The following is a 110,442-nucleotide window of genomic DNA, read 5'->3' on the forward strand; positions in this document are numbered from 1 at the left end:
ATCGCCCCAGACGTTGAGGTTCTTGAGCGGATGCAGGGAGAAGCCGGCGGCGATGCCGTGGGTGCCGGAACGCTTGCCGGCGAACTCCGACAGGATGCCCTGGCAGGCGTCCTCGACGACGGGAAGGTTATGGCGCTGCGCGATGGCCATCAGCTTGCCCATGTCGGTGACCTCGCCGGTCAATTGAACCGGCATGATCGCCTTGGTCTTCTTGGTGATGGCGGCTTCGACCTGGTCGACGTTCATGCAGAAGGAATCGTCGCAGTCGACCAGCACCGGGGTGGCGCCGGTTTCCGCGATCGCGCCGACGGTGGCGATGAAGGTGTTGGCGGCGGTGATGACCTCGTCGCCATGGCCGATGCCGAGCGCCTTGAGCGGCAGCTTGAGTGCGTCGGTGCCTGATCCGACGCCGATGGCGTGACGCACGCCGATCAGTTCGGCAAAGCGCTTCTCGAATTCGGCGACGGGCTTGCCAAGGGTGAAGTCACCGGTCGCGACCAGCCGGCCGATCTCGGCCAGGATCGGGGCGGGGTCGGAGAATTGCTCGAGCAGATAGGAATATCGAACGTCGTACATGTGACCCGTCAGGTGGAATGGAGTTGAGGAGCGGAGGTGCGCGACGCCGCGAGCGCGTGCTCGATCGAGGTCGCAATGGCGTTGGGCGCGAGGCCGTGCTTCTTCAGCAGCGAGTCCTGCGAGCCGTAATTGTGCATGAAGCGGTCCGGCAGCGACAGCCGCAGCATCGCGGGCAGGCCGGAGCCGAGCTTGTCGATCAGCGTCTCCGCAACCGCACTGCCGAGGCCTCCGGAGGGCACGTGCTCCTCCAGCGTTGCCACGAGCTTGATGCCGCGGATCGCTTGCAGCAGCGCTTCGGTGTCGAGCGGCTTCACCGTATGCATGTGCAGGATGCCGGCGCGAATGCCTTGCGCGGCCAGCAGGTCGGCTGCGGCGATGGCGCGCTGGAGCATGATGCCGGTGGTCACCATGAGGACGTCGCCCGGCGGGCGCATCAGGATGGCCTTGCCGATCTCGAAGCCGTGCTCGGCCTTCGAGACGATGGCATCACCGCCCTTGCCGAGCCGGATGTAGATCGGTCCGGTCCAGTCGAGCGTCTTGTCCATCATGCGCGCGGCCTCGTCGGCGTCGCATGGGCAGACCACCGTCATGTTCGGCAGCGCCCTCATGATGGCGATGTCCTCGATCGCCTGGTGGGTGGGGCCGAGCGGCGCGTAGACGAGCCCGCCGCCATTGGCGATCAGCCGCACCGGCAGATTGTGCAAACAGAGATCGACGGCCACCTGCTCGTAGCAGCGGCGGGTGAGGAAGGTCGCGATGGTATTGACGTAAGGCACGAAGCCTTCCATCGCGAGGCCGGCCGACATGCCGATGATGTGCGCTTCCGAAATGCCCTCGATCAGATGGCGCTTGGGAAACTCCTTGCTCATCGCACGCAGCGTGCCGGCGCCGGGATCGGAGCCGATGTAAAGCACACGCTCGTCGCGCGCGGCGAGCTTGTGGACCATGTTCATCGCGGTGTTGCGCATGGGGAGCCGATCAAAAATCGCCGACGGCGACGCGGATGGCGTCGAGCTCGCTGTCGGACAGCTTGTTCTTGTGATGCCAGTCGGCGTTGGATTCTGCGGGCGGCAGACCCTTGCCCTTGACGGTATGGCAGATCACCGCGGTGGGCTTGCCCGGCACGGCCGGGACCTGCTTCAGGACGGTGCGCAGGGCGCCGACGTCGTGGCCGTTGAGCTCCTGCACGGCAAAGCCGAAGCTGCGCCATTTGTCCGCAAGCGGCTCCAGCGGCAGCACGTAGTCGGTGGGCCCATAGCTCTGGAGCTTGTTGTAGTCGATCATCGCAACGAGGTTGTCGAGCCCGTGCTTGGCCGCGCCCATGGCGGCCTCCCACACCGATCCTTCGTTGATCTCGCCGTCGCCGAGCAGCACGAAGGTCCGGTAATTGCGCTCGCGCATGCGGGCGGCGAGCGCAAGGCCGACGCCGATCGACAGGCCGTGTCCGAGCGCGCCGGTCGATGCCTCGACACCCGGCACCATGCCGTATTCGGGATGTCCGCCCAAGATACTGTCGGAGCCGCAGAAGCCGTCGAGCTCCGACAGCGGGAAGAAGCCGCGATCGGCGAGCAGCGCGTAGAGCGCCAGGCACCCGTGCCCCTTGCTGAGGATCGCGCGGTCGCGTTCCGGATCGCGCGGGTTGTTCGGATCGATCCGCAGGATGTCGTCGTAGAGCACGCGGACCATTTCGATCAGCGACAGGGCCGGACCGACATGGCCGCGTCCTGCGGAGCGAACAGAACCAAGGACCAGGCGGCGCAAATAGAGACTGCGCTCGTCCAGCGTGCAGGTGAGGGCGGCTTCAGCGTGGGGTGAGATCTGGATCACGTTGGCAAATCGTTTGATGAAGCCGGCGTGCTTTGTCGAGCTGACCGGCAAGGCGGACCGTCAGATCGCCACCTTGCGCAGCCAAGGCGCGCCGGGAGCGGCTTTCGGGCAAATAGGCATTCAGGACAATCAGGCACCAGATCGCCCCGAACACAGGATACAGTACGTCACGGCGGATCGCAAACGCGTCATCCCTAGCCGCAAAGGCTTGCGTGAGGCGTTCGATGAGGCGATTCGCGCTTGTTGCGGGCAGATCGCTGCCGGGGTGGATCGCGGTATCGGACAGCAGTTTGACCGGATCGTCCCACCCGAAATATTCGAAGTCGATGAAGCGCAGGCGGCCGTCTTCGCCGCGCAGCGCGTTGTGCAGTCCGAAATCGGACGGGCTCAATGCGCGATGCGCGGGCAGAAGATCCGCTGCGGGATCCCGCCCCAGTTCCGCATAACGTTGGCGGAGCCTTCGGATGGCGACGGCCGTGCTGGGAACCAGGCTGCCGTCGATGAACGTACGCAGCTCGGGGTGATCCTGCGACTCGCGCGTCAACCCGTCGAGGCGCTGCTCGTACTGGGCGATGGCTTCCTCGGGTGAAAAGATGCTGGCTGACGCATTGCGCAAGGTCTGCGCACCTTCGGCGTCGCGCAGCTTCTGTAATTCGATCAGGAAATCGGCCAGCTGGTCGGCATCGTCGCCCCGGGGACGCAGCACCGCCGCGTCACCGTCGAACCATTGATACAGCGCGCAGAACGCATCCGCGTCCTTTGCAATCGGCCGCGGCGTCGATGTAATCCCATGGCGCGACAGAAACGTCAGCGCGTCATATTCCTGTCCCAGCCGGTCGCGCCCGTCGGACGGATAATGCTTGAGGGCGAGGGGTGGACCCTCCGCCATCTCCAGCCGAAACACCCTGTTGTTGCCGCCGGACCGCGCCGGGTGGGCGGCCGCGACCGTTGCTCCGGCAAGGCGGCTGCCGATCGAGATCGCATCCGCTGCGCTGATGTCGGGCTCGCTCATGCCGCAAACACCTCGTCGCGGATGCCGGCCCATGTCGCGATCGGCGTGCAATGTTCGGGGTGCGGGGACTGCGAACGCGTGAACAGGATCGATCGCGTGTCCTTCGGGAAATGCGGCTGCTCGAAGACCTCGACGAGATCGTCGATGAAGATGTCCAGCTCCAGGCTCGCGAGCCTGTCGACCTTGGCCGCCATCGTGTCCTCGAAATAAACATCGCCGCTGGCCACTGCCGCCTCCGCAGCGTCGATGAGGCCGGCGCCACGCAGCCAGCCGCGTGCGGCCTCGCGCAGGTCGGTATGGTCGGGGTCCTGATGGCCAAATCGGGTCTTGTGGCTGACGATGTACACCCTGGCGCCGGCCTGTCTGCACGCCGCGAGGAATTCGCGCACGCCCGGATAAATTTCGGCGCCGCCAATGCCCTTGCCGTAGACGAAGCCTTGCAGGCCTTGCCAGGCGAGTTCGCCACCCGTGCGGGATCGCAAGAGATCCCGCACATCGTTCTTCAGCCCCTCCCAGCCCTCCGGCACCAGGTCGCGCTGACGCGCCGCGGCGGCAAAGACCTTGTCGTAGCAGATGATCGTGTTGTCGAAATCGATGCCGATCCGCACGCCGCTCACTTCAGGCTGATGTTCTGCATCATCTTGATGTTGAAATACCGGGGATCGTTGAGCGAGTTCGGCAGGCGGCCGGACCTGAAGGCGTCCACGAGGCCGGACACGGCCTGCTCGATCGTGTGCGTCGGTGCAAATCCGAGTTCGCGGCGGATCTTCTCCGAGGAGACGTGGTAGGAGCGCAGATCGTCGGTCGGCTCGACGGCGACCTCGACGTTGTTTCCGACCACCGATTTGACGATGTCGGCGATCTTCATCAGCGAGTGGTTCTCGTAGCCGATATTGTAGGTCTTGCCGTCGATCTTCGCGTCATCCTGCTGCAGCAGGAACAGATAGGCCGCCGACATGTCCTCGATGTGCAGATTGGGCCGCTTCTGCGTTCCGCCGAACACGCGGATGCGGCCGGTGTTGACCGCGAGGTTGGTCAGGATGTTGACCACGACGTCGAGCCGCTGCCGCGGTGCATAGCCGCAGACGGTGGCGGGACGAACCGTGCAGGTGACGAAGCCGGCCGCGGCCTCTTCGGCGAGGTCGGTCTCGCACATCGCCTTGAACTTGGAGTAGTCCGTGAGCGGCTCGCAGGACAGTTCCTCGGTCACCTCGGCCTCGTCCTTGATGCCGTAGACGCTCGAGGAGGAGGCGTAGATGAAGCGCTTGATGCCGGCCTTCTTCGCGGCGCGCACCATCGGACGGAAGCAGTCGTAGTTGATGGACTTGCCGAGCCCCGGATCGAGCTCGAACGAGGGATCGTTGGAGATGCAGGCGAGGTGGATCACCGCATTGTTGCCGCGCAGGGCCTCGTTGATCGCGGCCTCATCGCGGATGTCGCCCTTGATCAGGCGAAGGTTCGGATTGTTGCGAACCGCGTCGAAGACGGATTCGCCATACATGAACAGGTCGAGCACCGTGACCTTGTGGCCCGCTGCCAGCAACTGGGGAACCAGCACGCTGCCGACATAGCCGGCGCCGCCGGTGACCATCACGTTCCATTTCTGATCAATCACTGTCGTTCTCCAGATTTCCGGTTCGCGTTACTTCAACAACGCGGTGACGAATTTGACCAGCGGCGCCTTTTCGACCGAGTTGCGGTGACCGACGATGCCGACCTTGATCGCGCCTGCCGCGTTGCCGATGAAGGCGACGTCCTCGATATTGCCGCCGGCCGCCACCAGCGGCGCCGTGATCGTCAGGAAGGCATCGCCGGCGCCGACCGTGTCGACGACGGTCTTGGTGAAAGCGGGCACGCGCGCGACGCCGGTCTTCGACGAGAATGGGTAGCAGCCGAAGGAGCCGTGCGTGATGATCATGTTGTCGCAATCGATCTTGCCGTGCAGGCGATTCTCGATCACCGACGCGATGTCGCTGAACTTGTCGGTCGCGGCCAGCCGCGCTTCCGGCGCGTCGATGCAGACGTAATCGGCTCGCGGATATTTCGTGATCAGATTGTAGCCGTGGTTTCCGCTGTTGCTCTGGGCGTTGACCGCCAGGAACTTGGAGTTCGCGATGAGCGTGTCGATGGTGCTGGACGCGATCATGCCGTGACCGAAATCGGTGACGATCACCACGTCTCCGCCACGAACGCGCTCGGCGGTGATTCGGTCGATCTCCTTGCGCTCGGCCTCGTCGAGCGGCGTGTCGTCCATGGTGTAGACTTCGAAGAGCTTGTGCAGATAGCCCATCTCGACGTACCGCAATTTGCGGGTCGTCGGTCGGCCCTGAATGCGGATCGGCGTCAGCGTGACATTCGGGCGGACATGCGCGCGAATGAACTCCTCGGGGTAGTCGTTGCCGCCCAGCGTCGTGACGATCTCCACCGACTTGCAGAAGCTCGCCACGTGATTGGCCGCGGCAATGACGCCGCCGGCAAATTGCTCGCCATTCTTGAGCAGAGTGGCGACGATGTTCTCCTTCGAAGCCTTCCCGAGCGCCGTGACGTACTGGTATTCGTCGATGATGGTATCGCCGACCAGCACGACGTGCATGTCCTGGATCTTGTCGATCAGCTTCAGCAGGCGTTCGGCGCCGCCACCTTCGCGTACCTTCTGGAGGTAGTCGCGCAGGGGGGGGTCGTAGATGTCGAAATAGCGGTTCAGCAGCGACGACGAGCTGAAGGTGACGTCGCGCGTGAAGACGATCCGTCCGCCATGACGTTCGACGGCCTCGCGCTCGGTGGCGATCTTGCCGGTGACGTCATCCTCGGGATTCTCGTAGTCCGAGCCCTTCACGTAGGTGTCGGGGCGCACGGTATCGAGGACCGGCTCGGCGCTGGAGGTCCGGTTGATGCCGACCCAGTCGACCGTGCCGAGCGCGGCCAGCATCTCGGCGCGCATGTTTTCCGGAAAGATCGGCCGTCCCGGGCCCTTGTTGACGAAACGGTCGGCGGTGATGGTCACGATGACCACGTCGGCCTCGTTGCGCGCCGCCAGGATGTGCCGGACGTGGCCGAGATGCACCAGATCGAACACGCCGTGGCAGAGCGCGACGGTCAGGCCCTTGGCCTGCGCGGCGCGCGCAATCTCGCCCAGTTCCTCGATCGTCCTGATCTTGTCGTGCGGTGCCGGATGGCCGGTCGGCTTGTCTGTCGCAGCATTACCCATGTGGATTACCCAAAGCGCCGGCAGGTCTCAGATGGCCGGCCTGAAATGATCGACTCGCAGCAACGATATCCAACGAGCCTGTTCAAGAGCTTGCCTTCTGCGGTGAGCCGTCGTCGTCACCGAGATATTTGAACCAGTCCTTGGTGGCGTCGGCGATCTTGTCGACCGTCCACAAGGGCGCGTCCTTGTACTGATCCATCGACTTCAGCATCGTCGCGACGCCGTCCTCGAATTTCACCTTCGGCGTCCAGTTCAGGACCCGTTTGATTTTGGTGATGTCGGCGTAGGTGCAATCGGGCTCGCCCGGACGCTTGGGAATATGGACCTTGTCGCCGCCGAGAAGCTCGACCAGCCGGTTGACGCTGTAGGTGTTGTCCGAGCCGACGTTGAATATCTCGTGCGAGATATCGGAGCGCGCGGCGGTGACGAAGGCGTCCGCGACGTCGCTGACGAAGGTGAAATCGCGCGTCTGCTCGCCGTCGCCGACCACCGTGAAGGGCTTTCCGGCAAGCTTCTGCGCCATGAACACCCCGAACACGGCGCCGTAGGTGCCGGTGGTGCGATGGCGCGGCCCGTACACGTTGAACAGGCGCAGCGCGACCGCAGGCAGCTTGTAGACCTGGCACCAGTGCATGACGCACTGCTCGCCGAGATTCTTGGTAAGCGCGTAGGGATACATCGGCCGAATCTCGGCGCTCTCCGGCGTCGGATAGACGTCGGGAATGCCGTAACAGGACGACGAGGCGGCGTAGACGAAGCGCTTGACGCCCGCGTGCCGCGCCGCTTCGAGGACGTTGACCGTGCCGTCGACATTGGCGCGATGATACGGGATCGGGGACTCGATCGAGGGAACGATGTCGGCCAGCGCCGCCAGATGGAAGACCCAGTCGATACCGTGGAAATACGGCTTGATCGACTCGAGATCGGTGACGTCGGCCCGGACGACTTTCAACTGGCTCGAACCGGCGCGTGCGGCCAGATTTTCGGGGCGACCGATCACGAAATTATCGAGCGCGATGACCTCGTGGCCGTCGTCGAGGAGACGATCGACGAGGTGACTTCCAATGAAGCCGGCGCCGCCAGTAACGATGCATTTCATGAGGAACATCCGTGACGCGAATGCCCAGCGAAACAGGCCCGCCAATGTTGAGTGAAACCCGAAAGCCGACTACCAGCCGCTCGCCGACTTTGCAAGTATTATACCTTTGCAATCCTTGGTAATAGCCGGTATCACCCGGTCATGTTGCAATCGAGCCGCCAGCCCATGCCCGCCGTGTCCGTCGATCCCGATCACAAGGCTTTCCTCGACGATTACGTGGGGCGCCTCCATCGCGCGACGGCGATCGACGACGGCGCTTTCGCCGCAATCTCCGCCACCCGCGCCACATGGTTGCGCGCGCGCGAGCAGGGCGGCCGCGTCATCTTCATCGGTAATGGCGGCTCGGCCGGCATCGCTTCGCATCTGGCGATCGATCTGGCGAAGAACGCATCGGTGCCTGCGCTCTGCTTCAGCGACGCGAGCATGATGTCGTGCCTTGCCAACGATTACGGATTCGAGGACTGGATCGCGCACGCCGTGCGGCTGAGCGCGCGTGCCGGCGACTGCCTCGTCGCGATCAGCTCCTCGGGGCGCTCGAAGAACATTCTCAACGCGGTTGCGCAGGCGCGGACGATGAAGCTCGACGTGATCACGCTGTCGGGCATGAATGCGGACAATCCGCTGCGCAATCTCGGCGACGTCAATTTCTTCGTCGATAGCCGCAGCTACAACATTGTCGAGACCACGCACCAGTTCTGGATGATGGCCGCGATCGACCTCGTGATCGGTCGCGCGGAATATCCGGCATCCTGAGGCGGGCATCCGATGCAGTCGCGGTTCAAACAGGCGGCCCTGTTTTCGGTAAAGCTGCTGCTGTCGATTGCCGTCCTGGTCTACATCGCGCGCGGCCTCGATCTGCAGCGGTTGCGCAGCCATCTCGTCTCGGTCGATCCTTTGCTGTTCGTCCTGGCGCTGGCGCTGATCTTCTTCCAGACCTTCGTGCTCAACGGCCGGTGGGAGCTGATCATGCGCGCGCTCGGCGTGTCGCTGGACTGGCTCGCGGGCTGGCGGATCCTCATGATCAGCCTCTGGTTCAATCAGGTGTTGCCGTCCTCGGTCGGCGGTGATGCGGTGCGGATGTGGCTGCTGCGCCAGCGCGGCGTGCAGTGGCCGGAGGCGGTCAAGGGCGTTGCAGCCGACCGTTTCACGGCATTGATCGGGCTGATCGCGCTGATGGTGGCCGGATTGCCGTTCCTGTTGTCGCGCGTGTCCGATCAGGCCGCGATCCTGGCCATCGGCGGGCTGACGCTGGCCGGCGTCGCCGGCACCGTGGTTCTGTTGACGCTCGACCGTCTGCCCAAGCGCCTCACCGCCCATCCGGCGATCGCAAGCTTCGTCCGGTTCGGAGCGCTGGTCAGGTTTCTCCTGCTGCAGTCCGAGCGCCGTGCTTTGCTGTTCGGGTCGGCGCTGCTCATCCATCTCGTGACCGCGGCGGCTTGCTTCGCCCTGGCGCGCGGTGTCGGAGCACAGCTTTCGGTGGTGGACGCCGGCATCCTGATTCCGCCCGTGGTGCTATTGACGGCGGTCCCGATCTCGATCAGCGGGTGGGGTGTTCGCGAGGGGGCGATGGTCGCCTGCCTCGGTCTGGCGGGTGTCCCTTCCGAGGAGGCGCTGTCGGTTTCGCTGCTGCTGGGCGCCATCAGCGTGATCATCGGGCTCGTCGGCGGCGCGATCTGGCTGGCAAGTCCGGAGCGCGGATCGTATTCAGCGGACAAGGCCGCCAAGGCGGCGGAGGAAGCCCCCAGCTACGACGGGCTGGGCAAGGAAGTCTCGAGCCACCCATGACCCGCTTGAGTCCGTTGCTGGCGGTCTGGTCTTCACGGGGTGGGATTGCCTCACCCGATCGCGTATCTCATTTTTCGGTTCCACGATGAAAAATCTGTTCTACGTCCGCCACACCTGCCGCCTCTGTCATTCGGACAAGCAGGAGCTTGTCGTCCCGATGGCAGGCATGCCGATCGGCACGCCGAACTTCCAGGTCCCGGACGCCAGCGTCGACGATCCCGTGTTCCGCGCTGCGGTGCCGATGGCGCTGCATCTGTGCAGGGATTGCGGTCATCTCCAGATTCTCCATGTCGGTAATCCCGAGATCCAGTACCGCAACTACGTCTACACCACTTCGCTCTCGCTCGGTCTGCGCGAGCACTTCGCCGGCTACGCCAACGACGTCGTCAGCCGCTTCGGTGTCGCGCCCGGCTCGCTGGTCGTCGAACTCGGCAGCAACGATGGATCGCTGCTCGGCTTCTTCAAAGAGCGCGGCATGCGGGTGTTGGGTGTCGATCCCGCTGTGGACATCGCGAAGCGCGCGACGGAAGCGGGGATCGAGACCATCGGCGACTTCTTCACCGATGCCATTGGTCACCGCATCCTGCAGAGCCACGGTGCGGCGAGCGTCGTGATCGCCAACAACATGATCGCCAATGTCGACAATCTCGATCCGCTGGTGATCGGGGTTCGCGACGTGCTCGCGCCGGACGGATTGTTCGTCTTCGAAACGCAATACGGCGTCGACGTCACCGAGAAGAACCTGCTCGACACCGTCTATCACGAGCATCTGTCGTATTTTAACATCAAGCCGCTGATCCGCTTCTTTGCCCGGCTCGGCATGGAGCTGATCGACGTCCAGCACATCTGGACCAAGGGTGGCTCGATCCGCGTGACCGTGCAGCGTGCCGGTGGCGCCAAGAAGCCGTCGGCTGAGGTCGCGCGCTTCGTCGCCGAGGAAGAACGGCTGGGCGTCGATCAGCCGGCCTATTATGCGCCCTATGTGAAGCGGATCGCCGCGATCCGCGACGAGCTGGTCGCGATGGCTGATGCCGCCCATGCGCGCGGGCAGCTCGTTGCCGGCTACGGCGTCTCGGTCGGCACCACGACGCTGCTGCCGCAGTTCGGCCTGGAGAACAAGATCGACTTCCTGGTCGACGACGATCCCAAGAAGGGGAACGTGATGGCCGGCCCGGGTTACGACATCCCGATCCTGCCGCCTGCCGCCCTTTACGAGCGCAAGCCGGCGTTCGTCGTCGTCTTCGCCTGGCGCTATGTCGACCCGATCCGGGCCAAGCACGCCCGCTACTTCGCCGAAGGCGGAAAGTTCGTGGTGCCGCTGCCGGGCATTTCCATGGTCGAGCGGGCCGATTGACCGCGCAACGGCGCCGAGGCGGGCGCTCCGGGGGAGCGTCCGGAAGGAGCCGGTCGGGCGCTGCGATTGCGCCCTGAAGGGTGGGTTGATAAGCCTTTGATCCGGCTGGGCTCTGCTCTAGCGCCCGGGAAGGTCGGCTGGTCCAGTCGGGCTCTCTATATCTTGACCTTTGGTCCTATCCGCAGTAGATACCCCGCACTCGCAGCCGGCCCGTTAGACGCGGATCTCCGGCGCGGCTTTGAAATCCCCGAACAATCGAGCCCGGTTTCCGGCTCATCCTTCGAGACAGAGGGCTGGGCCAACGGCGGCTGTTCGGATCCCTGAAATTCATTCGCGTCTGTCGACGGACGTTGGACATCAAAACGATGGCAGTCAGCCCGTTCAAGTTCTTGCAGGAAGTGCGCTCGGAGACCGCCAAGGTCACTTGGCCGACCCGCCGCGAGACCACGATCACCACCATCATGGTGTTCGTCATGGTCGCCGTGGCCTCGATCTTCTTCTTCGCCGCCGACCAGATCATCCGTGTCCTCATCACTTACCTTCTGGGCATTCACTGATGGCAACCGCAACCGCTCAACTGTCCGACAAGCGCTGGTACATCGTCCACGCCTACTCGAACTTCGAGAAGAAGGTCGCCGAATCGATCCGCGAGCAGGCCAAGCAGCGCGGGCTCGAGGAACTGTTCGAGCTGGTGCTGGTTCCGACCGAGAAGGTCACGGAAGTGCGCCGCGGCCGCAAGATCGACGCCGAGCGCAAGTTCTTCCCCGGCTATGTGCTGGTGAAGATGAAGCTGACCGACGAAGCATTTCACCTCATCAAGAACACGCCGAAGGTCACGGGCTTCCTCGGCGCTGAAAACAAGCCGATGCCGATCTCGGAATCCGAGGCCATGCGCATCCTGCACCAGGTGCAGGAAGGCGTGGAACGGCCGAAGGCGTCGGTGTCGTTCGAGATCGGCGAGAACGTGCGCGTGGCCGATGGCCCGTTCGCCTCGTTCTCGGGTGTCGTCGAGGAAATCGACGAGGCGCGCTCGCGCGTGAAGGTCGCGGTGTCGATCTTCGGCCGTGCCACGCCGGTCGAATTGGAATTCGGTCAGGTCGAGAAGGTCTGACCGGACGAGGCGTGAGACTTCGGTCTCGCGTTAGCAAGAGGCCGTGGGAGGGAGAGGGCGGTTGCCAGCCGCATCCGACCCAGACCACGAACCTGAAACCGCTGGCAGCCTGCCGGCACAACAGGAGTGATACATGGCAAAGAAAGTGACCGGATACCTGAAGCTTCAGGTCCCGGCCGGTGCGGCGAATCCTTCGCCCCCGATCGGTCCCGCGCTCGGTCAGCGCGGTCTCAACATCATGGAGTTCTGCAAGGCGTTCAACGCGCAGACCCAGAAGGAAGAGAAGAACACCCCGATTCCCGTCGTGATCACGATCTACGCCGATCGTTCGTTCACGTTCGAGATGAAGACGCCCCCGATGTCGTTCTTCCTCAAGCAGGCCGCCAAGATCCAGTCCGGCTCGAAGGCGCCGGGCCGCGACAAGGCCGGCAAGGTGACCAAGGCGCAGGTGCGCGAGATCGCCGAGAAGAAGATGAAGGATCTCAATTGCGATTCCATCGAATCGGCCATGAAGATGGTCGAGGGCTCTGCCCGTTCGATGGGCCTGGAAGTGGCGGGGTAAGCGGTCATGGCAATCGGAAAGCGTTTGAACAAAGCCCGCGAAGGTGTTGACCGCGAAAAGCTTTATCCGCTCGCGGACGCCATCAAGATGGTCAAGGAACGCGCGAAAGCGAAGTTCGACGAGACCATCGAGGTCGCGATCAATCTCGGCGTCGATCCGCGTCACGCCGACCAGATGGTCCGCGGCGTCGTGACCCTGCCGAACGGCACTGGCCGTACGCTCCGCGTCGGCGTGTTCGCCCGCGGTGCCAAGGCCGATGAGGCCAAGGCTGCTGGTGCCGACGTCGTCGGTGCCGAGGACCTGGTCGAGAAGGTGCAGAACGGCTCGATCGATTTCGACCGCTGCATCGCCACCCCCGACATGATGCCGCTGGTCGGCCGTCTCGGTAAGGTGCTCGGCCCGCGCGGCCTGATGCCGAACCCGAAGATCGGCACCGTGACCATGGACGTCACTGGTGCGGTGAAGGGTGCCAAGGGCGGCTCGGTCGAGTTCCGCGTCGAGAAGGCCGGCATCCTGCAGGCCGGCGTCGGCAAGGCCTCGTTCTCCGAGGAGAAGCTGGTCGAGAACATCAAGGCTCTGGCCGATGCTGTCTCGAAGGCGAAGCCGGCCGGTTCCAAGGGCACCTACATCCAGCGCGTTGCGGTGTCCTCGACCATGGGCCCCGGCGTGAAGGTCGAGCCGGGCACCATTCTCGGCTAAGTCTGAAAATTGCATGAGGCGAGGGGCGGAATTGGGCAACCGATTCCGCCCCTCGTCGTTTGTGGCAGGGCTCACCGGAAACAAGAGCAATGGCTGACAAGGTCCTGATCTATTCGCGCTTTCCCAAGACGATGATGGCGCGTTTCGCCGAGCGGTTCGAATTGCTCGACACCGGTGGCAAGCCCGCTAGCGAGGTGTTTTCGGCGGAGGAGCTCAGTGGCATCCGCGCACTGCTGACCGCAGGCGGCTCGCCGCTCGGCGCGGAGGCGATGGACCTGTTTCCGAAGCTCGGCGCGATCGTCTGCTACGGCACCGGCTATGACGGCGTCGATCTGAAGGCGGCAGCCAGCCGCAACATCGCGGTCGGCCACAGCCCGGGCGCCAACGCGGCCTCGGTCGCCGACATCGCGATGACCCTGATGCTGGCGACGACCCGGCGGATCCTGGTGGCCGACCAATATGTCCGCAGCGGTGACTGGGCGGCGTCGAAGCAATCGCCGATGATGCGGCCGCAGGCCGGCATGCCCGGCCGCCGCATCGGCGTCTACGGCATGGGCGAAATCGGCCGCAAGATCGCGGCGCGCTGCGCCGCCTTCGAGAGCGAGATCGGCTATTTCAGCCGCAGCAAATACGATCTGCCCTATCAATATTTCCCGACCCTGGAGGCACTGGCTGACTGGTGCAGCGTGCTGATGATCGCGGTCCGGGCAGGGGCCGAGACCCAGCACGTCGTCAATGCCGATATCCTGGGGCGCCTCGGCGCGGACGGCTACGTCGTCAACATCTCCCGCGGCTCCGTGATCGACGAGAAGGCGCTCGTGGCGGCGCTGACCGACAAGACCATCGCCGGCGCCGGCCTCGACGTCTTCGAGAAGGAACCGCACGCCCCCGACGCCCTGACCGCGCTGCCGAACGTGGTGTTCGCCCCCCATATCGGCGGCCACACCCTCGAATCGCACGTCGCCATGCAAGGCTGCGTCTTGGCCAATCTGACCGCGTCCTTCGAGGGCAGGCCGCTGCCTCATGCGGTCAAATCGGCCTGAATCGGTCCTTATCGGCCCGGATCAAGCGCCCAGGGCAACGGATTGGAACTGGTGTGAATTTTGCTCTTGGCAAGCAGGCACGGAGCGGTTAAAGAACCGCTTCCGGACGTGCCGGCCTCGGCTGGCGCGTTCGTGCACGCATTCCGAAAACCGAAGACAGGAGAAATTCCTTTTCAGGACGTCCGTGAGGATTTGCCCGAAAAGGAAGAAAGACCCGTCGGCTGGTGGAGTGCGGGCAGAGGTCGGGCGGTTCGCCGGCTGACCTTGTCCTGTCCAAGACTGCAGGCGCCTGCGGGGAATTTCGATTTCTCAAGGGCTTAATCGCATGGCCTGCATAGACGGGTGAAGACCGGATTTCACTTCGCCTTCCACCTTAAGGGTGGTTGCGAAACGGGTCTGGTTCGGACCTCGACACGCCGTGGGCTCTCACGAGCTCCCGGAGGGCAGGCTTTGAATCGTCGTCTCGCCCGGCGCGTGTCCGATGGGTTTTGACCCGGAGGTTCAGGTTTTGGGTGGGGCGATGGGTGCAACCCGGCGGTCCCGCTTTTCGCGATGACCGCCAACCGGAAAGAGCTTGCTGTGGAACGAGCGGCAAAAAAGGAAGCGGTCGAACAGCTCAACGGGGTCTTCAAGACCACGAGCGTCGCGGTCGTTGCTCAATATTCCGGCCTGACCGTCGCCCAGATGCAGAAGCTGCGCATGCAGATGAAGCAGGCTGGCGCTTCGGTGAAGGTCTCGAAGAACCGTCTCGCCAAAATTGCTCTTGAAGGCACTGACGTCGTTGCCATCGGCCCCATGCTGAAGGGACCGACCGTGATCGCCACTTCGAACGATCCGGTAGCGGCGCCAAAGGTCGCCATCGAATTCGCCAAGGCGAACGAAAAGTTCGTCATCGTCGGCGGCTCGATGGGGAAGACCGTCCTGAATGTCGACGGCGTGAAGGCGCTTGCCTCGCTGCCGTCGCTTGATGAACTGCGCGCCAAGATCGTCGGCCTGCTTGTGGCCCCGGCGACCAAGATCGCTCAGCTCGCCAATGCGCCCGCGGGCAAGCTCGCGCGCGTCATCCAGGCTCATGCCTCAAAGGGCGAAGCGGCCTGACGCCCTTCGCAAAACTCAAACCCGAACCAGACTTACACGTAAGGAAACTGAACAATGGCTGACTTGCAGAAGATCGTTGACGACCTCTCGAGCCTCACCGTGCTCGAAGCCGCTGAACTGGCGAAGCTCCTCGAAGAAAAGTGGGGCGTTTCGGCTGCCGCGGCTGTCGCCGTGGCCGGCCCGGCTGGTGGTGGCGCTGCCGCCGCTCCGGCGGAAGAGAAGACCGAGTTCACGGTCGTTCTCGCCAGCGCCGGCGACAAGAAGATCGAGGTCATCAAGGAAGTCCGCGCCATCACCGGCCTGGGCCTGAAGGAAGCAAAGGACCTCGTCGAGGGCGCGCCGAAGCCTGTCAAGGAAGGCGTGAACAAGGACGAAGCCGACAAGATCAAGGTCCAGCTCGAGAAGGCTGGCGCGAAGGTCGAGCTCAAGTAAGCACCGCTTACTGGCGAGGTCTCGGGCGAGCGTAAGCTTGGTCCGAGATCCTGCTTGCCCCTCAAAAAGGGGCGAGCCTGATGCAAAAGGCGTGCGACGGAACGTCCCGACGCAGGCCGAACACGAAAAAGTGTGGGGATTTGAGGGTTCGCCCCTCGAATCTCCACTATTGTCGCCCCATATCGGTTCGGCAGCACGAAAGCGCGGTGGGCAGGGATAGCGGATTCCCTGTAAGCCGTTGGGAGAGCAAGCTATTTCGGGCTTTTGCAGTCCGTGAAACGATCGTTGTGACGGGCGGGCGCGCACCAGCGCCCCGCGCGTCGTTTTGCGTTTTGAAGGTCTGAAGAACAGATTCAGGACATTCCGGCCTGAAGCTGAGTCTCCGGCCCCCAAAGCGGGTTCGAAAAATTCAACCCGGGGAGCGGTGGCAGCCGCGTCTCGGACGGTTCGCCCAGAGCGGGCGACGAAAATGAGAGGCCACGATGGCGCAGCAGACATTCACCGGTCGCAAACGCGTTCGCAAGTTCTTCGGACACATCAAGGAAGTCGCCGAGATGCCGAACCTCATCGAGGTTCAGAAGGCGTCCTATGACCAGTTCCTGATGGTCGATGAACCCCAGGGTGGCCGTCTCGACGAGGGTCTGCAGGCGGTGTTCCGCTCGGTGTTTCCGATCTCCGATTTCTCGGGCACCTCGATGCTGGAATTCGTCCGCTACGAGTTCGAGCAGCCGAAATACGACGTCGACGAGTGCCGCCAGCGCGGCATGACCTTCGCGGCTCCCCTCAAGGTGACGCTGCGCCTCATCGTGTTCGATATCGACGAGGAAACCGGCGCGAAGTCGGTGAAGGACATCAAGGAGCAGGACGTCTACATGGGCGATATCCCGCTCATGACGATGAACGGCACCTTCATCGTCAACGGCACCGAGCGCGTCATCGTCTCGCAGATGCACCGCTCGCCCGGCGTGTTCTTCGATCACGACAAAGGCAAGACCCATTCCTCGGGCAAGCTGCTGTTCGCCGCCCGCGTCATCCCGTATCGCGGCTCCTGGCTCGACATCGAGTTCGACGCCAAGGACATCGTCTATGCGCGTATCGACCGCCGCCGCAAGATTCCGGTGACGTCGCTGATGTTCGCCCTCGGCCTCGACGGCGAGGCGATCCTGTCGACGTTCTACAAGAAGATCCTCTACAAGCGGACCAAGGAAGGCTGGCGCGTTCCGTTCGACGCCAACCGTTTCCGCGGCTACTCGACCATCAACGACCTGATCGATGCCGACACCGGCAAGGTCGTGCTCGAGGCCGGCAAGAAGCTCACCGTCCGTGCCGCCCGCCAGCTCCAGGAGAAGGGGCTGAAGGCGCTGCGCATGGCCGATGAGGAACTGGTCGGCAACTACATCGCCGAGGACCTCGTCAACCCGAAGACCGGTGAGATCCACGCCGAGGCCGGTGAGGAAATCACCGACAAGTCGATGAAGGTGCTCAACGAGCACGGCTACAAGGAACTGCCGCTGCTCGACATCGACCACGTCAATGTCGGCGCCTATATCCGCAACACGCTCTCGGCCGACAAGAACATGACGCGTGAAGACGCGCTGTTCGACATCTACCGCGTGATGCGCCCGGGCGAGCCGCCGACGCTGGATTCGGCGCAGGCCATGTTCCAGTCGCTGTTCTTCGACGCCGAGCGCTACGACCTCTCCGCGGTCGGCCGCGTCAAGATGAACATGCGCCTCGACCTCGATGCGCCCGACACCCAGCGTACGCTGCGCAAGGAAGACATCCTCTCCGTCATCAAGACGCTGGTGGATCTGCGCGACGGCAAGGGCGAGATCGACGACATCGACCATCTCGGCAATCGCCGCGTGCGTTCGGTCGGCGAGCTCATGGAGAACCAGTACCGCATCGGCCTGCTGCGCATGGAGCGCGCGATCAAGGAGCGCATGTCCTCGGTCGACATCGACACGGTCATGCCGCAGGACCTGATCAACGCGAAGCCGGCGGCTGCCGCCGTGCGCGAGTTCTTCGGCTCCTCGCAGCTCTCACAGTTCATGGACCAGACCAACCCGCTCAGCGAGATCACCCACAAGCGTCGTCTCTCGGCGCTTGGACCGGGCGGTCTGACCCGCGAGCGCGCCGGCTTCGAGGTGCGCGACGTGCATCCGACGCATTACGGCCGCATCTGCCCGATCGAGACGCCGGAAGGTCCGAACATCGGCCTGATCAACTCGCTCGCGACCTTCGCGCGCGTGAACAAGTACGGCTTCGTCGAGACGCCGTATCGCAAGGTCAAGGATGGCCGCGTCACCGACGAGGTCGTGTATCTCTCGGCGATGGAAGAGGGCCGCTACACGGTCGCGCAGGCCAACGTGCCGCTCGACCCGAAGGGCCGCTTCACCGAAGACCTCGTGGTCTGCCGTCATGCCGGCGAAGTCTTGCCGGTGACGCCCGACAAGGTCGACTACATGGACGTTTCGCCGAAGCAGCTCGTTTCGGTGGCCGCGGCGCTGATCCCGTTCCTCGAGAACGACGACGCCAACCGCGCGCTGATGGGCTCGAACATGCAGCGCCAGGCGGTGCCGCTGGTTCGTGCCGAGGCGCCGTTCGTCGGCACCGGCATGGAAGGCGTGGTTGCGCGTGACTCGGGCGCCGCGATCGCGGCGCGCCGTTCGGGCGTGATCGACCAGATCGACGCCACCCGCGTCGTCATCCGCGCCACGGAAGATCTCGATCCGACCAAGTCGGGCGTCGATATCTACCGTCTGATGAAGTACCAGCGCTCGAACCAGTCGACCTGCATCAACCAGCGTCCGCTGGTGAAGGTCGGCGACATCGTCAAGAAGGGCGACATCATCGCCGACGGTCCGTCGACCGATCTCGGTGAGCTCGCGCTCGGCCGCAACGTGCTCGTCGCGTTCATGCCGTGGAACGGCTACAACTTCGAAGACTCGATCCTGCTCTCCGAGCGGATCGTGAAGGAAGACGTTTTCACCTCGATTCATATTGAAGAGTTCGAGGTGATGGCCCGCGACACCAAGCTCGGACCTGAGGAAATCACCCGCGACATTCCGAACGTCTCGGAAGAAGCGCTGAAGAACCTCGACGAAGCCGGTATCGTCTACATCGGTGCGGAAGTGCGCGCCGGCGACATCCTGGTCGGCAAGATCACGCCGAAGGGCGAGAGCCCGATGACGCCGGAAGAGAAGCTCCTGCGCGCGATCTTCGGCGAGAAGGCTTCCGACGTTCGCGATACCTCGCTGCGCGTTCCTCCGGGCGTGCAGGGCACGATCGTGGAAGTGCGCGTGTTCAACCGTCACGGCGTCGACAAGGACGAGCGTGCGCTGGCGATCGAGCGGGAAGAGATCGAGCGTCTGGCCAAGGACCGCGACGACGAGCAGGCGATCCTGGACCGCAACGTCTACAACCGTCTTGCCGAGCTGCTCGAAGGGCGGCAGGGCATTGCCGGCCCGAAGGGCTTCAAGAAGGACACCAAGATCACCCGTGCGGTGCTCGAGGAGTACCCGAAGTCGCAGTGGTGGCTGTTCGCCTCGCCGAACGACAAGCTGATGGCCGAGATCGAGGCCATGCGGAAGCAGTACGACGAGTCGAAGAAGGGGCTGGAACAGCGCTTCCTCGACAAGGTCGAGAAGCTTCAGCGCGGTGACGAATTGCCGCCCGGCGTGATGAAGATGGTCAAGGTCTTCGTCGCGGTGAAGCGCAAGATCCAGCCCGGCGACAAGATGGCCGGCCGCCACGGCAACAAGGGCGTGGTGTCGAAGATCGTGCCGATCGAGGACATGCCGTTCCTCGAAGACGGTACGCACGCCGACATCGTGCTCAACCCGCTCGGCGTGCCTTCGCGCATGAACGTCGGACAGATCCTCGAGACCCATCTCGGCTGGGCCTGCGCCGGCCTCGGCAAGCGTATCGGCCAGACCGTCGATGCGTACCTGTCGAAGCAGGACATCAAGCCGCTGAAGGAGACCTTGAAGAAGGTCTACGGCGAGGACGAGACGATCAAGACGCTCAACGACAACGAGTTGATCGAGCTCGGCCATAACCTCAGCCGCGGTGTGCCGATCGCGACGCCGGTGTTCGACGGCGCCAAGGAAGCCGACATCGAGGAGATGCTGAAGCTTGCCGGTCTCGACGCTTCGGGTCAGTCGACCGTCTATGACGGCCGTACCGGCGATGCGTTCGATCGCAAGGTGACAGTGGGCTACATCTACATGCTCAAGCTGCACCATCTCGTGGACGACAAGATCCACGCGCGTTCGATCGGTCCGTACTCGCTCGTCACCCAGCAGCCGCTGGGCGGCAAGGCGCAGTTCGGTGGCCAGCGCTTCGGCGAAATGGAGGTGTGGGCGCTCGAGGCTTACGGCGCGGCGTACACGCTCCAGGAAATGCTGACGGTGAAGTCGGACGACGTCGCCGGCCGTACCAAGGTGTACGAGGCGATCGTGCGCGGCGACGACACGTTCGAGGCCGGTATTCCGGAATCGTTCAACGTGCTGGTCAAGGAAATGCGCTCGCTCGGCCTCAACGTCGACCTGCACAACTCCAAGGTTGGACCGGCGCCGACGTCGGAAGCGGCCGAGTAACACGACCTTTCATGCCCGGCCTTCACGGCCGGGCATTGGCGCCCCTCCCGATGCCTTGAGGGCAGGGCGCCCTGCTTGAGTGATTTTCGAATTTGCGGCCGGAGGCGACCGGCACGCGAGGAGAAGACGATGAACCAAGAAATTATGAATCTCTTCAACCCGACGACGCCGGCTCAGGTCTTCGACCAGATCCGGATCTCGATCGCGTCTCCAGAGAAGATTCTGTCCTGGTCCTACGGCGAGATCAAGAAGCCGGAGACCATCAACTACCGCACCTTCAAGCCCGAGCGCGACGGCCTGTTCTGCGCCCGCATCTTCGGGCCGATCAAGGATTACGAGTGCTTGTGCGGCAAGTACAAGCGCATGAAGTACAAGGGCATCATCTGCGAGAAGTGCTCGGTTGAGGTCACGCTGTCGCGCGTCCGGCGCGAGCGCATGGGCCATATCGAGCTCGCAGCCCCCGTCGCCCACATCTGGTTCCTGAAGTCGCTGCCCTCGCGCATCGGCCTGCTGCTCGACATGACGCTGAAGGATCTCGAGCGGATCCTCTACTTCGAATACTACGTCGTGCTCGAGCCGGGCCTCACCGCGCTGAAGGACCGCCAGCTGCTGTCGGAAGACGAGTATCTGAAGGCGCAGGACGAGTACGGCCAGGACAGCTTCACCGCCATGATCGGCGCGGAAGCGATCCGCGAGCTGCTCAAGGGCATGGACCTCGAGAAGCTCGAGGCGACCTTGCGCCTGGAGATGCAGGAGACCGACTCCGACATCAAGCACAAGAAGCTCGCCAAGCGCCTGAAGATCGTGGAAGCGTTCCGCCACTCCGGCAACAAGCCGGAATGGATGATCATGACCGTGGTCCCGGTGATTCCGCCGGATTTGCGTCCGCTGGTGCCGCTGGACGGCGGCCGCTTCGCGACGTCGGATCTGAACGACCTCTACCGCCGCGTCATCAACCGCAACAACCGCTTGAAGCGGCTGATGGAGCTCCGCGCGCCCGACATCATCATCCGCAACGAGAAGCGCATGCTTCAGGAAGCGGTCGATGCGCTGTTCGACAACGGCCGCCGCGGCCGCGTCATCACGGGCGCCAACAAGCGCCCGCTGAAGTCGCTCGCCGACATGCTCAAGGGCAAGCAGGGCCGCTTCCGTCAGAACCTTCTGGGCAAGCGTGTCGACTATTCGGGCCGTTCGGTGATCGTGGTCGGTCCCGAGCTGCGCCTGCATCAGTGCGGCCTGCCGAAGAAGATGGCGCTCGAGCTGTTCAAGCCGTTCATCTATTCGCGGCTCGACGCCAAGGGCCTGTCCACCACGGTGAAGCAGGCCAAGAAGCTGGTCGAGAAGGAGCGGCCCGAGGTCTGGGACATCCTGGATGAGGTCATCCGCGAGCATCCGGTGCTGCTCAACCGCGCACCGACGCTGCATCGTCTCGGCATCCAGGCGTTCGAGCCCGTGCTGATCGAGGGCAAGGCGATCCAGCTTCACCCGCTGGTCTGCTCCGCGTTCAATGCCGACTTCGACGGCGACCAGATGGCCGTGCACGTCCCGCTGTCGCTCGAAGCGCAGCTGGAAGCGCGCGTCCTGATGATGTCGACCAACAACATCCTGCACCCGGCGAACGGACAGCCGATCATCGTGCCGTCGCAGGACATCGTGCTCGGTCTCTACTACGTCTCGATCATGCGCGAAGGCCTGCCCGGCGAGGGCAAGGTGTTCGGCGAGATGGCCGAACTCGAGCACGCGCTGCACGCGAAGGTCATCCACCTCCACACCAAGATCAAGTACCGGTGGGAAGGCATCGACGAGACCGGCAAGATCTCGAAGCGCTGGATCGAGACCACCGCTGGCCGCGTCATGCTCGGCAATCTGCTGCCGAAGAACCCGCGCGTCCCGTACGAGATCATCAACAAGCTGATGACCAAGCGCGAGATCTCGGGCGTCATCGACCAGGTCTACCGCCACTGCGGCCAGAAGGAGACGGTGATCTTCTGCGACCGCATCATGGCGCTCGGCTTCTACAACGCGTTCAAGGCCGGCATCTCGTTCGGCAAGGACGACATGGTCGTGCCGCACTCCAAGTGGAAGATCGTCGACACCACCCGTACGCTGGCGAAGGATTTCGAGCAGCAGTACAACGACGGCCTGATCACCCATGGCGAGAAGTACAACAAGGTCGTCGACGCCTGGTCGAAGGCCACGGAAGAAATCGCCAAGGCGATGATGAAGGAGATCTCCTCCACCAAGAAGACGGCGAGTGGAGCGGATGCCGACATCAACTCGATCTACATGATGGCTCACTCCGGCGCCCGCGGTTCGCCGGCCCAGATGCGCCAGCTCGCCGGCATGCGCGGCCTGATGGCCAAGCCGTCGGGCGAGATCATCGAGACGCCGATCATCTCGAACTTCAAGGAAGGCCTTTCGGTTCTCGAGTACTTCAACTCGACCCACGGCGCCCGCAAGGGCCTCGCGGACACCGCGTTGAAGACCGCGAACTCGGGCTACCTGACCCGTCGTCTCGTCGACGTCGCGCAGGACTGCATCATCACGCAGAGCGACTGCGGCACCAAGCTCGGCATCAAGATGCGCGCCATCGTCGATGCCGGCACCGTGGTGGCTTCGCTCGGCTCGCGCATCCTCGGACGCACGGCCTGCGAAGATATCCGTGACAGCTCCGGCAAGGTGATCATCAAGCGCGATACGCTGATGGAAGAAAGCCATCTGGACGCGATCCAGCAGGGTGGTGTGCAGGAGGTGAAGATCCGCTCGGCGCTGACCTGCGAACTCGTCAACGGCATCTGCGGCAAGTGCTATGGCCGCGACCTCGCCCGCGGCACGCCGGTCAACCACGGCGAAGCGGTCGGCGTCATCGCGGCGCAGTCGATCGGCGAGCCGGGCACCCAGCTCACCATGCGCACCTTCCATATCGGTGGTGCGGCGCAGCTCAACGAGCAGTCGTTCGTCGAAGCCAACTTCGACGGCAAGATCGTGATCCGGAACAAGGCCATCGCCCGCAACAGCGAAGGCCACCTGGTCGCGATGGTGCGCAACATGGTGGTGGCGATCGTCGATGCCGACGGCACCGAGCGTGCGACGCACCGCGTTCAGTACGGTTCGCGCCTGCACGTCGACGAAGGCGACATGGTCAAGCGTGGCCAGCGCATCGTCGAGTGGGATCCCTACACCCGTCCGCTCCTCACCGAGGTCGAAGGTACCATCGGCTTCGAGGATCTGGTCGAGGGGCAGTCGATCTCGGAAACGCTCGACGAAGCCACCGGTATCGCCAAGCGCGTGGTCATCGACTGGCGCTCGACCCGCGGCGGCGCGGACCTGCGTCCGGCCATCGTGGTCAAGGGCAAGGACGGCAAGGTGCTCAAGCTCGCCCGTGGCGGCGATGCCCGCTACATGCTGTCGGTCGACGCCATTCTCTCGGTCGACGTCGGCGCCAAGGTCAATCCGGGCGATATCCTCGCCCGTGTCTCGACCGAAAGCGCCAAGACGCGTGACATCACCGGCGGTCTGCCGCGGGTGGCGGAACTGTTCGAGGCACGGCGTCCGAAGGATGCGGCGATCATTGCCGAAATCTCGGGCACCATCCGGTTCGGACGCGACTACAAGAACAAGCGTCGCATCTCGATCGAGCCGATGGACAAGACCGACGAGCCGCGCGAGTACCTGATCCCGAAGGGCAAGCACATCCACCTTCAGGACGGCGACGTTGTCGAAAAGGGCGACTTCATCGTGGAAGGCAACCCGGCGCCGCACGACATCCTGGCGGTCAAGGGCATCGAGGAACTCGCGGCCTACCTAGTCAACGAGATCCAGGAGGTCTACCGGCTCCAGGGCGTGCTCATCAACGACAAGCACATCGAGGTGATTGTCCGTCAGATGCTCCAGAAGGTGGAAGTCACCGACCAGGGCGACACGGACATGATCTCCGGCGAGCAGGTCGACAAGATCGAGTTCGACGCGCTGAACGAGAAGGCGAAGGAAGAGGGCAAGAAGATCGCTACGGGGACGCCGGTTCTGCTCGGCATCACCAAGGCGAGCCTCCAGACCCGCTCCTTCTTCTCGGCGGCCTCGTTCCAGGAGACCACCCGCGTCCTCACGGAAGCGGCGGTCAACGGCAAGGTCGATCCGCTCGAAGGCCTCAAGGAGAACGTCATCGTCGGCCGGCTGATTCCGGCAGGCACCGGCGCCTCCATGGCCAAGATTCGCGAAGTCGCCATGAAGCGCGACAAGCTGATCCTGGACGAGCGCGAGAAGCAGGCGGCGGTCGTGTCGCCCGCGCCGGAAGCGGAGCTTCCTGCGCTGCCGCCCGCGGAATGATCGTTCATCCGTAGGACTACCGAGGACAATGAAAAGGCCGGCGAAAGCCGGCCTTTTTGTTGCTTTGCTTGTCTGTTGCGATGCGAGATCAACCTTTGTTCATCTTTCCTTCAGCCGCAAAAGCGCTTCTGCTAGGAGAGTTTAGACCGGTGGTCCCGTGAAGGGGGCGGGCCGGAGACCACGGAACTCACATGCTTGATCTTGCAATCGTAGGCGGCGGCCCCGGCGGGCTGATGAGCGCTTGGTATCTGAAGCGCAAGCTCGGCGACCTCTGTCGCGTCACCATCTACGAGGCCTCCGATCGGCTCGGCGGCAAGATCGTCACCCGCAAATTCGATTCCGCGCCCGCGATGTACGAGGCCGGCGTTGCCGAGATCTACGACTACTCGATGACCGGGCCGGATCCGCTGCGCGAGCTGATCCAGCATTTCGGGCTGCAGACGATTCCGATGGATGCCGAGCAGGTGCAGTTCGGCGGCGAGCTTCTCGACGACGTGCCGGGCATGCGCCGCAAGTATGGCGCCAAGACCGCCGCGGCGATCGAGGCGTTCCGCAAGCGTTGTGCTGAGGCGATGTCACCGATCGAATATTACGAGGGCGTCGGCGCGCACGACAATGAGAATCCCTGGGCCTACAAGACCGCCGAGCAGGTGCTCGACGAGGAGGTCGAGGACGAAACCGCAAAGCGGTTCTTCAAGGTGATGGCACGCTCCGACATCGCCACCGAGAGCCACAACACCAACGGCCTCAACGCGCTCAAGAACTATCTGATGGATGTCGACGGCTATATCGGCCTCTATTCCATCCAGAACGGCAACGAGCAGTTGATCGAATGCCTGCAGTCGGAGGTCAACGCCGACATCCAGCTCAATCACCGCGTGCTAACCGTCGGCAAGGCGCCGACCGGCCGCTACCAGCTCAAGATGATGAACGGCAAGGGACCGGAGACGCGCGACTTCGATCTCGTGCTGGTCTGCTTGCCGCATTCCTGGCTCGCCACCATGGGGTGGGAAGGCGAACAGCTCCGCAAGTCGATGGTCAAGCACGTTTCTTACTTCGACCGTCCCGCGCACTATTTGCGCGTCTCGATCCTGTTCGACACGCCGTTCTGGGGCGAGAAGATTCCAGGCGCCTGGTTCATGTCGGAAGCCTTCGGCGGCTGCTGCGTCTACAACGAGGGTGCGCGCCACGACGTCGGCAAGCACGGCGTGTTGAACTGGCTGATTCCCGGCTCCGACGCGCTGGCCTTCGCCAATCTGTCCGACCAGGAGCTGATCGATGCCGCGCTGAAATCGCTGCCGGCCTCGCTCGGCGATGCGCGCCTGCATTTCATGGAAGGCAAGATCCATCGCTGGTTGTCGTCGGTGAACGCGATTCCGGGCGGCCTGCCGGTGCGCGATGTCATGACCAATCACCGGCCCGAGCCGAAGGAGCATCCCGGCATCGTGGTGGTCGGCGACTATCTGTTCGACTCGACGCTGAACGGCCTGCTCGACTCCTCGGATGCGGCAACCGACATCATCCTGACCGAGATGATGCGCCTGCGCCGCGAGCGCGCGCAGGACGACAAGCCGCTCTCCGACAAGATCGATCGGGACTATTTCGAGAACTATCGCGGCCTCGGCCCCTATCACGAGGCATGGCGCCACTTCACCGATCCCGATTACCTCACCCGGCTGCTCGGCATCGTCTGGGGCAAGACCAAGGGCGCCAGGCTGCTCGTCGCGGGCTCGGCCAGCGGCGAATTGGTCGGCGCGCTGCGCGAGCGCGGCATCGATGCCTTCGGCATCGAGAGCAACCGCGCCATCCACGCCAGGACGCCGAAGGCGCTGAAGAAGTACAACAAGCTCGGCTCGATCACCGACATGCCGTTCAAGGACGGCGCGTTCGACTTCGTGTTCGAAACCAGCCTTTGCCACGTTTCCCCGAAGCAGGTGGTCCGCGCAATCAAGGAACTGAACCGCGTGGTCAAGACCGGCCTCGTGTTCGGCTCGATTACCTCGGACATGGCGCCCGCGCTGATCGACCGCTACGACCTCCTGCGCGGGGTCAAGAAACTCGGCACGTGGTGGGAATGGTCCGAACTGTTCTTCGGCAACGGTTTCGACCTCTCGATGCACCGCAAGGATTGCACCGATGCGCTCTGGGAGGCGACGCTCGCCGCCAACAAGGGGCCGGGGCAGTGGTACGCCGACGCCGACAGCCTGCGCTATTCCTTCTTCGACAAGGTCGAGGACGAGGACGAGGATTAGCCGCGGGGCGCGTGTCGAATTCGCCAATTGTTTTGCCGAATTCATCCTGATCGCATAGAATCGGTGCAATAGCGGCTTTCCGCTATGTCCTGCTTTCTCTGCGGTCATGCCGGCCGTCAGCATCGGTTGGTTTCATGGCATCCAAGCCTTTCTCGCCCGACAAACAGAAGCTCGCCGCCGAAGAGGCGGCCGAGCTCGACGACAAGCTCGCGTCGACTGCCAAGCCGGACCTCGAAGACGACGAGGATGCCGAAGACGAGGCGGATGACGAGCTGGAGCTCGACGACGAAGATGAGGACGAGGACCTCGTCGTCTTTACCGCGCGCGAGGCCGCGGGCGCGCTCGCGACCATCGTCGGGTTCGTCAAGCCGTTCCTGGCGAACTACAAGCGGATGCTGTCCTTCGTGGCGTTTGGCGTCTGCGTCGAGACGCTGTTCAACGTCATCATGCCGCTCAGCCTCAAGTTCCTGATCGACGACGCGCTCGGGGAGGAGGACTTCCAGGCGCTGTACAAGATCCTCGGCGTGCTCGCCGTCGCCGGCATCTTCACCTCGATCGTCGCGGTCTGGTACGAGCGCTGGGACGCGCGGCTGGCCGCCTGCATCATTTCCGACGTCCGCAAGCGCCTGTTCGAGCACGTTCAGGACCTGCCGGCGGCCTATTTCGGCCGCACCAAGCGCGGTGAGATCCTGTCGCGCTTCTCCGTCGACCTGTCGGCCTTCGAAGGCTCGGTCAAGACGTTTGCCAACAGTGCCGCGCTGCCGTTTCTGGAGCTGATCGCCGGCATCATCCTGATGGTGTTCCTGAACTGGCAGCTCGCGGCGGTCGCGCTGCTTGTGTTCCCGATCACACTGATCGGCCCGCGGATCCTGACGCCCAAGGCGGTGCAGGCCAATTACGAGCAGAAGCTCAACGAGAGCGCGCTGCTCGGCATGGTGCAGGAGAACGTGGCGGCGCAGGCCGTGATCAAGGCGTTCAGCCTGCAGCGCAAGATGTTCGGCTTCTTCACCTTCCGCAACCACGAGGCGCGCGACAAGATCGCCTCAGCCGCGTTCCTGTCGACCATGGTGGAGCGGACGGTCACCATCTCGGTGCTGATGCTGCACCTCGTGGTGCTCGCGATCGGCGCTTATCTTGCCACCAAGGGCCAGATCACCATCGGCACCTTCGTCACCTTCGAGAGCGCCTTCTGGGAGGTCTCCTACAACATCGCCCATGTGATGCATTTCATCCCGGTGTCGATCTCCTCGGCGGCGGCGATCCGGCACATGCAGGAGCTGCTGGACGAGCCGACCCGCGCTGCCGACCGCCCCGGCGCGCCCGATTTGCCGCGCATCACCAACGACATCACGTTCGATCACGTCACCTTCCAGTACGAGGGCAGTCAGACCCCGGTGCTGGACAATCTCAGTCTCAAGCTCAACGCGGGCAAGCGCATCGCGATCGTGGGCCCCAGCGGCTCCGGCAAGAGCACGTTGCTCAATTTGATCCTGCGGCTCTACGTGCCCGACGAGGGGCGGGTCACCATCGACGGCGTCGACGTCCGCAAAGTGACGCTGGATTCGCTGCGCCGGAGCATGGCGGTGGTGTTCCAGGAGAACATGCTGTTCAACATGTCGATCCGCGAGAACATCCGGCTCGGCAAGGAGGGCGCGACCGACGAGGAGGTGGAGGAGGCCGCCAAGAAGGCCGAGATCCACCGCTATATCATGAGCCTGCCGCAGCGATACGACACGCCGGTCGGCGAGCGCGGCGACACCCTGTCGGGCGGTCAGCGCCAGCGCATCGCGATCGCGCGCGCGGTCATCCGCAACCCCTCGGTGCTGCTGCTGGACGAAGCCACCTCGGCGCTGGACCAGACCACGGAAGCCGCAATCAACCGCACGCTGCTCAAGGTCGCCAAGGGCCGCACCATGATCTGGTCGACCCACCGCCTGACCTCGGTGGTGGAGATGGACGAGATCATCGTGATCTCAGGGGGCAGGGCGATCGAGCGCGGCTCGCATGCCCAGCTGCTCGCCAAGAACGGGACCTATCGCAAGCTGTGGAACGACCAGATCCATCAGCCGCACGGCGCGGCGGCTCACGCCGACGACGGCAGGGACGATGAGGACGAAGACGACCTCGAGGATGCCGAGGACGAGGACGACGAGGAGGAGGAATGACCGAGCAAGTTCGGCTCCAGCTCGAAGGCGCCTCCAAGCGGCCGCAGCAGGCCTTGAGCCGACCAGGCGATGAAGCGGGCCCAGCGCTGCGCCGTCCAGTAGGGGCTCGTACCGATCGAGACTGAGCGGAAGTCGAACGCCTTCGCCGCCGACCATTCGTCACAGGCCCGCTTGACCGGATCTGCGTAGGAGGCAGCGATCTTGGCCGCACTCATCCCGTCGCAGGCGAGCCAGGCCGGGATGTGGACGTTGCAGAGCCGCTCGACGTCGGTGAAGACCTTGTCGCAGCCGGTGCCGGCGACCGGGCAGGAGGTCGCGAAGGCATCGCCCACCAGCACGAGGCCGGGCTGGCCGCGGCAATCGTTCACGTAGAGATCGACCGGGCGGATCTTGATCTCGCCCGGGATCTCGAACGGGCCGGTGACGGCCTCGAGCCGGGGCAGGGCCGCATCCAGCGTCTCGGTCGGGGCGCGGCGCAGCTCGCGCAGCCAGGGGTCGTCGCAGGCGCGATAGACGAACAGATTGGCGCGCATCCGCGTGCCGACCGGAAACAGCGTGATGTACGGGATGCGGTCGCTCGGACGTTCGGAGAAGTAGGTCAGAGCCGGGAAGGCGAATGCTGAGCGCCCGACCGGGACGATGTCGAACCCGATCGAGATCGAATGGCAGGCGCTGATGACTTTTCGGGCGATGCCGAGCTGGTGGCGCAGGCCGACATTCAGGCCATTGGCGAGCACCACCAGGCGGGCCGAGATCGTCTCGTCATTGGAGAGCACGACCCGCTGCCGCTCCTCGCTCGTCTCGACGGCGATGGCCTTGGCGCAGATGCGCTCGACGGAAGCGGGGATTTCGTCGCGGACCGCGTTGACCAGGGAATCGTAGAGGATGTTGAACTGCCGGCTCGGTGCCTTGTCGAGCAGGCGGCCGAAGCGGGCGATCCAGTTCTCGCCGGTAAAGGTCGCGCGGCGCAGCACTGATTCTGCGATTCCGGTCTTCAGGAATCGCCCAACCTGCTCCTGACCACTGAGTTTCTCGACGCGAAAGTCCGTCGGATAGCTCTCATGCGGATCGATCAGGACGGTCGAAATGCCGGCCCGGCCGAGCATCGCGGCGGCGGTCGAGCCCGCCAATCCGCCGCCGATAATGGCAATGTCGGTGTACCGCATGGCGCCCATTTCCTGCCGAAGGGCCCAGATTGACGCATCAACAGGAAAAAAAGCCTTAGCCCTGGTTATAAAAGTACTTTTCGCCCGGGTATAATAATTCTCAAGCTGGCGGAACCGAGAGTCCGTTCCCATATCGGAGTGGTGCGGCGAGGGCGGCAAACCGCGATTTTGACAGGCTCCTGAAGCGCTTCGTGGCTGTCGTTTCGCCTTGACTTGATCGATTCTCACGCATAGAAAGCGCCTCACTTAACGACAGGCGGTGAGCATCGCCAGCGTCGGAACGGGCCACCCGTTAGATCCCCAAGGACTAAAGCCACCAGGGATCGCTAAAAGGCGGGCACCAACCTCGACGAATGCCGCTCAAACGCTGTCGATCATAGCTAGGCAATGCCAGTGCGATTCTAGTTCTCTTGAGCTTATTCTCTTGAGATCGAATTCGGATGCATGACCTCAGTGCGCGGGCCGCGGCTTTATGCTGATCGGCCTCAATACTGCGGTCCTCTGTGGCGTCGAAGCGCTTTCCGCCCGTTGATGGGGCGGTTGGCGCGATTTCGCTTTGTGCGGATTGTTCCGCGGAAGGCGACCTCGTCGGGCGGGTAGCTCGAAAGAATTTGCAGTCCCGGCGACGGGCTGCGGCAAGACAGCGGATCCGAAAAGGGTCTGCGACAGAACAAAGGGTAAGGCCAGGATGCCGACGATCAACCAGCTGATCGCTCAACCGCGTGAAGTGCAGAAGTCGCGCAAGAAGGTGCCGGCGCTGCAGCAGTCGCCGCAGAAGCGTGGTGTTTGCACCCGCGTCTACACCACGACCCCGAAGAAGCCGAACTCGGCGCTTCGTAAGGTCGCCAAGGTGCGCCTGACCAACGGCTTCGAGGTGATCGGCTACATCCCCGGTGAAGGCCATAACCTCCAGGAGCACTCGGTGGTCATGATCCGCGGTGGTCGCGTCAAGGACTTGCCCGGCGTGCGCTACCACATCCTCCGCGGCGTTCTGGATACCCAGGGCGTCAAGAACCGTAAGCAGCGTCGTTCGAAGTACGGCGCGAAGCGTCCGAAGTAAGCGGGAACCAGCTCCATGTCTCGTCGCCACTCAGCGGAAAAGCGCGAAGTCCTTCCCGATCCGAAGTTCGGGAACATCATCGTCACGAAGTTCATGAACTCGGTGATGTACGCCGGCAAGAAGTCGGTCGCCGAAGGCATCGTCTACGGTGCGTTCGGTATCATCGAAACCAAGACCAAGCAGAACCCGCTCGGCGTGTTCGAGCAGGCACTCGAGAACGTCATGCCGACGATCGAAGTGCGCTCCCGCCGCGTCGGCGGCGCGACCTACCAGGTTCCGGTCGAAGTTCGTTCGACCCGCCGTCAGGCGCTGGGCATCCGCTGGCTGATCTCCGCTGCGCGTGATCGCAACGAGAAGACCATGACCGAGCGGCTCTCGGCCGAGCTCCTGGACGCGTCGAACAACCGCGGGAATGCCGTCAAGAAGCGTGAAGACGTGCACCGGATGGCGGAAGCCAATCGCGCCTTCTCGCACTATCGCTGGTAACGGCGACACACGGAATCTAAGGAACACCCTATGCCCCGCGTTCATGCCATAGAGAATTACCGCAACTTCGGTATCATGGCGCATATCGATGCCGGTAAGACGACGACCACCGAGCGCATCCTCTATTACACCGGCAAGAGCCACAAGATCGGCGAAGTGCACGAAGGTGCCGCGACGATGGACTGGATGGAGCAGGAGCAGGAGCGTGGCATCACGATCACCTCGGCTGCGACCACTGCATTCTGGGCCGGCAAGCGCCTGAACATCATCGACACCCCCGGCCACGTCGACTTCACCATCGAAGTCGAGCGTTCGCTGCGCGTGCTCGACGGCGCCGTCTGCGTGCTCGACTCGAACCAGGGCGTCGAGCCCCAGACCGAGACCGTCTGGCGCCAGGGCGACAAGTACAAGGTTCCGCGCATCGTCTTCGCCAACAAGATGGACAAGACCGGCGCCGACTTCTTCAAGTGCCTGGCCGACATCGTCGACCGCCTCGGCGCCAAGCCGATCGCGATCCAGCTTCCGATCGGTGCCGAGAACAACTTCAAGGGTCTCGTCGACCTCGTGAAGATGCAGGGCATCATCTGGAACGATGAATCGCTCGGCGCGAAGTTCGACTATGTCGACATCCCGGAAGATCTGGTCGAGCAGGCCAAGGAATACCGCGAGAAGATGGTGGAAGCCGCCGTCGAGCTCGACGACGACGCCATGGCCGCCTATCTCGACGGCAAGGAGCCGGACGAAGAGACGCTGAAGCGGCTGATCCGCAAGGCGGTCCTGACCGGCGCGTTCTATCCCGTACTGTGCGGCTCGGCCTTCAAGAACAAGGGCGTCCAGCCGCTGCTCGACGCCGTCGTCGACTATCTGCCGTCGCCGATCGACGTGCCCGCGATCAAGGGCACCGACGATCGCGGCAACGAAGTCGTGCGCAAGGCGGACGACAAGGAGCCGCTCGCGCTGCTCGCGTTCAAGATCATGGACGACCCGTTCGTCGGCACCATCACCTTCTGCCGCATCTACTCCGGCGTTCTGCAGAGCGGCACCGGCGTCGTGAACTCGACCCGTGAGAAGAAGGAGCGCATCGGTCGCATGCTCTTGATGCATGCGAACAATCGCGAAGACATCAAGGAAGCCTATGCCGGCGACATCGTCGCACTGGCCGGCCTGAAGGAAGCGCGCACCGGTGACACGCTGTGCGATCCCGACAAGCAGGTGATCCTCGAGAAGATGGAATTCCCCGAGCCGGTCATCGAGATCGCGATCGAGCCGAAGTCCAAGGCCGACCAGGAAAAGCTGGGCGTGGCTCTGGCCAAGCTCGCTGCGGAGGATCCGTCCTTCCGCGTGTCGACCGACCAGGAGTCCGGCCAGACCATTCTCAAGGGCATGGGCGAACTCCACCTCGACATCAAGGTCGACATTCTCCGCCGCACCTACAAGGTCGACGCCAACATCGGCGCGCCCCAGGTTGCGTTCCGTGAGCGCGTCACCAAGAAGGCCGAGGTCAAGTACACTCACAAGAAGCAGACCGGCGGTACCGGTCAGTTCGCGGAAGTGTCGATCGTGGTCGAGCCGAACGAGCCCGGCAAGGGCTACGAGTTCGAATCCAAGATCGTCGGTGGTGCGGTTCCGAAGGAATACATCCCCGGCGTTGAAAAGGGCCTCAACAGCGTGATGAGCTCTGGTGTCGTCGCGGGCTTCCCCGTGGTCGACGTCAAGGTTCAGCTCGTCGACGGCAAGTATCACGACGTCGACTCGTCGGCGCTCGCCTTCGAAATCGCATCGCGCGCGGCATTCCGCGAAGCCTTGCAGAAGGGCAAGTCCGTCCTGCTCGAGCCGATCATGAAGGTCGAAGTGGTGACCCCGGAAGACTACACCGGCTCGGTCATCGGCGACCTGAATTCGCGGCGCGGTCAGATCCAGGGTCAGGACATGCGCGGCAACGCCAACGTCATCAATGCGATGGTGCCGCTCATGAACATGTTCGGTTACGTGAATAACCTGCGCTCGATGAGCCAGGGGCGCGCAACCTTCACCATGCAGTTCGACCACTACGCAGAAGCGCCGGCCAACGTGTCGGCAGAAGTCCAGAAGAAGTTTGCCTGATTGTCGTCGGTCACGAACTGACGATTGAACGGAGAGTCAAATGGCCAAAGCAAAGTTTGAACGTAACAAGCCGCACTGCAACATCGGCACCATCGGTCACGTCGACCATGGCAAGACGTCGCTGACCGCGGCGATCACCAAGGTTCTCGCCGAAGCCGGCGGTGCGACGTTCACCGCGTACGATCAGATCGACAAGGCGCCGGAAGAGAAGGCGCGTGGCATCACCATCTCGACCGCGCACGTCGAGTACGAGACGCCGAACCGCCACTACGCCCACGTCGACTGCCCCGGCCACGCCGACTACGTCAAGAACATGATCACCGGCGCCGCCCAGATGGACGGTGCGATCCTGGTCGTGTCGGCCGCTGACGGCCCGATGCCGCAGACCCGCGAGCACATCCTGCTCGCCCGCCAGGTCGGCGTGCCCGCACTCGTCGTGTTCCTCAACAAGTGCGACATGGTCGACGATCCGGAACTGCTTGAGCTCGTCGAGCTCGAAGTCCGCGAGCTGCTCTCGAAGTACGACTTCCCGGGCGACAAGATCCCGATCATCAAGGGTTCGGCGCTCGCCGCTCTCGAAGATTCCGACAAGAAGCTCGGCCACGACGCCATCCTCGAGCTGATGAAGAACGTCGACGAGTACATCCCGCAGCCGGAGCGTCCGATCGACCAGCCGTTCCTGATGCCGGTTGAAGACGTGTTCTCGATCTCGGGCCGCGGTACCGTCGTGACCGGCCGTGTCGAGCGCGGCATCGTCAAGGTCGGCGAGGAAATCGAGATCGTCGGTCTCCGTGCGACCCAGAAGACCACCGTCACCGGCGTCGAAATGTTCCGCAAGCTGCTCGATCAGGGCCAGGCCGGCGACAACATCGGTGCGCTGCTCCGCGGTACCAAGCGCGAAGACGTCGAGCGCGGCCAGGTGCTGTGCAAGCCGGGTTCGGTCAAGCCGCACACCAAGTTCAAGGCTGAGGCTTACATCCTCACCAAGGAAGAGGGCGGTCGCCACACCCCGTTCTTCACCAACTACCGTCCGCAGTTCTACTTCCGCACCACCGACGTGACCGGTGTCGTGCACCTGCCGGAAGGCACCGAGATGGTGATGCCGGGCGACAACATCGCGATGGAAGTGCACCTGATCGTGCCGATCGCGATGGAAGAGAAGCTCCGCTTCGCGATCCGCGAAGGCGGCCGCACCGTCGGCGCCGGCGTCGTCGCCTCGATCATCGAGTAATTACGAGAACAGGGATCGGCGAGTAGCGAATGGTGACATTCGCTATTCGCTATTCGCCACCCCACTGAAGAGAGACCACGGCAATGAACGGCCAAAACATTCGTATCCGTCTCAAGGCGTTCGACCATCGTATCCTCGATACGTCGACCCGCGAGATCGTGAACACGGCGAAGCGCACCGGCGCGCAGGTCCGCGGACCCATTCCGCTGCCCACCCGCATCGAGAAGTTCACCGTCAACCGTTCGCCCCACGTCGACAAGAAGAGCCGCGAGCAGTTCGAGATGCGCACTCACAAGCGCTTGCTCGATATCGTCGATCCGACCCCGCAGACCGTCGATGCTTTGATGAAGCTCGACCTGGCCGCCGGTGTCGACGTCGAGATCAAGCTCTAAGATTTTTGGATCCCGTTCGCGCAAGCGGACAGAAAGAACAGGAAGCAAGCCGATGCGCTCCGGAGTGATCGCACAAAAGGTCGGGATGACGCGGGTCTTTACTGAGGCCGGCGAACATATCCCCGTGACCGTGCTGAAGCTCGGCAATTGCCAGGTCGTGGGCCACCGTACCGAAGAGAAGAACGGTTACGTCGCGCTCCAGCTTGGTTCTGGCAGCCGCAAGACCGTTTACATGCCCAAGGCGGAGCGCGGCCAGTTCGCGGTCGCCAAGGTCGAGCCGAAGCGGCAGGTCGAGGAATTCCGCGTCACCGCGGATGCCATGATCCCGGTCGGCGCCGAGATCCTCGCCGACCACTTCGTCGTCGGCCAGTTCGTCGACGTCACCGGCACCTCGGTCGGTAAGGGCTTCGCCGGCGGCATGAAGCGCTGGAACTTCGGCGGTCTGCGCGCCACCCACGGTGTCTCGGTCTCGCACCGCTCGATCGGTTCGACCGGTGGCCGTCAGGACCCCGGCAAGACCTGGAAGAACAAGAAGATGCCCGGCCACATGGGTGTCGACCGCATCACCACGCTCAACCTTCGCGTCGTTCAGCTCGATGTCGAGCGCGGCCTGATCCTCGTCGAAGGCGCCGTTCCCGGCTCCAAGGGCGGCTGGATCCGCGTGCGCGACGCCGTCAAGAAGCCGCTGCCGAAGGAAGCTCCGAAGCCCGGCAAGTTCAAGGTTGCCGGTGGCGAAGCCGAGGCTGCGGCCCAGCAGGAGGGTGCGTGAGATGGAATTGAAGGTCACCACCCTCGAAGGTAAGGAAGCCGGCTCGGTCCAGCTGTCCGACACCATTTTCGGCCTCGAGCCGCGCCAGGACATCATTGCGCGTTGCGTGCAGTGGCAGCTCAACAAGCGTCAGGCCGGCACCCACAAGGCCAAGGGCCGCGCCGAGATCTGGCGCACCGGCAAGAAGATGTACAAGCAGAAGGGCACCGGCGGTGCTCGTCACGGCTCGGCCCGCGTGCCGCAGTTCCGCGGCGGCGGCCGTGCCTTCGGTCCGGTGGTGCGTTCGCACGCCACCGACCTGCCGAAGAAGGTCCGCGCGCTGGCGCTGAAGCATGCGCTCTCGGCCAAGGCCAAGGACGGCGATCTCGTCGTGATCGAGAAGGCCGCGCTGGAAGCCGCCAAGACCAAGGCGCTGCTCGGTCACTTCTCGGGTCTGGGTCTGACCAACGCGCTGATCATCGACGGCGCCGAGCTCAACAACGGCTTCGCCGCTGCGGCCCGCAACATCCCGAACATGGACGTGCTGCCGATCCAGGGCATCAACGTCTACGACATCCTGCGCCGTCAGAAGCTCGTTCTGACCAAGGCCGCCATCGATGCGCTGGAGGCGCGCTTCAAATGACGAAGAACATCGAGGCTCGCCACTACGACGTGATCCTGTCGCCGGTCGTGACCGAAAAGGCCACGATCGCCTCGGAGCACAACAAGGTGCTGTTCAAGGTGGCCGCCAAGGCGACCAAGCCGCAGATCAAGGAAGCGATCGAGAAGCTGTTTGACGTCAAGGTCAAGAGCGTCAACACGCTGGTCCGCAAGGGCAAGACCAAGATCTTCCGCGGCAATCTCGGCTCGCAGTCGAACACCAAGCGCGCGATCGTGACCCTCGAAGAGGGCCACCGGATCGACGTCACCACCGGTCTGTAAGGTCGTACGACGATGGCACTGAAGACATTCAATCCTACGACGCCGGGCCAGCGCCAGCTGGTCATGGTCGATCGTTCGGCCCTCTACAAGGGCAAGCCGGTCAAGGCGCTCACCGAGGGCAAGCACTCCTCGGGCGGCCGCAACAACACCGGTCGCATCACCGTACGCTTCCGTGGCGGTGGCCACAAGAAGACGCTGCGCACCGTGGATTTCAAGCGCGAGAAGATCGACGTCCCCGCGACCGTCGAGCGTCTCGAGTATGATCCGAACCGCACCGGCTTCATCGCGCTGATCAAGTATCAGGACGGCGAGCAGGCCTACATCCTGGCGCCGCAGCGCCTGGCCGTGGGTGACACCATCATCGCCGGCAACTACGTCGACGTGAAGCCGGGCAACGTCATGCCGCTCGGCAACATGCCGGTCGGCACGATCATCCACAACATCGAGGTCAAGATCGGGAAGGGCGGCCAGCTCGCCCGTTCCGCGGGCACCTATGCCCAGCTCGTCGGCCGCGACCAGGACTACGTGATCATCCGCCTGAACTCGGGCGAGCAGCGCCTGGTGCACGGCCGTTGCCGCGGCACGATCGGCGCGGTGTCGAACCCGGATCACATGAACACCTCGATCGGCAAGGCCGGCCGCAACCGTTGGCTGGGCCGCAAGCCGCATAACCGCGGTGTTTCGATGAACCCGATCGACCATCCGCACGGCGGTGGTGAAGGTCGTACCTCGGGCGGCCGCCACCCGGTCACCCCGTGGGGCAAGCCGACCAAGGGCAAGAAGACCCGCACCAACAAGTCGACCAACAAATTCATTCTCCTAAGCCGCCACAAGCGGAAGAAGTAAGGAACGCCGGACATGGTTCGTTCAGTCTGGAAAGGCCCGTTCGTCGAGGGTTCTCTGCTCAAGAAGGCAGATGCCGCCCGCGCGTCCGGCCGTCACGACGTCATCAAGATCTGGAGCCGTCGCTCGACGATCCTGCCGCAGTTCGTCGGCCTGACCTTCGGCGTCTACAACGGTCAGAAGCACGTGCCGGTGGCCGTCAACGAGGAAATGGTTGGTCACAAGTTCGGCGAGTTCTCGCCGACCCGGACCTTCCATGGCCACTCCGGCGACAAGAAAGCCAAGAAGGCTTGAGGATTAAACGATGAGCAAACCTAAGCGCGAACGGAGCCTCGCCGAGAACGAGGCCAAGGCGGTCGCCCGGATGCTGCGGGTGAGCCCGCAGAAGCTCAACCTGGTCGCCCAGCTCATTCGCGGCCGGAAGGCAGCTGCTGCGCTCGCCGATCTGCAGTTTTCGCGCAAGCGGATCGCGGTCGACGTGAAGAAGTGCCTGGAATCGGCTATCGCCAATGCCGAGAACAACCACGATCTCGACGTCGACGATCTCGTCGTGGCTCAGGCCTTCGTCGGCAACGGCCTCGTGATGAAGCGCTTCGCCGCTCGTGGCCGTGGCCGTTCGGGCCGTGTCTACAAACCATTTTCGCAGCTGACGATCATCGTTCGTCAGGTCGAAGCCGAAGCAGCCGCTTAAGGGCGCAGGAGAACACGATGGGTCAAAAGATCAATCCGATCGGTCTGCGTCTCGGCATCAACCGCACCTGGGATTCCCGCTGGTTCGCCGGCAAGCAGGAATACGGCAAGCTGCTGCACGAGGACGTCAAGATCCGTGAGATCCTGCACAAGGAGCTCAAGCAGGCGGCCGTCGCCCGCATCGTGATCGAGCGTCCGCACAAGAAGTGCCGCGTCACCATCCACTCGGCTCGTCCGGGCGTGGTGATCGGCAAGAAGGGCGCCGACATCGACAAGCTGCGCAAGAAGGTCGCGGACATCACCTCGTCCGACGTCGTCATCAACATCGTCGAGATCCGCAAGCCGGAACTCGATGCGACGCTGGTGGCCGAGTCGATCGCGCAGCAGCTCGAGCGCCGCGTGGCGTTCCGCCGTGCCATGAAGCGCGCCGTTCAGTCGGCGATGCGTCTCGGCGCGGAAGGCATCCGCATCAACTGCTCGGGACGTCTGGGCGGTGCGGAAATCGCGCGCATGGAGTGGTATCGCGAAGGTCGCGTGCCGCTGCACACGCTGCGCGCCGACATCGACTACGGCGTTGCGACCGCGTTCACGACCTTCGGCACCTGCGGCGTCAAGGTCTGGATCTTCAAGGGCGAGATCCTCGAGCACGATCCGATGGCCCAGGACAAGAGAATGGCCGAAGGCGAGACGGGTGGCAGTGGTGATCGTGGTGGCCGTCAGCGCCGCGATACGGCTGCAGCCTAAAGCCGCACAGGAATTTGAGGGCTTAAAGCCATGATGCAACCTAAGAAAACGAAGTTCCGGAAGGCGCATAAGGGCCGCATCCACGGCGTTGCGTCTTCGGGCGCGACGTTGGCGTTCGGCCAGTTCGGCCTGAAGGCGACCGAGCCTGAGCGCGTCACCGCGCGCCAGATCGAAGCCGCTCGCCGCGCGCTGACCCGCCACATGAAGCGCGCCGGCCGCGTCTGGATCCGCGTGTTCCCCGACGTTCCGGTGTCGAAGAAGCCGGCCGAAGTCCGCATGGGCTCCGGCAAGGGTTCGCCGGAATTGTGGGTCGCGCGCGTCAAGCCGGGCCGGGTGCTGTTCGAGATCGACGGCGTCAACACCCAGACGGCGCGAGAGGCGCTGACCCTGGCGGCCGCCAAGCTGCCGATCAAGACGCGCTTCGTCGAGCGCATTGCGGAGTAATGGCCATGGCCCAGATGAAGATCGAAGACATCCGCGCGATGAGCCCCGACCAGCAGGACGACGCCGTCCTGAACCTGAAGAAGGAGCGCTTCAACCTGCGCTTCCAGCGCGCCACCGGGCAGCTCGAGAACACCTCGCGCCTGCGCGAGGCCCGCCGTGACATCGCCCGGATCAAGACCGTCGCCGCGCAGACGCGCGCGAAGAAGAAGTAAGAGGCTTACGAAGATGCCGAAACGTACTTTGCAGGGCGTGGTCGTCAGCGACAAGCAAGCCAAGACCATCGTGGTGCGCGTCGATCGCCGCTTCACGCACCCGATCTACAAGAAGACGATCCGCCGTTCGAAGAACTACCACGCGCACGACGAGAGCAACGAGTTCAAGCCGGGCGACATGGTGTGGATCGAGGAATCGAAGCCGATTTCGAAGTTGAAGCGCTGGGTCGTGATCCGGGGCGAACACAAGAAAAGCGCCTGATCTGTTGGCTTTAGCCGACTGACTTCAGGGAAATGTTGAGCGCCGGCTGGGCTGGCGCAAAGAGAAGAGGACGAGGTGCATCAATGATTCAGATGCAGACCAACCTCGACGTGGCCGACAATTCTGGCGCACGCCGTGTCATGTGTATCAAGGTGCTCGGGGGCTCCAAGCGCCGCTACGCCACGATCGGCGACATCATCGTCGTTTCGATCAAGGAAGCAATTCCGCGTGGCAAGGTGAAGAAGGGCGACGTGATGAAGGCCGTCGTGGTGCGCGTCCGCAAGGACATCCGCCGCGCCGACGGTTCGGTCATCCGCTTCGACCGCAACGCCGCCGTTCTGATCAACAACCAGTCCGAGCCGGTCGGCACCCGTATCTTCGGGCCCGTGCCGCGCGAGCTGCGCGCGAAGAACCACATGAAGATCATCTCGCTCGCGCCGGAGGTGCTGTGATGGCTGCCAAGATCCGCAAGGGCGACAAGGTCGTCGTGCTAACCGGCCGCGACAAGGGCCGCACCGGCGAAGTGTTCGAAGTGCGTCCCGACGCCGGCACGGCGCTCGTGCGCGGCATCAACATGGTCAAGCGTCATCAGAAGCAGACGCAGGCCCAGGAGGGCGGCATCATCTCGAAGGAGTCGCCGATCCAACTGTCCAACATCGCGTATGTCGGCAAGGACGGAAAGCCGACCCGCGTCGGATTCAAGATTCTGGCGGACGGCAAGAAGGTCCGCATCGCCAAGAGCTCGGGAGCAGAGATCGATGGCTGAGGCCGCTTACACGCCGCGCCTGCGCGCGGAATACGATGCGAAGATCCGCACGGCCATGACCGAGAAGTTCGGTTATGAGAACGTCATGCAGGTTCCGCGTCTGGACAAGGTCGTGCTGAACATGGGCGTTGGCGATTCCGTCAACGATCGCAAGAAGGCCGAGACCGCCGCTGCCGAGCTGACCCAGATCGCCGGCCAGAAGGCGATCGTGACCTATTCGCGTATCGCGATCGCGACCTTCAAGCTGCGTGAGAACCAGCCGATCGGCTGCAAGGTCACGCTGCGCAAGGCCCACATGTACGAGTTCATCGATCGCCTGGTGACGGTCGCGCTGCCGCGCGTCCGCGACTTCCGCGGCCTGAACCCGAAGAGCTTCGACGGCCGCGGCAACTACTCGCTCGGCATCAAGGAGCACATCATTTTCCCCGAGATCGACTTCGACAAGGTCACGGAAGCCCGCGGCATGGACATCACCGTCTGCACCACGGCCAAGACCGACGAAGAGGCGAGGGCCTTGTTGACCGCTTTCAATTTCCCGTTCCGGCAGTGAGACGCTGACCTAAAGCCTCTCAAACGCGGATACCCAGGAGCCAAGCATGGCAAAGAAGAGTTCAGTCGAGAAGAACAACCGGCGCAAGCGGATGGTGAAGAACGCCGCCGCCAAGCGCGAGCGGTTGAAGGCGATCATCGCCGACAAGAAGCTGCCGATGGAGGAGCGTTTCGCTGCGACGTTGAAGCTGGCGGAAATGCCGCGCAACTCGTCGGCAACCCGCATCCGCCTGCGCTGCGAGCTGTCGGGCCGCCCGCGCTCGAACTACCGCAAGAACAAGCTGTCCCGTATCGCGCTGCGCGAACTTGGCTCCAAGGGCATGGTCCCGGGCCTCGTGAAGTCCAGCTGGTAAGGAGGGTCGTTTAGATGTCTACGCACGATCCAATCAGCGATCTGATCACCCGTATCCGCAACGCGCAGATGCGCTCCAAGACCAAGGTCTCCACGCCTGGCTCGAAGATGCGCGAGAACGTGCTCGAGGTCCTCAAGTCCGAGGGCTACATCCGCGGTTACGCCACGCTCGAGCACTCCTCGGGCCGCAGCGAGATCGAGATCGAGCTGAAGTATTTCGACGGCGAGCCCGTCATCCGCGAGATCGAACGTGTTTCCAAGCCCGGGCGTCGCGTCTACGCCTCGGTGAAGAACCTGCCGCGGGTCAACAACGGGCTCGGCATTTCGGTGTTGTCGACGCCGAAGGGGATCATGGCCGACCACAGCGCGCGCGACGCGAATGTGGGCGGTGAAGTCCTCTTCACGGTGTTCTGAGAAGGATTTTTGATCCATGTCACGTGTTGGCAAAAGGCCTGTGGCGGTTCCGTCGGGTGTGACCGCGACCGTCGATGGGCAGACCGTCAAGATGAAGGGGCCGAAGGGCCAGCTTCAGTTCGTCGTTCATGACGACGTCGAGGTGAAGCTCGAGAGCGGCCAGATCATGGTCAAGCCGCGGCTCGAGACCAATCGCGCCCGCGCGCTCTACGGTACCGCTCGCGCCCAGGTCGCGAATCTGGTCGAAGGCGTCACCAAGGGCTTCGAGAAGAAGCTCGAGATCACCGGCGTCGGTTACCGCGCCGCGATGCAGGGCAAGAACCTGCAGCTCGCGCTCGGCTACAGCCACGACGTGATCTACACGATCCCCGAGGGGATCACGATCACCGTGCCGAAGCCGACCGAGATCACGGTGACGGGCAGCGACATCCAGCGCGTCGGCCAGGTTGCGGCCGAGATCCGCGGTTATCGCCCGCCGGAGCCCTACAAGGGCAAGGGCGTGAAGTATGTTGGCGAATTCATCTTCCGCAAGGAAGGCAAGAAGAAGTAACGGAGCCGGTCATGTCCAAAGCCAAGGTTACCAATGCCCGGCGCAAGCGGAGTGTGCGGCTGAAGCTGCGCCGCTCCGGTGGTGGTCGTCCGCGTCTGTCGGTGTTCCGCTCGTCCAAGCACATCTACGCCCAGGTCATCGACGACCTGAAGGGCGAGACGCTGGCCTCTGCCTCTTCGCTCGAGAAGTCGATGCGCGACGGCGGCAAGACCGGCGCCGACATCGATGCGGCGAAGGCGGTCGGCAAGCTGCTGGCCGAGCGCGCCGCCGAGAAGGGCGTCAAGGAAGTCGTGTTCGATCGCGGCAGCTACCTCTACCACGGGCGCGTCAAGGCTCTTGCCGACGCAGCGCGTGAGAGCGGGCTGAGCTTCTAACAGAATTTGAGGATTGAGGCGCAAGCCTCTGAAGGATTGGAAAAATGGCAGAACGCGAACAACGTGGTGGACGCGATCAACGCGGCGGCGGCGGACGTGAACGCAGGGAGCGCGAGGAGCGCGACAGCGAGTTCGTCGACAAGCTCGTCCACATCAACCGCGTGGCCAAGGTCGTCAAGGGCGGCAAGCGCTTCGGTTTCGCAGCGCTGGTCGTGATCGGCGACCAGAAGGGCCGCGCCGGCTTCGGTCACGGCAAGGCACGCGAAGTGCCGGAGGCGATCCGCAAGGCCACCGAGTCCGCCAAGCGCAACCTGACCCGCGTCTCGCTGCGTGAGGGCCGCACGCTCCATCACGACATCGCCGGCCGTCATGGCGCGGGCCGTGTCTACCTGCGTGCAGCTCCCGCCGGTACCGGCATCATCGCCGGCGGCCCGATGCGCGCCGTGTTCGAGACGCTCGGCGTCCAGGACGTGGTCGCCAAGTCGATCGGCTCGTCGAACCCCTACAACATGGTTCGCGCGACCTTCGACGCGCTGAAGCATCAGGATTCGCCGCGTTCGGTCGCAGCCCGCCGCAACATCAAGGTATCCACTCTGCAGTCCCGCCGTATCGGTGGTGATGCCGAGGCGGCTGCCGACTAACGGAAGCTCTGGAGTAGACTCCCATGGCCAAGGCCAGCAAGACGATCAAGCTCGAGCAGACCGGCAGCGCGATCCGGCGCCATCACTCGCAGCGCTCGACGCTGATCGGGCTCAAGCTCAACAAGATCGGTCGCACCAGCGAACTGCAGGACACCCCGGCAGTCCGTGGCATGATCGAGAAGGTTCACCATCTCGTCCGCATCGTCGACGAGAAGTAAATAAGGAGAAGGGCGATGAAGCTCAGCGATATCGCCGACAACGCCGGCTCGCGCAAGAAGCGCATGCGCGTCGGCCGTGGCATCGGTTCGGGCAAGGGCAAGCAGTCCGGCCGCGGCGGCAAGGGTCAGACCGCGCGTTCGGGCGTGCGCATCAAGGGTTTCGAAGGCGGCCAGATGCCGATGCATCGCCGTCTGCCCAAGCGCGGCTTCAACAACATCTTCCGTGTCGAGTTCGCCGAGATCAATCTCGACCGGCTCCAGGAAGCGGTCGATGCCAAGAAGATCGACGCCGGCAGCGTCGTGAACGTCGAGGCCTTGGTGAAGGGCGGCGTGCTGCGCCGGCCGAAGGGTGGTCTGCGGCTGCTCGGCCGCGGCGAGCTCAAGTCCAAGCTCAACATCGAAGTCCACGGCGCCACCAAGACCGCGATCGCCGCGGTCGAGAAGGCCGGCGGCTCGGTGAAGATCCTCGCCCCTGCCAAGGAAGAAGGCGAGGCGGCGTAACAACTGCGTCATTGGCCCGCGGCTCGCGGGCCTTTACGCGTGCGGGACGTGGACTTATCGAAGCCGAGCCCCAGATAATGTCCGGTGTCCGGTATAATGTAGCCCGGCCGCGGGCATGACGGCGCAATAGGCGGCGGGAGAAAGTCCAAGATGGCCTCTGCAGCGGAACAACTGGCAGCCAATCTCAATTTCGGTGCGTTTGCCAAGGCTGACGAACTGAAGAAGCGCATCTGGTTCACCCTGGGTGCGCTGCTCGTTTATCGGCTCGGGACCTACATCCCGCTCCCCGGCATCGATCCCAATATCTGGGAGCAGGTGTTCCGCTCCCAGGCGGGCGGCATCCTCGGCATGTTCAACATGTTCGCCGGCGGCGGCATCCACCGCATGGCGATCTTCGCCTTGAACATCATGCCGTATATCTCGGCCTCGATCATCATCCAGCTCCTCACCACCGTCTCGCCGCAACTCGAGGCGCTGAAGAAGGAAGGCGAGTCCGGCCGCAAGCTGCTGAACCAGTACACCCGCTATCTCACGGTGATCCTGGCCGCGTTCCAGTCCTACGGCATCGCGGTGGGCCTCGAGGGCGCCGGCAACGTCGTCAGCGACCCCGGCCTGTTCTTCCGCCTGTCCACCGCGATCACGCTGACCGGCGGCACCATGTTCCTGATGTGGCTGGGCGAGCAGATCACCTCGCGCGGCATCGGCAACGGCATCTCGCTGATCATTCTCGCCGGCATCGTCGCCGAGCTGCCCGCCGCGCTCGCCAACATGCTCGAGCTCGGCCGTCAGGGCGCGATGTCGACCGGCCTGATCCTGGTCGTCATCATCATGGCGGTCGCCGTGATCGCCTTCATCGTGTTCATGGAGCGCGCGCAGCGCCGCCTCCTGATCCAGTATCCGAAGCGCCAGGTCGGCAACAAGATGTTCGAGGGCCAGTCCTCGCATCTGCCGCTCAAGCTCAACACCTCCGGCGTGATCCCGCCGATCTTCGCGTCCTCGCTGCTGCTGCTGCCGACCACGGTAGCGAACTTCAACGCGGGCAGCGGGCCGGAATGGTTCCAGTGGATCACGACCCAGCTCGGCCATGGCCGTCCGCTGTTCCTGATCATGTATCTGGCGCTGATCGTGTTCTTCGCCTTCTTCTACACCGCGATCGTGTTCAACCCGACCGAGACCGCGGACAATCTGAAGAAGCACGGCGGCTTCATTCCGGGCATCCGTCCCGGCGAGCGTACCGCGGAATATATCGACTACGTGCTGTCGCGCATCACCGTGCTCGGCGCGGTCTATCTGGCGATCGTCTGCTTGATCCCGGAGATCCTGATCTCCTACGCCTCGGTGCCGTTCTACTTCGGCGGCACCTCGCTGCTGATCGTGGTCAGCGTCACCATGGACACGGTGGCACAGGTGCAGGGTTATCTGCTGGCGCATCAATACGAAGGCCTGATCCGCAAGTCGAAGCTGCGCGGCCGCCGTAGATGAGAAGGGAGCTCGCGCGCCGGATCGCTTTCACGATTGGCGCGCTGCTCCTCTTCAGGCTCGGCACCCAGGTTCCGTTCGTCGGGATGGGGGCGCCGGGCCCGTCGTTCTCAGGCGAACATGTGGTTCGCTTTTCGATCTTCGCGCTCGGTATCCTTCCCTATCTGACGGCCGCGTCGTCGTCCGGCTTGTTTCGCTGGTATCGCGGCGCTTGAGCTCGCTCGAGAGATCGGGCGAGCGCGGACGGCGCAGGATCTCCGGCTACACGCTGATCGTGACTCTGGTCTTCACCACCTTCCAGGCCTACGGCTACGCCTCGACCATCCGGACAATTCCGGCGCTGGTCCCCGATCCCGACGAATGGCCCGTGCTCGCGGCCACGGCCCCGATCGTGGGTGGCGTGTTCGTCCTGGTCTGGCTCAGCGAACAGATCACCCGCCACGGCATCGGCAATGGCCTGGCGCTGCTGCTCAGCGTCAATATTCTCGTTCATGTCCCGGTCGACATCGCCAGCATCGCACGCCTTCTGCAGGACGGCCAGGTATCCGGCAGCGTCGTGCTGGTCCACGCGCTCGTCTGGATCGGGGTCGTCGCCCTGATCGTCTTCGTCGAAGGTGCGCGACGCAATGTCGGCGTCGAGTTCGCCGAGCGCAGACTCGGAGATCGCCTGCTGCCCGCGCGAGCAGGGATTCTCCCGATCAAGATCAACAGCGCAGGTTTTCTGGTGCCGGCCACGGTGGCGCCCTGGATCCTGTTTCTGCCGGTGGCCGGTTTGGCCTACGTCTTTGGTGCCGATACGCCGTGGGTCGCCGCCGCCTACCGGCACCTTGGTTTTGGCATGCTGGCCCATCTGGTGCTTGGATCGGTTGCGATCTTTGTGCTGGCCTTCATCTACACGGCCTACGTCGTCGATCCCGAGCACGCGGCCAAATCCCTGGCCGCGCGCGACGGCACGATTCCCGGTGTCGCGCCGGGCGAGGCGACCGCCGACTATCTCGACCGCGTCGTGTCATTGACGACAGTCGTCGGAGCCGTCTACCTGACTGTGTTGCAGTTGATTCCGGAGGTCTTCGAGCTTTACGGGATCGGGCTGCCTTATAGTATGATGATCAATGGCGGTGGGGCGCTGGTTGTGGTTTGCACCGCTCTTGATATCAAAACACAGGTGCGCGACGTATCGCTCACCAATCCGGGGGGCGTACGCCGATGAGAATTATACTTCTGGGACCGCCGGGGTCGGGCAAGGGGACCCAGGCGCAGTTGCTGGTGCAACGCTATGGCATCGTCCAGCTCTCGACCGGCGAGATGCTGCGTGCTGCGGTTGCGGCCGGTACGCCGGTCGGGCTGAAGGCCAAGGAGATCATGGCCAGCGGTGGTCTCGTACCCGACGAGGTCGTGGTCGGAATCATCTCCGATCGGATCGACCAGCCGGACGCCAAGAACGGTTTCATCCTCGACGGTTTCCCGCGCACCGTGCCGCAGGCCGAGGCGCTGGACGAGCTGCTCAAGCACAAGCACCTCAAGCTCGACGCCGTGATCGAGCTCCGCGTCAACGAGAGCGCGCTGCTGAACCGTGTCGAGACCCGCGTTGCCCAGATGCGTGAGCGCGGGGAGGAGGTCCGACTCGACGACACGCCGGAGGTCCTGACCAAGCGGTTGGCCAGCTACCGCAACCAGACGGAACCGCTGATTCACTACTATTCCGAGCGGCGCAAGCTCTCGACCATCGACGGTATGATGGCCATCGACGAGGTCACCCGCGCCATTCATCGCCAGCTCCTGGCGTCAGGGGCAGTCGAGCCCAAGACCCACGCCAAAAGCGCAGCCAAGGCGGGCCCGGCCAAGAAGGCCAAGGCCAGCAAGAAGGCGAGCAAGAAAGCCAGGAAAACAGCCAAACAGCCCTCCAAAACGACCAAAAAACCCGCCAAATCGGCCAAAAAGGCCGCCAAGACGGCGGTGAGGGGCCCGAAGAAGACGGCCAAGAAAGCCGGCAAGAAAGCGGCGAAAAGGCAGCCCAAAAGACCGCCAAGAAGGCTGTCAAAAAGGGTGCCAAAAAGGCCGCAAAAAAGGTCACGAAAAAGCGAGCTAAGCGCTAGCAGCGGTTGACGAAAGCCCCTGGAATCCCCTAATAAGCCCCGCATCCAAGTCGGATAGTTTCAAACGATGCCGGGCCCCAGGAAGACTAGGGGTGGGCGTCGTGTTCGCGTTTGTGAACACCTGCCCGAGAAACCAAGCACTTAAAGACCGGTTCCTGACGAGGGATCGGCAACAGGAGAGAAGGCCGTGGCCCGTATTGCCGGCGTGAACATCCCGACCAACAAGCGCGTGCTGATCGCGCTCCAGTACATCCATGGCATCGGTCAGAAGATCGCCGGTGAGATCCTGGAGAAGGTGAAGATCCCCGTGGATCGTCGCGTCAATCAGCTGAGCGACGCCGAAGTGCTCCAGATCCGCGAAGTGATCGACCGCGACTATCTCGTCGAGGGCGACCTGCGTCGTGAGGTCGGCATCAACATCAAGCGTCTGATGGACCTCGGCTGCTATCGCGGCCTGCGTCATCGTCGCGGCCTGCCGGTACGCGGCCAGCGCACCCACACCAATGCGCGCACGCGCAAGGGTCCGGCCAAGGCCATCGCCGGCAAGAAGAAGTAAGTTTTCGAATCCAATCGCGGCGTGTGGCGAACAGGGATGACCCGTTCGCCACGCGCCTTTCGTTCCACAGGTGTAGCCGCTGGCATTACGGCGGCGTTTGAGATCTTCAGGAAAGGTACTCTATGGGCAAGGAAGCCACCCGCGTTCGTCGTCGTGAGCGCAAGAACATCGCCTCCGGCGTCGCGCACGTGAACTCGTCGTTCAACAACACGACCATCACCATCACCGACGCGCAGGGCAACACGATTGCCTGGTCTTCCGCCGGCACGATGGGCTTCAAGGGCTCGCGCAAATCGACCCCGTACGCCGCGCAGGTTGCCGCCGAGGACGTGTCCAAGAAGGCGCAGGAGCACGGCATGCGCACGCTGGAAGTCGAAGTCGCAGGTCCCGGTTCGGGCCGCGAGTCGGCGCTCCGCGCGCTTCAGGCCGCGGGCTTCACCGTCACCTCGATCCGTGACGTGACCACGATCCCGCACAACGGTTGCCGTCCCCGCAAGCGTCGGCGCGTTTGATTTCGAGTTGCGGGCGCATTGGCGCCCGCAATGACTTTTCTAAGAAGCCGCGGGAATGATCCGCGGCCTTTCTCCAACGCCAGTATTTGAGCTTTCAAATTGACTGGCCTGTATGGGTGAAACAGTGACGATCCAGAAAAATTGGCAAGAACTGATTCGACCGAACAAGCTCCAGGTCACGCCCGGCAGCGATTCGAACCGTTTCGCGACCATCGTCGCCGAGCCGCTCGAGCGCGGCTTCGGCCAGACGCTCGGCAACGCGCTGCGCCGCATCCTGCTCTCCTCGCTCCAGGGCGCGGCAGTGCAGTCGGTGCACATCGACGGCGTGCTGCACGAGTTCTCCTCGATCGCTGGCGTTCGTGAGGACGTCACCGACATCGTGCTCAACATCAAGGACATCTCGATCAAGATGCAGGGCGAAGGCCCCAAGCGCATGGTCGTGAAGAAGCAGGGCCCGGGCGTCGTCACCGCCGGCGACATCCAGACCGTCGGCGACGTCGTGGTGCTGAACCCCGATCTGCAAATCTGCACCCTCGACGAGGGCGCGGAGATCCGCATGGAGTTCACGGTCGCCACCGGCAAGGGCTACGTGCCCGCCGAGCGCAACCGCCCCGAGGACGCGCCGATCGGCCTGATCCCTGTCGACAGCCTGTACTCGCCGGTCCGCAAGGTCTCCTACAAGGTCGAGAACACCCGCGAGGGCCAGATCCTCGACTACGACAAGCTGACCATGACGATCGAGACCAACGGCGCGATCTCGCCGGATGACTCCGTGGCTTACGCCGCGCGCATCCTGCAGGATCAGCTCAACGTGTTCGTCAACTTCGAAGAGCCGCGCAAGGAAGTTGCCCAGGAGATCATCCCGGACCTCGCCTTCAACCCGGCCTTCCTCAAGAAGGTGGACGAGCTCGAGCTGTCGGTGCGTTCGGCCAACTGCTTGAAGAACGACAACATCGTCTACATCGGCGACCTCGTGCAGAAGAGCGAGGCGGAAATGCTCCGCACTCCGAACTTCGGCCGCAAGTCGCTGAACGAGATCAAGGAAGTGCTGGCCCAGATGGGTCTGCATCTCGGCATGGAAGTGCCGGGCTGGCCGCCGGAGAACATCGACGAGCTCGCCAAGCGCTTCGAGGATCACTACTGATCCGAGCTACGACAGGCTAAAGCGCGAGTTCATCGCGCTTTAGCGGGCGAACGCAGGCAGCCCACCTGAGCAACATGTCCGACGAACCGTCGCGGCAGTTTTTACGTAAGGAATAGTCACATGCGTCACGGCAAGGTTCATCGGAAGCTCAATCGCACTGCCGAGCATCGCCGCGCGATGTTCGCCAATATGTGCGCCGCGCTGATCAAGCACGAGCAGATCGTCACCACGCTGCCGAAGGCGAAGGAATTGCGTCCGATCGTCGAGAAGCTCGTCACCCTCGGCAAGAAGGGTGGGCTGGCCATGCGCCGCCAGGCCATCTCCGAGATGCGCGACAAGGACCAGGTCAAGAAGCTGTTCGACGTGCTGGCGCCTCGCTACAAGGACCGTCAGGGCGGCTACACCCGCATCATCAAGGCCGGCTTCCGCTACGGCGACAATGCCGCGATGGCCGTGATAGAGTTCGTCGATCGCGACGTCGATGCCAAGGGCCAGGATTCCGGTCCGGTGCAGGAGAAGGAAGCCGAGGCGGCGTAAGCCGATCGGCATTGAATTCGAGAGCGGCGCCTTCGGGCGCCGCTTTTTTTTGGCCGGCGCCGTACCTTATCGGTGCTTGCGGTATCGTCCCGGCTTTCGCCGTGACGACGAGTCCATGCCTTCCTCACGCCTGAGTGAGCGCCAATTGCGGTCTCATGTCGAGCGCCCGATATCTCCACCGACATTGATGGAGATGAGACATGAACATCGACCTTTCCGGAAAGACCGCCCTCGTAACCGGCTCGACGGCCGGCATCGGCCACGCCATCGCCAAAGGCCTCGCGGCCTCCGGCGCGAGTGTCGTGATCAACGGGCGCGGCCAGGACAAGGTCGATGCCGCCGTGCGCAAGCTGGAAGGGACGGGCGCGAAGGTGCGCGGTATCGCTGCCGACGTCTCGACCGCGGCGGGCTGCAAGGCGCTCGTTGCGGCGCTGCCAGAGGTCGACATCCTCATCAACAACGCCGGCATCTTCGAGCCCAAGGATTTCTTCGAGATTCCGGACGAGGACTGGAGCCGCTTCTTCGAAGTCAACGTCATGAGCGGCGTGCGGCTGTCGCGCGCTTATCTGAAGGGCATGCTCAAGCGCAACTGGGGCCGCATCGTCTTCATCTCATCGGAGTCCGGGCTCAACATTCCCGTCGAGATGATCCACTACGGCATGAGCAAGACGGCCCAGCTCTCGGTCGCGCGCGGTCTTGCGCAGCTTACCCGCGGCACCGGCGTCACCGTCAATTCCGTGCTGCCGGGCCCGACCATGTCGGAGGGCGTCGAGACTTTTGTGAAAGATCTCGCGAAGCAGAACGGTCAGTCCGTGGACGAGGCCGCCGCCAATTTCGTCAAGCAGCATCGCCCGAGCTCGCTGTTGCAACGCTTCGCCAGTGTCGACGAGATCGCCAACATGGTGGTCTATGTTGCGTCGAAGCAAGCGTCCGCGACCAACGGTGCGGCGCTGCGGGCCGAGGGCGGCATCGTCAATACCATCGCCTAGGTGAGGCGGTAGGGTGGGTTAGCCGAGCAGATGCGCGAAGCGCATCTGCTCGGCGTAACCCACCACTGGTACTATCCGCGGACGCAGAAGAGGTGGGTTACGCTGCGCTAACCCACCCTACGAGGCCTTCGCCTACCACCCCTCCAGCACGATCTTGCCGCGCGACTTGCCGCTCTCGAGCAGCGCATGCGCGCGCTTGAGGTTGGCAGCGTTGATCGTGCCGAAAGTCTGGTCGAGCGTGGTACGCAGCACGCCCTTGTCGATGAGGTCGGCGACGTCGTTCAGCAGATGATGCTGCGCGATCATGTCTGATGTCTGGAACGAGGAGCGCGTGAACATCGATTCCCAGTGCACCGAGATCGCCTTGCCCTTGAACGTGCCCATGGTGAATTCCGGGGGATCGTCGATCAGGCCGAACCGGCCCTGCGGCGCCATGAACTCGGCGATCGCCTTGTAGTGCTGATCGGTGAAGGTGAGGCTCGCCACCAGCGCGACCGGCGGCAGCTTGAGCTTCTCGATCTGCTCCTTCATCGGTTTTCCGTGGTCGATCACCGCATGCGCGCCGAGATCGAGGCACCATTTCTGCGAGTCCGGCCGCGTCGCGGTCGCAACCACCGTCAATCCGGTGAGGCGGCGGGCGAGCTGGATCAGTATCGAGCCGACGCCGCCGGCGCCGCCCGTGATCAATAGCGTACGCGGATCGACGCTCTTGCCGGGCACCGCGCCGAGCCGATCGAACAGCAATTCCCAGGCGGTGATGGAGGTGAGGGGAAGGGCAGCGGCTTGCGCGAACGAGAGGCTCTTCGGCTTGTTGCCGACGATGCGCTCGTCGACCAGATGGAATTCGGAATTGGTCCCCTGGCGCAGGATCGAGCCTGCGTAGAACACCTCGTCGCCCGGCTTGAACAGCGTGACCTCGGGCCCGACGGCATCGACCACGCCGGCCGCGTCATAACCCAGGATCTTGGTCTCGCCCTCGGGCGGCGCTGCGCGCTTGCGCACCTTGTAATCGACCGGATTGGCCGAGATCGCCTTCACGGCGACGCGGATGTCGCGCCCTCCGGGCTCGGGCTTTGCGGTTTCGAAATCGATCAGCGCATCCTGATCCTCGATCGGAAGCGATTTCTTGTAGCCGACGGCTTTCATGGCTTGTCTCCATCAGATGCGCGCAGCTTGGCATGGGCGCGCCTGGCCTGCTAACTGTCCCGCTAGCTCCAATTTGGCAAGTACTGTAAATTCGGGGATATAGTCCCTGTTTGGATACTATTGGGAAAACACGCATGAAACGGCGCAATTTTGCCCGGCGCCCGGGCTGCTCGGTCGAAGCGACGCTGGATCTGATCGACGGCAAGTGGAAGGGCGTGATCCTCTACCATCTGCAGAGCGGCACCCAGCGCTTCGGCGAATTGCGCCGCCGGATGCCCGGCATCACCCAGCGCATGCTGACAAAGCAGCTGCGTGCGCTGGAGGAGGACAAGCTCGTCATCCGCAAGGTCTATGCCGAGGTGCCACCGCGCGTCGAATATTGCCTCTCCGACCTCGGCGAGAGCCTCAAGCCCGTGATCGATATCCTGAAGGCCTGGGGCGAGAGCCATCAGCAGCGCCTGTCCTGCGCGCCGGCGCCGGCCGTGGTGAAGAAGCCGAAGCGCGCGGCGTGAGTTTGTCCAAGGTGGCGCCGCACTCTCGGTGTCATCCCCGCGAACGCGGGGATCCATAACCCCAGGAAGAAGTTTCAGCACGAGCTGCCAACTCCGAGCCTTCGCCAAACTACTCCCTGTGGTTATGGGTCCCGGGTTCCCGCTGTCGCGCGCCCCGCGACGACGTCCATGGCCTCAGAACGCGAATTGCGTGCGCATCGCGACCGCGTCGAACTTCGAGCCGACGTCTGCGGTCGAGATCGGCGAGGCTTGCCTCGACACCGTGCCATGCAGATAGTCGAGCATGAAGCGGACGTTGCCGTTGACGTACCAGTTGAGCGCCAGCGTGTAGACGGTCTGCCGGCCGCCGGCGATGCCGGTTGCTGTGCCCAACTGATTGTTGAGGTCGACCGTCGAGAAGCGCCCCGCGATCTCCCACGCACCCCAGCCGCCGCCTTCGAGCGAGAACGGATGCGCCGGCTTGACGCCGCTATAGGCCGCGTTCGCCGCGTTGTAGCTGCGGCCTTCGCCCGTCAGCACGTAGCCGGCCTGCGCGTAGCCGCCCTGGAATTTCAGGCTGGATGCGCCGACCAGCGGCACGCCGGTGTTGGCGGTCCGGTCGACATTGTACCAGAAATATTCGCCCTGAACGATGAGCGGACCGTAGGTTGCGGCCGCTTCGACACTATAGACCTGCGCGCCCGAGACATTGGCGATCGCGCCGGTCGAGATCAGCGTGGTCGGGTCGAGACGCAATTCCGGACGATCGCTGAGCGTGACGGTTTGCGTGTTGGCGATGAGATTGCGCGGCGGCTGGATCAGCCATTGGGCGTCGGCACCGATATGCACCGAATAGTCCTTGCCGCTGATCGGGTTGCCGGCAATGCGCGCCACAGCGCCGTATTGCTCGCTCGTACCTGCCGGCGCCGCGCTTGAAGCCGAGTGGATCGCACCGGTCGACGGCCCCGTGACATAGCCGCCGATCCAGAGCTGGTCGTTGTACCAGCGCGTACCGGCCGCGGAGCGGAAGTCGCCGGCAGCGATATTGGTGGCGATGATGCCGGCCGAGGCGCGCTCCATGAACATGATGTCATTGGAGCTCGTGGCCTCATCGAGCGTGTAGGGCAGATCCATGATGCCGGCTTCGATCGCCATCTTGCCGCCGAACGGCTTCAAGCCGGTGTAGCTGAGATAGGCATTTTCGACGCCGGAGACGCCGCCGCCCGGCAGTGATCCAGGAGCCGTGCCGCCAAAACCGTCGGACGAGCCGCCAAAATCGTAGACCAGCGCGAAGTTCCAGTCGTTGAAGAATTTGCCGGTGACGCCGATGCGCGCGCGGCGGACGTTCTGGCCGCTGTCGAGCTTCTGCGGCACGGTCGCCGCCGTGTTGGGACGATAGTCATAGCCGCCGACATCCCAGTGCAGGCGGCTGGTGATGGCGACGCAATTTGCCTGGTCCGCGGTGCAGATGGTCGGCCGGTTGTTCGGCATGGTCACGACCACGCCGGACGCAGTCGCCGGTCCCTTGACGGGGATCGCCGCGTTCGCGTTGGCCACCACCGCCTTCGCCTCCGAGCGCGCTTCGGCTTTGGCCTCGGCCTTTGCTTCGGCCTTTGCTTCGGCCTTGGCTTTTGCCGTGGCCGCCGTGTTTGCGGCGGTCTGGCTCTGGAGCTTGTCGAGCTTCTGCTCCAGCATCTTCAACTGTTGTTTGAGCAGCGCGATCTCCTGCTCGCTGCTGCTTGCTGATTGGGCCTGGGCCTGCGAGGCCGCCAACGCTCCGGCGAGGCTGATCGCCGTGGCTGCAATCCTTGTCCTGCTCACGTCATGACTCCATCGTTTGACGAAACTTCTAAGCCGCCGGCGGAAGAGCCTAGGTATGATAGATGACTGCCCCGCGACGCTGCGCCCCGTTAAGCGGGTTCCTGCTGATGCAAATTCGCCGCAACCGAATCCCCTCGGCTCCACAATGCGGGATGATGCACATCATGCCAATCGAGCCCTCAGGCAAATTGCCGATTCGCACGCCGAGCTTGCATTCCGGACACACCGGAAAGGGGGGCGAATTGCCGCCCGGCACCCTTCTATTGGGGGGCGAACGCGCCTATATTCCGGCGTCTTTTCCAAGAGGTAGGAATGTTTCGATCGATCCGGACCGCCGTCGTCACGGCACTGTGCATAGGCTTTTCCGCCCACTTCAACCCGGCCGCGGCGCAGGACCGTCGGGTCCCGTCGTCGCTGGCCGAGCTGCGGCTGTCCTATGCGCCGATCGTGCAGCGGGTGCAGCCGGCCGTGGTCAACGTCTATGCCGCCAAGGTGGTGCAGAACCGCAATCCGCTGCTGGACGATCCGATCTTCCGCCGCTTCTTCGGCGTGCCGGGCCAGCAGCCCGAGCAGATGCAGCGCTCGCTCGGCTCCGGCGTCATCGTCGATGCGTCCGGCCTCGTCGTCACCAACGTCCATGTCATCGAGGGCGCGGACCAGGTGAAGGTGTCGCTGTCGGACAAGCGCGAGTTCGAGGCGGAGATCCTGCTGAAGGATACGCGCACCGATCTTGCCGTGCTGCGCCTGAAGGACACCAAGGAGAAATTCCCGACCCTCGATTTCACCAATTCCGACGAATTGCTGGTCGGCGACGTCGTGCTCGCGATCGGCAATCCCTTCGGCGTCGGCCAGACCGTGACTCACGGCATCATCTCGGCGCTGGCGCGCACGCAGGTCGGCATCACCGATTATCAGTTTTTCATCCAGACCGATGCGGCGATCAATCCCGGCAATTCCGGCGGCGCGCTGGTCGACATGGCCGGCAAGCTGGCGGGCATCAACACCGCGATCTATTCGCGCTCCGGCGGCTCGCAAGGCATCGGATTTGCGATCCCTGCGAACATGGTGCGTGTCGTCGTCGCCTCCGCCAAGAGCGGTGGCAAGGCGGTGAAGCGGCCGTGGCTCGGGGCAAGATTGCAGGCGGTGACGCCCGAGATCGCCGAGAGCCTCGGCCTGCGATCGCCGACCGGCGCGCTGGTCGCGAGCGTGGTGTCGAACGGCCCCGCCGCGAAGGCCGGCCTGAAGTCCTCCGATCTCATCACCGGGATCGATGGCCAGACCGTGGATGATCCCAATGCCTTCGACTATCGCTTCGCTACCCGTCCGCTCGGCGGCAGCGCGCAGATCGACGTGCAGCGCAGCGGCAAGCCGCTCAAGCTGACGGTGGCGCTGGAGACCGCGCCCGATACGGGACGTAACGAGCTCGTCGTCACCGCGCGATCGCCGTTCCAGGGCGCGAAGGTTTCGACCATCACGCCGGCGGTGGCCGACGAGCTGCATCTGGATGCAGATACCGAGGGTGTCGTGATCACCGATCTCGGCGGCGACAGTGCGGCCGCAAATGTCGGCTTCCAGAAGGGCGATATCATTCTGGCGGTCAACAACCAGAAGATCAGCAGGACCGGTGACCTCGAAAAGGCGGCCGGAGAGCGCCCGCGCATCTGGCGTATCACGCTGGTGCGCGGCGGCCAGCAGATCAACGTCACGCTGGGCGGATGAGTCCGAAGCGACCACAAACGCCAACGCTCTTTGCCGCGGCGGGGCTCGACCACGAGGCTCCGCATCCGCTGCCGGACCGGCTGCGCCCGCGCGCGCTGTCGGAGGTCGTCGGCCAGGATCACATCCTCGGCCCTGACGGCGCGCTGACGCGCATGCTGGAGACGCGCACGCTCGGCTCCCTGGTGTTCTGGGGCCCGCCCGGCACCGGCAAGACCACGGTGGCGCGGCTGCTCGCGGATGCGACGGATTTGCATTTCGAGCAGATCTCCGCGGTGTTCTCCGGCGTCGCCGATCTGAAAAAGGCGTTCGACGCCGCGCGCGCCCGCCGCGAGATGGGCAAGGGCACGCTCTTGTTCGTCGACGAGGTGCACAGATTCAACCGTGCCCAGCAGGATTCGTTTCTGCCCGTGATGGAGGACGGCACGGTGGTGATGGTCGGTGCCACCACCGAGAATCCGTCCTTCGAGCTCAACGCGGCGTTGCTCTCGCGCGCGCGCGTCTTGGTGTTTCGCTCGCTCGATGCCGCCGCGATCGAAAAACTGTTCGCGCATGCCGAGGAGGTCGAAGGCAAGAAGCTGCCGCTCGATGCCGAGGCGCGCGCGGTGCTGGTGCGCATGGCCGATGGCGATGGCCGCGCTTCGCTGACGCTCGCCGAAGAGGTCTGGCGCTCGGCGCGGGCGGACGAGATTTTCAATGCTGCGCAGTTGCAGGAGATTTTGCAGCGTCGCGCGCCGATCTACGACAAATCGGCCGATGGCCATTACAATTTGATCTCGGCGCTGCATAAGTCCGTGCGCGGCTCCGATCCCGATGCTGCGCTGTATTATCTCGCGCGCATGTTGGATGCCGGCGAGGACCCGCTGTTCCTGGCACGCCGCGTCGTGCGCATGGCGGTGGAGGACATCGGCCTTGCCGATCCGCAGGCGCTCGTCATCGCCAATGCGGCCAAGGACGCGTTCGACTTCCTCGGCCATCCCGAAGGCGAACTCGCCATCGCGCAGGCCGTCGTCTATCTCGCCACCGCGCCGAAATCGAACGCAGTCTACACCGCCTTCGGCACCGCGATGCAGGTCGCAAAGCAAGCCGGCTCGCTGCTGCCGCCCAAGCACATCCTCAATTCGCCGACCAAGCTGATGAAGTCGGAAGGATACGGCGCGTCTTACGAATACGACCACGACGCCCCCGATGCCTTTTCCGGCCAGGACTACTTTCCGGAAGCCCTGGGCCGCCAGACCTTCTACGACCCACCCGAGCGCGGCTTCGAGCGCGAGATCCGGAAGCGGCTGGATTACTGGGCCAAGCTGCGGAAGGAGCGGGGCGGCTCGCGCTAAAAACGGCCATTTCGCCGTGACGGGACCCGGCTTTTAGGGTACGCAGGCAACCATGAGCCGCCGCATCAAAAGAACCGATCCAAAGCCCCGCTCGCGCGACGAGCGCAAGGAATCCCGCCCGTTCAAGGCGCGTAGCGCGAAGACCGCGGGACCGCGGCCGGGTGGCAAGCCCGGCGGCAGCAAGCCGCCGCGCTTTGCCGGCGAGCGTGCCGAGCGGCGCGCGCCCAAGGCCAGGCTGGAGAAGGCTGAGCTGGAAAGGGCCGCGCCCGAGAAGCCCGTGGAGGCGCTGCTGCCGACCAAGGTGCAGACCGTCAAGGTGACCGCCGACGAGAACAACATGCGCGTCGATCGTTTCCTCGAGGCGCGCTTTCCCGGCCTGTCGTTCTCCCACATCCAGCGTGTCGTCCGCAAAGGCGAGTTGCGCGTCGACGGCAAGCGTGTCGACAGCAAGGACCGCCTGGAGGAGGGCCAGAGCGTCCGCATTCCGCCGCTCAAGCTCGACACGCCGAAGGCCGTCGGCGAGCTCTCGGAAGCTGCCCAGAAGACGCTCAAGGCGCTGAAGGAGATGACGATCTTTGAGGACGACGACGTCCTCGTGCTGAACAAGCCGGCCGGCCTTGCGGTGCAGGGCGGCTCGGGCATGACGCGGCACATCGACCAGATGCTGGAGGTGATGCGCGATTCCAAGGGCCAGAAGCCACGCCTGGTGCATCGTATCGACCGGGAGACGTCAGGCTGTCTGCTGGTCGCCAAGACGCGCTTCGCCGCTTCGCATCTGACCGGCGCGTTCCGCTCGCGCTCGGCGCGAAAAGTCTATTGGGCGCTGGTGCCGGGCCTGCCGAAGCCGAAGCAGGGCCGCATCTCGACCTTCCTCGCCAAGGAAGAGAGCGAGGACGACACCATCATGCGCATCGCCCAGCATGGCGACGAGGGCGCCAGCCACGCGGTGACATATTACGCGGTGGTCGAGACCGCCGGCAACAAGCTGACCTGGGTGTCGCTGAAGCCGGTGACGGGGCGCACCCATCAGCTGCGCGCCCACATGGAGCATATCGGCCATCCCATCGTCGGCGATCCCAAATATTTCAACATCGAGAACTGGCAGCTGCCGGGGGGCCTGCAAAACCGGCTGCATCTGCTGGCACGCCGCATCGTCATTCCGCATCCGCGCGGCGGCGTGATCGACGCCACCGCGCCGTTGCCGCCGCACATGCAGCAGTCGTGGAATCTGCTCGGGCTCGATGCAAGCCGGTTTGATCCGATCGAGAACGCGCCGGAGGAGTAGGGCGCGGAGGGCGCGAGTTTCCCCGGTGTCGTCCCGGCGAAAGCCGGGACCCATACCGCGGAATCTATCTGTGACGCGCAGTCTTCGTACCGACGAAGAAGTTCAACTGCGGTCTTCGCCAAACTTCTCCCTGTGATTATGGGTCCCGGCTTTCGCCGGGACGACACCGAGGATTTGGCTGGCTAACGTTGCTCACTTCCGGAACTGCTCCAGAAACATCCGCAAGCTGTCATGCGCGCTCTCGATGTCCGTGATCAGCCAGCCATCGGGGCCGTTGACCAGGACGAAGTTCAGCGCGACCTTCCGACCGCGATTGTCGAAATTCGCCGCGACATAGGTCTTGTCGTATTGCCTGCGCACGACCGCGATCGTAACAGGGCCGAGCTGCCAGCTCGGGCTCTGCACCAGGAAGTCGTAGGGCTCGACCCGCGGCGCGCTCCAGGCCCTGCGCAGGGGCGCATCGAAAAATTGCCGGGCGGTCACCGCATCCCGCGGCAGGCCTTTGGACAGCTCCGGCGCGCCGTCGCCGTAATGGGCGTAGACGTTGCGCACCAGCGATTCCGGGGTGCGAAAGCCCGCCTCCGCCGCAGCTGGCCATAGCCCGGCGAACAGGGCCGCAATGCCCGCAAGTTCCCTCATGCCCGCGCTCGCTTTATCGGCCGCCGCTTTTATCTTAAAAGCCTAGCATCCAGCGACCGGGACCGAAAACTCACATGCGCGAATTGTTCGAAGAAGCAGCAGGGCAGCCCCCGCCGGATCCGCGGGAATCTGCGCGCGCGTCCGCGCGCACGCCGCAGCGCAAGCGCTTCTACAAGGAGGCGAGCGCGACCGAAGCCGAGGGTGGTTTCGCCATCACGCTCGACGGCAAGCCGATCCGCACGCCCTCCGGCCGCCAGGTGGTGATTCCGTCGCGCGCGCTCGCCGATGCGGTGGCCGCGGAATGGGCGGCTCAGGGCGAGAGCATCGACCCCGTGACCATGCCGTTGACGCGGATCGCCAACAGCGTGGTCGAGGGCGTGGTCGATAAGGTCGAGCTGGTCAGCGACGACCTCGCGAAATATCTCGAGTCCGATTTGCTGTTCTATCGTGCCGGCCATCCCGAAGGGCTGGTCGCCCGCGAGGCCGCGCATTGGGATCCCGTGCTGTTCTGGGCCGCGGACGCGCTGGGCGCGCATTTCATCCTGTCCGAGGGCGTCATGCATGTGAAGCAGCCCGACGAGGCGGTCGAGGCCGCGCGCGCGGCGCTGCCGGGGGACGCCTGGTCGGTCGCCGCACTCCACGTGGTGACGACCCTGACCGGCTCGGCGCTGCTGGCGCTGGCGCTCGCTCATGGCGTGCGCGATGCCGGCCAGGTCTGGGCCGCCGCCCATGTCGATGAGGACTGGAACATCGACCAATGGGGCGTGGACGAGGAGGCCGCCAGCCGCCGGGCCACCCGTCTCAGGGATTTCGAGGCCGCCGTGGCGGTTCTGGCGGCGGCAAAGGCGTCCGCAGTCGAAGGTCCTTAACGAGAGGTTTACGACGGCGGCCTTAGGGTGTGGCCAGCGCTCCATGGGCCCCCTGAGATGCCGACGCCGGTCACTTCCATCCTCCCCGTCAGTGCCGCCAGCCCCGTGGCTGATGCGACGACGCCGGACCTCGTGCTGCAGGCCGGCAGCGTCGTCGATGCCAGGGTCGTCAGTGTGATGGCCGACAATCTGGTGCGGATCGCGATCGCCAACCTTTCGATGGACGTGATGTCGGAGGTGGCGCTGACGCCGGGGCAGAATCTCCAGCTGGCGGTCTCGCAGAACGACGGCACCATCAGGCTCGCCGTGATGAACGGGGCAGGGGGGGCAGCTCCCGATCAGATCACGCTGACGCCGCGTGCGGCTTCGCTGGTGGAAAGCCCGCCGCTGGCGCCATCCGCGACCACGACGCGCAACACGCTGACGCCATTGGAGCAGGTCGCCGTCACCGCGGCCTCGGCCGAGGCCGCCACAAAACAGGGCAGCCAGGCGCCGCTGTTCGCCAATCTGGCATCCGTCGTCACCGCCAGCGATTTGCCTGCGGGCTTGAAGCAGGCGGTGCTGGATGTTCTGGCGCAGCAGACGCCGCTCAATCCCGGGCTCGATGGCGCCGATGTCGAAACCGCGTTCCAGAAATCCGGCTTGTTCTTCGAGGCTTCGCTGGCCGCCGGCGCGAGGCCGCCCGCCGGCACGACGCCCGACCTGAAGGCGGCGCTGCTGGTGCTGCGCCAGACGCTGACCACGCTCGAAACCGCCGCGCCACACGGCGCGGCAATTCCGGCTGCGACGACGGGGACACCGCAGGTCGCCATCGCGCCTGCTCAGGCCGCAGGTGAGGCCGCGCAATCCGCGCCCCCGTCCGGCCCCGAGATCGCGCAGACGCCGCGCAACGCCAATCTCGCGGCCGCCGTGCTGGCGGACGTTGCCGGCAACGCTCAGCAAGCCGCGATGCCGCGCACCATGTCCGCCGGCCTTGCCGCGAGCCTGCTGCAGGAGGTCACGCAAAACCTGCCGCGCCTGACCGGCAACGTGCCCGGCTCGAACAAGACCGTGCCGGACGGCCAGATCTTCGAAGCAGCCGCACGCGCGACGCCACCGCCGTTCCGCGGTGCATTGCCCTCGCCGCAGGCGATCGCCTCGCCCTCGCTCGCGCCGGACACGCCGCTCTCTGCAACCGTGCATCGCCTGATCGACGACACTGATGCGGCGATTGCGCGGCAGACATTGTTGCAAATCGCTTCGCTCCCGGATCGCACCGACGCCAGTGGCCACCGCATCGACCCGGCCGTGCCGCAGTGGAATTTCGAGATTCCGTTCGCAACGCCGCAGGGCACCGCGATGGCGCAGTTCGAGATCTCGCGCGATGGCGTTGGCGAATCCGCCGATGCCGCCAAGCGCGCCTGGCGCGCGCGCTTCTCGCTCAACGTCGAGCCGGCCGGCCCCGTGCACGCGCTGATCACGCTGAACGGCGACAAGACTTTCGTGCGGATGTGGGCGGAGCGGCCGGCGACGGTCCAGCAGCTCCGCGCCGGCATCGGTGAGCTCAATCAGGCGCTGACACGAGCCGAGCTCAATCCCGGTGACATTCTGGTCCGCGAGGGCACCCCGCCGCAGCCGGCACCAGCCCGCGCCGGCCACTTTCTGGATCGGGCGACATGAGCGATCCGTCCAAGCTCGCCATCGCGCTGCATTACGAAAAGGGTACCAACGCGCCCGTCGTCGTCGCCAAGGGCAAGGGCACGATCGGCGAAAAGATCGTGGAGATCGCCAAGGCCCACGACATCCCGATCGAGGAAAACGAGGTTTTGGCCGGCGCGCTGTCCAAGGTCGAGCTCGGCGAGGAGATCCCGCCGGACCTTTACAAGGCCGTCGCCGAAGTGCTGGTGTTCGTGCTGCGGCTGTCGGGCCGGGGGCGGTAGAGCATGATCCGGAAAAGTGTGCAGCGGTTTTCCGAATAGATCATGCTCAAGAAGTGACCTGTCATCGTTTCACCATGGAGCGGCTGCATGGTCGCGTCGCTTTCATGACTCAATGGACATCGCTCTTGCTCACCCGCCGTTCCACCCTCGGCCTTCTCGCCGCATCTGCCATCCTGCCGCAGCGCGCGCTCGCCCATGTCGCGCCGCCGCGCAATGAGATCCGTGATAGCCTCGCAAAGCGCTTCACCGACCTCGGCACATCAGGCACCTTTGTCGGCTACAAGGTCGAGGACTATCTGATCGTCGCCAGTGACAAGGAGCGTTCGGGCGAGGGCAAGCTGCCGGCCTCGACCTTCAAGATCCCGAACTCGCTGATCGCGCTGGAGACGGGCGTCGTCACTGACCCCGACAAGGACGTGTTCCCCTGGGACGGCGTCAAGCGTCCGATCGAAGCCTGGAACAAGGATCACACGTTGCGTAGCGCGATCGCCGTGAGCGCGGTGCCGGTCTATCAGGAGATCGCGCGACGGATCGGGCAGGAGCGGATGCAGAAATATGTCGACGAGTTCGACTATGGCAACCGTGACATCGGCGGCGGCATCGACCAGTTCTGGCTCACCGGGAATTTACGCATCGATCCGGTCGAGCAGGTCGATTTCGTCGACCGGCTGCGGCGCCGCACGTTGCCGGTCAGCAAGCGCAGCCAGGATCTCGTCGCCGATATTCTGCCGGTGACCAAGGTCGGCGACAGCGTCATTCGCGCCAAGTCCGGACTGCTGGGGGCCGAACGCGGCGAGCCGTCGCTCGGCTGGATGGTGGGCTGGGCCGAGAAGGGCGAGGCGCACACGGTGTTCGCGCTCAACATGGACTGCAAGGAGCCGCGTCTCGTCGGCGAGCGCATGACGCTGACGCAAGCCTGCCTTGCCGAGATCGGCGCGATCTAGCCTGTGAGTCGTGCAATCGTTCTCGTCGAGCGCAGCCGCCGTAGGGTGGGCAAAGGCGCGTAGCGCCGTGCCCACCATCTCTCTAGGTATCGGCAAATGGTGGGCACGCTACGCTTTGCCCACCCTACGGCACCGGTGCAGGCCGAGGGCGTTCTCAGCCCAATTTGAACAACACCTGCAAAAACTCCTCCACCGCCTTGCGCGACTCGGCGGCCGTCTTCGGATTGCCGCCGACATGCGGGTTCAGCTCGACGCAGGCATCCTTGTAGGTGAAGGGCGCATTGGTATCACCGTTCATCAGCACGCCGCCGTCGCTTTCCTTGATCCGGCAATTGCGCACGGTCTGCGAATTGGCTGATACGGCTACCGTGTTGGCACCGAGCAGACCGCTGTCGAACCCGTGCGCGCTATCAGGATATTCCGTCAGCACCACGTCGCGCCCCGCGGCCTTGAGCCGCTCGACCAAAGCCTTGCAGCTCTTGACGGGGTTGTAGTCATCAGGCGTGCCGTGGAAGATGCGGATCGGGCGTGCGGCCACCTCGTCGTCGCTCCGATACGTCGTCGAGCAGTCCGGATAGAACGGGACGTAGGCGGCGAACTGGATGCCGGACTTGTTCCAGAGCTTGTTGAAGCGCTCGAGGCTCGCATAGAGCGTCGCCTGTCCGCCGCGGGAGAAGCCCATCAGGACGATGCGGTCTGGATCGACGCGTGGGTGCTTTGCCAGAATTTCCAGCGAGCGGTAGATGTCGACGATCAAATTGAGCCGGCCGAGCAGCGCCTGATTTGGTCCCACCACCGTCAGCCCGCGGCCGGTGAATCCGTCGATCACGAAGGTCGAGATGCCCATAGCGTTGAACGCGTGCACCCAGGCCTCCGTGGTGGCGCCGACGCCGCTGGATCCGTGCATCAGCACCACGACGGGGAGCTTTCCGCTGCCTTGCGCGACGCGGAATTCGGCCGCCACCGTCACTGGCTTGCCGGCCGCCGCATCGCCGCTGAGAAATTGCTGGTCGGAGAGAGTGAGCGAGGGGATCGGATAGATCTCGGCCCGGGTGGCGACTTCCTTGGGCAGGGATTGCGCGACGGCTTCGCAGGCCGCTAACGAACTCGAAATGCACAGCGCCATGAGCACTGCTGTAGCGCGCCAGTTGGTGGCCATCGCGATCCCTCCCTGATATTTTCGGGCAGTAGATCAACCGTCCTGCGCGCTGTCAATTTGACGCAGGCAGATTCAGCGCAACCGCATATGAGGTGAGAGTTCGAGACCTCGACGCTTCCACAGGCCATCCACGATCTTGTCTATCGACTGCTGCTAAGAACGTGGATGCCCGGGACAAGCCCGGGCATGACGACCTCCTTGGGCACCGCCTCACGCGGTGTCCGCCTTCTTCGCCGTCAGCGCCTGGTCGATCGCAAAGCCGCCGATCTCGCTCATCGCCTGCGAGATCACGTCGCCGTTGCGGGCAAAGCCGGCGGAGAGGAAATCGAACTGCGTCCGCGCCAGCCGCAGCACCTCGATCGGCACCGAGACCGCGGTCGCGTTGAAGCTGTCGACGGAGGCGCGCAAGCTGTCCAGCTCGGTCGTGAGCTTGCCGATATGGCTCTCGGCATTCTGCATCACGCCGATCAGCTTGCCGCGCTCGGCATCGAAGGCGGCGCGCTCGGCGGCGGCGGCCGCGGTGACCTCGGCAAGTTGTACGCGCAGCACCTCGATCTGGCCGACCATGGCATCGGAGGCGAGATCGGCGGCCTTGCGCAGCTCGGCGTTACGCGTGCTCGCATCCAGCTGCTCATGATAGAGCCGCTCGGCCGACATTGCCCGCCGTGCCAGTGACTCGATGAGGCTTGCGGCACGCAGCAGCATCTCGCCGTTCCGCCCCGACACCATGCTGGCCATCCGCCGCAGGAAGTCGATGGTTTGGGATGACGAGTTCGGCGGCAGGGGGACGACCGTCGCGGACATCTCAGTGATGCTTGCGTGATGCTCGAGCCAAGGCGTAACGACCGCCGCCGTACCAACTGGGCTCACGCAACATTCGGCGCCTGATCGCGAGGTCGAAGCAAGCCTGAATCGGCAGGCCCGGTCAACCGGGCCGGGCCACCAAATTTGCCGGTGTCAGGCGTCCTTTTGCCGCCCGATCCGGCCCAGATGGGTGAAGCCGAACCCTGCGGAATATTTCAGGCCATAGCCGAGTGCCCGGTCGATGCCGATATGGGCGAGCCAGATCAGGGCGATGGACAAGGTGAGCGGCGAGCCGAGGCCGAAGCCCAGCGTCAGCAGCGACACCGGCGCCATGTAGCTATGGGCAGCGTTGTAGACCAGCGCGCCGAATTTGGCGTCGGACAGGTATGCCAGGAAGCTGAGATCGGGGACGAAGAAGAGCAGGGCAAAGACCAGCCAGGAGCCGTCCCAGGCCCAGTAAAGCATCACCATCCCGATAAACAGGGTGAGGCCCTCCAATCGCAACAGGATGTTGACGCCGCCCGTCGCCGCACCGGTCTCGGCCATTCTCTCATCCATGCTCGCCTCCCGGGCAAAACTTTGTAATCTCTCACGCTTTTAGCCCGGACAGGGCAGCCCTGCGGCGCGGAAAGGCGCTTTCCGGTCCGCAAAATGCCGTGTTAGAACCCCGCATCACTTAAGAACTGGCGGGAGCAAATGAAACACATCCTGGACGCCCTTGAAGATCGTCGCGCCGGCGCAAAGCTCGGCGGCGGGGAGAAGCGCATCGAGGCGCAGCACGCCCGCGGCAAGCTGACCGCGCGTGAGCGAATCGAGCTGCTGCTCGACAAGGGGTCGTTCGAGGAATTCGACATGTTCGTCGAGCACCGCTCCACCGAGTTCGGCATGGAGAAGAACAAGGTGCCCGGCGACGGCGTCGTTACCGGGTGGGGCACCGTCAATGGCCGCAAGACGTTCGTGTTCGCGAAGGACTTCACGGTGTTCGGCGGTTCTCTCTCGGAGACGCACGCGCTGAAGATCACGAAACTCCAGGACATGGCGATGAAGGCGCGGGCGCCCATCATCGGCCTCTATGACGCGGGCGGCGCCCGCATCCAGGAAGGCGTCGCCGCGCTCGCCGGCTATTCCTACGTGTTCCGCCGCAACGTGCTCGCCTCCGGCGTGATCCCGCAGATCTCCGTCATCATGGGCCCCTGCGCCGGCGGCGACGTCTACTCGCCTGCGATGACGGACTTCATCTTCATGGTGAAGAACACCAGCTACATGTTCGTCACCGGCCCCGACGTGGTGAAGACCGTGACCAACGAGGTCGTCACCGCCGAAGAGCTGGGCGGTGCCTCGGTGCACGCCACGCGCTCCTCGATCGCCGACGGCGCCTTCGAGAACGACGTCGAGACGCTGCTGCAGATGCGTCGCCTGATCGACTTCCTGCCATCCAACAACAGCGACGGCGTGCCGGAATGGCCGAGCTTCGACGACATCGGCCGCGTCGACATGTCGCTCGACACGCTGATCCCCGACAATCCGAACAAGCCCTACGACATGAAGGAGCTGATCCTGAAGGTCGTGGACGAGGGCGACTTCTTCGAGATCGCGGACATGTTCGCCAAGAACATCGTCACCGGCTTTGGCCGCATCGCGGGCCGCACCGTCGGCTTCGTCGCCAACCAGCCGATGGTGCTGGCGGGCGTGCTCGACAGCGACGCCTCGCGCAAGGCCGCGCGCTTCGTCCGCTTCTGCGACGCCTTCAACATCCCGATCGTCACCTTCGTCGACGTGCCGGGCTTCCTGCCGGGCACCGCGCAGGAATATGGCGGCCTGATCAAGCACGGCGCGAAACTGCTGTTCGCCTATTCGCAGTGCACCGTGCCGCTCGTCACCATCATCACCCGCAAGGCCTATGGCGGCGCCTTCGACGTCATGGCCTCCAAGGAGATCGGCGCCGACCTCAACTACGCCTGGCCGACCGCCCAGATCGCGGTGATGGGCGCCAAGGGCGCGGTCGAGATCATCTTCCGCTCCGACATCGGCGACCCCGACAAGATCGCCGCCCGCACCAAGGAATACGAAGACCGCTTCCTGTCACCCTTCATCGCCGCCGAGCGCGGCTACATCGACGACGTCATCATGCCGCACTCGACCCGGAAGCGGATCGCGCGGGCGCTGGCGATGCTGAAGGACAAGAAGGTCGAAACGCCGGCGAAGAAGCACGACAATTTGCCGTTGTGAGATGAACCTACCGGGGGCACTACGTATAAAATCGCATGGTGCCCCTGAACGGACTCGTCTATATTGGTGTCATGACCGACGCACTCAAGAAGTTGATCGAAGCTGCCAAAACGGCCAATCCATCCCCGGAACATCGGGAGGAGCAGCGGCGGAGCTTCGTGTATGGCAATACCCATTTCGAAAATTCGCTCATCACGCGCGAAATGGTGGATCGTGAGGCCGAAAAGCTGGCCAAGGATAAAAAATGATAAGCGAAGAGCGTGAACGGCGCGATAGCCGTGCGCTCGAACCTGAGTTGATTACCGATCCTCAGGAAAAGGCTGCGGCCGAAGCTCGGAACGGGTTCCGTCAGTACGACGCAGCAATTGGCGTGATACAGACGGCTCTTGAGCGAGGCTCATTCAAGCTCCGTCCGTCACTCATCCTCGGTTTGCAGCGAGAAGCTTTATCGGGCATCAGCTCTTACGCTGGCAACTATCGCCCCGGCGGCGTTGCCATCGAGGGAAGCAAGCATGAGCCCGTTGGTGCACATCTGGTCCCCGAACTCGTTGAGGACATGTGCGACTACGTCAATGATCGGTGGGAGGCTAGCACGCCGATCCATCTCGGCGCCTATCTCATGTGGCGGCTGAATTGGATTCATCCGTTCGCGGACGGGAATGGTCGTACCTCCCGGATTGTCTCGTATGTCGTCCTTTCAATTCGTGCTGGTGCGCTTCTGCCGGGCACACCGACGATACCGGATCAAATTGTCGACAACCGAAAGCCCTATTTCGACGCGTTGGATGCGGCCGATTTAGCCTTTCGCGATGGAGATCGGATCGACGTCTCGCAGATGGAAGATTTATTGGCCTCACTGTTAGCGAACCAACTTGCGGAATTCTACAAGTCGGTTGGAGGTAAGCTACCTGGCTGAACGTGAGCCTTCGTTGCTAGGTTCTATTTGCAATCGAGCCACCTTAAAATTTCGAATCCAATGACCGCATCCGATCCGACCGACGAAATCTCCGACATCGAGGATCGCATCGAGCGGCTGGCCGAGATCGCCGAGCGGTGCCGAAAGTACATCCTGGCGTCCAAGATCGCGATCGGGGGCGGGGCGGCGCTGCTGTTGGTGACGATCCTCGGTGTGTTCGGCTTCGGTCAGACCGCAGCCCTCGGATCGATTGCGTTGGTGCTCGGCGGGATCGTGTCGCTCGGCTCGAACGTCTCCACGCTGCGGCAAACGGATGACGCCATCGGCGCCGCGGAGGCACGCCGGGCGGCGTTGATCGCCAGCATCGACCTGCGCGTCGTCGCTGATGCACCGCTGAAGCTGGTGTGACGCGGTGCCGTAGGGTGGGTTAGCTTGCGGCTGCGCGAAGCGCAGTCCGCTAGCGTAACCCACCAACGTCTACCTCGCCGGATGAAGGCGTTGGCGGATTACGCTCCGCTAATCCGCCCTACGCACCGGTGCGCGCCTTATCCGCTGCGGCGAAATGCGCCATTTGATCCGCGTGGGCCTTGGCGAAAGCCGGTCGGGCCGTCGCACGCGCGACGTAAGCGCGGCAGGCAGGACTGTCCGCCAGCCCGTCGAAACCACCGATGACGCGCAGCACGTCCGCCATCAGGATGTCGGCGACGGAGAAGGAGCCGGCTAGCCATTCGCGGCCGGCCAGCACCGGCTCGAGATGCTTGAGCCGAAGCTTGAGGAAGTCGTCGACGAATTTCCACGCAGCCGTGTCGGTGGGATGGCCCATGAATTTCGACATTCCCCAGGGCAGGCTCGCCATCTCCACCGAATTGAGTGCCGCGAACACCCATTCCGTCGTCTCGGCGCGGCCGCGCGGATCGGTCGGCATCAGCTTCGCACTGAGCCCGCCGAGATGCAGCAGGATCGCGCCGGTCTCGAAGATCGAGAGGTCGCCGTCGGTCAGCCACGGCACCTGGCCGAACGGCTGGTGCGCGAAATGTGCGGCGCCGCGATCGTCGAACGGGGCGCTCGCGACGCGATAGGGCAGCGCGGCCTCTTCGAGCGCCCAGCGCACGCGAAGGTCGCGCACGAATCCTCGCGGTGGTTCGGGAACCCAATTGAAGGTGGTCAGGGTGAGGTCGGCCATTTGCTGTCTCCGTGTCCTGGTTCGAAACAAAGGACGAGCGAAGGGCGCCCGTTCCGACACCCGCGCCAAGTCTTTTTGTCGGCGGCGGCGTATCCGGCTAGGCTCGCGCCAAACAACAGGAGGAAACCCGATGCCATCAGCTTTCTTCGTCGTCCGCGCCACCGTCTCCGATCCCGCCCAGCGCGCTGCTTTCGACAAATGGTACGAGACGGAACATGTGCCCGACGCGGTGAAGGCATTCGGCGTGAGTAAAGCCTGGCGGTTCTGGAGCCTGGACGATCCCTCGCTGCATCAGGCGATGTATCAGTTCGATGACGAGGCCAAGCTTGCGGCGGTGCTGAAGGGCGATGCGCTCAAGCAACTGGTCGCCGATTTCAAGCGCGACTGGCCCGACGTCAAGCGTTCGCGCGAGACGCTGGTGCTGGCGCAGGAGTTTGCGCAATAGGGCGCACCGAATGTCTGCCTCGCAACGGCTCTGAACACACGATTCAGCCTTGGTTGATTCAGCCTCGGTTCATGTCGTGACCGCGACACTCCCTCTGCATCACTTGCTCGGTAGCCTGGAGGATATGTCATGGAGCGTCGAAACTTTTTGAAACTTGCACTGGGGGTGACGGCGGGCGCCGCCGCCTTCGCCGCGACCGCGCAGGCCGCGCCGCTGTCGCCGCAGCCGCTCAGTGATCCCGCGCGCACGCCGCAAGGCAATCCCGACGCTCATCCGGCCGTCACCACCAGCGAGGAAGCCGCCAAGCTGACGCCCGAACAGGTTCACTGGCATGGCCGCCACCGGGGCTGGGGCCGCCGTCATTGGGGCTGGCGTCGCCGCCGTTGGCATCGCCGTCACTGGTAAGCCGCGGCAAGCCGCGAATTGGACGGGGATCGCAGCCGCGGTCCCCGTTTCGATTCCAGGCCGCTCAAATTCCACGGCGGACGAATCGTCGGCGGCAAGCCTGAAAGCGAACGAGCCTGAAAACGAAAATGGCCGCGCAGGCTGAACCTGCGCGGCCATCTTGCGATGCAAAGAGATCAGAACGGGCGGCAGCGGCCGGCGTACCAGCGGAAGCCATAGGGGCAAACACGCGCGCGCGGCACGACGACGACGGGCGGAGCGACCACTACAGGGGCGGGGCGCACAACGACCGCGCCGCGCATCGGGCGACAGCCGCCGTAGGCGCCACGATACCAACCCGGGCCGCAACCCTGCGCGGCGCTGGCGGCCTCGCTGAAACCGACAACCGCGCTGGCGAGCATGGCGGCGGCGAACAGGTATTTCATGTGATCTTCCTTCTCGTCCTTGGGGCAGGTCTTTTGGGGGCGGGTCTTTGGGGCAAGTCTTTGGAGTAAGTCTTTAGGAGCTTGGCGCTTGCGGCGCACAATGAATCAAAAGACACGATTCGACATGTTAAATTTTGCAACACGCCGACACGGTGCGATCCAAATCTGTCAATCATGACCTGAATGCGGCATGAACGTTCCGAGTATGCGGCTTGGCGCGACAGAAACTGGAGTTGGCGGCCGGCTCGGCAGAAATCCTCCAGGACGCCGGCCCGGGAGCATTCAGGCGCGCACTGCCGGTGCAGCGGCGCGCGGGTCAGTCCTTCCCATCGCCGAACAGCGCGGCAAACTGCTTCTCGCCGGTGCGGGTGAAGTTGACGATACGGCTGCCGGGCGTGGCGTCGCGCGCCGCCCATTTCAGCTCGGCGAAGCGCTGCATCATGGCGGCCCCCAGCGTGCCGGCGAGGTGATGCCGCCGCTCACTCCAGTCGAGGCAGGCCTTGCACACCGGGCGGCGCGGATGGGTGAGCATGCCGGTCGAGATCTGCAGATGCTTGGCGAGGAAGCGTTCGCCCTCAGCCGTCAGCTCGATGTCCTGCTTTTTCTGCCTGACCAGATTCCGCTCGCGCAGGGAATCCAGCATCTGCACGCCGAGATCGCCAGCGAGGTGGTCGTAGCAGATCCGCGCGCGCCGCAGCGCCGGGTCCTTCGGCCCGGTGCGCACCCGCATGTGGCCGGTCCGCGCGGCCAGGCCTGCGAGGCCCTCGAGCACGCCGGCGACGTCGTCGTCGGTGAGGCGATAGTAGCGGTGGCGGCCCTGCTTCTCCGGCTCGACCAGCCCGCCGGCCTCGAGCTTGGCCAGATGCGAACTCGCAGTCTGCGGCGTGATGCCGGCCTCCTGCGCCAGCTCGCTCGCCGTGAGCGCGCGGCCGTTCATCAGCGCGGTGAGCATGTTGGCGCGCGCGGGATCGCCGACCAGCGAAGCGACCAGGGCGATGTCGGGTCCTGATTTCATGCTTCGATGGTAGCCGAAGCATTGTGGTCGGGCAAGGGCGTAGCTTCTCACCAAGTCGTCATTGCGCGCGCAGCGAACCCGTAGGTGGGCAAAGGAGCGTAGCGACGTGCCCACCATTCGTCGTTGCGGGGAAACGACGTGGGCACGCTTCCGCCTTCGCTCTTCGAGCTACGGCGGACAAGTCGCTTTGCCCACCCTACGAGACTTTGCTTCGCTCGCAATGGCGGTCGCAACCCAGGAGCCATCATGTCCGTCACCGTCTTCATCCGCTATCAGATCGACCCGTTCAAGCGCGCGCAGTTCGAGGAATATTCGAAGCGCTGGCTCACCATCATCCCGAAATGCGGCGGTGACCTGATCGGTTATTTCATGCCGCATGAAGGCACCAACAACATCGCCTTCGGTCTGATCAGCTTCGAGAGTCTGGCCGCATACGAGGCCTATCGCGCGCGGCTGCGGCAGGACGCGGAAGGAATGGCGAATTTCCATTTCGCCGAGGAACACAAATTCATCCTCGCGGAAGAGCGCACCTTCCTGCGCAAGGTGGTATTGTAGGTCCGATAGCAGCAGGAGATGCCCATGATCGCCGTGATCTTCGAGGTCTGGCCGAAGCCGGAACACCGCCAGGACTATTTCGACCTCGCAGCCGATCTGAAGCCGATCCTGCAAACCATCGACGGCTTCATCTCGGTCGAGCGCTTCGAGAGCCTGACCGAGAAGGGCAAGATCCTGTCGGTGTCGTTCTGGCGCGACGAGGCGGCGGTGCAGGCCTGGCGCAACACGATGGAGCACCGCCGCACCCAGGCCAAGGGCCGGGCGCAGATCTTTGCCGATTATCATCTGCGCATCGCCAGCGTGGTCAGAGACTACGGCATGAATGACCGCGAGCAGGCGCCGAAGGACAGCCGGGCGGTGCACGACGCCCACTAACGCTGCCGGGTGCGCACTGGCGCTGCCGGGTGCGCACTGGCGCTGCCAGGTTAGGGCGCCTATGTCTGCGCGGCCAACAAAGGGAGAAGAAACATGCACGTCACGACCGCGGACAAGCGCGCCACCTTCAAGAAGATGCACGAAAGCGGCTGCTTCATCCTGCCCAATCCGGTCGATAACGGCAGTGCCAAGGCATTGCAGCATCTCGGTTTCAAGGCGATTGCGTCGTCGAGCGCGGGCTTTGCCTGGACCATCGGCAAGGCCGACAACCACGTCAACGTCGAGGACGTCTGTCAGCATCTGGCAGCATTGAGCTCGGCCGTCGACATCCCCGTCAACGCCGATTTCGAGGGCGGCTTTGCGGTCGAGCCGGACAGGGTCGCGGACAATGTCGAGCGCTGCGTGCGCACCGGCGTCGCCGGCCTGTCGATCGAGGATTCCACCGGCGACAAGGACAAGCCGCTCTACGATCGCGCACTCGCGGTCGAGCGCATCAAGGCCTCGCGCAAGGCGATCGGCGACAGCGGCACGCTGCTGGTCGGCCGCTGCGAAGCCTATCTGTGGGGCGTGACCGATTTGAAGCTCGTCATCGACCGGCTCACCGCTTACGCCGATGCCGGCGCCGACTGCCTCTATGCGCCGGGCCTGAAGACCCGCGAGGACATCTCTGCTGTGGTGAAGGCTGTCGCACCAAAGCCGTTCAACCTCTTGATCGGCGCCTCCGGCCTGTCGTTGCAGCAGGCCGAAGATCTCGGCGTGCGCCGGATCAGCGTCGGCGGCTCGCTCGCCCGCGCCGCCTGGGGCGGCTTCATGCGTGCGGCAAAGGAGATGGCGGAGAAGGGGACATTCACCGAGCTCGGCAGCGGCTATCCCGGCGGCGAACTCAACAAGATGTTCAGCTAGGAACACAACGAAAAAGCGGCGGGACTTTTTGAGTCCCGCCGCTTCACGCGCTATTGCGAAGTGTTACTTCGCGCCGTCAGACGGCTTCTGCGTGTCCGGGGCCGGCTTGGTCGGCGCCGCACCCGTCGTCACGCCCGGCTCGGTGTTGTTGCGCGGCGTCACGTCGCGCATACCGGGAGGCGCGGCCGGATTGGCAGGAGGCGCCTGCTGTGCGGTCTGAGTCGCCGGCGCGTTGCTGGCCTGGTTGCCAGTCGTCGTATTGTTCAGGCCGTAGAACACGGCACCCAGCACCAGTGCAATCGCAACGGCGAATAACGCAACCTTGCCGCTGGAGGCGGGGCCTTCGCCCAGCTCGGGATCGGCCTGAAGGTCGCCATCCCGGCGCGCCGCGCGAAGATACTCATCGTCGGCGAGGTTCGGGCGGTACGGATCGTTGGGAAAACGGTCGTCAGCCATCGATTGTCTCCTCGGTTGTGACGCCCGGACAACCCGTGGATGCGAGATTCTGTTCCGCGCCTCCTTATGCTTTCGTCGCATGTTGCCCCGCCACCGGGAATCGGGAACCTGTTCATTCGGGAACTGGACGCGAGTTCCATGGCTGCGACGAGGACAATCGCGAGGGAACAAGCCAATGTGGAGTTTGCCGCCAAGCGATACCGTGCTGCATTTCCTGTCCCTGGTTGCGATAGCCGCCCAGGGCATGACGGCTGCACTTGCTGCCGGACGCCGCAGCATGGACTGGTTAGGTGTGTGCTTCCTCGGCTGCATCACCGCGCTTGGCGGCGGCACGTTGCGCGATCTCTTCCTCGGGCACTATCCGTTGGTTTGGGTCGCCAATCCGATCTATCTGGCGCTGGCCGGTGGTGCGGCCTTCCTCACCATTCTGTTCGCGCGCCTCGTGCACCGGCTGAAGGTCGCTTTCATCGTGCTCGACGCGATCGGGCTCGTCGTCTTCACCATGGCCGGCTGCGACGTCGCCTGGCAGATGGATGCTTCGCTGCCGATCGTGATCGTCTCGGGCATGGTGACCGGGTGCGCCGGCGGCGTGTTGCGCGACGTGCTCTCCAACGACGTGCCGCTGCTGTTTCGGTCCGAGCTCTACGCCAGCGTCTCGGTCGTGACGGGACTGTTCTACGCCACCGCCTTCGGCCTCAACCTCAACGCCGAGCTCTGGACGATCCTGACCTTCGTGCTCGGTCTCAGCTTGCGCCTGCTCGCGGTGCGCTACAAATGGGAGATGCCGAAATTCGTGTTCACCGGGGACGAGGAGAGGTAGAGGTTACGTGACCTCACTCCATCCACATCGTCGTTACAGCAATGACGGGGATGGAGCTACTCCTGCTTCCTGGCCTTCGCCACCTGCGCCGGCGTCACCAGCGGGGCCGCATTGCCCCAGGAGTTGCGGATGTAGTTCGTCACCGCCGTGATCTCCTCATTGGACAGCCTGGCATAGGGCGGCATCTCGCCGGTGTTGGGCGCGCGCGGTGTGGTCACGGTGTGGGCGCCGTCGAGAATGATGCGCAACGTCGAGGACGGATTGATCGATTGCAGCAGCGCATTGCCCGGCAGCGGCGGATAGATGCGCGGCGCACCCGAGCCGTCGGCTTCATGGCAGGCGATGCAGAGCTTTGCGTAGACCGCCTGGCCCGCCTTCATCTCGGCATCATCAGGCGGCGCCACGATCGTCTCGCGCCGCGACGGCGGCAGGCTCTTCAGGTACACCGCGATCGCGCGCACATCGGCATCGCTCATCTTCGAGGTCGAGTTGACGACGACCTCCGCCATCAGCCCGCCGGCATGGCTCCTGACATTGCGCCCGCTCTGCAGATATTCGGCGATGTCCGCCTCGCTCCACGACTTCAGGCCCGTGCGGGAAGCGCCGTCGAGCCTTGGCGCGTACCAGCCACCGACCTCGTTGCCCGCGAGCGCCTGCGCCTGCTTGTCCGCGCCAAAATAGTTCTTCGGTGTGTGGCAGGCGCCGCAATGACCGAGCCCGGTGACGAGATAGCCGCCGCGATTCCACGCCGCGCTCTGGCTCTGGTCCGGCTCGTACAGGCCGGGCTTGAAATACATCGCGTTCCAGACCCGCATCAGGCCGCGATAGCCGAACGGCCAGCGCAGCTCCGGCGGCTTGTTGCGGCTGAGGACGGGCGCAAGCGTGCCGAGATAGGCGCGGATCGCCAGCGTGTCGTCCTTCGTCATCTTCGTGAAGTAGGGATAGGGGAAGGCCGGATAGTAGTTCGACCCGTCGGGCGCGACGCCCGTGCGCAATGCGCGGGTGAAATCGGCATCCAGCCAGGCGCCGATCCCGGTGTCGCGGTCCGGGGTCAGGTTCGGCGCATAGATCGCGCCGAATGGCGTGTCGATGCGCTTGCCGCCCGCGAACGGTTTTGCCGGATCGGCGGTGTGGCAGCCCGCGCAGTCGCCGGCCTCGACCAGCGTCTTGCCGTAGGCGATCAGCTCCGGCGACGGCTCGGCGGCGCGGGCTGCGCTTGCAACCGCACTGCACAACGCCAGGCCGACGAGAGCCGAGCCAGTCAGAATCGTCCGCATCGAAGCCTCTCCTGCGACCAATCGCCCGCATCGGGCACGACAGGGGCATCAGTTCGTTTCGCCACAGTGGGGGTATGGTGACACAAATTGAAAATGCCCAGCGTGTTTCAGGCCACGAAGTTGCGATTTTTACCCGGCGCTCCCTTTGGTCCAGATTTGTGATGCGGATCGTGAAATATCCGACATAGAGTGGCGAAACTGGTCGGCGCGCCCTAGCTAAAAACAACGGGAAGGCAGCGGCTTAAGTCAGCAAGACCTGAACAGGGCGCAAAAAGAGGACAGCATGGGCATCAACCAGGGTCCGATCAGTCTCGATCAAAAATACACCCAGGAAACCGGGCATGTCTTCACCACGGGCATCCAGGCCCTGGTCCGCCTGCCCATGGCCCAGATCCGGCGCGACCGCGCCAGCGGCCTCAACACCGCGGGCTTCATCTCCGGTTATCGCGGCTCGCCGCTCGGCGGCTACGACCAGCAGCTGTTTGCCGCCCGCAAGCATCTCGAACAGTACAACATCAAGTTCCAGCCCGGCGTGAACGAGGATCTGGCGGCCACCGCCATCTGGGGCTCGCAGCAGCTTAACCTCTCGCCCGGCGCGAAATATGACGGGGTGGTCGGCATCTGGTACGGCAAGGGCCCCGGCGTCGATCGCTGCGGCGACGTGTTCCGCCACGGCAATGCCGCAGGCTCCGCCAAGAACGGCGGCGTGCTGTGCCTTGCCGGCGACGACCATGGCGCAAAATCCTCGACCGTCCCGCATCAGTCCGACCACGCCTTCATGTCGGCGCTGATGCCGTATCTCTATCCCTCGAGCATCCACGAGATGATCGAGATGGGCCTGCTCGGCATCGCGATGTCACGCTATTCCGGTTGCTGGGTCGGCATGAAGGTGATCACGGAGACGGTGGAGACCACCGCCGAGATCGATCTCACCGACGAGATGAAGCCGTTCATCATCCCCGCCGATTTCGAGATGCCGCAAGGCGGACTCAATCTGCGCTGGCCCGACGACCGCTTCGAGCAGGACCGTCGCCTGCAGGACTACAAGGGCTTTGCCGCGATCGCCTTTGCGCGCGCCAACAAGGTCAACCGCATCACCATGGATTCGCCGAACGCCCGTTTCGGCATCATGGCGTCGGGCAAAAGCTATGAGGACGTCCGTCAGGCGCTGCGCGAGCTCGGCGTCACCGAAGAGGTCGCTGCCAAGATCGGCCTTCGCCTCTACAAGATCGGCATGCCCTGGCCGCTGGAGCCGGAAGGCGTGCATCAATTCGCCATCGGCCTCGAAGAGATATTCATCGTCGAGGAGCGCCGCGAGATCGTCGAGAACCAGGTCAAGCAGGTGTTGTTCAACTGGCGCGATGACGTGCGCCCGCGCATCGTCGGCAAGATGGACGAGCACGACAAGCGCTTCCTGACCTTCGCCGCCGAGCTCAGCGTTGCCTCGCTTGCGACCTCGCTTACCGAGCGACTTCTCAAGCTCGATCTCAACCCTGAGATTGCTTCGATGCTCCGCGCCAAGGCCGACTGGTTCAACGGCCGTCAGGCCACCCAGATGCAAGCGGTCGCACCTGTCTCCCGCACCCCGTATTTCTGCTCCGGCTGTCCCCACAACACCTCGACGAAGGTCCCCGAAGGCAGCCGGGCGCTCGCCGGCATCGGCTGCCACTTCATGGCGCTGTGGATGGACCGCTCGACCGAGACCTTTACGCATATGGGCGGCGAGGGCGTGCCGTGGGTCGGCATCGCACCCTTCACCAACGAGAACCATATCTTCGCCAATCTCGGCGACGGCACCTATTTCCACTCGGGCCTTCTCGCCATCCGCCAGGCGGTGGCGTCCAAGACCAACATCACCTACAAGATCCTCTACAACGACGCGGTGGCCATGACCGGCGGCCAGCGCCATGACGGCGATCTCTCGCCGCAGCAGATCACCCATCAACTCCACGCCGAAGGCATCCGCGAGATCTATCTGGTCTCGGAGGCGCCCGATGCCTATCCGGCCAGCACCATCGCGCCGGGCGTGAAGCTCTACCATCGCGACGAGCTGCAAAACGTCATGAAGATGTGCCGGGAACACAAGGGCACATCGGCGATCGTGTTCGTGCAGACCTGCGCCGCGGAAAAACGCCGCCGCCGCAAGCGCGGCCTGATGGAGGATCCGGCGCGCCGCGTCATGATCAATCCGGCCGTCTGCGAAGGCTGCGGCGACTGCTCGGTGCAATCGAACTGCATCTCGGTCGAGCCGCTGGAGACCGAGTTCGGTCGCAAGCGCGCCATCAACCAGTCCTCCTGCAACAAGGACTATTCGTGCCTGAAGGGCTTTTGCCCGTCCTTCGTCACCGTCGATGGCGGCAAGCCACGCCACCGCGCGCCGGCCGACCTTTCCGACATCGGTGCGATTGCCGAGCCGGCGTCGCGGCCGACACTCGACAAGCCCTATAACATCGCGGTCGGCGGCGTCGGCGGCACCGGCGTTCTCACCATCGGGGCGCTGCTCGGCATGGCCGCCCATATCGAGGGCAAGGCCTCGATGATCCTCGACATGTCGGGCCTTGCACAGAAGGGCGGGGCGGTGCTCAGCCATGTCCGCCTGTCGGATCACCCCGCGGAAGTGACCTGCTCGCGCATCGTCACCGGCACGGCCGATCTCGTGCTCGCCGCCGACGAGGTGGTCGCGGTCGCCAAGGACACGATCTCGCTCTGCGACTCCACACGGACCCGCGGCATCATCAACAGCCACGTCATTCCGACCGCCGATTTCGTCCTCAACCGCGACTTCAATTTCCAGACCCGCAAGCTGAATGGGCTCTTGGAAACGGCGCTGCACAAGGACTCGGTCTTCTTCGATTTCACCAAGCCGGCCGAGCAGCTGCTCGGCGACAGCATCGCCACCAACATGATGATGATGGGCTACGCCTATCAGAAGGGCCTGTTCCCGCTCTCGGCGGAATCGATCGAGCAGGCGATCGAGGTCAACGGCGTCTCGATCAAGATGAACAAGGAGGCCTTCCGCCTTGGTCGCCTCGCGGTCGCCGATCCCGCGCGTCTGGCCGACATGCTGAAGGGCACGGACCAGGTCGCAGCGCCCAAGTCGCTGGAGGCCATGACGCTCGATGAAGTCATCGAGCACCGCGCCAAGCACCTCACGGCCTATCAGAACAGCCGTCTCGCCAAGCGATATCGCAGGCTGATCGACCAGGTGCGCGACGCCGCGGTGAAGGGCGGTTATGGCGATGCGTTGCCGCGCGCGGTCGCAGTGAACTACGCCAAGCTGCTGGCCTACAAGGACGAATACGAAGTCGCGCGCCTCTACACCGACGGCGCCTTCGCCCAGCAGCTCCGCGATCAGTTCGAGGGCGACTTCAAGTTCAACTTCAACCTTGCGCCGCCGATCCTCGGCGGCGGCCTCGACGCGCTGGGACGCCCGAAGAAGCGAGCCTTCGGCCCCTGGATGCTGAACGTCTTCGGCGTGCTGGCGAAACTCAAATTCCTGCGCGGAACGCCGCTCGACATCTTCGGCCGCAGCGCCGACCGCAAGCTCGAGCGTGATTTGATCGCCGGCTACGAAAAGGACGTCGCAACCGTGCTCGGCCTGTTGTCGCCGGTCACGATCGACACCGCGGTGGAATTGCTCTCACTCCCCGACCGCATCCGCGGCTACGGCCCGGTGAAGGAGAAAGCTGTCGCGGACGCAAAGATGCGTTACGCCCAGCTCGCCGCCGATCTCGCCAACCCGCCGCCCGCGCCAAGGCAGATCGCGGCGGAGTAGGGCGGTTCCGTAGGTGCTGTAGGGCGGATTAGCGAAGCGCAATCCGCCACGTCCGTTGCCGTGGAGATCAATACGGCGGATTACGCCTTCGGCTAATCCGCCCTACGGCACTCCTTCCAGGAATAAGGCGCTCTCGTAGGGTGGGCAAAGGCGCAAAGCGCCGTGCCCACCATCTCGCCACGACTGCACCAGAAGACGTGGGCACGCTTCCGCCGTCGCCCTTCGAGCTACAGCGGACAAGTCGCTTTTTCCCTACGGACTAAATTCATCCGTTTGACAAGAGTTGTGGCCGCGCGATATCAGCAACTTGCGATAGTGAAGCGCGCCGGGCGATGCGGCCGTGCGCTATGCGGGGCGATGATCGATGTCATTGCGCACTGTGTTGATTCTGTTTCTGGCCGTCGGTGTGTTGGCGGCGTTGGGGATGTTCTGGAATCAGCATGCCATCGAACGCGTCATGCGCGATGGCTATGGCACCACCGGAAATATCATTTCGGCCAAAGTCGTCTCGCCGCGGTTTCCGTTCGTGTTTGACGGCGGCTGGCCGCGCTATGTCGACGAAAATCTGTCGATCGGATTGCAGTGGACCGGCAGGGATGGCGTCCAGCGCGAGCGCACGGGCATAGCGGTCAGTGCTGCCTATGCGGCGCGGATCATGGTTGGCAATCAGCTCAAGCTCCTGACGATCCCAATCCAGGCCGTTGACGACGATTCATCGCTTCCGGTCATTGTCGAAGATCTCGACGACCATCTGAGCCACATCCGGTCCACGTCGAGGTTCATGGCGGCGGGAGCGGGCGTTTGCGCCGTGCTCATGATGCTCGTGATCGGATGGCAGGCATGGTCGGCGCGTCGAGGCGGGCCGGGGAGCGCGACGATCGCCGCCGGAGCAAGGCGTCCCTTTCCTTACATCCTCGGGACCCTGACTGCTGTGATGCTTCCGTTCGGCGGCTACATGCTGGTGAACTCCTACATTGAGCAAAGCACGTTGAATGAGATCCTCGCCCATGGCGATGAAGCTACCGCCGATGTTACCCGCGCCTACGGTGAGGTGAACAAGGCCGGTGAGGCCCCGAGCTATCTCGTGACGCTGGCGTGGACCGACAAGAGCGGACGACAGCAGGCCTACGGACCGACCCATATCAGCCCGGCCTTCTGGCGGCAGATCACGCGCAACGGCGTCCAGACCGTCAGACAGATCAGGATCCGCTATCTCACGGGCAGACCTGATGCGGGGCCCCTGATCGTCGACGACGCGGCCGAGCGCCAACACCAGGACAGTTTTGGCGTGAAGGGAGGCGCTGTTCTTCTCGTCCTCGGACTGATGTTCGCCGGGCTGACCGCGTTCCGTTATCGCGCGCGCCCGAGCACCGCCTCGTAGCGAAGAGTCTGTCTTTCACCCCTCGTATCGGACGAGCGAGCAATGTTCACAGCTCGCTGCGGAGGCATCCGCTGAGGCCCGTGCCGCACAGCCCGACCTGACGGAAGGCAACTGGTCGGGACGGCGCAAGGTCCCGTAGGGTGGGCAAAGGCGCGAAGCGCCGTGCCCACGACCTCGCCAGGATTGCGAAGGACGTGGGCACGCTTCGCTTTGCCCACCCTGCGACACCACCCCTTGTGTTACCGCCGGGCGAAACATCCAAGAGACGAGTCAATCCCCGCGCGCAAAAACATTCCACTTTACCGAAATTCGGAATTGTCGTATCGGTCCGCCACCTCATCCCTCAAGAGGGGCGTATCGCGATCGTCACGAAACGCGGGGTGAGTGGCGGTGGACGCGGGCTGCGTCGCGCGGGCGATTGTCTCGTGCACGACGGGCGCGGTCTCGCGTACGGCAAAATCGTGTGGTCCTGACGCCCGCAGGCTGGCGTCAAGTCTTGCGCTTCGCTCGCAAGGCGACGGGGGCAATAGTGCATCGCTCCCCGGGGAGAGCGCGACATAAGCCGTAAAGCCACTGCGCAGGGAAGGCCGGATGTTTGGCCGCACCTGTATGCCGCTGTGCATCTGTTCTTCGCGCAATCGCGCACAGCGGACCGTGGGTGCCCAGCCGGCACCCGGTCTTCCCTGCGCCCTCTGTTCAAGGAGGGAGCGAGACGGAAGCAAAGCTCGGGCGAAACATGCCGCGAGGATGCGGGGGCGTGTCTGCAGGACAAGGTCTCGTGCCCCGGACGCTGCGCAGCACGAAGTGATGCGCTGCTGAGCCGGGGCCCATCTCGCAACGAAAACGCGGCCGCATGGGTCCCGGCTCTGCGCAGCAACGCCGAAGCGTTGCAGCGCGTCCGGGACACCAGAACATACCCCACTTGCGCCAGTCCGCTGCCCTCTCGCGGGGCGGAATATTTCCGCGCTTGCCAATCTGCCCAGTGCGGTTCAGAAAAACGGGGCAAATAAGAAAAGCCAGCGGAGACCTGAAGTTTGACCATCAAGGGCAAGGCCTACATTGCCGGGATCTACGAACACCCGACCCGGCATGCGCCGGACAAATCCACCGCCCAGCTCCATGCCGAGGTCGCCAAGGGCGCGATCGAGGATGCCGGGATCAGCAAGGACGACGTCGACGGCTATTTCTGCGCGGGCGATGCTCCGGGCGGCGCCTGGCCGATGGTCGATTATCTCGGCCTCAACACCAAAAAGCTCCGCCACGTCGATTCCACCGAGACCGGCGGCTGTTCCTACATCATCCATCTCGGCCACGCCGCTGAGGCGATCGCGGCAGGCAAGTGCTCGATCGCGCTGATCACGCTCGCCGGCAAGCCGCGCACCGGCGCGATGCCGCCGCGTGCGGCCGGCGCCGAGGTCGATTTCGAATCCGCTTACGGCGCGACCACGCACAATGCCTACGGCATGTGTGCCATGCGCCATATGCACGACTATGGCACCACCTCGGAGCAACTGGCCTGGATCAAGGTCGCAGCCTCCCATCACGCGCAATACAATCCGCATGCCATGCTCAAGGACGTCGTCACCGTCGAGGACGTCCTGAACTCACCGATGATCTCCGATCCCCTGCACCGCATGGATTGCTGTGTCGTCTCCGACGGCGGCGGCGCGCTGATCGTGACGACGCCGGAGATTGCCAAGAGCCTGAAGAAGCCGCTGGTCAAGCTGATCGGCCATGGCGAAGCCATGAAGGGCCCGCGCGGCGGCAAGGATCTCGATCTCACGTACTCCGCCGGCATCTGGTCCGGCCCGCGCGCGTTCGAGGAAGCCGGCATCACGCCGAAGGACATCAAATACGCCTCGATCTACGACAGCTTCACCATCACGGTGCTGATGCAGCTCGAGGATCTCGGGTTCTGCAAGAAGGGCGAGGGCGGCAAGTTCGTCGCCGACGGCAATCTGATCTCGGGCGTCGGCAAGCTGCCGTTCAACACCGATGGCGGCGGCCTCTGCAGCAACCATCCCGTCAACCGCGGCGGCATGACCAAGATCATCGAGGCCGTCAGGCAGCTGCGCGGCGAGGCGCATCCGAAGGTGCAGGTCAGGAATTGCGATCTCGCCATTGCCCACGGCACCGGCGGCCTCCTGGGCGTCCGCCACGCCGCCTCGACGGCCATTCTGGAGCGCGTGTGATGGTAGATGCAAAGAAATATCCGGCTCCGGTGACGAACCCCGAGACCGCAGCGTTCTGGGACGCAGCCAAGCAAGGCAAGTTCATGATCAAGCGCTGCACGGCGTGCGGCGAAGCGCATTACTTCCCGCGCTCGATCTGCCCGTTCTGCTACTCCGACAAGACGGTCTGGGAGGAAGCGTCGGGCGAGGGCACGATCTACACCTGGAGCCTGATGCGGAAATCGCCGACCGGGCCCTATGCCATCGGCTACGTCACGCTGAAGGAGGGGCCGTCGGTGCAGACCAATTTCGTCGACTGCGATCTCGAGAAGCTGAAGATCGGTCAGAAGGTGAAGGTGGTGTTCAAGCCGACCGACGGCGCACCGCTGCCGTTCTTCGCACCGGCCTGATTGCTTTCTTCCCTTCTCCCCTTGTGGGAGAAGGTGGCGCAAAGCGCCGGATGAGGGGTTCTCTTCCCAGAGAGACTTTTGCCGAGGAGCCAACCCCTCACCCAAATGAGTTTGTCGCACGGCTCTCGCGGCCCTCTTCCACAAGGGGAGAGGGCACATTAACGAGCGCCGTTGCTCGCTGAGAGAAATGCCGGAGGAAACCAAAAAAATGTCCGCCAGATACGAAGAGCTCAAAGGCCTGAAGAACCTTGGCCAGAAATACGCCTACACCGACCGCGAGGTGATGCTCTATGCCTATGGCATCGGCCTCGGCGCCGATCCCATGGACGAGAAGGAGCTCGCTTTCGTCAACGAGGGCACGCTGACGCCGCGGCCGCTGAAGGTGGTACCGACGTTTGCGTCCGTCGCAGCCTGGGGCGCGGGCCCCGGCGAGATGAACCTCAACCGCGTCATGGTCGTCGACGGTGAGCGCGACATCACCTTCCACCAGCCGCTGCCGGTGGCCGCGCACATCACGGCCGACTCCTCCGTCGTTGAGGTCTACGACAAGGGCAAGGACAAGGGCGTCGTCATCGCGCACCAGACCGTGCTCAAGAACGAGAAGGGCGAGAAGCTTGCGACACTCGTCGCCTCGCGCTTTGCCCGCGGCGACGGCGGCTTTGGCGGGCCGAGCCTGACCCAGCCAGATCCGCACAAGATCCCCTCGCGCACGCCTGACAAGACCATCGACATCACCACGCGTCCCGACCAGGCGCTGGTCTATCGCCTCTGCGGCGACCGCAATCCGTTGCACAGCGATCCCGAGTTCGCCAAGAAGGCCGGCTTCCCGCGTCCGATCCTGCACGGCATGTGCACCTACGGCATCACCTGCCGCGGCGTGCTTCAGACCTACGCCGATTACGACGCAAGCGCATTCCGCCAGCACGTCGCGCGGTTCTCCTCGCCGGTCTATCCCGGCGAGACCGTAACCATGGACCTCTGGAGGGACGGCAACACGATCTCGTTCGAAGCGAAGGTGAAGTCGCGCGGCGTCACCGTGATCAAGAACGGCAAGACGGTCTTAGGTTAGGGCGGTCTCGTGCCCCGGACGCAACGCAGCACGCAGTGATGCGCTGCAGAGCCGGGGCCCAGAGGCGGTAGCAAAGAGCTGGGTCCCGGCTCTGCGAAGCAGCGTTTCACGCTGCATCGCGTCCGGGACACGAAACAATAAGAGCAAGGGAGAGGCCACCATGGGACTACTCGACGGCAAGGTCGCGCTGATCACCGGCGCTGGCGGCGGGCTCGGTGAGGCCTACGCGAAGCTGTTTGCGCGGGAGGGGGCCTCGGTCGTCGTCAATGACCTCGGCGGTCCCCGTGACGGCTCCGGCGCCGACAAGTCGATGGCGCAGCTCGTGGTGGACGCGATCACGGCCGAGGGCGGCAAGGCGGTCGCCAACGGCGCCGATATCTCCACCATGGAGGGCGGCCAGTCGGTGTTCGACGACGCCATCAAGCATTTCGGCCGCGCCGACATCCTCGTCAACAATGCCGGCATTTTGCGCGACCAGACTTTCGCAAAGGCCAGCGAATCCGACTGGGACAAGGTCATCAAGGTGCATCTGAAGGGCACCTTTTGTTGCACCATGCCGGTGTTTCGCTGGATGCGGGAAAATGGCGGCGGTGTCATCGTCAACACCTCCTCGACATCAGGGCTGATCGGCAATTTCGGCCAGACCAATTACGGCGCGGCCAAGGGCGGCATCTGGGGCCTCTCCAACGTGCTGGCGATCGAGGGCCGCAAATACAACATCCGGATCTGGACGCTGGCCCCGGGCGCCCTGACCCGCATGACCGCAGACCTGCCCCGCTATAAGGAGAACCCCTCGGCGGCGCTGGGGCCGGACGGCATCGCGCCGGCCGTGCTATACATGGTCAGCGACTTGTCGGGCGACCAGACCGGCAAGGTGCTGGGCGTGTCCGGGCCCCGCGGCGTGCGCGAGATGCGGATGATGGAAATGGAAGGCTGGAAACCGCCGCACACGGGCTGGAAGGCCCAGGACATCGCCGATCACGCCAAGGAGATCTTCTTCTCCGAGGAGCAGATCAAGATGGGCGCGCGGCGGTTTTAGGAGCCGTCATCCCGGGGCACGCGAAGCGTGAGCCCGGGATCCATACTCCGGATCGTGGTTATGGATTCCGGGCTCGCGACTGCGTCGCGCCCCGGAATGACAACAGAGAGAGACGAGGACTAGATGAAACTGACCGCCGACGCCAAGGGCACTTTCGCAATCGCGCCGACGCCGTTCCACGACGACGGCCGGATCGACGAGCGCTCGATCGATCGCCTGACCGATTTCTACGAGGAGGTCGGCTGCGACGGCGTCACGGTGCTGGGCATCCTCGGTGAGGCCCCCAAGCTCGATGCCGCCGAGGCCGAGCAGGTGGCGGTGCGCTTCGTCAAGCGTGCCAGGAAGATGCAGGTGATCGTCGGCGTCTCCGCGCCCGGCTTTGCCACCATGCGCTCGCTGGCCAAGGCCTCGATGGACGCCGGCGCGGCCGGCGTCATGATCGCGCCGCCGCCGAGCCTGCGTACCGACGACCAGATCGTCGGCTATTTCAAGCAGGCGGCCGAGGCGATCGGGCCGGATGTGCCCTGGGTGCTCCAGGATTATCCGCTGACCCTGTCGGTGGTGTTCACTCCCGCCGTGATCCGCAAGATCGTCATGGACAATCCGAACTGCGTGATGCTCAAGCACGAGGACTGGCCGGGACTTGAGAAGATCACGACCCTGCGCGGCTTCCAGAAGGACGGCTCGCTCCGTCCGCTCTCGATCCTCTGCGGCAATGGCGGCACGTTCCTGGACTTCGAGATGGAGCGCGGTGCCGACGGCGCCATGACCGGTTACGCCTTCCCGGAGCTTCTGATCGACGTCGTGAACCTCTCCAAGGCCGGCAAGCGCGATGCCGCGCATGATCTGTTCGACGCGCATCTGCCGCTGATCCGCTACGAGCAGCAGCCCGGCGTCGGCCTGACCATCCGCAAATACGTGCTGCAGAAGCGCGGCATCATCGCCTCCAGCGCCCAACGCAAGCCCGGCGCGACCATCACGGCGATGGCGAAGGCGGAGGTCGAATATCTGCTGTCGCGCGTCGCCCGCGTCGACAAGCGCGCCAATCTCGGCCCGCAATCCAGCGCGGCAGGTTAGTTGGATGGCCGAAACATCAGCATCACGCCCGGCGTCGACGATCCTCCTGCTGCGCGACGGCCCCACGGTCGACGGCAAGAGCCGCGGCGAAATCGAGGTCTTCATGATGGTCCGCCATCATCAGATCGAGTTCAACTCGGGCGCGCTGGTGTTTCCCGGCGGCAGCGTCGATGCCGGCGACAACGAGATCGTTGCCCGCTCCGACCTGTATTCGGGCGGTGAAGGCCTCAGCGAGGCGGATCGCGGTTTTCGCATCGCCGCGATCCGCGAGACCTTCGAAGAGAGCGGCATCCTGCTGGCGCGGTCAAAGGGGACGGGCGCGCCTGTCGATGCCAGGCGTGCCGGCGAGATCGCCGACAAGCACCGCGTCGCGCTCAACGAGCACAAGGTCAGCTTCCTGAGCATCCTGGTCGACAACGACCTTCAGCTCGCACTCGACACGCTCGTGCCTTACGCGCACTGGATCACGCCGGAGGGCATGCCCAAGCGCTTCGACACATGGTTCTTCCTTGCCGCGGCGCCACCCGACCAGCTCGGCGCCCATGACGGAAGGGAGTCGACCGATTCGATCTGGGTCTCGCCGCGCGAGGCGGTGGAAGGCGGCGAGAGTGGCCGCTTCAAGCTGCCGTTTCCGACCACGCGCAATCTGATCCGGCTGGCGAAGCAGGGCAGCGTGAAAGACGCGCTCGACCATGCCAAGGGCATGTCGATCGTCACGGTGATGCCCGTGATGACCAAGACCGAAACCGGCCGTCAGCTCCGTATCCCCCGCGAAGCCGGCTACGACGGCGAGGTGTTCGAGGTCGGGGCGCTGGGCTAATACACTTCGACACGTAACGAACTATCTGCGACCGCAGACGCGCTAGGTTCCGTCCCTGACAACGGGACGGAGCGCGCGGAATGGACAGCCGGCAGGACACCAACATCGCCGTCGAGCTGGCGCTCCTGGTCGCGCTCGCGACGCTCTGGGGCGGCTCCTACACCTTCATCAAGCTTGGCGTCGCCACCATTCCCCCAATTACCTTGATCGCGGCGCGGACCACGATCGCGGGCCTCCTGCTGCTCGTCGTGATGTGGGCGCGCGGCATCAGGATGCCGATGGACGCAGCGGCTTGGCAGCGCTTCGCCTTCCAGGCCGTGCTCAACAGCGTCATTCCCTGGACGCTGATCGCCTGGGGCGAGCGCCATGTCGATGCCGCGCTCGCCACCATCCTCAACTCGGCCGGACCGATCTTCACCTTCCTGCTCACGGCGGTCGTCACCCGCCACGAGGCGACAAGCCCGCGAAAGCTGTTCGGCGTGATCGCGGGCATGGCCGGCATCCTGCTGATCGTCGGCGTCGATGCCTTCCACGACATCGGCAGCGGTCTCCTCGCGGAGGCGGCCATCGTCGCCGCCACCATCTGCTACGCCTGCGCCGCGATCTTCGGCCGCAGCTTCAAGGGCCTCGACCCCATGGCACCCGCTGCCGGCTCGCTGCTGGCGGGGGCGGCGGTCCTGATCCCGGCCTCGCTCGTGGTCGAGCAGCCCTGGACGCTGTCGCCGTCGCCGAGCTCGGTGCTGGCACTGCTCGCGCTCGCCGTGTTCTCGACGGCCGCGGCGTTTGCGATCTATTTCCGCCTGATCCAGACCCTGGGCTCGGTCGGCACCACCGCGCAGGCCTATCTGCGGGTGCCGATCGGGGTCGCCATCAGCGTCGCCTTCCTCGGTGAGAGCCTGAGCCAGACCGCCTGGATCGGGCTTGCCTGCGTCGTCCTCGGCGTCGCCGCCATGACGATCCCGGCCCGGCGGCAGGCAAGCGTCAAACCGTCATAGATCGGGCAAGGGGGCTTCGACGCCCCCAATATTAAGGATAATCGGCGGCCCGAGGCATGTTTCCCCGGGGCCGCAATACGTCGTATATTGGGCCTCCAATATCCCGGTCCCTCAAAGCCCAATGTCCGCCGAATTGACGCCGACCCCTGAGAAAAAGCGAACATTCTCGCTCTCCATCGGCCAGCTCACTTTCGGCAGCTTCCTGTTGGTGCTGGCGGTGATCATCGTCACGTCGACCGCGAGCGTGATCGCGATCCGGCACATCGACACCACCTTCGCCGAGCTGCAGCGGCTCCAGAGCGTCGGTGACCTCGCCGAGGACATCGATCGCCGCATGAACGAGTTGCGGCTTGCCGCGCGCGACTTCGTCACCGATCCCGGCGCCGGCATCCAGTTCAAGCAGGTCGGCGAGGCGGCCTCGACGCTCAGCGACATCCTGAAGAAGACCCGCATCGAGCTCGCGCCCGAGCAGCAGGACATGATCGACGGGGTCACCGAGCGGCTCGCGACTTATCGCAACGGCCTCGAGCGGATATCGACCCTGATCGATCGCCGCGCCCAGCTGCTCGCCGGCCTGCCGCCGCTGCGCGAACAGTTCGATGTGGCTGTCTCCGGTGCGGCCGACCGTGATCTGGCATCGCGCCTGTCGGAGGCGCAGAGCCGGATCGCGCTCGGGCTGCTCGCGCGCAACCCGTCCGCGGCCGAGCAGGCCGCGCAGAACATGCGGGCCCTGAACATTGTCGATGCCCGGCTGAAATCGGCGGTGAACGATTATGCCGAGGCCATCATGGCCGTGGCCGTTCGCGAGCGGCAGATCGCCGACATCGACCGCGAGGTGCTGGGAACCGAGGGCCGGCTGATCGGTCGCGTCACCGAATTGCTGCGCGAGGTCAGCGACCGGCGCGGCCACGTGCTGTCGCGCGACTTCGCCCGGACGCTGACGGAAGCGCGATGGCAGAGCATCGTGCTTGGCACCATCGGCGTGCTGATCGGCATCGGCGCTGCCTTGTTCGTGGTGCGCAGGACGGTGCGTCCGCTCGCCCAGATCGCCCGCTCCATCCGCGCGCTTGCGGCGGGCCGGAAGGACACCTCGATCCCGTCGGCCGACCTCGACAACGAGATCGGCGACATCGCGCGTGCAGCCGAAGTGTTCCGCCGCGCGCTGGAGGAGGCCGACACGGCGCGCGAGGCAGCGGTGCGCGCGCTCACCGAGCAGCGCCTCGCCGAAGAGAGCTACCGAAAGCTGTTCGAGGGCTCGGTCGACGGCATCTATGTGACGACGCCGGCCGGCGATCTGCTCAACGCCAATCCGGCGCTGGCGCGGATGATGGGCTATGACAGCCCGCAGCACCTCATCGACAGCATCAACGACATCGCCCACACCATCTACGTCCATCCCGAGGCACGCGTCGAATACCAGCGGCTGATGGCGCGCGACGGCATGGTGCGCGAGTTCGAGTACCAGGTGCGCCAGCGCAGCGGCGACATCCTGTGGCTCTCGGACAGCGCCACCGGCGTGCGGGACGAAGCGGGCAACATCGTCCGCTACGAGGGCACGCTGCGCGACATCACCGACCAGAAGCGGGCGGAAGACGCCATCGCCGAAGGCCGGCGCCTGCTCCAGCAGGTCATCGACACCGTGCCGGCGGTGATCAACGTCAAGGACCGCGACCTGCGCTATGTGCTGATGAACCGCTATATGGCCGGCATCTTCGGCATCGAACCCGGCGACGCGCTCGGCCGCACCACGGCCGACCTGATGTCGCGCTACGGCGCGGCCAAGACCGACGAGAACGACAAGCGCGTGCTCAGCATCCGCAAGGGGCTCGGCTTCTATGAGGAGGAGTACAAGGACTCCGCCGGCAACATGCGGCAATGGCTGGTCAACAAGCTGCCGCTGCTCGATGCCGAGGGCGAGATCGAGCGGATCGTCACCGTCGCGCTCGACATCGGCGAGCGCAAGCGCGGTGAGCAGGAGATGCGCAAGGCCAAGGAGTCCGCCGAGACCGCGCTGCGCAATCTGCGCGAGACCCAGGCCTCGCTGATCGAGGCCGAGAAGCTCGCCGCGCTCGGACGCCTCGTCGCCGGCGTCGCCCACGAGGTCAACAATCCCGTCGGCATCAGCCTCACGGTCGCCTCCGCGCTGGAGCGCAAGACCGCGATGTTCACCTCCGAGGTCGAGCGCGGCGAGCTGCGCCGCTCCACGCTCAACGACTTCCTCAACACCAGCCGCGATGCATCCTCGCAGCTCGTCTCCAATCTCAATCGCGCCGCCGAGCTGATCCAGTCGTTCAAGCAGGTCGCCGCCGACCGCAACTATTCGGATCAGCGCAGCTTCGATCTCGGCGACCTCACCGAGCAGGTGGTGATGAGTCTGAGGCCGGGCCTGCGCAAGCACAATCTGACGCTCAATGTCGAGTGCCAGCCCGATCTCACCATGAATAGCTATCCGGGCCCGTACGGCCAGGTGCTGACCAATCTGTTTCTCAATTCGGTGGCGCACGCCTTCCCGGACGGCCGGCCGGGAACCATCGACATCCAGGTCCGCGAGTCCGGCAAGGACAATGTCGAGATCATCTTCTCGGACAATGGTTGCGGCATGTCACTCGACGTCCGACGCCGTGCCTTCGATCCGTTCTTCACGACGCGGCGCGACCAGGGCGGCACCGGTCTTGGATTGCACATCGTCTACAGCATCGTCACCAACCGGCTCGGCGGGCGGCTCGATCTCGATTCCGAACCGGGCAGTGGCACCCGCATCCAGATCATCCTGCCGCGCACGGCGCCGCTGGAGCAGGCTGCGGAATAGCTCGTGCGTCTAGTCGAAGTCGGCGAGCTTGTGCAGCGTCGCGCCAAAAATCTGGCTGGCCTTGCCGACGAGAGCCGTGCCCGTCATCTCCGCGCGCGTGTCCGTGAAGGTGCCGCTGAGGCCGATGCCGACGGGGGCAGGGCCGCCGAACAGCGGATTGTCGTCGCCCCGCGGCGAGGTGTGTCGTTGCACCAGCACTTCGCCCTTGAAGGTGTTGTTGTCCTTCACCACGTAGCTGCCGGTGTAATAGAGGTAGGCATCGCCGCCAAGGATCTTGCCGTCGCGAAAAAGGATCACGCCGCTGCCCTTGCCGGCTCGACCATCGAGCAGGGTCACGTGAATCGAATAGAGACCGTTTTTCATAACGTCCCGCAGGCCGGCCGCCATCGCCCAATGGCGTAACCGGTCCCGCTTTTATGCCAAAGCGCATTCTCTCGCGCAACGCGGCAGTTTGCCGGCCGGCCACGGGAAGTTGCCGCCGCGAGCCGTAGTTGTTCCGGCTTGTGAGTGACGCCGTCATGACGGTCTGATGACGGGGCGAGGCCGGCCGCCTGCGAATCAGGGTTGGCCCGCGAAATGCATGACAAAACGTTGCACTGGACGCGGGGTGCTGGAGCTTGCGCCGGATCAGGTATATTTCTTGTCGCGCTCAAGCAGCTCGATGGAGATGCCTTCGGGGCCGCGGATGAAGCAGATGCGCACGCCGGGCCGGATCGTGGTCGGCTCGCGCGTGAACGTGACGCCCTTGGCCTTGATCTCGGCTGCAACGGCATCGATGTCCTTCACCGTCAGGCCAAAATGGTCGAGACCCTGATGCGGGTGCGGAGGCGGCGGGTTGACGGCGTTGTCGCCCTCGAGCGGCGCGATGAAGATCCTGGCGCCGCCCAGATTCACGTCGATCCGTCCCGGCGCGTGCACGATCTCGCCACCGAGGATGTCCCGCAGCCAGGCCGCCGTGGCCTCCGGATCGGGGCTGCGCAGATGGACGTGATCCCAAGTGACGACTGGCATTTCAATTCTCCCAACGGGCCTTCGCGATGTTGCTGCGCATGTTAGCGGCCGTGGGCGGTGATCGCCACCGTCCCTGCCGATTCGCAGCTGCGCGGGAACCTTAGTTCCTCTTCCGGATTAAGGTAAGCAGTGGCCGGTCCGTCGTTGCATGGGCTTTGGCCGCGATCGGTGATGCAACCATGAACGCCAGGCTCGACCGGATCGGATTGGGGCGCTTCGCCGGGACCGGCGAACGAGTCGCGCGGGCCGTGACGATTGCGAGCGTCTCATTTGGCCGCACTCTTCTGTGGCTGCTGGCGGCCATCATTGTCGGCTGCGGCGTCTGGATGCTGCTGCCTCTGTCCAAGGGCAATAGTGCTGAGCCGGTGAAGGCGGAGCTGGCGGCCGTCGAGGCGGCTCCTTCGGGCGATGCGGCCGCAACTGTGTCGCCGGTCTCGGAAGCCCAGGCACCGGCCAAGTCACCTGCCGCGGCAGAACTCGGTCGTCTCAGGATTTCATCGCAGACCTGGCGCCGCGGCGGCCTTGGCTCGAGAGCCCTGGTGACGTTCACGCTGCGAAACGACAATGACTATGCCGTAAAGGATGTTGAGATCGTCTGCGCCTTTACGCGGCGCGACGGCAGTCATCTCACCAACCGCAGTCGCGTGCTGGCGGATCCGGTCAGCATGAAGAGCCGCAAGACCTTTGCGCATATCCCGGTCGGCTTCATCAACGTGAATGCCGATCAGGCGAAATGCTCGCTGGTTGCAGCACGCCGTGCTTAACGGCGGCATGTTCCGGTAGCGGAAAAGTTACCCTCCTTGGTCCTTGCTGGCCCTTGGCGAAAAAACCTCGCATCGCCATTTGAACCGAACGGCTGGGCCAGGAACCAAATAAGAGATCGCCTGTTGAGGCGGAGAGCCCACGCGGGGATGCGGGGGGCGGAGCGCGGCCAATGCCCATCTTTCGGTATTTCGTCTTTGTCGGTGGAGCTTTGCTCGCTCTGCTGTTCGCGGTGAATTTCGCTTTCCCGGTGGCGCCTGTGGCACAAGCCGTTGCGACCGCGAGCAACGATCAGCCCCTGATCCGAATCCGGTCCGATCGGCACCTGCCTGAGCGCGTCGTCCTCGACACCAGTCAGCCGACGATTGCTGCGCCCGCGGTGAAGACCGCCGCGGTTGTGGCTCCCCAGCCGCCCGTGCAGGAGGCCCAGTCGGCGGCCTTGGCCGAGCTGTCAGCCAAGGCGCGGGTGCGCGAGACCTTCGCCCAGTTCACGCCGGCCGCGAAGACCGATACTGCCGCCAAGGCTCCGGTTCAGCCCAAGCGCAAGGTCGCCAGGGCCCATCCGGCGCCGCAGCAGGGACGACCGGTGATGCTGGTTGCCCAGCAGCCGCATTTCGGGCTCTTCAACACGACCTGGTGACAGCCGCCTTCGATCCGTCTCGAAACGAGGCGGGGGCTTTTTATTGGTCGGCCTCTCTGCTAATTCGAACCCATCCGAACCGCCGTCCGATGTGCTGGCTCGTCAGCCGCCGGTCCGGCAAGTCTCGGTTTGTGGTCCGGTACCTCCGGGCCAGGGCGCTCGTAGCTCAGCTGGATAGAGCATCGGATTTCGATTCCGAGGGTCGGGAGTTCGAATCTCTCCGAGCGCGCCACTCCTCCTTGGCGTTCCAGATATGTTCCAGAACGGCGCTGATGCCGCGCACCGTCGCAAGGGCTTGCTGCGTCGGTCAGGCTGGCGGGATACGGCTGTGCCGGCCGCGTGCCAGCGTGTCGGACGGGGCCTCGTGGAACGTCGCGCGGTACGCTGCGGCAAATTCACCGAGATGATGGAAGCCCTGCGCGCGTGCACACGTGGCGACGGTGGCGCCGCCGCCCTTGAGCAGACGGGCGCGGGTCGCCCACAGCCGCTTGAGGCGAATGTACTGATGCAGGCTCATGCCACGCACCTTGCTGACTGCGCCGCCGAGGGTGCGGATCGAGACGCCGAACTCACCGGCGAGATCGGCGGTATAGATCGGCACGGTCGGATGGGCTGCGACGTAATCGTCGATCCGCTGCACCAGCTTGATCGAACGCTCGCCCTGGACCGAGGCGCTCCGATCCGACATCGAATCGATCCGAAACAGATCGTCGAGCGCGAGCAGCAGGCCTTCCTGCAGATGGGCCGCCGCCTCGGTGGTCTCGAACAGGAGCGGCTGCATTGAGGCGGTTCGCAGGATGTCGAGCAGGAGTTGCCGCGTGTGGAGCAGGGCGGGCCGGTTCGCGACATGAGCCCGCAAATCGTCGGCGTGATCGAACCAGCCCCGGTCTTTGAGCTCGGGGGAGAAGATGATCATTGCATGATGATTGGTCTGGGGCTCGACGAAGTGGCATTCATCGTTGCCGCGGAGCGTCACGAAGAAGCGCGCGTCGAGATCCAGGCCCTTGAAGTTGACCTGGAGGTCGTCGGTCATGGACAGGATCACCATCCCGCCCGGCATCCGATAGGCGGTGTCGAGGATGCGCGCGAACGATCTCATCAGGATGATGCGGCACGCCGGCAGGGAGACGACGGCGCGGGCCGCGGCGAAGTTCGGAATGTCGAGCGGAATGCTTCTGGCGTCCTCCATCGTCTCGATCGGCCGAAACGCATCGACGTCGGCAAAGCCGATCAGTTGAAGAGCGGAGGACGGAGCGAGGGCGTCGAACAACATGGTCTGGCCGGCTGCTGAAATGTGACAATCAAATGAACGTCGATACACCGCCATCAATGGCGAAACATCGCGTTTCAGTAAACCGAATTTCAGGCCGTAGTATTGCGGACATCATGCCATGACGTCCGTCCAGATCGATGTGGCCGTCAACGTTCCCGGCTCATCGGCTGGCCGGAGGCGAGGTCGATGAAATGCAGCCGCGTGCAGGCGGGACAGGCGAAGGATGCAAAGCTCCGTCTCTCCTGCCTCAGCTGCTTCTCAAGATCCGTCTGTACGTTCATGCCCGTCTGGGGGCATCGAAAAACGATCAAGTCCGCCATCACCGTAGAATGACGGTGCGTGCCGATTTCATCCTTGATCTAGATCAGTTTTGGAATCGATCCAGGCTGGTGATGACCGCGCAAGGAATGATCTCGCAAAAGCGAAGGGGCCCCGAGGGCCCCTTCAGATGTCACCAGCGGCGATAGCGTGGGCCATAATAGCGTGGACCGTAACCGTAATAGCGCGGCCCATAATACCGGGGGCCGTAATACGGCCGGGGCCCGTAATACCCATAGTAGTTCGGACGCCAGAAGCAGCGCCCCCAGGCGTCGCAGACCATGCGGACCTGCTCGATGCCGGAGGCCTGCGGCGTCGCAGGCGCGGGCGCGATGGGCATGGCAGACGCCGCCGGCGATGTCGCCAAAGCGCCAAACATGGCGCCGAACAGGGCTGCGGCGACGAGGCCGATCTTGAGATTCATGATGTCTTCCTCCGCTGACGCGATCCAGGATATCGAAGTTGTTCTGATCAAATTGTGGCGGAACCGAAATGTAATGCTGATGAACAAATCTTCAGCCGGTCCGCCGCAGGCCTGACCTCGACCCCGCCAGACTATCCCAGGTTCGCGCGAGTGACCAATGCTGCGGCCCGCGCTGCGATGGCCACGCAGGACATCGATGCGGTTCTTGATCCTGCGCAATTCGCCGTCGGGGCTTCGTTCGTAGTCTTGTCGCGTGGCCAGTCCTTCGACCAATTCGGAGAGCCGGCTCACAGGTTGCTTGGAGCTGTGCAATGGACAAGATGAGATTAGACAAGGGCGGCTGGCTGGTCGTGTGCGATGGGCGCAAGGCGCTCATTCTGGAAAACCTCGGCGACGAGATGTTTCCGAACCTTCACACCAGGGAGGTGCACGAGCAGCCCAATCCCATGACCAGCGCGCAAGGGAGCGACGCGCCGGGTCGCCTGCATGCCGCTGCCGGCGGCCTGCGCAGCTCGGCCGAGCAGACCGATTGGCACGATGAGGCCGAGCGCGCCTTCCTGCGCGGCCTTGCCGGCCGGCTCGATGCCGCCGTCAGCTCCGGCGAGACCACGGCCCTGACCATGGTGGCCTCACCGCGCGCGCTCGGGATGATCCGCGCCGATTATTCGGACGTCATGCGCAAGGCGCTGCGGGGCGAGGTCGGCAAGGACCTCGTCAAGCTGCCGGTCTACGAGATCGAGAAGCAATTGCTGCTGTCGGGCGCCGCCAAATAGAGGCGCCCGCAGAGGCCACGCCAGCGCCCCTCAGTAGCAGGGGTGCCGGCGGCGGTCCTGGCCGACATAGGCGGCCGCGCTCTGGTAGCAATGATTGGTCGACGGGCCGTCGTAAAAGGCGAAGGTACCGGGGGTGATGCCGGGGCCGTAATTGTGCAGATAGCTGATCGGGTAGGGCAGCGGATTGGCGTAATGGCGGTGGTGCCGGTGATGTCCCCGCGCCTCCGCGAGGCCAGGGGCTAGGATTGCGGCCGACAGGGCAGCAACCGCGGCTACAAGCGTCAACTTGCTCATCTCGATTCTCCGGAACTCGCACGAAGTGGTCAGCCATCTATAGCCACTTCGCACCTCCAGGGCACCCGTCCGGCGCCCGGAAATCGGGGCTAATCCCTCAGATTCCCGGGTGGGTGTGACAGAATTGCCCGACATGCGGTCGAAGGCTGCCCATTTTTGGCCTTTTCGGGATGCTTAACGAATTCCCCACACAAGTATGACCAAAGACTATTCGGTTAAGAATCCTGTTGCCGGCCTAGGGGCTCATTTCGCGGGTCCTTCGAAGCCGGTTCATTCCTGAAGGCTTTCGCCGTCACGCCGCCATGCGCATCACGCTTCTGAGCCTGCTGTTGCTCTCCATCGCCGCCGCCACGCCGGCGCGGGCCGAACTGCATATCACCCGCGACCACGGCGGCTATGTCGAGGAATACAAGACCAAGTACAAGCGCGTCCGCGAGAAGGGCGAGCGCGTCATCATCGACGGCATCTGCAACTCGGCTTGCACGCTGGTGCTCGGCATCGTGCCGATGAACAAGATCTGCGTGACGCCGCGGGCAAGCCTCGGCTTCCACCAGGCCTATTACGACAAGGCCTTCACCTTCGGCATCAAGGTCACCAGCTCCGAGGGCACGTCCGACCTGATGTCCTACTACCCCGACAAGGTGAAGGACTGGATCCGCCGCAATGGCGGGCTCACCACCGACATGAAGAAGATCAAGAACGGCGTCGAGCTCTGGAAGATCATCGACCCCTGTCCGGAAGAATGGTGAGCGGCTGAGCTGAGCCGCCATCGTCCGTCGCAGCGCAGCATCGTCCGCACGAAATTCGCATTGCCGCATAGCCCCCGGTGGGGCAATGAGGGCGGCAATGAACCATAATCAAGAAGCCCTGACCGCCCGCACCGCGCCGATCCTGTTCGTCCTGCTCTGGAGCACCGGATTCATCGGCACCAAATACGTCGTCAACAATGCCGATCCCTTGACCTATCTCGCCATCCGCATGGCGATCGTGGTCGGCCTGATGGCGATCATCGCGGCGATCGCGCGGCCGAAATGGCCTGACAGCACCGGCATCGCGCACAGCGCGGTCGCCGGCATTCTCGTCCACGGCTTCTATCTCGGCGGCACCGCGATCGCGATCGCGCATTCGATCCCGGCCGGGCTCTCCGCGCTGATCCCGGGCCTGCAGCCGATCCTGACCTCGACCATCGCCAACCGCTGGCTCGGCGAGAAGGTGACGCCGGTGCAATGGGCCGGGCTCGTGCTCGGCCTCGGCGGCGTGGTGATGATCCTGCACAACCGTCCCATGACCGGTGAAGCCGGTCTCGGCTGGCTTGCCTCGGTCGTCTCCCTGATCAGCATCACGCTCGGCACGCTCTATCAGCGCCGCTACTGCAACCAGATCGACTGGCGCTCAGGCAATCTCGTGCAATATGTGTCCGTCACCATCTTCTTCGCGATCGGGGCCTTCCTGTTCGAAGACCGCGTGGTGCACTGGACGCGGGAGTTCATGCTCGCGCTCGGCTGGCTCGCGGTCGCGCTCTCGATCGGATCGATCGGGCTATTGTACTGGCTGATCCGCCACGCTGCGGCGACCTCGGTCGCGAGCCTGTTCTATCTGGTGCCCGCCGTGACCGCGCTGATGGCTTATCTGCTGTTCGGAGAGAAGCTCGACGCGCTGGCGATTGCCGGCATGGGGATGTGCGCGGCCGCCGTGTTCGTCGTCAACAGGCGCTTCTAGGCGGATGGAGCGGGCGACGGGATACATCCCTGACGTGCGCGGCAGGTCCGTGTTAGGCTGAACGCATTTCAGTTTCACATTCACACGGTGATTTCCATGAAGAAGGCGAGGCGCGCGCTGCTCGGCAGATCGTTGAAGCCGGTCCGGATTGCCTGCATCAACTACGCGGAGGAGATGATGAGCGACCGGATGATGGCCAAGCTCACAGCCGCGCTCCAGAAATGCTACGACGAGCATTTCCTCCCCGTCTGGGGCTACCCGGTCGATCTCGACGTCACCCGCAAGCCGAAGCCGACGGACTGGCAGCTCGTCTATTTCGACGACGCCAGCCACAAGAACTTCCTCGGACGGCACGAGCTTACGCATCGGGGACAGCCGATCTCGAAGATATTCCTGAAGGCGCTGGGTGCGGACGATCCCGTCAGCCTGGCGGCATCGCACGAACTGTTCGAGATGGTGCTGGACCCCATGGCCAATCTGTGGGCCGACAGCACCCGCCACACCCAATATGCCTACGAGGTCTGCGACGCCGTGGAGGAGGACTCTTTCCTCGTCAACGGCTTCCCGATGTCGAACTTCGTCTATCCGTCCTGGTTCGAGCCCTTCGAGCATCCCCGCGGCACCAAATTCGACCATATGGGATCGCTCAAGGCGCCGTTCTCGATGACCGAGGGTGGCTACGTCATCAAGAAGGTCAACGGCAGGCGGCTGATCAAGCAGTTCGGCTCACCGGAAAAGCGGCGGCGCTTCAAGGCCGAGGACCGCCGCGGTCATCGCAGCGAATTCCGTGATCCGAAGGGAGAGCATCACCCGGGCCGGCGCGCATCCAAGCCGCGAGGGTAGGGTATCCCAGCTGCTGTCTCCGGGCGCGCCCGCACCCGGAGACCTGCTCGAGCGCCCCGATCAGCGCTTGGCCTTCCGAGCCTTCTTTTTCGACTTGGCGGTTTTCTTGGCCGCTTTCTTGGCGGCCTTCTTTGCAGTTTTCTTGACCGCTTTCTTGACCGCTTTCTTGGCCGCTTTCTTCGACGACTTCTTTGCAGCCTTCTTCGAACTCTTCTTCGAGGCTTTCTTGGCCTTCTTCTTGGAAGCCTTCTTCGGCGCTACTTTCTTCGCGACCTTCTTGGCGGCTTTCCTGACCTTCTTGACGGCAATGACCGCCGCGTCCTTGGTCGCTTCCACGGCTGTGGTGATCGTCTCCATCGCCTGTTCGGTGATCGGCTTATCGTCGTCCATATCGTCCCCCGCGGTTTGATTGGCGCGATGACGATAGCGGGTTTCGAAATTGTGTCAAAGCGGCGCTCAACTTCTGCGGATCTTTGCGTAGGCGGCGAGTGCACGCTCGCGCCCTTTGGCATGATCGACGATCGGCTGCGGATAGGTCTTGCCGAGCGTGATGCCCGCGCTCGCAAGCTCGATCGGCGTGGCCTGCCAGGGCCGATGAATCAGCTTGGTTGGCATGTCCTTCAACTCCGGTACCCAGCGCCGAACGTAGGTTCCATCCGGATCGAACTTCTCGCCCTGGAGCTGCGGGTTGAACACGCGGAAATAGGGTGCGGCGTCGGCGCCGCAGCCGGCGACCCATTGCCAGTTGGCGGGATTGCTGCCGGCATCCGCGTCGACCAGCGTGTCCCAGAACCAGGCTTCGCCCTCGCGCCAGTCGATCAAGAGGTGCTTGACCAGGAACGACGCCACCACCATCCGCACCCGGTTGTGCATCACGCCGGTGTGCCAGAGCTCGCGCAGGCCGGCGTCGACGATGGGGTACCCGGTGTGCCCGCGCTGCCAGGCCGCAAGCGCCTTCTTGTCGCCCTTCCAGGGGAAGCCGTCGAAGCTCGTTTGCAGGTTGTCGGTGGCGAGGTCGGGATGGTCGTGGAGCAGGTGACGGCAGAATTCGCGCCAGCCGAGCTCGCTCAGGAACTTTTCGATACCGGGCCCGAGCGCCGGATCTTCATCTGCGGCAAAGCGCGCCGCGTGCCAGACCTGGCGCGGGCTGAGCTCGCCGAAGCGCAGATGCGGCGACAGGCTTGAGGTGCCCTCCCGATCCGGGCGGTCGCGATCGCCGACATAGCGGCGCGCGGTGTGCTTGAGGAAGTCGCGCAGGCGTGTCCGCGCGGAGGCTTCGCCCGGGGTCCATGTCTCGCGCAGGCCGCCCGCCCAATCGGGCCTGGTCGGCTCGAGCTTCCAGCTTTCAAGTCGATCGCTGGCGATCTTTGGACCAGGGCGCAGCTGCTTCGGCGCGGGCAAGGGCTTTGGCGGATCGCCGAGCGACAGCACCCGCCGCCAGAACGGCGTGAATACGCGCAAGCCCCGGCCTTCCTTGTTGCGGATCGCCGAGGGCTGGACGAGGAGGTCGCCGGGGAGGCTTTGCGAGTCGATGCCGAGCTTTGCCAGTGCGGCTTCGAGCTGCCTCTCAACTGCCTGATGCGGCGCCTGCGCAATTCCATTCCAGTGGACGGCGCGGGCACCGCTTTCGCGGGCCAATTCGGCGACGACCTTGGCCGCCGGTCCCCTGTGCAGGACGAGCGATCCGCCGCGCGTGGCAATCTCGGCGCCAAGCGCCCGCAACGACTGCGCCAGCCACCAGCGCGCTGCGCTGCCCGGCGGGCGCCCGGCGGCCTCGTCGAGCACATAGAGGCAGACCACCGGCGCACCGGCTTTCACGGCAGCATGGAGGGCGGGATGGTCGGACAGACGAAGGTCATCGCGAAACCAGACGATGACAGGCGCGCTCGGCGTGGTCAGGGGCGTCCTCGTTTACGATTTGGAAACCATGCCGCGCGCGGCGATGTGAACTGTTGTTAATGCGGCCGTAAGCCGACTGCACCATTATGCAGGAATTACGGGGGTTGTTCCATTCATGTCCAAGGTTTCGACCGGGAAGTTCTTGCCGCAGTTCAAGCTCGGCACGAAGGCGGTTCTGTGTGCCGTGCTGCTGATCGGCGTGAATACGGCGCTTGTGGTCGGCGCCGGCTATTGGTCGCTGACATCCGCCTTCAACGATCGCGCCTTGCGCGACATCGAGGTCAATCTGCGCACGCTGGCACTGGCCTTCACGGAGACCGTTCCGGCCGCCAAGATCACGATGAAGGATGGCACGGTGGCGCGCGCCGAGATCCCCAAGATGCCTGACTTCGGGGATCACGCCATCGTCGATCGCGCGGTGTCCTATGTCGGCGGCAATGCGACCCTGTTCGTGTTCGACGATGCGAGCGGGCAGTTCGTGCGACGCTCCACCAATGTGAAAAAGGAAAACGGCGACCGCGCCGTCGGCACCCAACTTGCCGCCGATCATCCGGGGCAGGCGCCGCTGCGCCGTGGCGTGGCCTATAAGGGGCCGGCCACGCTGTTCGGCAAATCGTTCATGACGGCCTATTTCCCGATCGCGGATGCGGCCGGCAAAGTCGTCGGCATCCTCTATGTCGGCATCCCCATGATCCAGTACGAGAGCATGCTGGCCCAGGCGATCGAGAGCATGGCGGCGGCCGCGGGCCTCGCCGCGCTTCTGGTGCTGGTCCTGACCCTGCTGGTCGTCCGCCGCATCACCCGGCCGCTCACCTCGGTCACGCACTCGCTCACCGCGCTTGCCAACGGCCAGAGCGACGTCGCGATCGAATGCGAGGATCGCGCCGACGAGATCGGCGAGATCGCCCGCACGGTCGCCGTGTTCAAGAGCAATTCGCTGGAACGGGCGCGCATGCGCAGCGAGCAGGCGGCAGCCACGGCCGCGGCGGCCGAGCAGCGCAAATCCGACCTGCGCAGCTTCGTCGAGGAGTTCCGCGGCAGCGTCGGCGGCATCCTCGACAAGGTGCTGGCCTCGTCAGGCGAGTTCGAGCGTGCGGCGCGGCAGCTGACCGACGTCGCGCGCTCCACCGCAGATCTGTCGGCGCAGTCGGCGGGCGCGTCCGAAAACGCCTCCGAGCACGTGCGTTCGGCGGCGTCGGCCTCGGACGAGCTGTCTCAATCGATCTCCGAGATCGCCCGGCGCGTGCAGGAATCCAACCAGATTTCAGCCGAGGCGGTGCAGCAGGCCGAGGCGACCGATCAGCGCATCGCGCAGCTCTCCGAAGCGGGCGCGCGCATCGGCGACGTCGTCAAGCTGATCACCTCGATCGCCGAGCAGACCAACCTGTTGGCGCTGAACGCCACCATCGAGGCCGCGCGTGCGGGCGATGCCGGTCGCGGCTTCGCGGTGGTGGCCCAGGAGGTCAAGACGCTGGCCGGCCAGACCGCCAAGGCGACCGACGAAATCTCGAACCAGATCGCCAGCATGCAGCTTGCGACCGAGGAATCGGTCGTCGCCATCAAGGCGATCGGCCAGACCATCGAGCGCATCAGCGGCATCGCCGGCTCGATCTCGGCTGCGGTCGAGCAGCAGAAAAGCGCGACCCACAACATCGTCGCAAGCGTTCGCGCGGCGGTCTCGGGCGCGGCCGACGTCGCCGTCAATGTCCGCCACGCCGCCAAGGGCGCCAGCGAGACCGGCGAGACCTCGAGCCGGATGTTTGCCTCAGCCCAGGCGCTGTCGGGCGAGAGCCTGCATCTGAAGGCCGAGGTCGACGGGTTTCTGGATCGCGTGCGGGCGGCGTAAAGCAGGGCTCGAAATTCACAGCGTCATTCCGGGGCGGCTCGCAGAGCCGAACCCGGAATCTCGAGATTCTCAGGTGCGCAAGTGCGCACCATAGTTCGGTGCTTCGCACCGCCCCGGAATGACAGTTCGTTGTTATTTCGGCTGCGGCACGATGCGGATGTAGGGCTTCGGCTCTTTCCAGCCCTGCGGGTAGATCGTCTTGGCCTCGTCGTTGGAGACCGAGCCTGCGATGATCACGTCCTCGCCCTGGTTCCAGTCGGCCGGCGTCGCGACGCGATGCTTGGCGGTGAGCTGCAGCGAGTCGATCACGCGCAGGATCTCCTGGAAGTTCCGGCCCGTCGTCATCGGATAGACCAGCACCAGCTTGATCTTCTTGTCCGGCCCGATGATGAAGACGTTGCGGACCGTCTGGTTGTCGGCGGCGGTGCGGGTGAGGGGATCGCCCGAGATCGCGGCCGGCAACATGCCGTACAGCTTCGAGACGTTGTAATCGGTGTCGCCGATCATCGGATAGTTCGGGGCCGCGCCTTGCGTCTCCTTGATGTCTTCCGACCATTTGGCATGGCGGTCGACCGGATCGACCGAGAGGCCCATCAGCTTGACGCCGCGCTTGTCGAATTCCGGCTTCAGCTTGGCGAGCGCGCCGAGCTCGGTCGTGCAAACCGGCGTGAAGTCCTTGGGGTGCGAGAACAACAGCGCCCAGCTGTTGCCGATCCAGTCGTGGAACTTGATCTTCCCTTCGGTGGTCTCGGCTTCGAAGTCGGGTGCGGTGGTGCCGATCGGAAGTGTCATGGTTCTACCTCATCACATTGAATATACTGGAGAATTTGTCTCTGGCCGTCCCCCTCATTATAGGGGTCTTACAACGCCAAGTGAACGCCAACTGAACCGGTTAAAGTAAAATGTGAATTCCTTCCTTGAAGGGCCGATTTTCTAGCAACTTATTGTTACACCGGCACCTGCGGCGAAACAGCTCCACCCGGGGTCACACGGTCTCGCTCGCCCCGATAATGCCTTTTATGACTTCCATCACGCTCGCCCGGCGCGTCCTAGAACCAAAATGGTCCTGACAGCGACCAATTGGCAACCATCTAGAAAAGTCGCGATCCCCGTATCGAATCGTTAACCACCCCTTTACGCCGGCATGAAAATGCTGGCCGATCAGAAGAAATCTGGAAGTGAACTATGTCTGCCGCTGCGCCTAAATCTGCTGACTCGTCGTCCCTTGAACCGTCCTGCCGCGATACCGCGGCCCATGCACTCTCCATCGTGCGCGACGGCGTGATCACGGGCGAAGGCCCGACCACCAAGGGCCGGGTCCATTTCTCCCGCTCGCTCGATGCCGACGACACCGCCTGGTGCACGCGCATCCTCACCGCCACCGCCGTCAACGACCAGCCGGTCAGCCGCGCTGAGGCCGAGATCCTGTTCGAGATCAACGGGGCCGCGACCGAACGCACCGATGGCGGCCGCTTCGATGATTTGCTCGCCAAGGCGGTAGCCCACTATGCCGCAAGCGCCTCGGGCCTGAAAGTGCCGCCGCGCAGCGTCGCGCTGTCGGCCGACACCGAGATCGAGAGCTGGGCGCCGTCCTATGCCTCCAAGGTCAACAGCGAGATGCTGGAGTGGATCGCCGGCCAGATGCGCGGCAAGCGCCACAACAACCGCCGCCTGATGGCGATGGTGGCGACCTTCCTCGGCGCCACCGCGCTGCCCCTGGCTGGCCAATTGCCGAACGTGTTCGACATCGGCATGTAAAAGATCTGGGCATGTAACAACCGAGATATTCTCGCGCCCACGTGCGGGGCGCGAGCGAAAGCGGCGGGGTTATTTCCCCGCCGTTTTTTGTTTGCCGCCGTCCGGCTCGAGGCCGAGCGTGCGGCCCGGGAAGCCGGCGGCGTCGAAATAGCGCTGGCTGCCGACGCGCTGGAAGTTCAGCACGGTGGTCAGGCCGCCCTCCGCGGGCCTGGACTTCATTGTGCCGGCATAAGCCTTCGGCACGGTGCCGTTGGGCATGGCTTCCGACATCACGCGGCCGGCCAGGTCTCCTTTCTGTGTCGCGCTTAGGCCCATCAGCCGGGCGGCCGTCATGCCAACGTCGGCGTTGCTGACCGGCAGCTCGTCGACGAAGCCGGCTTTGAAGTCCGGGCCGATCGCCGCCATGAAGTTCATGGTGTCGCCGCGGCTGAAGCTGCCATGCATGCCCTGGCCCTGGCGCAGCACGGTGTCGGCGACCTGCACCGAGCAGTTGGTCGGCGCCTCGCCGCAATCGCTGGCATAGGAGCGAAAGTTGACGACGATCGACGGCGTCGGCGTCGCTGCCCTGCCGCGCAGATTGATGCTCGACAGCGGCAGGGTGCCGGGGAAGCGGCCGAGCGAGTCCTCGACGAACAGGCCGGAGACGTAGTCCTGCGCGAGCAGCGCCTTGATGGTCTTGGCCGCCAGCTTCTTGTCCTTGTTCGGGAGATAGACGAGGTCCGAGCCGCCATTGGTGGCGACGACGAGGTCGGGCTTTTCCGGATCCTTGCCGAGCACGCCGTTGCCGGCCTTGGGATGCTTGTTGCCCTCGATCTTCGCGTTCTTGTCGTTGGGGTCGAACAGCGGCAGGTCGAGCGCCTTGGCGAGGTCGAGCGCCAGGAAGCCCATCGGCAGGAAGTCTTTCGGCGTGTCGTCATAGCTGACCTTGGCCGAGGGGCTGGTCTTGCTTTCCTTGGAGATGGTCGAGAAGCCGTGGTCAGCCGAGACGATGATGTTGGTCGAGGCCGCAAGCCCGAGCTCGTCCAGCGCCTTGCGGAGCTGGGCGAGGTTGGTGTCGGCGTTCTTGATGCCGGCCATCGAGGTCGGACCGTTGATGCCGGGCAGGATCTGGTTGAGGCTGTCGCCGGTGTTGTGCTGGCTGCCATCGGGGTCGCGCGACCAGAACACCAGCACGAACGGCTTGTTGCGCGCCTTGAACATCGGCAGCACCACCTTGGCGGCGACGTCGGCGAAATAGGCCTGCTGCGCCACGTTGGCGGCGGTCGTGCCCGGCGTCTTGGCATCGCCCGCCTTGGAATTGTCGCCGCGCGGCGGCGTGGTGGTGGGCAGGCCGGCCTTGGTCAGGGCGTCCTTTACCTCGTCCGACAGCGCCACGCCGTTCTTGCCGCCGGTGGCGTCGTCGAACACGATCGAATGCAGGCCGGCTTTTTCAGGCTTGTCGGTGTGATCGAACTGATAGGTCGGACCGTGCTTGCCTAGCGCTGCGGTGCTGTACCCCTTGTCGCGGGCCAGCTTCAGGATGGTGTCCTCGTTGAGGTAGTTGCCCCTGAAATGCTCGTCGATGTCGCCGAGCACGGCGTCGTTCTCGATGAAGGGGACCACGGTGTCGCCGGCGGGGACGGAGGTGTAGTTGGTCCAGATCGTGTTGGAGAACACGCCGGTATCGCCGAGATAATGGCCGGTCGACATCGCCGAGCCATTGGCCATGGTGAAGGTCGGGAACAGCGAGTGCGAATTCTTGAAATTGACGCCCTTGTCGCGGATTTCGGCCATGGCAGGTGCCGTGTCGGGGTTGACCTTCAGCGCGCGCAGACCGTCCGGAATGAACAGGATCAGATTGCGGGGCGTGTTGTTCTGGGCGGACGCAAATCCGGTGGATAGCACTGTCAGTCCGGCGGACAGCAACACCAGTGAACGGCGCATCAAATCTCTCCCTGCGGTGAGGCGGCATGGCCGCAATCCGCGGCCCCCCAGCTTCGTTTAGTTTCGCTGCATGACGGCCTTGTTACAAGGCCCGTCGCCGATGCAAGAGGGTTGGGGAGGGGAGCGGCCCCCACGCGAGTGTGAAGTACAGCATCCGCCAAGCTCGTGTCCCGGCTGCGCTGCAGCGTTCCTACGCTGCCGCGCAGAGCCGGGACCCAGGAAGCCACAGCACGTGCTGCTACATGGGCCCCGGCTCTGCAGCGCACCGCTGAACCGGACGATGCTTCGCATCGCCGGGAGAGCGCTGCGCTGCGTCCGGGGCACGAGACCGTTGTTGAATGACTGACATGGGATCGCATCCTCGCAGCGCATTTCGCCCGAGCTTTGCTTCATCGCCTCACCCTCAATTGAAAGAGGGCGCAGGGAAGGCCGGGAGCCGGTTGGCTCCCATTGACCGCCATGCCAAGAGCAGATTGCGTATGCTTCATGCACAGCGGGTAACAGGGCAACCGGAGCATCCCGGCCTTCCCTGCGCAGTGGCTTTACGGCTTATGTCGTGCTCTCCCCGGGGAGCGTTGCACTATTGCCCCCGTCGCCTTGCGGATGGCTGGCGGATGCGTCCGGTTGGACGACATCCATCACCACAAGACTTGGCGCACAGACCCCGGGCGCCAGGACCACACGATTTTGCCGTACGCCGATCACACCGGTCGTGTGCGCGATACTTTCGCTCACGGCTCTCCGCCCTGCGAAAGCACTTCGCGCCGATGCAACTAGCGTCCACCGCCGCCCGGCCCGCGTTCGTGACGATCGCGATACGCCCCTCTTCCTCGGGCCGGGTTGAGCGATGCATACGCCGTTTCCGAAATTCGGTAAAGTGGAATATTTTCGCCGCCGCGGGTTGACCGATACCTTGGGTGTTTTGCCCGTCGGGCAACGCAAGGGATTGTGGCCGGGACATTCAATCCGTCGCGGTCTGCACCCGTGGTGCAGGGGCTTGCGAGGGCTTCGTCGCCGTCGGAGGATGGCCGACCCTGGCGAGATCGCGGCGTAGCGAGGATGGCCCTGCGTGCAGGGTAAACACGATCGCGATCTGCGTTCGGTTCGAAAGCCGGTATTTGCGCATGATGTTGCCGATATGCGCCCGCACCGTATTCTCCGAGATCTTGAGCTCGTAGGCGATATTCTTGTTCTGCATTCCCCGTGCGATCAACATCATCAGCTCGCGCTCGCGCGGCGTCGGTGTAATCGAGTCCTGCGGATCTCGGCTCATGGCTGGTTGCTCCCTGGACTGCGGGTTGATGTGGCCACTCCCAGCATGTTGTCACTCCGTCTTGAGCGCCTCGATCGGGCTGAGCTTGGACGCCTTGTGCGCGGGATAGAAACCGAAGATGAGGCCGGTCGCGATCGAGAAGGCGAGGGCAAGGCCGATCGCCTGCCCGTCGATCGAGGTGACCCATCCTGCCATGCGGGCGACCGTCATCGAGAGCGTGACGCCGCCGGCGACGCCGATGGCTCCGCCGAGCAGGCAGAGCACGAGCGCCTCGCAGAGGAACTGCAGACGGATGTCCCGCATCCGCCCGCCCAGCGCGCGGCGGATGCCGATCTCCCGCGTGCGCTCGGTGACCGACACGATCATGACATTCATGATGCTGATGCCGCCCACGAGCAGCGAGACCGAGGCGATGGCGACGAGCAGGAGCGCGACGGTGCGGATCGCTCCCTGCTGCGCTTCCATGGCGGCGGCCGGATCCTGGACCTTGAAATCGTCCTCCTGGCCGGCGGGGACGCGGTGGCGCTGCCGCAGCAGGTTCTCGATCTCCGATCGTGCCCCCGCCATCTGCCCGTCCCCGGCGACCTTGGCGATGATGTAGGCAACCGAATCCCGGTTGATGTTGCTGGCGCTGCCGAGGAAGCGCAGCTTGGCGGTGGCGAGCGGCACGAAGGCGACGTCGTCCTGTGCGGGTCCCTTGCGATCGAGAACGCCGACCACCTCGAGCGGGACCTTCATGATCCGGATCTGCGCACCGATGGGATCGTCGCCCGGCGCGAACAGCTCGCGTGCAACGGTGCTGCCGAGGATCACGACCTTGCCGGCTCCGGCCTCCTCGGTGCCGGAAAAATAGCGGCC

General features: G+C 64.1%; 115 protein-coding genes and 1 tRNA gene (2 of these 116 running past the window's edge). 85 read left to right on the top strand and 31 right to left on the bottom strand.

Translation table 11 applies throughout. From position 1 onward, the window contains the following. The 8 genes from GDN70_RS16390 to GDN70_RS16425 all read right to left on the bottom strand — a co-directional run. A protein-coding gene (locus GDN70_RS16390; protein WP_028141025.1) for a DegT/DnrJ/EryC1/StrS aminotransferase family protein crosses the window boundary here: on the bottom strand, nt 1-576 show its 5' portion. 531 nt of this gene lie to the left of the window's left edge; only the first 576 of its 1,107 coding nucleotides appear in the window; its start codon is at nt 574-576; its stop codon lies beyond the left edge, outside the window. An 8-nt stretch (nt 577-584) separates the two neighbouring features. Next, nucleotides 585-1,544 (bottom strand): transketolase family protein, encoded by a 960-nt coding sequence (locus GDN70_RS16395; protein ID WP_028141024.1) that lies wholly within the window; start codon nt 1,542-1,544, stop codon nt 585-587. A 10-nt stretch (nt 1,545-1,554) separates the two neighbouring features. Next, on the bottom strand, nt 1,555-2,403 hold the full coding sequence (locus tag GDN70_RS16400) for a transketolase (RefSeq protein ID WP_080670094.1): 849 nt from the start codon (nt 2,401-2,403) through the stop codon (nt 1,555-1,557). After that, the gene (locus tag GDN70_RS16405; RefSeq protein ID WP_244625888.1) at nt 2,378-3,415 is read right to left on the bottom strand and encodes an aminoglycoside phosphotransferase family protein; all 1,038 of its coding nucleotides are present in this window, start codon (nt 3,413-3,415) and stop codon (nt 2,378-2,380) included. The genes GDN70_RS16400 and GDN70_RS16405 overlap by 26 nt, the downstream gene beginning before the upstream one ends. Then, the gene (locus GDN70_RS16410; RefSeq protein WP_240536481.1) at nt 3,412-4,023 is read right to left on the bottom strand and encodes a hypothetical protein; all 612 of its coding nucleotides are present in this window, start codon (nt 4,021-4,023) and stop codon (nt 3,412-3,414) included. Before GDN70_RS16410 ends, GDN70_RS16405 begins: the two co-directional genes overlap by 4 nt. A 5-nt stretch (nt 4,024-4,028) precedes the next feature. Then, nucleotides 4,029-5,030: an NAD(P)-dependent oxidoreductase gene (locus GDN70_RS16415; RefSeq protein ID WP_028141020.1), complete on the bottom strand. Its 1,002-nt coding sequence runs from the start codon at nt 5,028-5,030 to the stop codon at nt 4,029-4,031. Between the two features lie 27 nt (nt 5,031-5,057). Continuing rightward, the gene (locus GDN70_RS16420) at nt 5,058-6,623 is read right to left on the bottom strand and encodes a PfkB family carbohydrate kinase (protein WP_028141019.1); all 1,566 of its coding nucleotides are present in this window, start codon (nt 6,621-6,623) and stop codon (nt 5,058-5,060) included. An 82-nt stretch (nt 6,624-6,705) separates the two neighbouring features. Then, nucleotides 6,706-7,722 carry an SDR family oxidoreductase gene (locus GDN70_RS16425; protein ID WP_095426287.1) on the bottom strand — a complete coding sequence of 339 codons (1,017 nt, stop codon included), beginning with the start codon at nt 7,720-7,722 and terminating at the stop codon, nt 6,706-6,708. A 165-nt stretch (nt 7,723-7,887) separates the two neighbouring features. Here GDN70_RS16425 and GDN70_RS16430 point away from each other — a divergent pair, with 165 nt between their 5' ends. From GDN70_RS16430 to GDN70_RS16495, 14 genes are all read left to right on the top strand, one after another. Then, nucleotides 7,888-8,475, top strand: coding sequence for an SIS domain-containing protein (locus tag GDN70_RS16430; RefSeq protein ID WP_240536482.1), 588 nt, complete (start codon nt 7,888-7,890; stop codon nt 8,473-8,475). 12 nt (nt 8,476-8,487) lie between these two features. Next, a complete protein-coding gene (locus GDN70_RS16435) occupies nt 8,488-9,507 on the top strand; it encodes a lysylphosphatidylglycerol synthase transmembrane domain-containing protein (RefSeq protein WP_028141016.1) in 1,020 nt (339 codons plus the stop codon). Between the two features lie 85 nt (nt 9,508-9,592). Beyond that, on the top strand, nt 9,593-10,861 hold the full coding sequence (locus GDN70_RS16440; protein WP_028141015.1) for a class I SAM-dependent methyltransferase: 1,269 nt from the start codon (nt 9,593-9,595) through the stop codon (nt 10,859-10,861). A gap of 365 nt (nt 10,862-11,226) precedes the next feature. Further along, nucleotides 11,227-11,418 carry a preprotein translocase subunit SecE gene (secE, locus tag GDN70_RS16445; RefSeq protein ID WP_026202711.1) on the top strand — a complete coding sequence of 64 codons (192 nt, stop codon included), beginning with the start codon at nt 11,227-11,229 and terminating at the stop codon, nt 11,416-11,418. Beyond that, complete coding sequence (gene nusG, locus GDN70_RS16450; RefSeq protein ID WP_008136441.1) at nt 11,418-11,972, top strand: transcription termination/antitermination protein NusG; 555 nt, start codon at nt 11,418-11,420, stop codon at nt 11,970-11,972. The genes secE and nusG overlap by 1 nt, the downstream gene beginning before the upstream one ends. Nucleotides 11,973-12,105: 133 nt before the next feature. Then, nucleotides 12,106-12,534, top strand: a complete 429-nt coding sequence (gene rplK / locus GDN70_RS16455; protein WP_006611824.1) for a 50S ribosomal protein L11 — start codon at nt 12,106-12,108, stop codon at nt 12,532-12,534. Between the two features lie 6 nt (nt 12,535-12,540). After that, nucleotides 12,541-13,233, top strand: coding sequence for a 50S ribosomal protein L1 (gene rplA, locus GDN70_RS16460; RefSeq protein WP_014494487.1), 693 nt, complete (start codon nt 12,541-12,543; stop codon nt 13,231-13,233). An 89-nt stretch (nt 13,234-13,322) separates the two neighbouring features. Continuing rightward, nucleotides 13,323-14,276 carry a 2-hydroxyacid dehydrogenase gene (locus GDN70_RS16465; RefSeq protein WP_028141014.1) on the top strand — a complete coding sequence of 318 codons (954 nt, stop codon included), beginning with the start codon at nt 13,323-13,325 and terminating at the stop codon, nt 14,274-14,276. A gap of 579 nt (nt 14,277-14,855) precedes the next feature. Continuing rightward, on the top strand, nt 14,856-15,374 hold the full coding sequence (rplJ, locus tag GDN70_RS16470) for a 50S ribosomal protein L10 (protein ID WP_028141013.1): 519 nt from the start codon (nt 14,856-14,858) through the stop codon (nt 15,372-15,374). Between the two features lie 54 nt (nt 15,375-15,428). Beyond that, nucleotides 15,429-15,806 (top strand): 50S ribosomal protein L7/L12, encoded by a 378-nt coding sequence (gene rplL / locus GDN70_RS16475; protein WP_018322255.1) that lies wholly within the window; start codon nt 15,429-15,431, stop codon nt 15,804-15,806. 482 nt (nt 15,807-16,288) lie between these two features. Continuing rightward, entirely contained in the window at nt 16,289-20,407 is a 4,119-nt protein-coding gene (gene rpoB / locus GDN70_RS16480; protein ID WP_028141012.1) for a DNA-directed RNA polymerase subunit beta, read from the top strand. A gap of 129 nt (nt 20,408-20,536) precedes the next feature. After that, nucleotides 20,537-24,733, top strand: coding sequence for a DNA-directed RNA polymerase subunit beta' (rpoC, locus tag GDN70_RS16485; RefSeq protein ID WP_028141011.1), 4,197 nt, complete (start codon nt 20,537-20,539; stop codon nt 24,731-24,733). Nucleotides 24,734-24,924: 191 nt separating this feature from the next. Then, the gene (locus GDN70_RS16490; protein WP_028141010.1) at nt 24,925-26,985 is read left to right on the top strand and encodes an FAD-dependent oxidoreductase; all 2,061 of its coding nucleotides are present in this window, start codon (nt 24,925-24,927) and stop codon (nt 26,983-26,985) included. Nucleotides 26,986-27,119: 134 nt separating this feature from the next. Beyond that, on the top strand, nt 27,120-29,150 hold the full coding sequence (locus tag GDN70_RS16495) for an ABC transporter ATP-binding protein (protein WP_152102789.1): 2,031 nt from the start codon (nt 27,120-27,122) through the stop codon (nt 29,148-29,150). Here the strand turns inward: GDN70_RS16495 and GDN70_RS16500 are convergent. Next, the gene (locus GDN70_RS16500; protein ID WP_152102790.1) at nt 29,069-30,316 is read right to left on the bottom strand and encodes an NAD(P)/FAD-dependent oxidoreductase; all 1,248 of its coding nucleotides are present in this window, start codon (nt 30,314-30,316) and stop codon (nt 29,069-29,071) included. The genes GDN70_RS16495 and GDN70_RS16500 overlap by 82 nt on opposite strands. A gap of 688 nt (nt 30,317-31,004) precedes the next feature. On the opposite strand from GDN70_RS16500, the gene rpsL reads away from it, so the two are divergent. The 34 genes from rpsL (at nt 31,005) to GDN70_RS16665 (ending at nt 52,151) form a co-directional block, all read left to right on the top strand. Beyond that, nucleotides 31,005-31,376 carry a 30S ribosomal protein S12 gene (gene rpsL, locus GDN70_RS16505; protein WP_007603006.1) on the top strand — a complete coding sequence of 124 codons (372 nt, stop codon included), beginning with the start codon at nt 31,005-31,007 and terminating at the stop codon, nt 31,374-31,376. Between the two features lie 15 nt (nt 31,377-31,391). Then, nucleotides 31,392-31,862: a 30S ribosomal protein S7 gene (gene rpsG, locus GDN70_RS16510; protein ID WP_018322260.1), complete on the top strand. Its 471-nt coding sequence runs from the start codon at nt 31,392-31,394 to the stop codon at nt 31,860-31,862. Between the two features lie 30 nt (nt 31,863-31,892). Further along, the gene (fusA, locus tag GDN70_RS16515) at nt 31,893-33,965 is read left to right on the top strand and encodes an elongation factor G (protein WP_038950207.1); all 2,073 of its coding nucleotides are present in this window, start codon (nt 31,893-31,895) and stop codon (nt 33,963-33,965) included. Between the two features lie 40 nt (nt 33,966-34,005). Then, nucleotides 34,006-35,196 carry an elongation factor Tu gene (gene tuf / locus GDN70_RS16520; protein WP_008136415.1) on the top strand — a complete coding sequence of 397 codons (1,191 nt, stop codon included), beginning with the start codon at nt 34,006-34,008 and terminating at the stop codon, nt 35,194-35,196. Between the two features lie 83 nt (nt 35,197-35,279). Then, nucleotides 35,280-35,588, top strand: coding sequence for a 30S ribosomal protein S10 (gene rpsJ / locus GDN70_RS16525; protein WP_002712302.1), 309 nt, complete (start codon nt 35,280-35,282; stop codon nt 35,586-35,588). A gap of 52 nt (nt 35,589-35,640) precedes the next feature. After that, nucleotides 35,641-36,357, top strand: coding sequence for a 50S ribosomal protein L3 (rplC, locus tag GDN70_RS16530; protein WP_028141005.1), 717 nt, complete (start codon nt 35,641-35,643; stop codon nt 36,355-36,357). A gap of 1 nt (nt 36,358) precedes the next feature. Further along, the gene (gene rplD, locus GDN70_RS16535) at nt 36,359-36,979 is read left to right on the top strand and encodes a 50S ribosomal protein L4 (protein WP_020508797.1); all 621 of its coding nucleotides are present in this window, start codon (nt 36,359-36,361) and stop codon (nt 36,977-36,979) included. Then, nucleotides 36,976-37,278, top strand: a complete 303-nt coding sequence (locus tag GDN70_RS16540; protein ID WP_018322264.1) for a 50S ribosomal protein L23 — start codon at nt 36,976-36,978, stop codon at nt 37,276-37,278. Before rplD ends, GDN70_RS16540 begins: the two co-directional genes overlap by 4 nt. A 12-nt stretch (nt 37,279-37,290) precedes the next feature. Then, nucleotides 37,291-38,124, top strand: coding sequence for a 50S ribosomal protein L2 (gene rplB / locus GDN70_RS16545; RefSeq protein ID WP_018322265.1), 834 nt, complete (start codon nt 37,291-37,293; stop codon nt 38,122-38,124). Nucleotides 38,125-38,136: 12 nt separating this feature from the next. Continuing rightward, nucleotides 38,137-38,415, top strand: a complete 279-nt coding sequence (gene rpsS, locus GDN70_RS16550) for a 30S ribosomal protein S19 (protein WP_008136357.1) — start codon at nt 38,137-38,139, stop codon at nt 38,413-38,415. Nucleotides 38,416-38,425: 10 nt separating this feature from the next. After that, the gene (gene rplV, locus GDN70_RS16555; protein WP_008136353.1) at nt 38,426-38,812 is read left to right on the top strand and encodes a 50S ribosomal protein L22; all 387 of its coding nucleotides are present in this window, start codon (nt 38,426-38,428) and stop codon (nt 38,810-38,812) included. A gap of 17 nt (nt 38,813-38,829) precedes the next feature. Beyond that, complete coding sequence (gene rpsC, locus GDN70_RS16560) at nt 38,830-39,555, top strand: 30S ribosomal protein S3 (RefSeq protein WP_014494500.1); 726 nt, start codon at nt 38,830-38,832, stop codon at nt 39,553-39,555. A gap of 30 nt (nt 39,556-39,585) precedes the next feature. Further along, the gene (gene rplP / locus GDN70_RS16565) at nt 39,586-39,999 is read left to right on the top strand and encodes a 50S ribosomal protein L16 (RefSeq protein ID WP_008136349.1); all 414 of its coding nucleotides are present in this window, start codon (nt 39,586-39,588) and stop codon (nt 39,997-39,999) included. A 5-nt stretch (nt 40,000-40,004) separates the two neighbouring features. Further along, a complete protein-coding gene (gene rpmC, locus GDN70_RS16570) occupies nt 40,005-40,211 on the top strand; it encodes a 50S ribosomal protein L29 (protein WP_026202715.1) in 207 nt (68 codons plus the stop codon). A 13-nt stretch (nt 40,212-40,224) separates the two neighbouring features. Continuing rightward, entirely contained in the window at nt 40,225-40,473 is a 249-nt protein-coding gene (rpsQ, locus tag GDN70_RS16575) for a 30S ribosomal protein S17 (RefSeq protein WP_007603028.1), read from the top strand. Between the two features lie 83 nt (nt 40,474-40,556). Beyond that, nucleotides 40,557-40,925: a 50S ribosomal protein L14 gene (gene rplN, locus GDN70_RS16580; protein WP_007603030.1), complete on the top strand. Its 369-nt coding sequence runs from the start codon at nt 40,557-40,559 to the stop codon at nt 40,923-40,925. Beyond that, nucleotides 40,925-41,239, top strand: a complete 315-nt coding sequence (gene rplX / locus GDN70_RS16585; RefSeq protein ID WP_007603031.1) for a 50S ribosomal protein L24 — start codon at nt 40,925-40,927, stop codon at nt 41,237-41,239. Before rplN ends, rplX begins: the two co-directional genes overlap by 1 nt. Next, nucleotides 41,232-41,789 carry a 50S ribosomal protein L5 gene (gene rplE, locus GDN70_RS16590; RefSeq protein ID WP_018322267.1) on the top strand — a complete coding sequence of 186 codons (558 nt, stop codon included), beginning with the start codon at nt 41,232-41,234 and terminating at the stop codon, nt 41,787-41,789. The genes rplX and rplE overlap by 8 nt, the downstream gene beginning before the upstream one ends. Nucleotides 41,790-41,835: 46 nt before the next feature. Then, nucleotides 41,836-42,141 carry a 30S ribosomal protein S14 gene (rpsN, locus tag GDN70_RS16595; protein WP_018322268.1) on the top strand — a complete coding sequence of 102 codons (306 nt, stop codon included), beginning with the start codon at nt 41,836-41,838 and terminating at the stop codon, nt 42,139-42,141. Nucleotides 42,142-42,155: 14 nt separating this feature from the next. Continuing rightward, the gene (gene rpsH / locus GDN70_RS16600; protein ID WP_018322269.1) at nt 42,156-42,554 is read left to right on the top strand and encodes a 30S ribosomal protein S8; all 399 of its coding nucleotides are present in this window, start codon (nt 42,156-42,158) and stop codon (nt 42,552-42,554) included. A gap of 16 nt (nt 42,555-42,570) precedes the next feature. Further along, nucleotides 42,571-43,104 (top strand): 50S ribosomal protein L6, encoded by a 534-nt coding sequence (gene rplF / locus GDN70_RS16605; protein WP_028141004.1) that lies wholly within the window; start codon nt 42,571-42,573, stop codon nt 43,102-43,104. A gap of 11 nt (nt 43,105-43,115) precedes the next feature. After that, nucleotides 43,116-43,478: a 50S ribosomal protein L18 gene (rplR, locus tag GDN70_RS16610; protein WP_007603036.1), complete on the top strand. Its 363-nt coding sequence runs from the start codon at nt 43,116-43,118 to the stop codon at nt 43,476-43,478. Nucleotides 43,479-43,522: 44 nt separating this feature from the next. Further along, nucleotides 43,523-44,119 (top strand): 30S ribosomal protein S5, encoded by a 597-nt coding sequence (gene rpsE / locus GDN70_RS16615; protein WP_018322271.1) that lies wholly within the window; start codon nt 43,523-43,525, stop codon nt 44,117-44,119. A 23-nt stretch (nt 44,120-44,142) separates the two neighbouring features. Further along, nucleotides 44,143-44,337: a 50S ribosomal protein L30 gene (gene rpmD / locus GDN70_RS16620; RefSeq protein ID WP_018322272.1), complete on the top strand. Its 195-nt coding sequence runs from the start codon at nt 44,143-44,145 to the stop codon at nt 44,335-44,337. A gap of 15 nt (nt 44,338-44,352) precedes the next feature. Beyond that, complete coding sequence (gene rplO, locus GDN70_RS16625) at nt 44,353-44,838, top strand: 50S ribosomal protein L15 (protein ID WP_028141003.1); 486 nt, start codon at nt 44,353-44,355, stop codon at nt 44,836-44,838. A 150-nt stretch (nt 44,839-44,988) separates the two neighbouring features. Beyond that, a complete protein-coding gene (secY, locus tag GDN70_RS16630) occupies nt 44,989-46,320 on the top strand; it encodes a preprotein translocase subunit SecY (RefSeq protein WP_028141002.1) in 1,332 nt (443 codons plus the stop codon). Beyond that, nucleotides 46,317-46,532 (top strand): hypothetical protein, encoded by a 216-nt coding sequence (locus GDN70_RS35515; protein WP_244625889.1) that lies wholly within the window; start codon nt 46,317-46,319, stop codon nt 46,530-46,532. Before secY ends, GDN70_RS35515 begins: the two co-directional genes overlap by 4 nt. After that, nucleotides 46,529-47,527, top strand: coding sequence for a preprotein translocase subunit SecY (locus GDN70_RS16635; RefSeq protein ID WP_244625890.1), 999 nt, complete (start codon nt 46,529-46,531; stop codon nt 47,525-47,527). The genes GDN70_RS35515 and GDN70_RS16635 overlap by 4 nt, the downstream gene beginning before the upstream one ends. Further along, a complete protein-coding gene (locus tag GDN70_RS16640; RefSeq protein WP_244625891.1) occupies nt 47,524-48,423 on the top strand; it encodes an adenylate kinase in 900 nt (299 codons plus the stop codon). Before GDN70_RS16635 ends, GDN70_RS16640 begins: the two co-directional genes overlap by 4 nt. A 177-nt stretch (nt 48,424-48,600) precedes the next feature. Continuing rightward, entirely contained in the window at nt 48,601-48,969 is a 369-nt protein-coding gene (gene rpsM, locus GDN70_RS16645; protein ID WP_008549231.1) for a 30S ribosomal protein S13, read from the top strand. 122 nt (nt 48,970-49,091) lie between these two features. Further along, a complete protein-coding gene (rpsK, locus tag GDN70_RS16650; RefSeq protein WP_007603045.1) occupies nt 49,092-49,481 on the top strand; it encodes a 30S ribosomal protein S11 in 390 nt (129 codons plus the stop codon). Nucleotides 49,482-49,593: 112 nt separating this feature from the next. After that, nucleotides 49,594-50,625: a DNA-directed RNA polymerase subunit alpha gene (locus GDN70_RS16655; protein ID WP_008136316.1), complete on the top strand. Its 1,032-nt coding sequence runs from the start codon at nt 49,594-49,596 to the stop codon at nt 50,623-50,625. 120 nt (nt 50,626-50,745) lie between these two features. Further along, nucleotides 50,746-51,162: a 50S ribosomal protein L17 gene (rplQ, locus tag GDN70_RS16660; RefSeq protein WP_018322277.1), complete on the top strand. Its 417-nt coding sequence runs from the start codon at nt 50,746-50,748 to the stop codon at nt 51,160-51,162. A 200-nt stretch (nt 51,163-51,362) separates the two neighbouring features. Continuing rightward, nucleotides 51,363-52,151, top strand: coding sequence for an SDR family NAD(P)-dependent oxidoreductase (locus tag GDN70_RS16665; protein WP_028140999.1), 789 nt, complete (start codon nt 51,363-51,365; stop codon nt 52,149-52,151). Between the two features lie 132 nt (nt 52,152-52,283). Here the strand turns inward: GDN70_RS16665 and GDN70_RS16670 are convergent, their stop codons facing one another. Further along, nucleotides 52,284-53,297, bottom strand: a complete 1,014-nt coding sequence (locus GDN70_RS16670; protein WP_028140998.1) for a zinc-binding alcohol dehydrogenase family protein — start codon at nt 53,295-53,297, stop codon at nt 52,284-52,286. Between the two features lie 134 nt (nt 53,298-53,431). Here GDN70_RS16670 and GDN70_RS16675 point away from each other — a divergent pair, with 134 nt between their 5' ends. Further along, nucleotides 53,432-53,809, top strand: coding sequence for a helix-turn-helix domain-containing protein (locus GDN70_RS16675; RefSeq protein WP_028140997.1), 378 nt, complete (start codon nt 53,432-53,434; stop codon nt 53,807-53,809). 174 nt (nt 53,810-53,983) lie between these two features. Here the strand turns inward: GDN70_RS16675 and GDN70_RS16680 are convergent, their stop codons facing one another. Continuing rightward, a complete protein-coding gene (locus GDN70_RS16680) occupies nt 53,984-55,609 on the bottom strand; it encodes an OprO/OprP family phosphate-selective porin (RefSeq protein ID WP_038950213.1) in 1,626 nt (541 codons plus the stop codon). A 312-nt stretch (nt 55,610-55,921) separates the two neighbouring features. Between GDN70_RS16680 and GDN70_RS16685 the strand changes: the two genes are divergently transcribed. From GDN70_RS16685 to GDN70_RS16695, 3 genes are read left to right on the top strand one after another with little or no spacing between them, the layout of a single operon-like run. Beyond that, a complete protein-coding gene (locus tag GDN70_RS16685) occupies nt 55,922-57,328 on the top strand; it encodes a DegQ family serine endoprotease (RefSeq protein WP_038973057.1) in 1,407 nt (468 codons plus the stop codon). Next, complete coding sequence (locus GDN70_RS16690) at nt 57,325-58,659, top strand: replication-associated recombination protein A (protein ID WP_038950214.1); 1,335 nt, start codon at nt 57,325-57,327, stop codon at nt 58,657-58,659. The genes GDN70_RS16685 and GDN70_RS16690 overlap by 4 nt, the downstream gene beginning before the upstream one ends. A gap of 52 nt (nt 58,660-58,711) precedes the next feature. Further along, entirely contained in the window at nt 58,712-59,944 is a 1,233-nt protein-coding gene (locus tag GDN70_RS16695; RefSeq protein ID WP_028140993.1) for an RluA family pseudouridine synthase, read from the top strand. A 192-nt stretch (nt 59,945-60,136) separates the two neighbouring features. Here GDN70_RS16695 and GDN70_RS16700 read toward each other — a convergent pair whose 3' ends face one another. Then, entirely contained in the window at nt 60,137-60,583 is a 447-nt protein-coding gene (locus tag GDN70_RS16700; protein ID WP_028140992.1) for a hypothetical protein, read from the bottom strand. Nucleotides 60,584-60,657: 74 nt separating this feature from the next. Here GDN70_RS16700 and GDN70_RS16705 point away from each other — a divergent pair, with 74 nt between their 5' ends. The 4 genes from GDN70_RS16705 (at nt 60,658) to blaOXA (ending at nt 64,315) form a co-directional block, all read left to right on the top strand. Next, on the top strand, nt 60,658-61,452 hold the full coding sequence (locus tag GDN70_RS16705; protein ID WP_038950216.1) for an ATP12 family chaperone protein: 795 nt from the start codon (nt 60,658-60,660) through the stop codon (nt 61,450-61,452). Nucleotides 61,453-61,509: 57 nt separating this feature from the next. Then, a complete protein-coding gene (locus GDN70_RS16715; protein ID WP_038973058.1) occupies nt 61,510-63,111 on the top strand; it encodes a flagellar hook-length control protein FliK in 1,602 nt (533 codons plus the stop codon). Further along, nucleotides 63,108-63,371: an EscU/YscU/HrcU family type III secretion system export apparatus switch protein gene (locus GDN70_RS16720; protein WP_028140989.1), complete on the top strand. Its 264-nt coding sequence runs from the start codon at nt 63,108-63,110 to the stop codon at nt 63,369-63,371. Before GDN70_RS16715 ends, GDN70_RS16720 begins: the two co-directional genes overlap by 4 nt. Nucleotides 63,372-63,475: 104 nt before the next feature. Next, nucleotides 63,476-64,315 carry a class D beta-lactamase gene (gene blaOXA / locus GDN70_RS16725; protein ID WP_028140988.1) on the top strand — a complete coding sequence of 280 codons (840 nt, stop codon included), beginning with the start codon at nt 63,476-63,478 and terminating at the stop codon, nt 64,313-64,315. 154 nt (nt 64,316-64,469) lie between these two features. Here blaOXA and GDN70_RS16730 read toward each other — a convergent pair whose 3' ends face one another. From GDN70_RS16730 to GDN70_RS16740, 3 genes are all read right to left on the bottom strand, one after another. Further along, on the bottom strand, nt 64,470-65,474 hold the full coding sequence (locus GDN70_RS16730; RefSeq protein WP_152102791.1) for a dienelactone hydrolase family protein: 1,005 nt from the start codon (nt 65,472-65,474) through the stop codon (nt 64,470-64,472). Between the two features lie 210 nt (nt 65,475-65,684). Further along, a complete protein-coding gene (locus tag GDN70_RS16735; RefSeq protein WP_038973066.1) occupies nt 65,685-66,278 on the bottom strand; it encodes a hypothetical protein in 594 nt (197 codons plus the stop codon). Nucleotides 66,279-66,431: 153 nt separating this feature from the next. Continuing rightward, nucleotides 66,432-66,836, bottom strand: coding sequence for a DUF4260 domain-containing protein (locus tag GDN70_RS16740; protein WP_028140985.1), 405 nt, complete (start codon nt 66,834-66,836; stop codon nt 66,432-66,434). A 138-nt stretch (nt 66,837-66,974) separates the two neighbouring features. Here GDN70_RS16740 and GDN70_RS16745 point away from each other — a divergent pair, with 138 nt between their 5' ends. Genes GDN70_RS16745 through GDN70_RS16760 form a run of 4 tightly spaced genes read left to right on the top strand, consistent with a single transcriptional unit; the run spans nt 66,975 to nt 69,831 of the window. After that, nucleotides 66,975-68,507, top strand: a complete 1,533-nt coding sequence (locus GDN70_RS16745) for an acyl-CoA carboxylase subunit beta (protein WP_152102792.1) — start codon at nt 66,975-66,977, stop codon at nt 68,505-68,507. A 35-nt stretch (nt 68,508-68,542) separates the two neighbouring features. Further along, the gene (locus GDN70_RS16750) at nt 68,543-68,755 is read left to right on the top strand and encodes a hypothetical protein (RefSeq protein ID WP_018322293.1); all 213 of its coding nucleotides are present in this window, start codon (nt 68,543-68,545) and stop codon (nt 68,753-68,755) included. Further along, entirely contained in the window at nt 68,752-69,423 is a 672-nt protein-coding gene (locus tag GDN70_RS16755) for a Fic family protein (RefSeq protein ID WP_038950436.1), read from the top strand. Before GDN70_RS16750 ends, GDN70_RS16755 begins: the two co-directional genes overlap by 4 nt. Before the next feature lie 60 nt (nt 69,424-69,483). Beyond that, nucleotides 69,484-69,831 carry a hypothetical protein gene (locus tag GDN70_RS16760; protein WP_038950435.1) on the top strand — a complete coding sequence of 116 codons (348 nt, stop codon included), beginning with the start codon at nt 69,484-69,486 and terminating at the stop codon, nt 69,829-69,831. A gap of 118 nt (nt 69,832-69,949) precedes the next feature. Here GDN70_RS16760 and GDN70_RS16765 read toward each other — a convergent pair whose 3' ends face one another. Further along, nucleotides 69,950-70,606, bottom strand: a complete 657-nt coding sequence (locus GDN70_RS16765; RefSeq protein ID WP_038973494.1) for a glutathione S-transferase family protein — start codon at nt 70,604-70,606, stop codon at nt 69,950-69,952. A gap of 130 nt (nt 70,607-70,736) precedes the next feature. Between GDN70_RS16765 and GDN70_RS16770 the strand changes: the two genes are divergently transcribed. Together GDN70_RS16770 and GDN70_RS16775 are read left to right on the top strand one after the other, a co-directional pair. Further along, nucleotides 70,737-71,051, top strand: a complete 315-nt coding sequence (locus GDN70_RS16770; protein ID WP_038973495.1) for a hypothetical protein — start codon at nt 70,737-70,739, stop codon at nt 71,049-71,051. Nucleotides 71,052-71,180: 129 nt separating this feature from the next. Then, complete coding sequence (locus tag GDN70_RS16775; protein ID WP_095426235.1) at nt 71,181-71,456, top strand: twin-arginine translocation signal domain-containing protein; 276 nt, start codon at nt 71,181-71,183, stop codon at nt 71,454-71,456. Nucleotides 71,457-71,632: 176 nt separating this feature from the next. Here GDN70_RS16775 and GDN70_RS16780 read toward each other — a convergent pair whose 3' ends face one another. After that, the gene (locus GDN70_RS16780) at nt 71,633-71,881 is read right to left on the bottom strand and encodes a GCG_CRPN prefix-to-repeats domain-containing protein (protein WP_026202719.1); all 249 of its coding nucleotides are present in this window, start codon (nt 71,879-71,881) and stop codon (nt 71,633-71,635) included. 316 nt (nt 71,882-72,197) lie between these two features. Then, nucleotides 72,198-72,896 (bottom strand): winged helix-turn-helix domain-containing protein, encoded by a 699-nt coding sequence (locus GDN70_RS16785; RefSeq protein WP_038973497.1) that lies wholly within the window; start codon nt 72,894-72,896, stop codon nt 72,198-72,200. 246 nt (nt 72,897-73,142) lie between these two features. Between GDN70_RS16785 and GDN70_RS16790 the strand changes: the two genes are divergently transcribed. The 3 genes from GDN70_RS16790 (at nt 73,143) to GDN70_RS16800 (ending at nt 74,729) form a co-directional block, all read left to right on the top strand. Further along, nucleotides 73,143-73,451: an NIPSNAP family protein gene (locus GDN70_RS16790; protein WP_018322300.1), complete on the top strand. Its 309-nt coding sequence runs from the start codon at nt 73,143-73,145 to the stop codon at nt 73,449-73,451. Between the two features lie 24 nt (nt 73,452-73,475). Further along, complete coding sequence (locus GDN70_RS16795) at nt 73,476-73,826, top strand: antibiotic biosynthesis monooxygenase (protein ID WP_026202720.1); 351 nt, start codon at nt 73,476-73,478, stop codon at nt 73,824-73,826. Nucleotides 73,827-73,919: 93 nt separating this feature from the next. Further along, a complete protein-coding gene (locus GDN70_RS16800; RefSeq protein ID WP_028140978.1) occupies nt 73,920-74,729 on the top strand; it encodes an oxaloacetate decarboxylase in 810 nt (269 codons plus the stop codon). Between the two features lie 63 nt (nt 74,730-74,792). Here GDN70_RS16800 and GDN70_RS16805 read toward each other — a convergent pair whose 3' ends face one another. Then, nucleotides 74,793-75,185, bottom strand: coding sequence for a hypothetical protein (locus GDN70_RS16805; RefSeq protein ID WP_028140977.1), 393 nt, complete (start codon nt 75,183-75,185; stop codon nt 74,793-74,795). A 175-nt stretch (nt 75,186-75,360) separates the two neighbouring features. Between GDN70_RS16805 and GDN70_RS16810 the strand changes: the two genes are divergently transcribed. Next, a complete protein-coding gene (locus tag GDN70_RS16810; protein ID WP_152102793.1) occupies nt 75,361-76,005 on the top strand; it encodes a trimeric intracellular cation channel family protein in 645 nt (214 codons plus the stop codon). Between the two features lie 56 nt (nt 76,006-76,061). On the opposite strand, the gene GDN70_RS16815 is transcribed toward GDN70_RS16810, so the two are convergent. Then, complete coding sequence (locus GDN70_RS16815; protein WP_028140975.1) at nt 76,062-77,282, bottom strand: cytochrome c; 1,221 nt, start codon at nt 77,280-77,282, stop codon at nt 76,062-76,064. Nucleotides 77,283-77,565: 283 nt separating this feature from the next. Between GDN70_RS16815 and GDN70_RS16820 the strand changes: the two genes are divergently transcribed. From GDN70_RS16820 to GDN70_RS16875, 10 genes are all read left to right on the top strand, one after another. Then, nucleotides 77,566-81,057 (top strand): indolepyruvate ferredoxin oxidoreductase family protein, encoded by a 3,492-nt coding sequence (locus tag GDN70_RS16820; protein WP_038973498.1) that lies wholly within the window; start codon nt 77,566-77,568, stop codon nt 81,055-81,057. Nucleotides 81,058-81,421: 364 nt separating this feature from the next. Beyond that, complete coding sequence (locus tag GDN70_RS16825; RefSeq protein ID WP_152102794.1) at nt 81,422-82,438, top strand: hypothetical protein; 1,017 nt, start codon at nt 81,422-81,424, stop codon at nt 82,436-82,438. A 1,034-nt stretch (nt 82,439-83,472) separates the two neighbouring features. Next, on the top strand, nt 83,473-84,630 hold the full coding sequence (locus GDN70_RS16840) for a thiolase domain-containing protein (RefSeq protein ID WP_028140973.1): 1,158 nt from the start codon (nt 83,473-83,475) through the stop codon (nt 84,628-84,630). Beyond that, complete coding sequence (locus tag GDN70_RS16845; RefSeq protein ID WP_152102795.1) at nt 84,630-85,019, top strand: Zn-ribbon domain-containing OB-fold protein; 390 nt, start codon at nt 84,630-84,632, stop codon at nt 85,017-85,019. The genes GDN70_RS16840 and GDN70_RS16845 overlap by 1 nt, the downstream gene beginning before the upstream one ends. A gap of 208 nt (nt 85,020-85,227) precedes the next feature. Further along, the gene (locus GDN70_RS16850; RefSeq protein ID WP_038950420.1) at nt 85,228-86,088 is read left to right on the top strand and encodes a MaoC family dehydratase; all 861 of its coding nucleotides are present in this window, start codon (nt 85,228-85,230) and stop codon (nt 86,086-86,088) included. Between the two features lie 160 nt (nt 86,089-86,248). Next, on the top strand, nt 86,249-87,127 hold the full coding sequence (locus GDN70_RS16855) for an SDR family oxidoreductase (protein WP_038950419.1): 879 nt from the start codon (nt 86,249-86,251) through the stop codon (nt 87,125-87,127). 123 nt (nt 87,128-87,250) lie between these two features. Further along, a complete protein-coding gene (locus GDN70_RS16860) occupies nt 87,251-88,204 on the top strand; it encodes a dihydrodipicolinate synthase family protein (RefSeq protein ID WP_028140970.1) in 954 nt (317 codons plus the stop codon). 4 nt (nt 88,205-88,208) lie between these two features. Beyond that, entirely contained in the window at nt 88,209-89,024 is an 816-nt protein-coding gene (locus tag GDN70_RS16865) for an NUDIX hydrolase (protein WP_152102796.1), read from the top strand. An 80-nt stretch (nt 89,025-89,104) separates the two neighbouring features. Then, nucleotides 89,105-90,019, top strand: coding sequence for a DMT family transporter (locus GDN70_RS16870; protein ID WP_095426242.1), 915 nt, complete (start codon nt 89,105-89,107; stop codon nt 90,017-90,019). A gap of 121 nt (nt 90,020-90,140) precedes the next feature. After that, complete coding sequence (locus tag GDN70_RS16875) at nt 90,141-92,828, top strand: PAS domain S-box protein (RefSeq protein ID WP_038950414.1); 2,688 nt, start codon at nt 90,141-90,143, stop codon at nt 92,826-92,828. Between the two features lie 9 nt (nt 92,829-92,837). Here the strand turns inward: GDN70_RS16875 and GDN70_RS16880 are convergent, their stop codons facing one another. Together GDN70_RS16880 and GDN70_RS16885 are read right to left on the bottom strand one after the other, a co-directional pair. After that, entirely contained in the window at nt 92,838-93,191 is a 354-nt protein-coding gene (locus GDN70_RS16880; RefSeq protein ID WP_028140966.1) for a GrlR family regulatory protein, read from the bottom strand. 264 nt (nt 93,192-93,455) lie between these two features. Next, nucleotides 93,456-93,839, bottom strand: coding sequence for a VOC family protein (locus GDN70_RS16885; protein ID WP_028140965.1), 384 nt, complete (start codon nt 93,837-93,839; stop codon nt 93,456-93,458). A gap of 179 nt (nt 93,840-94,018) precedes the next feature. On the opposite strand from GDN70_RS16885, the gene GDN70_RS16890 reads away from it, so the two are divergent. The 3 genes from GDN70_RS16890 to GDN70_RS16900 all read left to right on the top strand — a co-directional run bounded on the left by GDN70_RS16890 (nt 94,019) and on the right by GDN70_RS16900 (nt 95,473). Next, nucleotides 94,019-94,603: a hypothetical protein gene (locus tag GDN70_RS16890; protein ID WP_038973507.1), complete on the top strand. Its 585-nt coding sequence runs from the start codon at nt 94,019-94,021 to the stop codon at nt 94,601-94,603. Nucleotides 94,604-94,773: 170 nt separating this feature from the next. Next, entirely contained in the window at nt 94,774-95,241 is a 468-nt protein-coding gene (locus GDN70_RS16895; protein WP_028140963.1) for a hypothetical protein, read from the top strand. A gap of 155 nt (nt 95,242-95,396) precedes the next feature. After that, nucleotides 95,397-95,473: transfer RNA gene (locus tag GDN70_RS16900), tRNA-Arg, on the top strand. 75 nt (nt 95,474-95,548) lie between these two features. Here the strand turns inward: GDN70_RS16900 and GDN70_RS16905 are convergent. Both GDN70_RS16905 and GDN70_RS16915 read right to left on the bottom strand, forming a co-directional pair. Next, nucleotides 95,549-96,514 (bottom strand): AraC family transcriptional regulator, encoded by a 966-nt coding sequence (locus GDN70_RS16905; RefSeq protein WP_038950356.1) that lies wholly within the window; start codon nt 96,512-96,514, stop codon nt 95,549-95,551. 451 nt (nt 96,515-96,965) lie between these two features. Beyond that, nucleotides 96,966-97,256, bottom strand: a complete 291-nt coding sequence (locus GDN70_RS16915; RefSeq protein ID WP_038950354.1) for a hypothetical protein — start codon at nt 97,254-97,256, stop codon at nt 96,966-96,968. Between the two features lie 311 nt (nt 97,257-97,567). Here GDN70_RS16915 and GDN70_RS16920 point away from each other — a divergent pair, with 311 nt between their 5' ends. After that, complete coding sequence (locus tag GDN70_RS16920; protein WP_038950353.1) at nt 97,568-98,029, top strand: host attachment protein; 462 nt, start codon at nt 97,568-97,570, stop codon at nt 98,027-98,029. A 30-nt stretch (nt 98,030-98,059) separates the two neighbouring features. Here the strand turns inward: GDN70_RS16920 and GDN70_RS16925 are convergent, their stop codons facing one another. Continuing rightward, nucleotides 98,060-98,323, bottom strand: coding sequence for a hypothetical protein (locus GDN70_RS16925; protein WP_028140959.1), 264 nt, complete (start codon nt 98,321-98,323; stop codon nt 98,060-98,062). Between the two features lie 302 nt (nt 98,324-98,625). Between GDN70_RS16925 and GDN70_RS16930 the strand changes: the two genes are divergently transcribed. The 3 genes from GDN70_RS16930 to GDN70_RS16940 all read left to right on the top strand — a co-directional run bounded on the left by GDN70_RS16930 (nt 98,626) and on the right by GDN70_RS16940 (nt 100,885). Then, entirely contained in the window at nt 98,626-99,072 is a 447-nt protein-coding gene (locus GDN70_RS16930) for a hypothetical protein (RefSeq protein WP_018322327.1), read from the top strand. A gap of 97 nt (nt 99,073-99,169) precedes the next feature. Further along, nucleotides 99,170-100,042, top strand: coding sequence for a DMT family transporter (locus GDN70_RS16935; protein WP_038973503.1), 873 nt, complete (start codon nt 99,170-99,172; stop codon nt 100,040-100,042). A 96-nt stretch (nt 100,043-100,138) separates the two neighbouring features. Further along, nucleotides 100,139-100,885, top strand: a complete 747-nt coding sequence (locus GDN70_RS16940; RefSeq protein WP_173015823.1) for a hypothetical protein — start codon at nt 100,139-100,141, stop codon at nt 100,883-100,885. Between the two features lie 60 nt (nt 100,886-100,945). On the opposite strand, the gene GDN70_RS16945 is transcribed toward GDN70_RS16940, so the two are convergent. Both GDN70_RS16945 and GDN70_RS16950 read right to left on the bottom strand, forming a co-directional pair. After that, a complete protein-coding gene (locus GDN70_RS16945; RefSeq protein ID WP_038973509.1) occupies nt 100,946-101,275 on the bottom strand; it encodes a hypothetical protein in 330 nt (109 codons plus the stop codon). Between the two features lie 66 nt (nt 101,276-101,341). Next, nucleotides 101,342-102,733, bottom strand: coding sequence for a deoxyribodipyrimidine photo-lyase (locus GDN70_RS16950; protein WP_244625901.1), 1,392 nt, complete (start codon nt 102,731-102,733; stop codon nt 101,342-101,344). 166 nt (nt 102,734-102,899) lie between these two features. Between GDN70_RS16950 and GDN70_RS16955 the strand changes: the two genes are divergently transcribed. After that, a complete protein-coding gene (locus GDN70_RS16955; protein WP_152102799.1) occupies nt 102,900-104,630 on the top strand; it encodes a methyl-accepting chemotaxis protein in 1,731 nt (576 codons plus the stop codon). Between the two features lie 132 nt (nt 104,631-104,762). Here the strand turns inward: GDN70_RS16955 and GDN70_RS16965 are convergent, their stop codons facing one another. Continuing rightward, complete coding sequence (locus GDN70_RS16965; RefSeq protein ID WP_028140953.1) at nt 104,763-105,422, bottom strand: peroxiredoxin; 660 nt, start codon at nt 105,420-105,422, stop codon at nt 104,763-104,765. 393 nt (nt 105,423-105,815) lie between these two features. On the opposite strand from GDN70_RS16965, the gene GDN70_RS16970 reads away from it, so the two are divergent. Beyond that, nucleotides 105,816-106,388, top strand: a complete 573-nt coding sequence (locus GDN70_RS16970; protein WP_038973512.1) for a hypothetical protein — start codon at nt 105,816-105,818, stop codon at nt 106,386-106,388. A 69-nt stretch (nt 106,389-106,457) separates the two neighbouring features. On the opposite strand, the gene GDN70_RS16975 is transcribed toward GDN70_RS16970, so the two are convergent. The 3 genes from GDN70_RS16975 to GDN70_RS16990 form a co-directional block, all read right to left on the bottom strand. After that, a complete protein-coding gene (locus GDN70_RS16975) occupies nt 106,458-108,311 on the bottom strand; it encodes an alkaline phosphatase family protein (protein WP_095426252.1) in 1,854 nt (617 codons plus the stop codon). 961 nt (nt 108,312-109,272) lie between these two features. Next, nucleotides 109,273-109,584, bottom strand: a complete 312-nt coding sequence (locus GDN70_RS16985) for a response regulator transcription factor (protein WP_152102800.1) — start codon at nt 109,582-109,584, stop codon at nt 109,273-109,275. A 51-nt stretch (nt 109,585-109,635) separates the two neighbouring features. Then, on the bottom strand, nt 109,636-110,442 hold the 3' portion of the coding sequence (locus tag GDN70_RS16990) for an ABC transporter permease (RefSeq protein ID WP_018320679.1). Its footprint extends 417 nt past the window's final position; only the last 807 of its 1,224 coding nucleotides appear in the window; its start codon lies off the right edge, out of view — the gene reads right to left on this strand; its stop codon occupies nt 109,636-109,638.

It is taken from the genome of Bradyrhizobium sp. TM102 (assembly GCF_009176685.1).
GTDB lineage: Bacteria > Pseudomonadota > Alphaproteobacteria > Rhizobiales > Xanthobacteraceae > Bradyrhizobium > Bradyrhizobium ottawaense.

What these genes read in the sequence shown, in the direction of transcription:
- GDN70_RS16395 (WP_028141024.1), bottom strand. Translation starts at nt 1,544, where the DNA reads ATGCGCAACACCGCGATGAACATGGTCCACAAGCTCGCCGCGCGCGAC.
- GDN70_RS16405 (WP_244625888.1), bottom strand. Translation starts at nt 3,415, where the DNA reads ATGAGCGAGCCCGACATCAGCGCAGCGGATGCGATCTCGATCGGCAGC.
- GDN70_RS16420 (WP_028141019.1), bottom strand. Translation starts at nt 6,623, where the DNA reads ATGGGTAATGCTGCGACAGACAAGCCGACCGGCCATCCGGCACCGCAC.
- GDN70_RS16425 (WP_095426287.1), bottom strand. Translation starts at nt 7,722, where the DNA reads ATGAAATGCATCGTTACTGGCGGCGCCGGCTTCATTGGAAGTCACCTC.
- GDN70_RS16430 (WP_240536482.1), top strand. Translation starts at nt 7,888, where the DNA reads ATGCCCGCCGTGTCCGTCGATCCCGATCACAAGGCTTTCCTCGACGAT.
- GDN70_RS16435 (WP_028141016.1), top strand. Translation starts at nt 8,488, where the DNA reads ATGCAGTCGCGGTTCAAACAGGCGGCCCTGTTTTCGGTAAAGCTGCTG.
- GDN70_RS16440 (WP_028141015.1), top strand. Translation starts at nt 9,593, where the DNA reads ATGAAAAATCTGTTCTACGTCCGCCACACCTGCCGCCTCTGTCATTCG.
- secE (WP_026202711.1), top strand. Translation starts at nt 11,227, where the DNA reads ATGGCAGTCAGCCCGTTCAAGTTCTTGCAGGAAGTGCGCTCGGAGACC.
- nusG (WP_008136441.1), top strand. Translation starts at nt 11,418, where the DNA reads ATGGCAACCGCAACCGCTCAACTGTCCGACAAGCGCTGGTACATCGTC.
- rplK (WP_006611824.1), top strand. Translation starts at nt 12,106, where the DNA reads ATGGCAAAGAAAGTGACCGGATACCTGAAGCTTCAGGTCCCGGCCGGT.
- rplA (WP_014494487.1), top strand. Translation starts at nt 12,541, where the DNA reads ATGGCAATCGGAAAGCGTTTGAACAAAGCCCGCGAAGGTGTTGACCGC.
- GDN70_RS16465 (WP_028141014.1), top strand. Translation starts at nt 13,323, where the DNA reads ATGGCTGACAAGGTCCTGATCTATTCGCGCTTTCCCAAGACGATGATG.
- rplL (WP_018322255.1), top strand. Translation starts at nt 15,429, where the DNA reads ATGGCTGACTTGCAGAAGATCGTTGACGACCTCTCGAGCCTCACCGTG.
- rpoB (WP_028141012.1), top strand. Translation starts at nt 16,289, where the DNA reads ATGGCGCAGCAGACATTCACCGGTCGCAAACGCGTTCGCAAGTTCTTC.
- rpoC (WP_028141011.1), top strand. Translation starts at nt 20,537, where the DNA reads ATGAACCAAGAAATTATGAATCTCTTCAACCCGACGACGCCGGCTCAG.
- GDN70_RS16490 (WP_028141010.1), top strand. Translation starts at nt 24,925, where the DNA reads ATGCTTGATCTTGCAATCGTAGGCGGCGGCCCCGGCGGGCTGATGAGC.
- GDN70_RS16495 (WP_152102789.1), top strand. Translation starts at nt 27,120, where the DNA reads ATGGCATCCAAGCCTTTCTCGCCCGACAAACAGAAGCTCGCCGCCGAA.
- GDN70_RS16500 (WP_152102790.1), bottom strand. Translation starts at nt 30,316, where the DNA reads ATGCGGTACACCGACATTGCCATTATCGGCGGCGGATTGGCGGGCTCG.
- rpsL (WP_007603006.1), top strand. Translation starts at nt 31,005, where the DNA reads ATGCCGACGATCAACCAGCTGATCGCTCAACCGCGTGAAGTGCAGAAG.
- rpsG (WP_018322260.1), top strand. Translation starts at nt 31,392, where the DNA reads ATGTCTCGTCGCCACTCAGCGGAAAAGCGCGAAGTCCTTCCCGATCCG.
- fusA (WP_038950207.1), top strand. Translation starts at nt 31,893, where the DNA reads ATGCCCCGCGTTCATGCCATAGAGAATTACCGCAACTTCGGTATCATG.
- tuf (WP_008136415.1), top strand. Translation starts at nt 34,006, where the DNA reads ATGGCCAAAGCAAAGTTTGAACGTAACAAGCCGCACTGCAACATCGGC.
- rpsJ (WP_002712302.1), top strand. Translation starts at nt 35,280, where the DNA reads ATGAACGGCCAAAACATTCGTATCCGTCTCAAGGCGTTCGACCATCGT.
- rplC (WP_028141005.1), top strand. Translation starts at nt 35,641, where the DNA reads ATGCGCTCCGGAGTGATCGCACAAAAGGTCGGGATGACGCGGGTCTTT.
- rplD (WP_020508797.1), top strand. Translation starts at nt 36,359, where the DNA reads ATGGAATTGAAGGTCACCACCCTCGAAGGTAAGGAAGCCGGCTCGGTC.
- GDN70_RS16540 (WP_018322264.1), top strand. Translation starts at nt 36,976, where the DNA reads ATGACGAAGAACATCGAGGCTCGCCACTACGACGTGATCCTGTCGCCG.
- rplB (WP_018322265.1), top strand. Translation starts at nt 37,291, where the DNA reads ATGGCACTGAAGACATTCAATCCTACGACGCCGGGCCAGCGCCAGCTG.
- rpsS (WP_008136357.1), top strand. Translation starts at nt 38,137, where the DNA reads ATGGTTCGTTCAGTCTGGAAAGGCCCGTTCGTCGAGGGTTCTCTGCTC.
- rplV (WP_008136353.1), top strand. Translation starts at nt 38,426, where the DNA reads ATGAGCAAACCTAAGCGCGAACGGAGCCTCGCCGAGAACGAGGCCAAG.
- rpsC (WP_014494500.1), top strand. Translation starts at nt 38,830, where the DNA reads ATGGGTCAAAAGATCAATCCGATCGGTCTGCGTCTCGGCATCAACCGC.
- rplP (WP_008136349.1), top strand. Translation starts at nt 39,586, where the DNA reads ATGATGCAACCTAAGAAAACGAAGTTCCGGAAGGCGCATAAGGGCCGC.
- rpmC (WP_026202715.1), top strand. Translation starts at nt 40,005, where the DNA reads ATGGCCCAGATGAAGATCGAAGACATCCGCGCGATGAGCCCCGACCAG.
- rpsQ (WP_007603028.1), top strand. Translation starts at nt 40,225, where the DNA reads ATGCCGAAACGTACTTTGCAGGGCGTGGTCGTCAGCGACAAGCAAGCC.
- rplN (WP_007603030.1), top strand. Translation starts at nt 40,557, where the DNA reads ATGATTCAGATGCAGACCAACCTCGACGTGGCCGACAATTCTGGCGCA.
- rplX (WP_007603031.1), top strand. Translation starts at nt 40,925, where the DNA reads ATGGCTGCCAAGATCCGCAAGGGCGACAAGGTCGTCGTGCTAACCGGC.
- rplE (WP_018322267.1), top strand. Translation starts at nt 41,232, where the DNA reads ATGGCTGAGGCCGCTTACACGCCGCGCCTGCGCGCGGAATACGATGCG.
- rpsN (WP_018322268.1), top strand. Translation starts at nt 41,836, where the DNA reads ATGGCAAAGAAGAGTTCAGTCGAGAAGAACAACCGGCGCAAGCGGATG.
- rpsH (WP_018322269.1), top strand. Translation starts at nt 42,156, where the DNA reads ATGTCTACGCACGATCCAATCAGCGATCTGATCACCCGTATCCGCAAC.
- rplF (WP_028141004.1), top strand. Translation starts at nt 42,571, where the DNA reads ATGTCACGTGTTGGCAAAAGGCCTGTGGCGGTTCCGTCGGGTGTGACC.
- rplR (WP_007603036.1), top strand. Translation starts at nt 43,116, where the DNA reads ATGTCCAAAGCCAAGGTTACCAATGCCCGGCGCAAGCGGAGTGTGCGG.
- rpsE (WP_018322271.1), top strand. Translation starts at nt 43,523, where the DNA reads ATGGCAGAACGCGAACAACGTGGTGGACGCGATCAACGCGGCGGCGGC.
- rpmD (WP_018322272.1), top strand. Translation starts at nt 44,143, where the DNA reads ATGGCCAAGGCCAGCAAGACGATCAAGCTCGAGCAGACCGGCAGCGCG.
- rplO (WP_028141003.1), top strand. Translation starts at nt 44,353, where the DNA reads ATGAAGCTCAGCGATATCGCCGACAACGCCGGCTCGCGCAAGAAGCGC.
- secY (WP_028141002.1), top strand. Translation starts at nt 44,989, where the DNA reads ATGGCCTCTGCAGCGGAACAACTGGCAGCCAATCTCAATTTCGGTGCG.
- GDN70_RS35515 (WP_244625889.1), top strand. Translation starts at nt 46,317, where the DNA reads ATGAGAAGGGAGCTCGCGCGCCGGATCGCTTTCACGATTGGCGCGCTG.
- GDN70_RS16640 (WP_244625891.1), top strand. Translation starts at nt 47,524, where the DNA reads ATGAGAATTATACTTCTGGGACCGCCGGGGTCGGGCAAGGGGACCCAG.
- rpsK (WP_007603045.1), top strand. Translation starts at nt 49,092, where the DNA reads ATGGGCAAGGAAGCCACCCGCGTTCGTCGTCGTGAGCGCAAGAACATC.
- GDN70_RS16655 (WP_008136316.1), top strand. Translation starts at nt 49,594, where the DNA reads ATGGGTGAAACAGTGACGATCCAGAAAAATTGGCAAGAACTGATTCGA.
- rplQ (WP_018322277.1), top strand. Translation starts at nt 50,746, where the DNA reads ATGCGTCACGGCAAGGTTCATCGGAAGCTCAATCGCACTGCCGAGCAT.
- GDN70_RS16665 (WP_028140999.1), top strand. Translation starts at nt 51,363, where the DNA reads ATGAACATCGACCTTTCCGGAAAGACCGCCCTCGTAACCGGCTCGACG.
- GDN70_RS16670 (WP_028140998.1), bottom strand. Translation starts at nt 53,297, where the DNA reads ATGAAAGCCGTCGGCTACAAGAAATCGCTTCCGATCGAGGATCAGGAT.
- GDN70_RS16675 (WP_028140997.1), top strand. Translation starts at nt 53,432, where the DNA reads ATGAAACGGCGCAATTTTGCCCGGCGCCCGGGCTGCTCGGTCGAAGCG.
- GDN70_RS16685 (WP_038973057.1), top strand. Translation starts at nt 55,922, where the DNA reads ATGTTTCGATCGATCCGGACCGCCGTCGTCACGGCACTGTGCATAGGC.
- GDN70_RS16690 (WP_038950214.1), top strand. Translation starts at nt 57,325, where the DNA reads ATGAGTCCGAAGCGACCACAAACGCCAACGCTCTTTGCCGCGGCGGGG.
- GDN70_RS16695 (WP_028140993.1), top strand. Translation starts at nt 58,712, where the DNA reads ATGAGCCGCCGCATCAAAAGAACCGATCCAAAGCCCCGCTCGCGCGAC.
- GDN70_RS16700 (WP_028140992.1), bottom strand. Translation starts at nt 60,583, where the DNA reads ATGAGGGAACTTGCGGGCATTGCGGCCCTGTTCGCCGGGCTATGGCCA.
- GDN70_RS16705 (WP_038950216.1), top strand. Translation starts at nt 60,658, where the DNA reads ATGCGCGAATTGTTCGAAGAAGCAGCAGGGCAGCCCCCGCCGGATCCG.
- GDN70_RS16715 (WP_038973058.1), top strand. Translation starts at nt 61,510, where the DNA reads ATGCCGACGCCGGTCACTTCCATCCTCCCCGTCAGTGCCGCCAGCCCC.
- GDN70_RS16720 (WP_028140989.1), top strand. Translation starts at nt 63,108, where the DNA reads ATGAGCGATCCGTCCAAGCTCGCCATCGCGCTGCATTACGAAAAGGGT.
- blaOXA (WP_028140988.1), top strand. Translation starts at nt 63,476, where the DNA reads ATGACTCAATGGACATCGCTCTTGCTCACCCGCCGTTCCACCCTCGGC.
- GDN70_RS16730 (WP_152102791.1), bottom strand. Translation starts at nt 65,474, where the DNA reads ATGGCCACCAACTGGCGCGCTACAGCAGTGCTCATGGCGCTGTGCATT.
- GDN70_RS16735 (WP_038973066.1), bottom strand. Translation starts at nt 66,278, where the DNA reads ATGTCCGCGACGGTCGTCCCCCTGCCGCCGAACTCGTCATCCCAAACC.
- GDN70_RS16740 (WP_028140985.1), bottom strand. Translation starts at nt 66,836, where the DNA reads ATGGATGAGAGAATGGCCGAGACCGGTGCGGCGACGGGCGGCGTCAAC.
- GDN70_RS16745 (WP_152102792.1), top strand. Translation starts at nt 66,975, where the DNA reads ATGAAACACATCCTGGACGCCCTTGAAGATCGTCGCGCCGGCGCAAAG.
- GDN70_RS16750 (WP_018322293.1), top strand. Translation starts at nt 68,543, where the DNA reads ATGGTGCCCCTGAACGGACTCGTCTATATTGGTGTCATGACCGACGCA.
- GDN70_RS16755 (WP_038950436.1), top strand. Translation starts at nt 68,752, where the DNA reads ATGATAAGCGAAGAGCGTGAACGGCGCGATAGCCGTGCGCTCGAACCT.
- GDN70_RS16760 (WP_038950435.1), top strand. Translation starts at nt 69,484, where the DNA reads ATGACCGCATCCGATCCGACCGACGAAATCTCCGACATCGAGGATCGC.
- GDN70_RS16765 (WP_038973494.1), bottom strand. Translation starts at nt 70,606, where the DNA reads ATGGCCGACCTCACCCTGACCACCTTCAATTGGGTTCCCGAACCACCG.
- GDN70_RS16770 (WP_038973495.1), top strand. Translation starts at nt 70,737, where the DNA reads ATGCCATCAGCTTTCTTCGTCGTCCGCGCCACCGTCTCCGATCCCGCC.
- GDN70_RS16775 (WP_095426235.1), top strand. Translation starts at nt 71,181, where the DNA reads ATGGAGCGTCGAAACTTTTTGAAACTTGCACTGGGGGTGACGGCGGGC.
- GDN70_RS16780 (WP_026202719.1), bottom strand. Translation starts at nt 71,881, where the DNA reads ATGAAATACCTGTTCGCCGCCGCCATGCTCGCCAGCGCGGTTGTCGGT.
- GDN70_RS16785 (WP_038973497.1), bottom strand. Translation starts at nt 72,896, where the DNA reads ATGAAATCAGGACCCGACATCGCCCTGGTCGCTTCGCTGGTCGGCGAT.
- GDN70_RS16790 (WP_018322300.1), top strand. Translation starts at nt 73,143, where the DNA reads ATGTCCGTCACCGTCTTCATCCGCTATCAGATCGACCCGTTCAAGCGC.
- GDN70_RS16795 (WP_026202720.1), top strand. Translation starts at nt 73,476, where the DNA reads ATGATCGCCGTGATCTTCGAGGTCTGGCCGAAGCCGGAACACCGCCAG.
- GDN70_RS16800 (WP_028140978.1), top strand. Translation starts at nt 73,920, where the DNA reads ATGCACGTCACGACCGCGGACAAGCGCGCCACCTTCAAGAAGATGCAC.
- GDN70_RS16805 (WP_028140977.1), bottom strand. Translation starts at nt 75,185, where the DNA reads ATGGCTGACGACCGTTTTCCCAACGATCCGTACCGCCCGAACCTCGCC.
- GDN70_RS16810 (WP_152102793.1), top strand. Translation starts at nt 75,361, where the DNA reads ATGTGGAGTTTGCCGCCAAGCGATACCGTGCTGCATTTCCTGTCCCTG.
- GDN70_RS16815 (WP_028140975.1), bottom strand. Translation starts at nt 77,282, where the DNA reads ATGCGGACGATTCTGACTGGCTCGGCTCTCGTCGGCCTGGCGTTGTGC.
- GDN70_RS16820 (WP_038973498.1), top strand. Translation starts at nt 77,566, where the DNA reads ATGGGCATCAACCAGGGTCCGATCAGTCTCGATCAAAAATACACCCAG.
- GDN70_RS16825 (WP_152102794.1), top strand. Translation starts at nt 81,422, where the DNA reads ATGTCATTGCGCACTGTGTTGATTCTGTTTCTGGCCGTCGGTGTGTTG.
- GDN70_RS16845 (WP_152102795.1), top strand. Translation starts at nt 84,630, where the DNA reads ATGGTAGATGCAAAGAAATATCCGGCTCCGGTGACGAACCCCGAGACC.
- GDN70_RS16850 (WP_038950420.1), top strand. Translation starts at nt 85,228, where the DNA reads ATGTCCGCCAGATACGAAGAGCTCAAAGGCCTGAAGAACCTTGGCCAG.
- GDN70_RS16855 (WP_038950419.1), top strand. Translation starts at nt 86,249, where the DNA reads ATGGGACTACTCGACGGCAAGGTCGCGCTGATCACCGGCGCTGGCGGC.
- GDN70_RS16860 (WP_028140970.1), top strand. Translation starts at nt 87,251, where the DNA reads ATGAAACTGACCGCCGACGCCAAGGGCACTTTCGCAATCGCGCCGACG.
- GDN70_RS16865 (WP_152102796.1), top strand. Translation starts at nt 88,209, where the DNA reads ATGGCCGAAACATCAGCATCACGCCCGGCGTCGACGATCCTCCTGCTG.
- GDN70_RS16870 (WP_095426242.1), top strand. Translation starts at nt 89,105, where the DNA reads ATGGACAGCCGGCAGGACACCAACATCGCCGTCGAGCTGGCGCTCCTG.
- GDN70_RS16875 (WP_038950414.1), top strand. Translation starts at nt 90,141, where the DNA reads ATGTCCGCCGAATTGACGCCGACCCCTGAGAAAAAGCGAACATTCTCG.
- GDN70_RS16880 (WP_028140966.1), bottom strand. Translation starts at nt 93,191, where the DNA reads ATGAAAAACGGTCTCTATTCGATTCACGTGACCCTGCTCGATGGTCGA.
- GDN70_RS16885 (WP_028140965.1), bottom strand. Translation starts at nt 93,839, where the DNA reads ATGCCAGTCGTCACTTGGGATCACGTCCATCTGCGCAGCCCCGATCCG.
- GDN70_RS16890 (WP_038973507.1), top strand. Translation starts at nt 94,019, where the DNA reads ATGAACGCCAGGCTCGACCGGATCGGATTGGGGCGCTTCGCCGGGACC.
- GDN70_RS16895 (WP_028140963.1), top strand. Translation starts at nt 94,774, where the DNA reads ATGCCCATCTTTCGGTATTTCGTCTTTGTCGGTGGAGCTTTGCTCGCT.
- GDN70_RS16905 (WP_038950356.1), bottom strand. Translation starts at nt 96,514, where the DNA reads ATGTTGTTCGACGCCCTCGCTCCGTCCTCCGCTCTTCAACTGATCGGC.
- GDN70_RS16915 (WP_038950354.1), bottom strand. Translation starts at nt 97,256, where the DNA reads ATGAATCTCAAGATCGGCCTCGTCGCCGCAGCCCTGTTCGGCGCCATG.
- GDN70_RS16920 (WP_038950353.1), top strand. Translation starts at nt 97,568, where the DNA reads ATGGACAAGATGAGATTAGACAAGGGCGGCTGGCTGGTCGTGTGCGAT.
- GDN70_RS16925 (WP_028140959.1), bottom strand. Translation starts at nt 98,323, where the DNA reads ATGAGCAAGTTGACGCTTGTAGCCGCGGTTGCTGCCCTGTCGGCCGCA.
- GDN70_RS16930 (WP_018322327.1), top strand. Translation starts at nt 98,626, where the DNA reads ATGCGCATCACGCTTCTGAGCCTGCTGTTGCTCTCCATCGCCGCCGCC.
- GDN70_RS16935 (WP_038973503.1), top strand. Translation starts at nt 99,170, where the DNA reads ATGAACCATAATCAAGAAGCCCTGACCGCCCGCACCGCGCCGATCCTG.
- GDN70_RS16940 (WP_173015823.1), top strand. Translation starts at nt 100,139, where the DNA reads ATGAAGAAGGCGAGGCGCGCGCTGCTCGGCAGATCGTTGAAGCCGGTC.
- GDN70_RS16945 (WP_038973509.1), bottom strand. Translation starts at nt 101,275, where the DNA reads ATGGACGACGATAAGCCGATCACCGAACAGGCGATGGAGACGATCACC.
- GDN70_RS16955 (WP_152102799.1), top strand. Translation starts at nt 102,900, where the DNA reads ATGTCCAAGGTTTCGACCGGGAAGTTCTTGCCGCAGTTCAAGCTCGGC.
- GDN70_RS16965 (WP_028140953.1), bottom strand. Translation starts at nt 105,422, where the DNA reads ATGACACTTCCGATCGGCACCACCGCACCCGACTTCGAAGCCGAGACC.
- GDN70_RS16970 (WP_038973512.1), top strand. Translation starts at nt 105,816, where the DNA reads ATGTCTGCCGCTGCGCCTAAATCTGCTGACTCGTCGTCCCTTGAACCG.
- GDN70_RS16975 (WP_095426252.1), bottom strand. Translation starts at nt 108,311, where the DNA reads ATGCGCCGTTCACTGGTGTTGCTGTCCGCCGGACTGACAGTGCTATCC.
- GDN70_RS16985 (WP_152102800.1), bottom strand. Translation starts at nt 109,584, where the DNA reads ATGAGCCGAGATCCGCAGGACTCGATTACACCGACGCCGCGCGAGCGC.